Source organism: Pseudarthrobacter sp. CCNWLW217, from assembly GCF_037203985.1.
Lineage (GTDB): Bacteria > Actinomycetota > Actinomycetes > Actinomycetales > Micrococcaceae > Arthrobacter.
The window spans coordinates 1-111,627 of record NZ_JBBCBT010000009.1 but is presented as its reverse complement, the minus strand read 5'-3'; the positions used below and the strand labels follow the sequence as shown (position 1 = coordinate 111,627).

Annotated in this window: 108 protein-coding genes, 1 pseudogene and 1 riboswitch; of the genes and pseudogenes, 51 read left to right on the top strand and 58 right to left on the bottom strand. The window is 65.8% G+C overall.

The window, feature by feature from the left end:
* Window positions 1-115: 115 nt before the first annotated feature.
* Window positions 116-2,326: an MMPL family transporter gene (locus V9L18_RS12115; protein ID WP_337347422.1), complete on the top strand. Its 2,211-nt coding sequence runs from the start codon at window positions 116-118 to the stop codon at window positions 2,324-2,326.
* Window positions 2,327-2,365: 39 nt separating this feature from the next.
* On the opposite strand, the gene V9L18_RS12110 is transcribed toward V9L18_RS12115, so the two are convergent.
* Window positions 2,366-3,295: an NAD-dependent epimerase/dehydratase family protein gene (locus V9L18_RS12110; RefSeq protein ID WP_337347421.1), complete on the bottom strand. Its 930-nt coding sequence runs from the start codon at window positions 3,293-3,295 to the stop codon at window positions 2,366-2,368.
* A gap of 129 nt (window positions 3,296-3,424) precedes the next feature.
* On the opposite strand from V9L18_RS12110, the gene V9L18_RS12105 reads away from it, so the two are divergent.
* The 7 genes from V9L18_RS12105 to V9L18_RS12075 all read left to right on the top strand — a co-directional run bounded on the left by V9L18_RS12105 (window position 3,425) and on the right by V9L18_RS12075 (window position 9,473).
* Window positions 3,425-4,156, top strand: a complete 732-nt coding sequence (locus V9L18_RS12105; protein WP_337347420.1) for a TetR/AcrR family transcriptional regulator — start codon at window positions 3,425-3,427, stop codon at window positions 4,154-4,156.
* A 122-nt stretch (window positions 4,157-4,278) separates the two neighbouring features.
* On the top strand, window positions 4,279-4,509 hold the full coding sequence (locus V9L18_RS12100; protein ID WP_337347419.1) for a hypothetical protein: 231 nt from the start codon (window positions 4,279-4,281) through the stop codon (window positions 4,507-4,509).
* 221 nt (window positions 4,510-4,730) lie between these two features.
* On the top strand, window positions 4,731-6,608 hold the full coding sequence (dnaK, locus tag V9L18_RS12095; protein ID WP_337347418.1) for a molecular chaperone DnaK: 1,878 nt from the start codon (window positions 4,731-4,733) through the stop codon (window positions 6,606-6,608).
* Between the two features lie 2 nt (window positions 6,609-6,610).
* Window positions 6,611-7,318, top strand: coding sequence for a nucleotide exchange factor GrpE (locus V9L18_RS12090; RefSeq protein ID WP_337347417.1), 708 nt, complete (start codon window positions 6,611-6,613; stop codon window positions 7,316-7,318).
* 97 nt (window positions 7,319-7,415) lie between these two features.
* Entirely contained in the window at window positions 7,416-8,387 is a 972-nt protein-coding gene (locus V9L18_RS12085) for a DnaJ C-terminal domain-containing protein (protein ID WP_337347416.1), read from the top strand.
* 15 nt (window positions 8,388-8,402) lie between these two features.
* A complete protein-coding gene (locus tag V9L18_RS12080; RefSeq protein ID WP_337347415.1) occupies window positions 8,403-8,828 on the top strand; it encodes a heat shock protein transcriptional repressor HspR in 426 nt (141 codons plus the stop codon).
* Between the two features lie 273 nt (window positions 8,829-9,101).
* Window positions 9,102-9,473, top strand: coding sequence for a hypothetical protein (locus tag V9L18_RS12075; RefSeq protein WP_337347502.1), 372 nt, complete (start codon window positions 9,102-9,104; stop codon window positions 9,471-9,473).
* Between the two features lie 54 nt (window positions 9,474-9,527).
* Here V9L18_RS12075 and V9L18_RS12070 read toward each other — a convergent pair whose 3' ends face one another.
* From V9L18_RS12070 to V9L18_RS12045, 6 genes are read right to left on the bottom strand one after another with little or no spacing between them, the layout of a single operon-like run.
* Window positions 9,528-10,343, bottom strand: coding sequence for an HpcH/HpaI aldolase family protein (locus V9L18_RS12070; protein WP_337347414.1), 816 nt, complete (start codon window positions 10,341-10,343; stop codon window positions 9,528-9,530).
* Window positions 10,328-11,113 carry a 2-oxo-hept-4-ene-1,7-dioate hydratase gene (hpaH, locus tag V9L18_RS12065; RefSeq protein ID WP_337347413.1) on the bottom strand — a complete coding sequence of 262 codons (786 nt, stop codon included), beginning with the start codon at window positions 11,111-11,113 and terminating at the stop codon, window positions 10,328-10,330. The genes V9L18_RS12070 and hpaH overlap by 16 nt, the downstream gene beginning before the upstream one ends.
* A 3-nt stretch (window positions 11,114-11,116) precedes the next feature.
* Window positions 11,117-12,193, bottom strand: a complete 1,077-nt coding sequence (gene hpaD, locus V9L18_RS12060) for a 3,4-dihydroxyphenylacetate 2,3-dioxygenase (protein ID WP_337347412.1) — start codon at window positions 12,191-12,193, stop codon at window positions 11,117-11,119.
* A 29-nt stretch (window positions 12,194-12,222) separates the two neighbouring features.
* Entirely contained in the window at window positions 12,223-13,737 is a 1,515-nt protein-coding gene (gene hpaE, locus V9L18_RS12055) for a 5-carboxymethyl-2-hydroxymuconate semialdehyde dehydrogenase (RefSeq protein ID WP_337347411.1), read from the bottom strand.
* Window positions 13,738-13,780: 43 nt separating this feature from the next.
* On the bottom strand, window positions 13,781-14,473 hold the full coding sequence (locus tag V9L18_RS12050; protein ID WP_337347410.1) for a GntR family transcriptional regulator: 693 nt from the start codon (window positions 14,471-14,473) through the stop codon (window positions 13,781-13,783).
* Window positions 14,470-15,969 (bottom strand): fumarylacetoacetate hydrolase family protein, encoded by a 1,500-nt coding sequence (locus V9L18_RS12045; protein WP_337347409.1) that lies wholly within the window; start codon window positions 15,967-15,969, stop codon window positions 14,470-14,472. Before V9L18_RS12045 ends, V9L18_RS12050 begins: the two co-directional genes overlap by 4 nt.
* A 224-nt stretch (window positions 15,970-16,193) precedes the next feature.
* Here V9L18_RS12045 and V9L18_RS12040 point away from each other — a divergent pair, with 224 nt between their 5' ends.
* On the top strand, window positions 16,194-18,125 hold the full coding sequence (locus tag V9L18_RS12040; RefSeq protein WP_337347408.1) for an FAD-binding monooxygenase: 1,932 nt from the start codon (window positions 16,194-16,196) through the stop codon (window positions 18,123-18,125).
* On the opposite strand, the gene V9L18_RS12035 is transcribed toward V9L18_RS12040, so the two are convergent.
* From V9L18_RS12035 to V9L18_RS12015, 5 genes are all read right to left on the bottom strand, one after another.
* Entirely contained in the window at window positions 18,107-18,964 is an 858-nt protein-coding gene (locus V9L18_RS12035; protein ID WP_337347407.1) for a prephenate dehydratase, read from the bottom strand. The genes V9L18_RS12040 and V9L18_RS12035 overlap by 19 nt on opposite strands.
* Before the next feature lie 105 nt (window positions 18,965-19,069).
* The gene (locus V9L18_RS12030; protein WP_337347406.1) at window positions 19,070-20,983 is read right to left on the bottom strand and encodes an alpha-amylase family glycosyl hydrolase; all 1,914 of its coding nucleotides are present in this window, start codon (window positions 20,981-20,983) and stop codon (window positions 19,070-19,072) included.
* A 54-nt stretch (window positions 20,984-21,037) separates the two neighbouring features.
* Entirely contained in the window at window positions 21,038-21,757 is a 720-nt protein-coding gene (locus V9L18_RS12025) for a GntR family transcriptional regulator (protein WP_337347405.1), read from the bottom strand.
* Between the two features lie 5 nt (window positions 21,758-21,762).
* Window positions 21,763-22,287 (bottom strand): PTS sugar transporter subunit IIA, encoded by a 525-nt coding sequence (locus tag V9L18_RS12020; RefSeq protein WP_337347404.1) that lies wholly within the window; start codon window positions 22,285-22,287, stop codon window positions 21,763-21,765.
* On the bottom strand, window positions 22,284-22,514 hold the full coding sequence (locus V9L18_RS12015) for a PTS glucose/sucrose transporter subunit IIB (RefSeq protein ID WP_337347403.1): 231 nt from the start codon (window positions 22,512-22,514) through the stop codon (window positions 22,284-22,286). Before V9L18_RS12015 ends, V9L18_RS12020 begins: the two co-directional genes overlap by 4 nt.
* A gap of 186 nt (window positions 22,515-22,700) precedes the next feature.
* Here V9L18_RS12015 and V9L18_RS12010 point away from each other — a divergent pair, with 186 nt between their 5' ends.
* From V9L18_RS12010 to nagB, 3 genes are read left to right on the top strand one after another with little or no spacing between them, the layout of a single operon-like run.
* Window positions 22,701-23,954 (top strand): PTS transporter subunit EIIC, encoded by a 1,254-nt coding sequence (locus tag V9L18_RS12010; RefSeq protein WP_337347402.1) that lies wholly within the window; start codon window positions 22,701-22,703, stop codon window positions 23,952-23,954.
* Window positions 23,944-25,299 (top strand): N-acetylglucosamine-6-phosphate deacetylase, encoded by a 1,356-nt coding sequence (locus V9L18_RS12005; RefSeq protein WP_337347401.1) that lies wholly within the window; start codon window positions 23,944-23,946, stop codon window positions 25,297-25,299. Before V9L18_RS12010 ends, V9L18_RS12005 begins: the two co-directional genes overlap by 11 nt.
* Entirely contained in the window at window positions 25,280-26,092 is an 813-nt protein-coding gene (nagB, locus tag V9L18_RS12000) for a glucosamine-6-phosphate deaminase (protein WP_337347400.1), read from the top strand. The genes V9L18_RS12005 and nagB overlap by 20 nt, the downstream gene beginning before the upstream one ends.
* A gap of 37 nt (window positions 26,093-26,129) precedes the next feature.
* Here the strand turns inward: nagB and V9L18_RS11995 are convergent, their stop codons facing one another.
* Entirely contained in the window at window positions 26,130-27,539 is a 1,410-nt protein-coding gene (locus V9L18_RS11995) for an aldehyde dehydrogenase family protein (RefSeq protein ID WP_337347399.1), read from the bottom strand.
* A 144-nt stretch (window positions 27,540-27,683) separates the two neighbouring features.
* Window positions 27,684-28,271, bottom strand: coding sequence for a TetR/AcrR family transcriptional regulator (locus tag V9L18_RS11990; protein WP_337347398.1), 588 nt, complete (start codon window positions 28,269-28,271; stop codon window positions 27,684-27,686).
* A gap of 181 nt (window positions 28,272-28,452) precedes the next feature.
* Here V9L18_RS11990 and V9L18_RS11985 point away from each other — a divergent pair, with 181 nt between their 5' ends.
* The 3 genes from V9L18_RS11985 to V9L18_RS11975 all read left to right on the top strand — a co-directional run bounded on the left by V9L18_RS11985 (window position 28,453) and on the right by V9L18_RS11975 (window position 31,748).
* Complete coding sequence (locus tag V9L18_RS11985) at window positions 28,453-28,797, top strand: cupin domain-containing protein (RefSeq protein WP_337347397.1); 345 nt, start codon at window positions 28,453-28,455, stop codon at window positions 28,795-28,797.
* A 9-nt stretch (window positions 28,798-28,806) separates the two neighbouring features.
* Window positions 28,807-30,123 carry a flavin monoamine oxidase family protein gene (locus V9L18_RS11980; RefSeq protein ID WP_337347396.1) on the top strand — a complete coding sequence of 439 codons (1,317 nt, stop codon included), beginning with the start codon at window positions 28,807-28,809 and terminating at the stop codon, window positions 30,121-30,123.
* Between the two features lie 146 nt (window positions 30,124-30,269).
* Window positions 30,270-31,748, top strand: a complete 1,479-nt coding sequence (locus V9L18_RS11975; RefSeq protein ID WP_337347395.1) for an APC family permease — start codon at window positions 30,270-30,272, stop codon at window positions 31,746-31,748.
* Between the two features lie 120 nt (window positions 31,749-31,868).
* On the opposite strand, the gene V9L18_RS11970 is transcribed toward V9L18_RS11975, so the two are convergent.
* The 3 genes from V9L18_RS11970 to V9L18_RS11960 form a co-directional block, all read right to left on the bottom strand.
* The gene (locus V9L18_RS11970) at window positions 31,869-32,825 is read right to left on the bottom strand and encodes a helix-turn-helix domain-containing protein (RefSeq protein WP_337347394.1); all 957 of its coding nucleotides are present in this window, start codon (window positions 32,823-32,825) and stop codon (window positions 31,869-31,871) included.
* Between the two features lie 153 nt (window positions 32,826-32,978).
* Window positions 32,979-34,076, bottom strand: coding sequence for a D-TA family PLP-dependent enzyme (locus V9L18_RS11965; protein WP_337347393.1), 1,098 nt, complete (start codon window positions 34,074-34,076; stop codon window positions 32,979-32,981).
* 78 nt (window positions 34,077-34,154) lie between these two features.
* Window positions 34,155-34,745, bottom strand: coding sequence for a TetR/AcrR family transcriptional regulator (locus V9L18_RS11960; RefSeq protein WP_337347392.1), 591 nt, complete (start codon window positions 34,743-34,745; stop codon window positions 34,155-34,157).
* Window positions 34,746-34,866: 121 nt separating this feature from the next.
* Between V9L18_RS11960 and V9L18_RS11955 the strand changes: the two genes are divergently transcribed.
* The 8 genes from V9L18_RS11955 (at window position 34,867) to V9L18_RS11920 (ending at window position 44,551) form a co-directional block, all read left to right on the top strand.
* Window positions 34,867-36,903 (top strand): primary-amine oxidase, encoded by a 2,037-nt coding sequence (locus tag V9L18_RS11955; protein ID WP_337347391.1) that lies wholly within the window; start codon window positions 34,867-34,869, stop codon window positions 36,901-36,903.
* 9 nt (window positions 36,904-36,912) lie between these two features.
* Complete coding sequence (locus tag V9L18_RS11950; RefSeq protein ID WP_337347390.1) at window positions 36,913-37,377, top strand: hypothetical protein; 465 nt, start codon at window positions 36,913-36,915, stop codon at window positions 37,375-37,377.
* A 200-nt stretch (window positions 37,378-37,577) separates the two neighbouring features.
* Window positions 37,578-38,954, top strand: coding sequence for a type III glutamate--ammonia ligase (glnT, locus tag V9L18_RS11945; protein ID WP_337347389.1), 1,377 nt, complete (start codon window positions 37,578-37,580; stop codon window positions 38,952-38,954).
* Window positions 38,955-38,996: 42 nt separating this feature from the next.
* A complete protein-coding gene (locus V9L18_RS11940; RefSeq protein WP_337347388.1) occupies window positions 38,997-39,905 on the top strand; it encodes a glutamine amidotransferase in 909 nt (302 codons plus the stop codon).
* Window positions 39,893-40,633, top strand: coding sequence for a protein glxC (locus V9L18_RS11935; RefSeq protein WP_337347387.1), 741 nt, complete (start codon window positions 39,893-39,895; stop codon window positions 40,631-40,633). The genes V9L18_RS11940 and V9L18_RS11935 overlap by 13 nt, the downstream gene beginning before the upstream one ends.
* Before the next feature lie 9 nt (window positions 40,634-40,642).
* Entirely contained in the window at window positions 40,643-42,004 is a 1,362-nt protein-coding gene (locus V9L18_RS11930; RefSeq protein WP_337347386.1) for an FMN-binding glutamate synthase family protein, read from the top strand.
* 9 nt (window positions 42,005-42,013) lie between these two features.
* Complete coding sequence (locus V9L18_RS11925) at window positions 42,014-43,183, top strand: FAD-dependent oxidoreductase (protein ID WP_337347385.1); 1,170 nt, start codon at window positions 42,014-42,016, stop codon at window positions 43,181-43,183.
* Window positions 43,184-43,255: 72 nt separating this feature from the next.
* Window positions 43,256-44,551 carry an allantoate amidohydrolase gene (locus V9L18_RS11920; protein ID WP_337347501.1) on the top strand — a complete coding sequence of 432 codons (1,296 nt, stop codon included), beginning with the start codon at window positions 43,256-43,258 and terminating at the stop codon, window positions 44,549-44,551.
* A gap of 18 nt (window positions 44,552-44,569) precedes the next feature.
* Here V9L18_RS11920 and V9L18_RS11915 read toward each other — a convergent pair whose 3' ends face one another.
* Window positions 44,570-45,130 (bottom strand): dihydrofolate reductase family protein, encoded by a 561-nt coding sequence (locus tag V9L18_RS11915; protein WP_337347384.1) that lies wholly within the window; start codon window positions 45,128-45,130, stop codon window positions 44,570-44,572.
* An 87-nt stretch (window positions 45,131-45,217) separates the two neighbouring features.
* On the opposite strand from V9L18_RS11915, the gene V9L18_RS11910 reads away from it, so the two are divergent.
* Both V9L18_RS11910 and V9L18_RS11905 read left to right on the top strand, forming a co-directional pair.
* A complete protein-coding gene (locus V9L18_RS11910) occupies window positions 45,218-45,892 on the top strand; it encodes a helix-turn-helix domain-containing protein (protein ID WP_337347383.1) in 675 nt (224 codons plus the stop codon).
* Between the two features lie 324 nt (window positions 45,893-46,216).
* Window positions 46,217-47,506, top strand: a complete 1,290-nt coding sequence (locus V9L18_RS11905) for an ammonium transporter (protein ID WP_337347382.1) — start codon at window positions 46,217-46,219, stop codon at window positions 47,504-47,506.
* Between the two features lie 228 nt (window positions 47,507-47,734).
* On the opposite strand, the gene V9L18_RS11900 is transcribed toward V9L18_RS11905, so the two are convergent.
* The 3 genes and pseudogenes from V9L18_RS11900 to V9L18_RS11890 form a co-directional block, all read right to left on the bottom strand.
* On the bottom strand, window positions 47,735-48,727 hold the full coding sequence (locus tag V9L18_RS11900) for a glycoside hydrolase (RefSeq protein WP_337347381.1): 993 nt from the start codon (window positions 48,725-48,727) through the stop codon (window positions 47,735-47,737).
* A gap of 222 nt (window positions 48,728-48,949) precedes the next feature.
* A pseudogene (locus tag V9L18_RS11895) lies at window positions 48,950-50,780 on the bottom strand (DUF222 domain-containing protein).
* Window positions 50,781-50,914: 134 nt separating this feature from the next.
* Window positions 50,915-54,421 (bottom strand): DEAD/DEAH box helicase, encoded by a 3,507-nt coding sequence (locus tag V9L18_RS11890; protein ID WP_337347380.1) that lies wholly within the window; start codon window positions 54,419-54,421, stop codon window positions 50,915-50,917.
* A 190-nt stretch (window positions 54,422-54,611) separates the two neighbouring features.
* Between V9L18_RS11890 and V9L18_RS11885 the strand changes: the two genes are divergently transcribed.
* Window positions 54,612-55,466, top strand: a complete 855-nt coding sequence (locus V9L18_RS11885) for a DMP19 family protein (protein ID WP_337347379.1) — start codon at window positions 54,612-54,614, stop codon at window positions 55,464-55,466.
* Here V9L18_RS11885 and V9L18_RS11880 read toward each other — a convergent pair.
* Window positions 55,463-56,257, bottom strand: coding sequence for a DUF5655 domain-containing protein (locus V9L18_RS11880; RefSeq protein WP_337347378.1), 795 nt, complete (start codon window positions 56,255-56,257; stop codon window positions 55,463-55,465). The genes V9L18_RS11885 and V9L18_RS11880 overlap by 4 nt on opposite strands.
* 144 nt (window positions 56,258-56,401) lie before the next feature.
* On the opposite strand from V9L18_RS11880, the gene V9L18_RS11875 reads away from it, so the two are divergent.
* The 3 genes from V9L18_RS11875 (at window position 56,402) to V9L18_RS11865 (ending at window position 58,544) form a co-directional block, all read left to right on the top strand.
* Window positions 56,402-57,058: a protein tyrosine phosphatase gene (locus V9L18_RS11875; RefSeq protein WP_337347377.1), complete on the top strand. Its 657-nt coding sequence runs from the start codon at window positions 56,402-56,404 to the stop codon at window positions 57,056-57,058.
* A gap of 156 nt (window positions 57,059-57,214) precedes the next feature.
* A complete protein-coding gene (locus V9L18_RS11870) occupies window positions 57,215-57,793 on the top strand; it encodes an RNA polymerase sigma factor (RefSeq protein WP_337347376.1) in 579 nt (192 codons plus the stop codon).
* Window positions 57,786-58,544: a hypothetical protein gene (locus V9L18_RS11865; protein WP_337347375.1), complete on the top strand. Its 759-nt coding sequence runs from the start codon at window positions 57,786-57,788 to the stop codon at window positions 58,542-58,544. The genes V9L18_RS11870 and V9L18_RS11865 overlap by 8 nt, the downstream gene beginning before the upstream one ends.
* A 33-nt stretch (window positions 58,545-58,577) precedes the next feature.
* On the opposite strand, the gene V9L18_RS11860 is transcribed toward V9L18_RS11865, so the two are convergent.
* Window positions 58,578-59,114, bottom strand: a complete 537-nt coding sequence (locus tag V9L18_RS11860; protein WP_337347374.1) for a COG4315 family predicted lipoprotein — start codon at window positions 59,112-59,114, stop codon at window positions 58,578-58,580.
* Between the two features lie 267 nt (window positions 59,115-59,381).
* Between V9L18_RS11860 and V9L18_RS11855 the strand changes: the two genes are divergently transcribed.
* Together V9L18_RS11855 and V9L18_RS11850 are read left to right on the top strand one after the other, a co-directional pair.
* Window positions 59,382-59,882, top strand: a complete 501-nt coding sequence (locus V9L18_RS11855) for a sigma-70 family RNA polymerase sigma factor (protein ID WP_337347373.1) — start codon at window positions 59,382-59,384, stop codon at window positions 59,880-59,882.
* Entirely contained in the window at window positions 59,879-60,544 is a 666-nt protein-coding gene (locus tag V9L18_RS11850) for an anti-sigma factor family protein (protein WP_337347372.1), read from the top strand. Before V9L18_RS11855 ends, V9L18_RS11850 begins: the two co-directional genes overlap by 4 nt.
* A 31-nt stretch (window positions 60,545-60,575) precedes the next feature.
* Here V9L18_RS11850 and V9L18_RS11845 read toward each other — a convergent pair whose 3' ends face one another.
* Both V9L18_RS11845 and V9L18_RS11840 read right to left on the bottom strand, forming a co-directional pair.
* Window positions 60,576-61,061, bottom strand: coding sequence for an SRPBCC family protein (locus V9L18_RS11845; protein ID WP_337347371.1), 486 nt, complete (start codon window positions 61,059-61,061; stop codon window positions 60,576-60,578).
* A gap of 31 nt (window positions 61,062-61,092) precedes the next feature.
* On the bottom strand, window positions 61,093-61,941 hold the full coding sequence (locus tag V9L18_RS11840; protein ID WP_337347370.1) for a DUF1206 domain-containing protein: 849 nt from the start codon (window positions 61,939-61,941) through the stop codon (window positions 61,093-61,095).
* A gap of 212 nt (window positions 61,942-62,153) precedes the next feature.
* On the opposite strand from V9L18_RS11840, the gene V9L18_RS11835 reads away from it, so the two are divergent.
* Entirely contained in the window at window positions 62,154-63,731 is a 1,578-nt protein-coding gene (locus tag V9L18_RS11835; RefSeq protein WP_337347369.1) for a hypothetical protein, read from the top strand.
* Between the two features lies 1 nt (window position 63,732).
* Window positions 63,733-64,173 carry a hypothetical protein gene (locus tag V9L18_RS11830; protein ID WP_337347368.1) on the top strand — a complete coding sequence of 147 codons (441 nt, stop codon included), beginning with the start codon at window positions 63,733-63,735 and terminating at the stop codon, window positions 64,171-64,173.
* 125 nt (window positions 64,174-64,298) lie between these two features.
* Here the strand turns inward: V9L18_RS11830 and trmB are convergent, their stop codons facing one another.
* Window positions 64,299-65,222, bottom strand: coding sequence for a tRNA (guanosine(46)-N7)-methyltransferase TrmB (gene trmB, locus V9L18_RS11825; RefSeq protein WP_337347367.1), 924 nt, complete (start codon window positions 65,220-65,222; stop codon window positions 64,299-64,301).
* Between the two features lie 68 nt (window positions 65,223-65,290).
* Complete coding sequence (locus V9L18_RS11820; RefSeq protein ID WP_337347366.1) at window positions 65,291-65,713, bottom strand: hypothetical protein; 423 nt, start codon at window positions 65,711-65,713, stop codon at window positions 65,291-65,293.
* A gap of 127 nt (window positions 65,714-65,840) precedes the next feature.
* On the opposite strand from V9L18_RS11820, the gene V9L18_RS11815 reads away from it, so the two are divergent.
* A complete protein-coding gene (locus tag V9L18_RS11815) occupies window positions 65,841-67,148 on the top strand; it encodes a CynX/NimT family MFS transporter (protein WP_337347365.1) in 1,308 nt (435 codons plus the stop codon).
* Window positions 67,149-67,212: 64 nt separating this feature from the next.
* Here the strand turns inward: V9L18_RS11815 and soxR are convergent, their stop codons facing one another.
* The gene (gene soxR, locus V9L18_RS11810; protein ID WP_337347364.1) at window positions 67,213-67,671 is read right to left on the bottom strand and encodes a redox-sensitive transcriptional activator SoxR; all 459 of its coding nucleotides are present in this window, start codon (window positions 67,669-67,671) and stop codon (window positions 67,213-67,215) included.
* A 109-nt stretch (window positions 67,672-67,780) separates the two neighbouring features.
* On the opposite strand from soxR, the gene V9L18_RS11805 reads away from it, so the two are divergent.
* Window positions 67,781-69,193, top strand: coding sequence for an MFS transporter (locus V9L18_RS11805; protein ID WP_337347363.1), 1,413 nt, complete (start codon window positions 67,781-67,783; stop codon window positions 69,191-69,193).
* Window positions 69,194-69,214: 21 nt separating this feature from the next.
* On the opposite strand, the gene V9L18_RS11800 is transcribed toward V9L18_RS11805, so the two are convergent.
* Window positions 69,215-69,817, bottom strand: coding sequence for a dihydrofolate reductase family protein (locus tag V9L18_RS11800; RefSeq protein WP_337347362.1), 603 nt, complete (start codon window positions 69,815-69,817; stop codon window positions 69,215-69,217).
* 40 nt (window positions 69,818-69,857) lie between these two features.
* Window positions 69,858-70,583: a class I SAM-dependent methyltransferase gene (locus V9L18_RS11795; RefSeq protein WP_337347361.1), complete on the bottom strand. Its 726-nt coding sequence runs from the start codon at window positions 70,581-70,583 to the stop codon at window positions 69,858-69,860.
* A gap of 340 nt (window positions 70,584-70,923) precedes the next feature.
* Here V9L18_RS11795 and V9L18_RS11790 point away from each other — a divergent pair, with 340 nt between their 5' ends.
* Window positions 70,924-72,825 (top strand): DEAD/DEAH box helicase, encoded by a 1,902-nt coding sequence (locus V9L18_RS11790; protein WP_337347360.1) that lies wholly within the window; start codon window positions 70,924-70,926, stop codon window positions 72,823-72,825.
* Window positions 72,826-72,965: 140 nt separating this feature from the next.
* Here V9L18_RS11790 and V9L18_RS11785 read toward each other — a convergent pair whose 3' ends face one another.
* From V9L18_RS11785 to V9L18_RS11775, 3 genes are all read right to left on the bottom strand, one after another.
* On the bottom strand, window positions 72,966-73,616 hold the full coding sequence (locus tag V9L18_RS11785; protein ID WP_337347359.1) for an MBL fold metallo-hydrolase: 651 nt from the start codon (window positions 73,614-73,616) through the stop codon (window positions 72,966-72,968).
* A 25-nt stretch (window positions 73,617-73,641) separates the two neighbouring features.
* The gene (locus tag V9L18_RS11780) at window positions 73,642-74,637 is read right to left on the bottom strand and encodes an aldo/keto reductase (RefSeq protein ID WP_337347358.1); all 996 of its coding nucleotides are present in this window, start codon (window positions 74,635-74,637) and stop codon (window positions 73,642-73,644) included.
* A gap of 71 nt (window positions 74,638-74,708) precedes the next feature.
* On the bottom strand, window positions 74,709-75,335 hold the full coding sequence (locus V9L18_RS11775) for a nucleoside/nucleotide kinase family protein (protein ID WP_337347357.1): 627 nt from the start codon (window positions 75,333-75,335) through the stop codon (window positions 74,709-74,711).
* Window positions 75,336-75,466: 131 nt separating this feature from the next.
* Between V9L18_RS11775 and V9L18_RS11770 the strand changes: the two genes are divergently transcribed.
* Both V9L18_RS11770 and V9L18_RS11765 read left to right on the top strand, forming a co-directional pair.
* Window positions 75,467-76,402 carry an ABC transporter ATP-binding protein gene (locus V9L18_RS11770; protein ID WP_337347356.1) on the top strand — a complete coding sequence of 312 codons (936 nt, stop codon included), beginning with the start codon at window positions 75,467-75,469 and terminating at the stop codon, window positions 76,400-76,402.
* The gene (locus tag V9L18_RS11765; RefSeq protein WP_337347355.1) at window positions 76,399-77,169 is read left to right on the top strand and encodes a hypothetical protein; all 771 of its coding nucleotides are present in this window, start codon (window positions 76,399-76,401) and stop codon (window positions 77,167-77,169) included. The genes V9L18_RS11770 and V9L18_RS11765 overlap by 4 nt, the downstream gene beginning before the upstream one ends.
* Here the strand turns inward: V9L18_RS11765 and V9L18_RS11760 are convergent.
* The 3 genes from V9L18_RS11760 to V9L18_RS11750 form a co-directional block, all read right to left on the bottom strand.
* Window positions 77,147-77,515, bottom strand: a complete 369-nt coding sequence (locus V9L18_RS11760; RefSeq protein WP_337347354.1) for a DMT family transporter — start codon at window positions 77,513-77,515, stop codon at window positions 77,147-77,149. The two genes, V9L18_RS11765 and V9L18_RS11760, sit on opposite strands and share 23 nt — an antisense overlap.
* The gene (locus V9L18_RS11755) at window positions 77,515-77,838 is read right to left on the bottom strand and encodes a DMT family transporter (protein WP_337347353.1); all 324 of its coding nucleotides are present in this window, start codon (window positions 77,836-77,838) and stop codon (window positions 77,515-77,517) included. Before V9L18_RS11755 ends, V9L18_RS11760 begins: the two co-directional genes overlap by 1 nt.
* 9 nt (window positions 77,839-77,847) lie before the next feature.
* A riboswitch (guanidine-III (ykkC-III) riboswitch) is annotated at window positions 77,848-77,913 on the bottom strand.
* 67 nt (window positions 77,914-77,980) lie between these two features.
* Window positions 77,981-78,511, bottom strand: coding sequence for a ferritin (locus V9L18_RS11750; protein WP_337347352.1), 531 nt, complete (start codon window positions 78,509-78,511; stop codon window positions 77,981-77,983).
* A gap of 266 nt (window positions 78,512-78,777) precedes the next feature.
* Here V9L18_RS11750 and V9L18_RS11745 point away from each other — a divergent pair, with 266 nt between their 5' ends.
* A complete protein-coding gene (locus V9L18_RS11745) occupies window positions 78,778-79,374 on the top strand; it encodes a hypothetical protein (protein WP_337347351.1) in 597 nt (198 codons plus the stop codon).
* 36 nt (window positions 79,375-79,410) lie between these two features.
* Here the strand turns inward: V9L18_RS11745 and V9L18_RS11740 are convergent, their stop codons facing one another.
* A complete protein-coding gene (locus tag V9L18_RS11740; RefSeq protein ID WP_337347350.1) occupies window positions 79,411-80,037 on the bottom strand; it encodes a HutD/Ves family protein in 627 nt (208 codons plus the stop codon).
* A gap of 52 nt (window positions 80,038-80,089) precedes the next feature.
* Between V9L18_RS11740 and V9L18_RS11735 the strand changes: the two genes are divergently transcribed.
* The 3 genes from V9L18_RS11735 to V9L18_RS11725 all read left to right on the top strand — a co-directional run bounded on the left by V9L18_RS11735 (window position 80,090) and on the right by V9L18_RS11725 (window position 82,114).
* A complete protein-coding gene (locus V9L18_RS11735; RefSeq protein WP_337347349.1) occupies window positions 80,090-80,929 on the top strand; it encodes an aminoglycoside phosphotransferase family protein in 840 nt (279 codons plus the stop codon).
* Between the two features lie 86 nt (window positions 80,930-81,015).
* The gene (locus tag V9L18_RS11730) at window positions 81,016-81,615 is read left to right on the top strand and encodes a phosphoribosylanthranilate isomerase (protein WP_337347348.1); all 600 of its coding nucleotides are present in this window, start codon (window positions 81,016-81,018) and stop codon (window positions 81,613-81,615) included.
* Between the two features lie 97 nt (window positions 81,616-81,712).
* Window positions 81,713-82,114: a YccF domain-containing protein gene (locus tag V9L18_RS11725; RefSeq protein ID WP_337347347.1), complete on the top strand. Its 402-nt coding sequence runs from the start codon at window positions 81,713-81,715 to the stop codon at window positions 82,112-82,114.
* Window positions 82,115-82,157: 43 nt separating this feature from the next.
* On the opposite strand, the gene V9L18_RS11720 is transcribed toward V9L18_RS11725, so the two are convergent.
* From V9L18_RS11720 to V9L18_RS11695, 6 genes are all read right to left on the bottom strand, one after another.
* Window positions 82,158-82,610 (bottom strand): VOC family protein, encoded by a 453-nt coding sequence (locus V9L18_RS11720; protein ID WP_337347346.1) that lies wholly within the window; start codon window positions 82,608-82,610, stop codon window positions 82,158-82,160.
* Window positions 82,611-82,691: 81 nt separating this feature from the next.
* Window positions 82,692-83,561: a DUF4031 domain-containing protein gene (locus V9L18_RS11715; protein WP_337347345.1), complete on the bottom strand. Its 870-nt coding sequence runs from the start codon at window positions 83,559-83,561 to the stop codon at window positions 82,692-82,694.
* A 186-nt stretch (window positions 83,562-83,747) separates the two neighbouring features.
* Complete coding sequence (locus V9L18_RS11710) at window positions 83,748-84,617, bottom strand: hypothetical protein (protein WP_337347344.1); 870 nt, start codon at window positions 84,615-84,617, stop codon at window positions 83,748-83,750.
* A gap of 58 nt (window positions 84,618-84,675) precedes the next feature.
* Entirely contained in the window at window positions 84,676-85,386 is a 711-nt protein-coding gene (locus V9L18_RS11705) for a response regulator transcription factor (protein WP_337347343.1), read from the bottom strand.
* The gene (locus V9L18_RS11700) at window positions 85,383-86,570 is read right to left on the bottom strand and encodes a sensor histidine kinase (protein ID WP_337347342.1); all 1,188 of its coding nucleotides are present in this window, start codon (window positions 86,568-86,570) and stop codon (window positions 85,383-85,385) included. Before V9L18_RS11700 ends, V9L18_RS11705 begins: the two co-directional genes overlap by 4 nt.
* Before the next feature lie 247 nt (window positions 86,571-86,817).
* Window positions 86,818-88,152 (bottom strand): FAD-binding oxidoreductase, encoded by a 1,335-nt coding sequence (locus V9L18_RS11695; protein ID WP_337347341.1) that lies wholly within the window; start codon window positions 88,150-88,152, stop codon window positions 86,818-86,820.
* A gap of 179 nt (window positions 88,153-88,331) precedes the next feature.
* Here V9L18_RS11695 and V9L18_RS11690 point away from each other — a divergent pair, with 179 nt between their 5' ends.
* The 5 genes from V9L18_RS11690 (at window position 88,332) to V9L18_RS11670 (ending at window position 92,263) form a co-directional block, all read left to right on the top strand.
* Entirely contained in the window at window positions 88,332-88,742 is a 411-nt protein-coding gene (locus tag V9L18_RS11690; protein ID WP_337347340.1) for a TOBE domain-containing protein, read from the top strand.
* Window positions 88,739-89,566 carry a molybdate ABC transporter substrate-binding protein gene (gene modA, locus V9L18_RS11685; protein ID WP_337347339.1) on the top strand — a complete coding sequence of 276 codons (828 nt, stop codon included), beginning with the start codon at window positions 88,739-88,741 and terminating at the stop codon, window positions 89,564-89,566. The genes V9L18_RS11690 and modA overlap by 4 nt, the downstream gene beginning before the upstream one ends.
* A 2-nt stretch (window positions 89,567-89,568) precedes the next feature.
* The gene (locus V9L18_RS11680; RefSeq protein WP_337347338.1) at window positions 89,569-90,429 is read left to right on the top strand and encodes an ABC transporter permease; all 861 of its coding nucleotides are present in this window, start codon (window positions 89,569-89,571) and stop codon (window positions 90,427-90,429) included.
* On the top strand, window positions 90,426-91,490 hold the full coding sequence (locus tag V9L18_RS11675) for a sulfate/molybdate ABC transporter ATP-binding protein (RefSeq protein ID WP_337347337.1): 1,065 nt from the start codon (window positions 90,426-90,428) through the stop codon (window positions 91,488-91,490). Before V9L18_RS11680 ends, V9L18_RS11675 begins: the two co-directional genes overlap by 4 nt.
* 197 nt (window positions 91,491-91,687) lie before the next feature.
* On the top strand, window positions 91,688-92,263 hold the full coding sequence (locus tag V9L18_RS11670; protein ID WP_337347336.1) for a hypothetical protein: 576 nt from the start codon (window positions 91,688-91,690) through the stop codon (window positions 92,261-92,263).
* Between the two features lie 193 nt (window positions 92,264-92,456).
* Here V9L18_RS11670 and V9L18_RS11665 read toward each other — a convergent pair whose 3' ends face one another.
* A complete protein-coding gene (locus tag V9L18_RS11665) occupies window positions 92,457-92,798 on the bottom strand; it encodes a YciI family protein (RefSeq protein WP_337347335.1) in 342 nt (113 codons plus the stop codon).
* 234 nt (window positions 92,799-93,032) lie between these two features.
* Here V9L18_RS11665 and clpB point away from each other — a divergent pair, with 234 nt between their 5' ends.
* Entirely contained in the window at window positions 93,033-95,690 is a 2,658-nt protein-coding gene (gene clpB / locus V9L18_RS11660; RefSeq protein ID WP_337347334.1) for an ATP-dependent chaperone ClpB, read from the top strand.
* A 109-nt stretch (window positions 95,691-95,799) separates the two neighbouring features.
* On the opposite strand, the gene V9L18_RS11655 is transcribed toward clpB, so the two are convergent.
* Window positions 95,800-96,519, bottom strand: a complete 720-nt coding sequence (locus V9L18_RS11655; protein ID WP_337347333.1) for a hypothetical protein — start codon at window positions 96,517-96,519, stop codon at window positions 95,800-95,802.
* Window positions 96,520-96,793: 274 nt separating this feature from the next.
* Between V9L18_RS11655 and V9L18_RS11650 the strand changes: the two genes are divergently transcribed.
* On the top strand, window positions 96,794-97,027 hold the full coding sequence (locus tag V9L18_RS11650; protein ID WP_310165386.1) for a DUF3073 domain-containing protein: 234 nt from the start codon (window positions 96,794-96,796) through the stop codon (window positions 97,025-97,027).
* A 292-nt stretch (window positions 97,028-97,319) separates the two neighbouring features.
* Entirely contained in the window at window positions 97,320-98,099 is a 780-nt protein-coding gene (locus V9L18_RS11645; protein WP_337347332.1) for a VOC family protein, read from the top strand.
* A gap of 68 nt (window positions 98,100-98,167) precedes the next feature.
* On the opposite strand, the gene purM is transcribed toward V9L18_RS11645, so the two are convergent.
* From purM to V9L18_RS11600, 9 genes are all read right to left on the bottom strand, one after another.
* On the bottom strand, window positions 98,168-99,328 hold the full coding sequence (purM, locus tag V9L18_RS11640; protein ID WP_337347331.1) for a phosphoribosylformylglycinamidine cyclo-ligase: 1,161 nt from the start codon (window positions 99,326-99,328) through the stop codon (window positions 98,168-98,170).
* Window positions 99,325-101,007 carry an amidophosphoribosyltransferase gene (purF, locus tag V9L18_RS11635; RefSeq protein ID WP_337347330.1) on the bottom strand — a complete coding sequence of 561 codons (1,683 nt, stop codon included), beginning with the start codon at window positions 101,005-101,007 and terminating at the stop codon, window positions 99,325-99,327. Before purF ends, purM begins: the two co-directional genes overlap by 4 nt.
* Window positions 101,008-101,101: 94 nt before the next feature.
* Window positions 101,102-101,416, bottom strand: coding sequence for a hypothetical protein (locus tag V9L18_RS11630; RefSeq protein ID WP_337347329.1), 315 nt, complete (start codon window positions 101,414-101,416; stop codon window positions 101,102-101,104).
* A 159-nt stretch (window positions 101,417-101,575) separates the two neighbouring features.
* On the bottom strand, window positions 101,576-101,914 hold the full coding sequence (gene uraH, locus V9L18_RS11625; RefSeq protein WP_337347328.1) for a hydroxyisourate hydrolase: 339 nt from the start codon (window positions 101,912-101,914) through the stop codon (window positions 101,576-101,578).
* The gene (gene uraD, locus V9L18_RS11620; RefSeq protein WP_337347327.1) at window positions 101,911-102,408 is read right to left on the bottom strand and encodes a 2-oxo-4-hydroxy-4-carboxy-5-ureidoimidazoline decarboxylase; all 498 of its coding nucleotides are present in this window, start codon (window positions 102,406-102,408) and stop codon (window positions 101,911-101,913) included. The genes uraH and uraD overlap by 4 nt, the downstream gene beginning before the upstream one ends.
* Window positions 102,409-102,639: 231 nt before the next feature.
* Complete coding sequence (locus tag V9L18_RS11615; protein ID WP_337347326.1) at window positions 102,640-103,065, bottom strand: ATP-binding protein; 426 nt, start codon at window positions 103,063-103,065, stop codon at window positions 102,640-102,642.
* The gene (locus V9L18_RS11610; protein ID WP_111909217.1) at window positions 103,058-103,390 is read right to left on the bottom strand and encodes an STAS domain-containing protein; all 333 of its coding nucleotides are present in this window, start codon (window positions 103,388-103,390) and stop codon (window positions 103,058-103,060) included. Before V9L18_RS11610 ends, V9L18_RS11615 begins: the two co-directional genes overlap by 8 nt.
* The gene (locus V9L18_RS11605; protein WP_337347325.1) at window positions 103,380-105,350 is read right to left on the bottom strand and encodes a glycosyltransferase family 2 protein; all 1,971 of its coding nucleotides are present in this window, start codon (window positions 105,348-105,350) and stop codon (window positions 103,380-103,382) included. The genes V9L18_RS11610 and V9L18_RS11605 overlap by 11 nt, the downstream gene beginning before the upstream one ends.
* Window positions 105,347-106,459 carry a PP2C family protein-serine/threonine phosphatase gene (locus V9L18_RS11600; RefSeq protein WP_337347324.1) on the bottom strand — a complete coding sequence of 371 codons (1,113 nt, stop codon included), beginning with the start codon at window positions 106,457-106,459 and terminating at the stop codon, window positions 105,347-105,349. The genes V9L18_RS11605 and V9L18_RS11600 overlap by 4 nt, the downstream gene beginning before the upstream one ends.
* Window positions 106,460-106,707: 248 nt before the next feature.
* On the opposite strand from V9L18_RS11600, the gene V9L18_RS11595 reads away from it, so the two are divergent.
* Window positions 106,708-107,034: a hypothetical protein gene (locus V9L18_RS11595; RefSeq protein ID WP_337347323.1), complete on the top strand. Its 327-nt coding sequence runs from the start codon at window positions 106,708-106,710 to the stop codon at window positions 107,032-107,034.
* 255 nt (window positions 107,035-107,289) lie between these two features.
* Here V9L18_RS11595 and V9L18_RS11590 read toward each other — a convergent pair whose 3' ends face one another.
* From V9L18_RS11590 to V9L18_RS11575, 4 genes are all read right to left on the bottom strand, one after another.
* Window positions 107,290-107,862 carry a GNAT family N-acetyltransferase gene (locus V9L18_RS11590; RefSeq protein ID WP_337347322.1) on the bottom strand — a complete coding sequence of 191 codons (573 nt, stop codon included), beginning with the start codon at window positions 107,860-107,862 and terminating at the stop codon, window positions 107,290-107,292.
* 74 nt (window positions 107,863-107,936) lie between these two features.
* The gene (locus V9L18_RS11585; RefSeq protein WP_337347321.1) at window positions 107,937-110,141 is read right to left on the bottom strand and encodes an amylo-alpha-1,6-glucosidase; all 2,205 of its coding nucleotides are present in this window, start codon (window positions 110,139-110,141) and stop codon (window positions 107,937-107,939) included.
* 121 nt (window positions 110,142-110,262) lie between these two features.
* The gene (locus tag V9L18_RS11580; protein WP_337347320.1) at window positions 110,263-110,478 is read right to left on the bottom strand and encodes a hypothetical protein; all 216 of its coding nucleotides are present in this window, start codon (window positions 110,476-110,478) and stop codon (window positions 110,263-110,265) included.
* Between the two features lie 241 nt (window positions 110,479-110,719).
* Window positions 110,720-111,412 carry a GntR family transcriptional regulator gene (locus V9L18_RS11575; protein ID WP_337347319.1) on the bottom strand — a complete coding sequence of 231 codons (693 nt, stop codon included), beginning with the start codon at window positions 111,410-111,412 and terminating at the stop codon, window positions 110,720-110,722.
* Between the last annotated feature and the right edge of the window lie 215 nt (window positions 111,413-111,627).

Genomic DNA, 111,627 nt, shown 5'->3' with positions numbered 1-111,627 from the left:
TATTTCCCAGGGCTATATCTCCAGGCCTATATCTCCGGTGTTATATCTCTCCATGGTGGAGATACTCTATGATGGAATCAATTGTACTCTTCCGTCCCCCAGCCCAGAAGGAATCATGAAATCCAGTCCCCAACACAGTGCGCGGGTCCCGTTCTGGCTGCGCTGGCTCATCCCGGTGCTGCTGGTGCTCACGTGGCTGGCCATCGCCGGGGTGGGCGGCCCCACGTTCGGCCGGCTCGACGAAGTCTCCTCGAATGACCAGGCCTCCTTCCTTCCCGCCGGCGCCGAGGCCACCGCCGCGCAGGACTGGCGAGCGAAGTTCCGCGACTCGGACGAGATCCCGGCGGTCATCGTCATTGAGAACGGCGCCGCCATCAGCCCCGCAGAACTTGGCCAGCTGGCGTCCCTGAAGACCGGGCTGGAGGAGTTGGAGCTGGGGAGTGCGGTGATCGGGCCCATCCCGTCGGAGGATGGCGAGGCCGTGCAGTTCATCGCCCCGATCGGGTCCTCCGACGAGGTCAAGGAATCGGTTCTGGAGCTGCGGGACTTCCTCGCGGACGCCGCGCCTGTGGGCATGCAGACTTTCGTCACGGGGCCCGCTGGGTTGACCGCCGACCTGGTCAGTGCTTTCGCGGGCATTGACGGAATCCTCCTGCTGGTGGCACTGGGGGCTGTCTTTGTCATCCTGCTGATCGTCTACCGTTCGCTCCTCCTCCCTGTCGCGGTGCTGCTGACCTCCGTCTTCGCCCTGTGCGCCGCCATCCTGCTGGTGTTTGGCATGGCAAAGCTCGGCTGGATCCAGCTCAACGGCCAAAGCCAGGGCATCCTGTCCATCCTGGTGATCGGCGCCGCCACCGATTACGCCCTGCTCTACGTGGCACGTTTCCGGGAAGCGCTGACCCACACCACCAACAGGACTGCCGCCGTCCTGACCGCTTGGAAAGCGTCCTTCGAACCGATCCTGGCCTCCGGCGCCACAGTGATCATCGCACTGCTCTGCCTGCTCTTCTCGGACCTGAATTCCAACAAGGCACTTGGCCCCGTGGCCGCGGCTGGCATTCTCTGCTCACTCTTCGCCGCCCTGACCCTGCTGCCTGCAATCATGGCCCTCCTGGGCAGGGCCGCATTCTGGCCGTTCCGTCCCAAGCTGGTCCCGGCCGGCGAGCGCGAGCCTGACCTGGTCACCGGCTTGGAGGGGCAGAAGGGTATTTGGCGGGCCACCGGTTCGCTGGTGGCGCGGCGCCCACGGACGGTCTGGATCGCGTCAGTCATGCTGCTGCTTGTGGCTTCGGCCGGAGTGCTGCAGCTGAAGGCCAACGGCGTGCCCCAAACGGACGTCATCCTGTCAGCCTCCAACGCAGTGGACGGCCAGGACGCGCTGGCGCGCCATTTTGACGCCGGCAGCGGCAGCCCCGCCGTCGTGGTGGCGGACGAAGGCAGAGCTGACGAGGTGCTGGAGAAGGTGAAGGCAGCCGACGGAGTGGGGGATGCCTACCTCCTGGCTGAAGGAAGCGTGCCGATCATTTCCGGCCAGCCAGGTGTCCCGGGCACTCCCAGCGGGCCGGACGTCCGCGAAGGGAAAGTGCTGATCAACGCCACGCTCAACTTCGCCGCCGATTCCATCGAGGCCGAGGAGGCCGTCAAGGTATTGCGCGAGGACGTGAAAACGGTCGACGACGGCGCCCTGGTTGGCGGCGTGACGGCAACGGCCCTGGACACCAACACCACCGCCCAGCGCGACCTCGTGATCATCATCCCCATCGTGCTGGTGGTCATCCTGTTCATCCTGATGCTGCTGCTTCGCTCGGTACTGGCGCCGGTCCTGCTGGTGCTCTCCGTCGTCCTTTCGTACGGGGCCGCGATGGGCGTGTCGGCCCTGGTGTTCAATAACCTGCTGGGCTTCCCGGGCGCCGACGCCACCGTGCCGCTGTTCGGCTTTGTGTTCCTGGTGGCTCTGGGCGTGGACTACAACATCTTCCTGATGAGCCGCGTGCGGGAGGAGTCCCTCAAGCACGGGACCAGGCCGGGCATCCTGCGCGGGCTTGGCGTGACCGGAGGAGTGATCACCTCGGCTGGTGTGGTGCTCGCTGCAACGTTTGCTGCCCTGGGGGTCATCCCCATCATGTTCCTCGTGCAACTGGCGTTCATTGTGGCCTTCGGCGTCCTCCTGGACACGGTCCTGGTGCGCTCGCTGTTGGTTCCGGCGCTGGCGTACGACATCGGTCCACGCATCTGGTGGCCGTCCAGGCTGGGGAAGCCGGAACTGGACGCGGCCGGCCTGCGTGGCAGTGACGCCCTTGAGCCCGAGGGCGCCGGTCGCCGCTAGGACTGCAGGGGCGTGTTGCGGCTGGCCCGGTTTGGGACTTCACTTCTGCGCGCGCCACCAGGCCACCGTGGCCGCGGCTGCCTCCGGAAGTGGCGTGGGGCGAAGGCCCAGGGCCGTTTGGCTCGGCGTCGAATCCATCACGAAGGGCTTCTCGAACTGGTAGAGCATCTCGGCGAGTTCGCGGACATCCTTCGAGAAGACACCGAGAGCACGGAGCGCCCAGCCCGGCACCGCCACCATCTTCGGTGATTCCACTCCGCCGGCCTCGGTGAAGGCCGTCGCCAGTTGCCGCTGAGTGACTGCCGGCAAGGTGGGGGCGTGCCATACCTGGTTCCACAGCAAAGGCGTCTGCGCGGCATGGATCATCGCCGCGGCCAGGTCCGGGACGTAGGTGAACGAATGGGGCTGGCTGGTGCTCCCGATCACCCAAATCCTCTTGCCCGCCAGAACAGCGGGGACCATTCGCTCACCGGCGTGGGAGGTCCTGACGCGCGGTCCGAAAAAGTCGCCGGCCACTACGCTGACGGTGTTCGTTGGTGAGGCATCCCGCGCCTTCAACAGTTGCGTCCGCACGCCTCGCTTGCCGCCTTGGGCGGTCCGCGGACCTGCCTCGGTCATCGGGCGCTCGGGTTCGGAGTACGAGTACAGGCTTTCGGGAAAGACGACGACGGCGCCCGCCTCGCCTGCCGCCGCAAGCACCGTTTGCTCGGCCCGGGGCAGTTCGGCTTGCCACGCGTCAACGGTGTAAGAAGAGCCGTGAACACAATGAAAGACGGCGACGGCACCCGCAAAGGCGCCCTGCACCTGTGCGGCATCCTGGACATCTGCCTTGACGCGCTCCACGAGGGGATGCTCAGGTCCGGTGCCCGAGCGGGTAAGGATCCTGACCTTCTTCCCCTGCTCGGCGAGCTGTTCAGCCACCGTCCAGCCTACCGGGCCGGCCCCGGTGACAACGTAGACATTGCTCATGACTTCTCCTTCAAGGTATGGGCTTTGAGAGCACTGCTCTCGCATAAGCCTGCATCCACTCGGTACGCCTTGTCAAGAGCGGTGCTCTCATTTGTTGACAGTGCTCTGCCTTGTGCGATGCTTGGATCCATGAGTGACGCTGCAGCAGAGATGCAAACCATGCCCAGGACGCCGCGGGAACGCGCGCGGGCCCAGACTGTTGCGGACATTGTCCGGCTGGGCAGGGAGCATCTGGCCAGCCATGGCGCGGCAGCACTGTCCCTGCGCGCCGTCGCCAGGGACCTGGGCGTGGTCTCCTCTGCCGTCTACCGCTACGTGGCCAACCGCGACGAACTCCTCACCCTCCTGCTGGTGGATGCCTACGATGAACTTGGCGACGCCGTCGATATGGCGGTGGAAGCGGTGCCCCCGCGGGACCATGCCGGGCGCTTCAAGGCCCTGGGCCGGGCCGTCCGGGACTGGGCGTTGCGTGAGCCGGCCCGCTACGGGCTGCTGTTCGGCAGTCCGGTGCCCGGTTACCAGGCACCGGCCGGGCGAACCACCACGTCAGGAACCCGCGTGGTTTACAGCCTGATCGGCATTCTCGAGGCCGCCTACCGCGCGGGTGGGCTGATGACGGCGGCGCCCACCGCCGTCGTGCCTTCCGCTTTGTCTCCTGACCTGGAAACCATCCGAAACGAACTGGGGCTTGCCGTCCCGGAGGGGCTGCTGGCGAACGGTGCCCTCGTGTGGACGTCACTCTTTGGAACGGTGAGCTTCGAGGTTTTTGGCCAGTACGGAGCGGACACCTTCAGTGCGCGTGATGAACTCTTTGAGCATCATCTGGCCGTGCTGGCGAAGCTGGTGGGGCTCGAAGCCTGACGTGGCTGCGCCTCCGGCGGGCGCCGGTGCCGCCAAAAAACCACCCCTGTTTTGCCGGCGGGCCGCTGGGTAGACTCCAAAATGCGCCCCCCTGGACGCGGAACTCAAAGGAGAGGTGCGCCATGACTGAGAACCAGGAAATCCCCGGTGAGGAGTCCCGGAAAGGTAGTTCAGCGCCGGGGATGGAGGGCGAGGGCGGGCAGTACGCGGAGGGGGACTATGGGGACGTTGGCAGCGTGGAAGCCCCTGCCGACGACCCGGCGGATGCCATTCGCGAGGAGCTTATCGATGGCCAGGTCAACACCACGGACGAGGAGCGGGGTCCCCTGCACGGCGATCCGAACTCTCGGTAGGCCTCCTCAAGGTTCTCCTACAGCGAAACGGTGAGCCGCCGCCGTCGGGCTTAATGCTTGCAAAGACGCGGAAAACGCGGCTCTGTGCCTGCAACCGCATCCAAAGTTGAGCGTACTTCGCTCAAGTTGGATTGACATCGGTAACGCCCTGAGTAAAGTTGAGTGTAGAACGCTCAATCCTGGGGCGCCAGCAAGTTTCCAAGGAAAGAAGGAAGCAACACATGTCACGTGCAGTAGGTATCGACCTCGGAACCACCAACTCCGTCGTCTCCGTTCTCGAAGGTGGCGAGCCCACCGTTATTGCCAACGCCGAGGGTGGCCGCACCACGCCGTCGGTCGTTGCATTCTCCAAGTCCGGCGAAGTCCTGGTCGGCGAAATCGCCAAGCGCCAGGCGGTCAACAACATCGACCGCACCATCACCTCCGTCAAGCGCCACATGGGCACCGACTGGAGCGTCGCCATTGACGACAAGAAGTACACCCCGCAGGAAATCTCCGCGCGTATCCTCATGAAGCTGAAGAACGACGCCGAGGCCTACCTGGGTGAAAAGGTCACCGACGCAGTGGTCACCGTTCCCGCGTACTTCAACGACGCCGAACGCCAGGCCACCAAGGAAGCCGGCGAGATTGCCGGCCTGAACGTCCTGCGCATCGTCAACGAGCCCACCGCTGCAGCACTCGCCTACGGCCTGGACAAGGGCAAGGAAGACGAACTCATCCTGGTCTTCGACCTCGGTGGCGGTACGTTCGACGTCTCCCTGCTCGAAGTTGGCAAGGACGAAGACAACTTCTCCACCATCCAGGTCCGCTCCACCGCCGGCGACAACCGCCTCGGCGGCGACGACTGGGACCAGCGCGTCGTGGACTACCTGCTGAACCAGCTCAAGGTCAAGGGCATCGACCTCTCCAAGGACAAGATCGCCCTCCAGCGCCTTCGTGAGGCATCCGAGCAGGCCAAGAAGGAACTCTCCTCCTCCACCAGCACCAACGTCTCGCTCCAGTACCTGTCCGTCACCCCCGACGGCCCGGTCCACCTGGACGAGCAGCTGACCCGCGCCAAGTTCCAGGACCTCACCAAGGACCTGCTGGAACGCACCAAGAAGCCGTTCCACGATGTCATCAAGGAAGCCGGCATCAAGCTCTCCGACATCAACCACATCGTGCTCGTTGGTGGCTCCACCCGTATGCCCGCCGTCTACGACCTCGTCAAGGAACTCGCCGGCGGCAAGGAACCCAACAAGGGCGTCAACCCGGATGAGGTTGTGGCCGTTGGCGCAGCACTCCAGGCCGGCGTGCTGAAGGGCGAGCGCAAGGACGTCCTGCTGATCGACGTCACCCCGCTGTCCCTCGGCATCGAAACCAAGGGTGGCGTCATGACGCACCTGATCGAGCGCAACACCGCCATCCCCACCAAGCGGTCCGAGACCTTCACCACCGCTGACGACAACCAGCCGTCCGTGGCGATCCAGGTCTTCCAGGGCGAGCGCGAGTTCACCCGCGACAACAAGCCGCTGGGCACGTTCGAGCTGACCGGCATCGCGCCGGCTCCGCGCGGTGTCCCGCAGGTTGAGGTCACCTTCGACATCGACGCCAACGGCATCGTCCACGTCTCCGCGAAGGACAAGGGCACCGGCAAGGAACAGTCCATGACCATCACGGGCGGTTCCAGCCTCTCCAAGGAAGACATCGACCGCATGGTCAAGGACGCCGAGGAGCACGCAGCCGAGGACAAGGCCCGCCGCGAGGCGACCGACACCCGCAACACGGCTGAGCAGCTGGCCTACTCCGTGGACAAGCTGATCGCCGACAACGCCGACAAGCTGCCTGAAGAGGTCAAGACCGAGGTCCAGGCCGACGTCGACGCCCTCAAGAAGGCCCTCGAAGGCACGGATGACGCCGCCGTGAAGACCGCGTTCGAGAAGCTGCAGGCTTCCCAGACGAAGCTCGGCGAGGCCATCTACGCCCAGGCCGGTTCCCCCGACGGCGCCACCGGTGCCGCAGGTGCCGAAGGCGCAACGGGCGCCCCTGCCGGTGACAAGGCTGCGGATGAAGACATCGTCGACGCCGAGATTGTCGACGAAGACGAAGCGAAGAAGTAGCCATGCCGCACCACGGTAACGAGGAAGAGCACAACTCTTCATCAGGCCACGACCGCAGCGCGGGGCAGAACGGCAACGGCCACCAGGAGCCGGTCATCCGGGACAACCGCAAGGTTGACCCGGTGACCGGGCAGGCCCGGCACCCGGAAGGGGAAGCAGCCGCCAAGGCTGGTTCCCCGGCCGCCGAGCCGGCGGACACCGACGGCGACGCCCTGGCCCAGGCCGAGGAAATCCTCAACGGCGTTGAGGTGCCTGCCGAGGAATCCGTGGCCCAGGGCGTTCCTGGGGGCTCTTCAGCTGAAGCGGCTGAGCTGAAGAACGACCTCCTCCGCCTCCAGGCTGAGTACGTTAACTACCGCAAGCGCGTCGAACGCGACCGCGCCGTGGCAGGGGAGATGGCCGTCATCGGCGTCCTGAACTCCCTGCTTCCGGTGCTGGACGACGTCGATGCTGCCCGCCAGCATGGTGACCTGGCCGACGGCCCGTTCGCCGCGATCGCCACCAAGCTGGAGAACGCGCTGAAGACGTACGGCCTGGTCCGCATCGATGAGACCGGCGTGGAGTTCGATCCCACGATCCACGAGGCCCTCATCCAGCAGCCGGGCGATGACATCGAGGTTGACACCGTCAGCCAGGTGCTCCGCTCCGGCTACAAGTCAGGCGAACGCGTCCTCCGCGCAGCGCAGGTAATTGTGGCAGTCCCTGCGTAGCATTAGCCCCATATCGAGATGACAGTTCGCGGCAGTGATTCGACAGAACATTGGCGCGAACTGTCATCTCGGCACAGATTTTTGAAAGGAAACGCCATTGGCTAGCCAGGATTGGGTGGACAAGGACTTTTACGCGATCCTTGGTATCGCCAAGGACGCTTCCGACGCCGACATCAAGAAGGCCTACCGGAAACTTGCCCGCCAGCACCACCCGGACACCAACTCGGGGGACTCTGCGTCGGAGAAGAAGTTCAAGGACATCTCCGAGGCCTATTCGGTGCTCTCGGATCCGGACGAGCGCCAACAGTACGACGCCATCCGTGCGATGGGCGGCGGGGCCAGGTTCGCCCCGGGCGGCGCCGGCGCGGCCAATGGTGGCTTCGAGGACATGTTCGGTGGCCTGTTCACCGGCAACGCGGGACGCCACGCCGGGGGGTTCAGTACCTCCGGCGGTATTCCGCCCGAGTTCGCCGACCTGTTCGGCGGCGGCTTCGGTGGCCAGCCCGGCTTCCAGCGCCCGCCAGCCAAGGGCGCCGACCGCACCGCCACCACCAGCATCTCCTTTGCCGGGTCCATCCGCGGCACGACCATCGGCCTGCGGGAACCCAGCGGCGAAGTCATTGACGTCCGCGTTCCCGCCGGTATCAAGGACGGCCAGAAAGTCCGCGTCCGCGGGAAGGGCCAGCCCGGCCCGGCCGGCAACGGCGACCTCATGGTGACCGTCTCGGTCAGGCCCCACGATTTCTACACGCGCGACGGCGACAACCTCCGCATCCACGTACCGGTCACCTTCCCTGAAGCTGCCCTGGGCGCCGACATTGAGGTTCCCACCATCGACGGCGAAAAGGTGAAGGTCCGCGTTCCGGCCGGTACCCCGTCCGGCCGCACCCTCCGGGTCAAGGGCCGGGGCGTGAAGACGTCCAAGGCTACTGGCGACCTCCTGGTGACCATCGACGTCGCGGTTCCCAAGAACCTGAACAAAGAGGCGGAGGCCGCGGTGAAGGCGTTCGCCGAAGCCACGGCTGACGCCGATGTCCGGCAGGGCCTGGCCGCCAAGGCCCGGCTCTAGCGGCGGAGCGAAGCCGTGGACATCAATGCTGACCAGCCGATCTTCGTGATCTCGGTGGCGGCCGAACTTGCGGACATGCACCCGCAGACGCTGCGGCAGTACGACCGGCTCGGGATCGTTTCACCCAGCAGGGCTCCAGGTAAGTCGCGCCGCTATTCGCAGCGGGACGTCAACATGCTCCGCGAGGTCCAGCGGCTCTCGCACGAAGGGGTCTCGCTCGAAGGCATCAAGCGGATCCTTGAACTTGAGAACCAGGTGGCCGCACTGCAGCGCAGGGTGACCGAACTGACCGAGGAACTGGGCCGCCGTCGTGATCCCCTGGACTCAAGGATCTTCGCGGCCGGCGCGGCCGGCGACGTAGTGAGCCTCGCCCGTGGCCAGCGGCCCCGTGCAAGGTCGCAGGCCGTGGTGGTTTGGCGGCCGCGCGCCTTGGGCAACTAATTCCTCCTGGCGAACGCTGAAACAGCCCAGCTTTGAAGCCCTGGCGCACAGCAACCCCCTGTGGTTTGCGGGCAAGCCGACCAAAACTGGGCTGTTTCAGCAGCGACGCGCCTCCGGGCGAGTAATTCCGGGCGAGGGTCAGCGATCAATTCGAGTACCCACTACTCGTGACGGGGTGCGTGCCACTGGCTTGAATGGAACCTGCAGCTGGGTCTCACAGCGCGGTTTCAAGCCTTCTGGGGGTGCATTCGAGTGTTCGGTTCCTCATTCATCATGTTCGCCGGGTCAGTGCCGGGGCAGATCCTGCTGGCCATCGGGCAGGTGGTAGTGGTGGTTTGCGTCTGCTTCGACATGGTGCGGGAGATGTCCGTACCGAGGTCGCACCGACGCTATGTTGCCTCCACAGTCTTCAGGACGCTGGCCATTCCGTCGATTGTTTCCACGGGGTCGGGCGTCCTGATCGGTGCTGTGACCTGGTCCTGGATGGACGTGGTGATGTCCATGTTCGTGATGGTGATGATCATTTTCCGGCTCCACCACGATACCGACGAGGATAACTGGTGGAAGGGCAAGGGCAAGAAGCTCGCCCGCTGGGCCCGCCGCCAGTTCAGCTCCCGCCCGGCGGCGGCCCCCGCGATGGGCTAGGGGATCGTGAACGTCAAACGCGCCGCCGTCGGACGCCTCCACCCAGCAGGGTGACTAATAGCTGATGGGGGAGCCGCCGTCGGCTGGCTTGATGAACTCGGCGGCTAGTGCTTCGGAGCCGCGGGCCAGGATGGCGACGTCGGCGCCCACCAGGACAAAGGAGGCCCCGGCCGCCAGGTAGCTGCGCGCGATGGAGGGGTTGAAGGCGTTGACGCCGGCCGGTTTCCCGGCAGCCTGGGCGGCGGCAAGACAGTGTTCGACGGCGGCACGGACGTCCGGGTGTTCCTGTTGTCCCAGCACGCCCATGGAGGCGGCGAGGTCGGACGGCCCGAGGAAGATGGCATCCACGCCCTCCACGGCCAGGATCTTCTCCACGGCGGCGACGGCAGCGGTGGATTCGATCTGGACGGTGACGCTGATGGTTTCGGACGCTCTGGTGAGGTAGTCCGGGACCCGGTTCCAGCGGGCGGCGCGGGCGAGGGCTGAACCTACGCCGCGGACTCCGTGGGGCGGGTAGCGGGTGGCGGCCACCGCTGCCTCGGCCTCGGCGACGGAGTTGACCATGGGGATGAGCAGGTTCTGCACGCCCAGGTCCAGGTACTGCTTGATCAGGACGGTGTCATTGACGGGCGGCCGGACCATCACCTGGACCGGGTAGCCGTGGATGGCCTGGAGCTGGGCGAGGATGGATTCGAGGCCGTTGGGGCTGTGTTCGGCGTCGACCAGGAGCCAGTCCAGGCCGGACCCGGCGCAGAGTTCGGCGATGAGCGGACTGCCGGAGCACACCCACATGCCGGCCAGCGGGCGGCCCGCTTCACCTTTTTGATTCCGCAAAGCATCGCGGAAGGTGTCTTCTACTCGAAGCGGCATGTGATGCTCCCCAGGGGTCCGTAGTCGGCGTGGACGGTATCGCCTTTGTACACCCACAGTGGGCGGGTAAAGGAGCCGGCGAGGATGATGTCGCCGGCCTTCATGCCGTCTCCGTGGGCTGCGATCTTGTTGGCCAGCCAGTGCACCCCGTTGGCGGGGTGGTCCAGGACGCCGGCGGCGACGCCGGTCTCTTCCACGGTCTGGTTCTTGTACAGGATGGCCGAGACCCAGCGGAGGTCAACGGCGTCGGGTTTGACCGGGTTGCCGCCGATCACCATGGCCCCCATCGCGGCGTTGTCCGCTATGGTGTCCACGATGGTCCGGCCCTCCATTTCGATCCGGGAGTCCAGGATCTCGAGGGCCGGAACCACGTAGTCGGTGGCGTTGAGGACGTCGAAGATGGTGCAGCCGGGGCCCTTAAGCGCATCCTTCAGGACAAAGGCGAGCTCCACCTCCACGCGCGGGTGCGTGTACTTATCCCACTGCACAGAGCAGCCGGTTTCGAGCACCATGTCGTCAAAGATCGCGCCGTAGTCCGGTTCGGTGATGCCGGTGGCGGCCTGCATGGCCTTGGACGTGAGGCCGATCTTCCGGCCCACGAGCGTCCGTCCGGCCTCCTCGTTCCGCCGCCGCCAGAGCTGCTGCACGGCATAGGAGTCCTCCACCGTCATCTCCGGGTAGCGGGCGGTCAGCCGGGGCACCGGAGTCCGGGAACGCCCGGCTTCGACCAGTTCGTCGGCGATGGCTTCGATCGTCTTCGCGTCCAGCATGTCCTAGACCTGCGCCCCGAGCTTGAAGCCCTCCGCGGCCGCGCCTTCCTTGCGGGTGTAGGAGAAGCCGTCGGCGCCGACGGTGACGGCCATTTCGGACTTTTCCTCGCGGACCACGACGGGCTGGGGGTTGCCGTCGAGGTCCAGGACGAGGGACGCTTCGGTGTACCAGGACGGGACCACGGGGTTGCCCCACCAGTCGCGGCGCTGGTTGTCGTGGACGTCCCAGGTGATGACGGGGTTGTCGGGGTCGCCGGTGTAGTAGTCCTGGGTGTAGATCTCGATGCGGTGGCCGTCCGGGTCCAGGATGTAGAGGTAGAAGGCGTTGGACACGCCGTGCCGGCCGGGGCCGCGTTCGATCCGGTCGCTGATGCGAAGGGCGCCCATTTTGTCGCAGATCTGGATGATGTTGTGCTTTTCGTGCGTGGCGAACGCAACGTGGTGCATGCGCGGGCCGTTGCCTCCGGTGAGGGCGGTGTCGTGGACCGTCTGCTTGCGGTGCATCCACGCGGCGTACGTGACGCCGTCGGAATCCTGGATGTCCTCCGAGACCCGGAAGCCGAGGTCTTCAAGGTATTTGCGGCCGCGGGGGACGTCCGGGGTGACCTGGTTGAAGTGGTCCAGGCGGACCAGTTCCCCGGCGGAGTAGAGGTCGTAGCGCTGGGTGAGGCGCTCGACGTGCTCCACGTCGTAGAAGAACTCGTAGGGGAAGCCCAGCGGGTCCTCGACGCGGACGGAGTCGCCGATGCCCTTGGTGAAGCCGTCCTTGCGGCGCTCCACCCGGCAGCCCAACTCGCGGTAGTAGGCCTCTGCGGCGTCCACCTCGGCGGGGGACTTCACCCGGTAGGCAAAGGCGGCGACGGCGGCGATGGGTCCCTTGCGGAGCACCAGGTTGTGGTGGATGAACTCCTCGAGGGAGCGCAGGTAGATCGCGTTCTCGTCTTCCTCGGTCACGTGCAGGCCCAGGAGGTCCACGTAGAACTCGCGGGATTTGGCGAGGTCGGTTACCACGATTTCCATGTAGGCGCAGCGGACAATATCCGGAGCCGGGACCGTGGGGGTGGGAACGAAGTTCGTCACGATGGTCTCTCTTCTTTGAAAGGGGTGGCTCAGGCGCCGAATTTGGGCGTGTGGACGGAGCCGAGCGTGATGTGCACGGCCTGCTGGTCGGTGTAGAAGTCGATGGAGCGGTAGCCGCCCTCGTGGCCGAGGCCCGAGGCCTTGACGCCGCCGAACGGGGTGCGGAGGTCGCGAACGTTGTGGCTGTTCAGCCACACCATCCCGGCTTCCACGTTCTGGGAGAAGTTGTGGGCGCGGGTCAGGTTTTGGGTCCAGATGTAGGCCGCCAGGCCGTATTTGGTGTTGTTCGCCAGAGCCAGCGCTTCGTCGTCGTTCTCGAACGGGGTAATGGCCACGACGGGGCCGAAGATCTCCTCCTGGAAGATCCGGGCGTCAGGGGCGACGTCGGCGAACACCGTCGGGGCGATGTAGTTGCCCTCGGGCAGGTGGTCCGGGCGTCCGCCGCCGGCGAGGAGCCGGCCTTCGGACTTGCCGATCTCCACGTAGGAGGCCACCTTCTCGTAGTGCTCCGGGTGGACCAGGGCACCCACCTGGGTCTTGGGATCGTGGGGATCGCCCACCACGATGTTCTTGGCCCGGGCCGCGTACTTCTCGCAGAATTCGTCGTAGATAGCGCGTTCGACGAGGATCCGGGAGCCCGCGGTGCAGCGTTCACCATTAAGGGAGAACACCCCGAACAAGGCGGAATCGATCGCGGCGTCCAGGTCGGCGTCGGCGAACACCACGCACGGTGACTTGCCGCCGAGCTCCATGGACAGGCCCTTAAGGTTCGCAGCGGCGTTGCGGAAGATCGTCTGCCCGGTAGTGGTCTCGCCCGTGAAGGAGATCAGCGGCACGTCAGGGTGCTTGACCAGCGCGTCGCCGGCTTCCTCGCCGAGGCCGTTGACCAGGTTGAACACGCCGTCCGGCAGGCCGGCATCCTTGAAGATCGTGGCCCACAGCGAAGCCGAAAGGGGGGTGAACTCGGCGGGTTTGAGGACCACGGTGTTGCCGGTGGCCAGGGCCGGGGCGAGCTTCCAGGACTCCAGCATGAACGGGGTGTTCCACGGCGTGATGAGGCCAGCGACGCCGATCGGCTTGCGGTTCACGTAGTTGATCTGGGAGCCGGGGACCTTCATGGCGTCGTCGAACTGGGCCACGATCAGGTCCGCGAAGAACCGGAAGTTCTCGGCTGCACGGAGGGCCTGGCCTTTGGCCTGGGTGATGGGAAGGCCGGTATCGAAGGTTTCCAGTTCAGCAAGGCGCTCTTCCTGGGCTTCGACGGCGTCCGCGATCCTGTTCAGGATCCGGGCGCGTTCGCGGGGCTTCATCTTCGGCCACGGTCCGGAAGTGAACGCTTCGCGGGCGGCGGCGACAGCGAGGTCGATGTCTTCTTTCTGGCCCGCCGCGGCAGTGGCGTAGTTGGTGTTGGACACCGGATCCAGGACATCGAAGGTCTTCCCGCCCACGGAGTCAACGAACTGGCCGTTGATGTAGTGCTGGATGTGGCGAGGGAGGTCTTGCGGGATGTAGTGGGTCTTGGTTTCCGGGGCAGTGAACGTCATTGTTGTTTCCTTACTGCTGTGCGGTCTGTTGGCCGGGGAGGGGTCAGAGGTTTTTGGCCTGGGCCAAGTAGGCGTCCAGGGTGGCGGAGCGGTGGAGCCGGGCCGCTTTTTCGATGGTGTCGGCGTCGGCGCCGGTCTCGATGAGCCGGAGCAGCGCCTCGTGTTCGTCCACGGAGTTATGTGCCCGGCCGGGCACAAAACGGAATACGGAGGACCGAAGCGAGGCGAGCCGGTTCCAGCCTCGGTGGACCAGGTCCAGGATGTGGGGGTTGGGGCAGTGTTCGAACAGGACGCTGTGGAAGTCCTGGTTGAGCCGTGTAAAACGGATCGGGTCAAAGTGCTGGAGGCATTCGCGCATTTCCTCGTTCACCGCACGGGCCCGGGCGATGTCCGCCGCTCCGATGAGCGGGGCGGACAGCGCTGTGGCGGCGCCCTCCACGATGCTCAGGGTCTGCATGGTGTAGAGGTACTCGGTGGGGTCGATCCCGGAAACCGTGGCGCCGATGTTCCGTTCGAACTTCACCAGGCCTTCGGCTTCGAGCCGGCGGATGGCTTCGCGGACCGGGACCACGCTGACGCCGAGGTCCTCGGCGATCTTGGCAAGGACCAGCCTGTACCCGGGGGTGTACGTGCCCTCCACAATCCGGGCCTTGACGGCCTGGTAGGCCTGCTCGGACTTGCTGCCGACAGTCCCGTTCCCGGACGAAGTGCCCGCTGCGGTGGCCATTTCAGTCATCGGCTTTTATCCGTTTCCCATTGCTCGTACTTGGCCCGCCATTCAGTGTTCAGCGGGTAGAGGCCGTCCACGCTGTGGCCCTGCTGGACCATTTCGGCGATGAACGTCTCTTCGCGTTCCTGGACGATGGAGTCGTCCGCCAGTTCCTCGGCGAGGGCCGGCGGGATCACCAGGATGCCGTCCGAATCGGCCACGATGATGTCGCCGGGCTGGACGGTGGTGCCGCCACAGGCGATGGTGATGTCGGTGTCCCACGGGATGTGCCGCCGGCCCAGCACGGCGGGGTGGGGGTTGGAGTAGTAGGTGGGCATGTCCATGGCCGCGACAGCGGAGAAGTCGCGGACGCCGCCATCGGTGATGATGGCCGCGGCTCCGCGGACCTGGGCTCGGAGGGCCAGGATGTCGCCGATGGTGCCGGTGCCTTTCTCCCCGCGGGCCTCCATGACCAGGATCTCGCCCGGGTTGACGGAGTCGATGGCCTTTTTCTGGGCGTTGAAGCCGCCGCCGTGGGTCTTGAACAGGTCCTCACGGTTGGGCACGTAGCGCAGGGTCCGGGCCAGGCCTACGATCCGCTTCTCCGGCCGGGTGGAGGTCAGGCCGTCGATGCTGACGTTGTTGAGGCCCCGCTTGCGCAACTGCGAAGACAGGGTGGCGGTGCAGACGCTTTCCAGTTTGGCCTTCAGCTCCGGGGAGAGGACAGGTCCGACGGCGGCAGTTCCGTCTGCCGGAAGGCCCGCCGCTTCCCGCGAACCGTACGCTTCCTCCCGCTGTACGTCATCGGTCTTGGGCCGGGCACCAAAGTCCGCAAACGCCGTCGTTCCTTCCGCCACCCGAGTGACCAGCCGGCCGCTGGTGACGGCGCCGGCGCTGACTTCAACAGTGCTGACTTCAACCTCGACGACGTCGCCCGGCTGGGCGACGGAAGCCCCGGCCGGGGTGCCGGTGAGGATGATGTCGCCCTCTTCAAGGGTGAGCAGCTGGGACAGGTCGGCCACGAGCCGTGCGAAGGGGAAGAGGAGGTCTTCGGTGGTGTCGTCCTGGACGAGTTCGCCGTTGTGCCAGGTGCGGATGCGGAGGCTGGCGGGGTTCACCGAGTCTGCCGCGATCAGTCCCGGGCCCACGGGAGTGAAGCCGTCGCCGCCCTTGGACCGCAGGTTGGAGCCCTTGTCCGCGTAGCGGAGGTCGTAGACGCCGAGGTCGTTGCTGGCCGTCACCCATTCGACGTGGCTCCAGGCGTCCTCCAGCCCGACCCGGCGGGCGGGCTTTCCGATGACCAGGGCGACCTCGCCCTCGTAGCCAAGGAGTTCGCAACCGGCGGGGCGCTCCACGATGGAAGGGGTTTGTTCTGAGCCGGTGGCCAGGGACGACGGCGGCTTCAGGAAGTAGGAGGGTTGTTCCGGCGTGCGGCCGCGCTGGGCTGCCCGGCTGGGGTAGTTGATATGCACCGCGATGACCTTGCGGGCCGCGGCCAGGAGGTGGTCGGTGACCTGGTCCAAGAGCTACTCCTCATCGAGTACGAAATCGTATACGAATCACTATGGACCCGGACCGCCGCATCCGTCAACACCTTCCCTTCGCCCGGAATTGGCACTTGTCGGGCGCCTCAAACGTGGCGTAGAGTTCAGGATCACAGGATCACTTTTCTATTATCGAACGTAAAATTCTATTATCGAACATCTGATCGGCGACACACAGCCACACAACGAAGTGAGGACATCCCGTGCAGTTCCACCACCACGGCTACGTATCCGGTGACCCGCGGGTCCAGCCGGCCGCCGGCGTCGGCATTGACCGTCCCGCCGAACTTCCCGACGAAATCGACGTGCTCATCGTCGGCTCCGGGCCTGCCGGCATGCTGGCCGCCGCGCAACTTTCCCAGTTCTCCGGCGTCACCACGCGCATCGTGGAGCGTCGGGCCGGCAGGCTCGCCATCGGCCAGGCCGACGGCATCCAGGCCCGCAGCGTGGAGACCTTCCAGGCCTTCGGTTTTGCCGAGCGCATCACCGCCGAGGCCTACCGCATCACGGAGATGGCGTTCTGGAAGCCGGACCCCGCAGATCATTCGCGCATTGTCCGCGCCGCCCGGGCGGTCGACGACGAAACGGGCATCAGCGAGTTCCCGCACCTGATCGTGAACCAGGCCCGCGTGCTGGACTATTTCGCCGAGTTCATGGCCAACTCCCCCACCCGCATGACCCCCGACTACGGCTACGAGTTCCGCAACCTCACGGTCACGGGGGAGGGCGACTACCCCGTCACCGTGACGCTCCTGCACACCTCCGGGCCGAACGAGGGCAAGGAGCGCACTGTCCGCGCCAAGTACGTGGTCGGTGCCGACGGAGCGCGGAGCAAAGTGCGGGAATCGATCGGGTGCCACCTCGCCGGTGACCAGGCCAACCACGCCTGGGGCGTCATGGACGTCCTCGCCGTCACCGACTTCCCGGACATCCGCACCAAGTGCGCCATCCAGTCCGGCTCAGGCGGCAGCATCCTGCTGATCCCGCGCGAAGGCGGCCACCTCTTCCGCATGTACGTGGACCTTGGCGAGGTTGATCCGAACAACCATGGCGCAGTCCGGAGCACCACCATTGAACAGATCATTGCCAAGGCGAATGCGATCCTGCATCCGTACACGCTGGACGTCCGAAACGTGGCTTGGCACAGCGTCTACGAGGTGGGCCACCGCCTGACGGACAGGTTCGACGACGTCCTCCCGGACGAGCGCGGCAGCCGCACCCCGCGCGTGTTCATCACCGGCGACGCCTGCCACACGCACAGCGCCAAGGCCGGCCAGGGCATGAACGTCTCCATGCAGGACGGCTTCAACCTTGGCTGGAAACTGGGGCACGTCCTTGAGGGTCGCAGCCCGGAAAGCCTGCTGGACACCTACTCCGCGGAGCGCCAGGTGGTGGCAAAGAACCTCATCGACTTCGACAAGGAGTGGTCCACGCTGATGGCGAAGAAGCCTGAAGAGTTCGAGGACCCCACGGAGTTGGAGAACTTCTACGTCAGCACAGCCGAGTTCCCTGCGGGCTTCATGACGCAGTACGCCCCCTCCATGCTGGTCGCAGAGCCGAAGCACCAGGACCTCGCCACCGGCTTTACCATCGGCAAACGCTTCAAGTCCGCGCCGGTGGTGCGGGTCTGCGACACCAATCCGATGCACCTGGGCCACCATGCCACGGCGGACGGGCGGTGGCGAATCTATGTCTTCGCCGACTCGGCAGCTCCGGAATCGGGACAGCCCGGAACAGAACAGCACGGCGCTCCGTCGCCCACCGCGGACTTTGCCGAGTGGATCGCGAACGCACCCGACTCACCGCTGGCCGCCACGCCGTCGGGCGCTGACCGCGACGCGTGGTTCGACGTAAAGGTGATTTACCAGCAGCCGCACACGGAGATCGATATCAACGCTGTTCCGGCGGTGTTCAAGCCGACAGTGGGTCCTTTCCGGCTCACCTACCTCGAGAAGGTCTTCGGCACCGACCCCAACGCCGACATTTTCGAGCTCCGCGGCCTGGACCGCGGCGGCGTTGTGGTGGTAGTGCGGCCGGACCAGTACGTAGCCAACGTGCTTCCCCTGACGGCAACGGCGGAACTCGCCGACTTCTTCGCGCCGCTGCTGAAGCGGCGTCAGGCGGCCGCGGCCTGAACCGCCCGGTACTCGGCGGCCGCGTAGACGCCAAGGATCCGCACTTCCGTGGTGAAGAAGTCCAGTTCCTCCAGGGCCAGGCTGAGCGGCAGGTCTTCGGGGTGGCCTTCCACATCGGCCATGAACATCGTGGCGGAGAATTCGTTGCCCACCATGTAGCTCTCGAGCCGGGTCATGTTCACGGCGTTGGTGGCGAAGCCGCCCAATGCCTTGTAGAGGGCTGAGGGGACGTTCCGCACGCGGAAAACAAAGCTGGTTATTGCCGGTCCGGGCAACTCATCCCGGGCCGGCAATTCCTTTTCGCGGGCCAGGATCACAAACCGGGTGGTGTTGGATGGGTCGTCCTCCACCCGGGAGGCGAGCACTTCCAGACCGTACAGCTCCGCTGCGAGCGGCGGTGCGAGGGACAGCTTAGTGGGGTCGTTCCATTCCCGGACTTCCCGGGCGGAGCCGGCGGTGTCGCCGGCAATGACCGGGCGAAGGCCGGCGTCGCGGATCAAACGGCGGCACTGGCCCAGGGCGTGGATGTGGCTGTGGACCTCGGTGGCGGCCTCAATGGTGCTGCCGGGTATCCCCATCAGGTCGAAGTGGATGGGCAGGAAGTACTCGCCCACGATCTGCAGCCCGGAATGCGGGAGCAGCGTGTGGATGTCGGCCACCCGGCCGGCGATCGAGTTCTCGATGGGGATCATGGCCAGGTCTGCGGCGCCACTGGACACTTCTTCGAAGACATCCTCGAAGCTGGCGCAGGGGACGCTTTCCAGCTCGGGGAACATTTGTTTGCACGCGATATTGGAGTTGGCGCCGGGCTCACCCTGGTACGCAATCTTCTGGGCCATGATCCGTATGGTGTCATGCACCGCGCCCACCCGCCCAACTGGGTAGCAGCAGATGTCGTTTTGAGCGCTGAAAACGACATCTGCTGCTACCTAGTTGGGGAAGGGCTACGCGGCCGGGGAGACGCGCAGCCAGAGGTACTGGTGCGGGGCCAGCGTGACGCCATCGGCCAGGCTGAGCGCAGCACCCGTAAGAAGTTCGACGGCGGCACCGGAGAACCCGGAGAACGTCACCGCCGGCAGCTGCTGCGGTCCATCGCCGAAGTTCGCGAGGACAAGAATGGTGCCGGCGTCGCCAGGGCGTTGGTAGCCCAGGACTCCCGGGGCGTTGGTGTGGAAATCGATGAGCCGCGTGCCAGCCAGCTCAGGCGTCCCTGCGCGTACCTCGATCATTCGCCGCAGCCCGGCGAAGATGGCGCCTTCCGGGGTGGCGGGGTCGTGGCGCCGGGCGTACCGCTCCGCCGGATAGTGCGGCCGATGCACCCAACGGCTGTCAGCCTCGTGGCCGTCTTCCATGGCGTACTGGTAGTCATTGAGCTGCCCCACCTCGTCGCCGAGGTAAAGGAGCGGGATGCCCCCGGTACTGAACGCGACCGAGTGGGCCAACAGGATCCTTCCCACTGCGTGGTCCGGATCGTCCTCCAAGCCGCAGAGGGAAGCCGTGGTCCCTGAGATGCGGCAGTCACCGGTACGGGGGTTGTCCTGGAACGGCACGCCCTGGGCGAAGCTGCCGGGGTGCCGGTTGACGTAAAAGGCGTTGAGGAACCGGCGGTGGTCAAAGCCGTTGATCCCCAGCTCTGCGGCGTCCTCGTCGGCGAACGTCCAGCCGATGTCGTCATGGCTGCGGACATAATTCACCCAGGACGTGCCGTCAGGAATGTTGTGGCGCCGCTCGAGCGCCTGCTGCAACAGCGAAACGTTGCGGGTCGCCAGCGACTCCCAGATCAGTGCCATCTGCAGCGGGTTGTAGGAAAGCTGGCACTCGGCCGGATCGATGTAGAGCGCAACCTCGTCCGGGTGCACAATCGCCTCGGACTTGAACAGCAACGACGGCGCCGCGAGCCGGCACACGGCGTTGAAGGCACGCAGCAGCAGGTGTGCTTCGGGCAGGTTCTCACACGGGGTCCCGAGCTGCTTCCAGATGAAGGCAACGGCGTCCATGCGGAGGATATCCACGCCCTGATTGGCCAGGAACAGCATTTCCCCGGCCATGGCGCGGAACACGGCCGGGTTGGCGTAGTTCAAGTCCCATTGGTAGGTGTGGAAGGTGGCCCAGACCCACCGTCCGTCAGGCAGCGGGACAAAGGAGCCGGGGTGGTCGTCCGGAAAGATTTCCCGGACGGTCTGCTCAAACGCATCCGGCATGGTGCGGTCCGGATAGATCCAGAAGTAGTCGCTGTATTCGGGGTCCCCTTCGGCGGCGCGGCGGGCCCAGTGGTGCTCGTTGGACGTGTGGTTGAAGATGAAGTCCACTACCAGGGAGATGCCATTCTCGCGGAGCTCCGACGCCAGTGCCCGCAACTGCTCCATGGTGCCCAGCTTGGGGTTGACCTCCCGGTAGCTGGAAACGGCATACCCGCCGTCGGAGAACGGCTCCGGTGCCAGGAACAGCGGCATCAGGTGCAGGTAGGTCAGGCCCAGCTCCTTGAAGTACGGGATCCGGTCGCGGATGCCGTCGAGGCTGTCGGCGTACCTGTCCACATAGCAGACCCCGCCGAGCATCCGGTTGGACTGGAACCAGCCGCTGTTTCCTTCGCGCTCGGCGTCCAGCGCTTTGAGGTCCGCAGAACGTTCCTGCCACGAGCGGGCACACTGCAGGACGAGGGCGCCTAACTGGTCTTGCCAGTCAGGCCGTGTCCCATACAGCGAACGGAACAGCCCGCACAGATCAGGGAAGTGAACGTCCAGCCGCCGAGCAAACTCCTGCCAGTGAGGATCGGCGCGCTGAATGCCGTCATCGGCCCCCAAAACGCTGAGGACGTGCTGCTTGGCGGCTTCTTCCAGATCGACGGTTTCATGCATGAAAGCCAACCTACCAGCGGCGGCTGCAGCCACCCCAACCGGGCGGATCCGCTGTCAGCCCAGCGCCAGGCGCATGGATACCTGGTAACGGTCCGAGCGGTATGTCGAGATGGAGTACTCAATGGGCGTGCCGGGCTCGTCGGTTCCCGTGAAGGACCGCCGCTTGAACAGCAGGACGGGTGACCCCGGCCCGATATCCAGCAGGGCAGCCGTTTCCTCCGACGCCGCGGCGGCCTCCACCGTCTGCTCTGCCTGTTGGACTGGATGTCCTGCGGCGGCCAAAGCCCGGTAGAGGGAGCCGGTCAGGTCCGAGGAGAGCAGGTCCGGCACCAGCCGCGGGGGCAGCCAGGATTCGTCCACGCTGACCGGTGCTCCGTTGGCCATGCGAAGCCGCCGGACCCGGTAGGCAGGCTCTTCCGGAGCCAGCCCCAGATGCTCGGCGGCCGCCGCGGGCGGCATCGCAGTGGACACGTTGATGACCCGGGTGCTGGGCTCAAAGCCGGCGGCCCGCATGTCTTCGTTGAACGAGGCCAGATGCAGGGTGGACCGCACCAGCCCGTGGGAGACGAAGGTGCCTTTCCCTTTGATCCGGACCAGAGCGCCGTCCTGGACCAGGTCCGAGATGGCCCGCCGGACCGTGATCCTCGAGACCCCGAACTGCTCCTCCAGTTGGCGCTCACCCAGCAGGGCATCGCCGGGCCGCAGAGTGCTGGACACCAGGTCCTGGAGTTGCCTTCTGACCCAGACGTGTTTCAGTTCCCCTGCTGTGTCCATGACTCCTATTTTCCGGGAAGGTCGAACAGGCGCGCGCCCGCTTCCACCCGGCCACCGGTGGCCGGGGGTTCGATGGCATCCGCGGCACTGTCCAGGATCACCACGGGACTGCACATGCTGAGATCCTTGGACCGGACCAGGGCCACGTCCACGGTGATCATGGGATCGCCGGCGCGGACCTGGTCGCCCTTCTGGGCGATCACCGTAAAGCCTTCGCCCTTCAGTCCCACGGTGTCGATGCCGACGTGGACCAAAACGGCAGGGCCGGAGGCGTGCTGGACGATGTAGGCGTGCGGCATGACCTTGACCACCTTGCCGTCCAGCGGTGCGACGGCGGTGACCACGCCGGCGTCGTCGTCGGGGATCACGGCGGCGCCGCCGCCCACCAGGCCCTTGGCGAACACCGGATCCGGCACTTCACTGAGCGGGATGAGCCGGCCGGGCAGGGGGGATGCGACGCTGATGGCGGGTGCTTCCGTCGCTGCTTCCGGGGTGTTCACGTCAGGGCTGCCCACTTCTGCCGTGCTCACATCAGGTCCTGGATGTCTTCGGCCAGGCTCTCGGCTTCGGGGCCCACAACTACCTGGACCACCGTGCCGGACATCATGACGCCGTGGGCGCCGGCGGCCTTGAGGGCAGCCTCGTCCACGCGGCCTGCGTCCACCACTTCGGTGCGCAGGCGGGTGATGCACCCTTCGATCTCTTCGACGTTCTCTGCGCCGCCAAGGGCGGCGAGGATGATTTCAGCTTTGGACATGTCCACTCCCGGTGTTGGTAAGCGGTGAAAGGCGGCGGTTCCAGAAGCCAATTTGAAGCTTGAGGTTGACAACTGAGGCCGACGCCCTTCACAGTGATGGTTGTCACTGGTTATAACCAGTTAGCAAGACTCTACTGAAACAAGCATCCCCGCACAAGCACCACCCTCTTCGAGACGAGGAACATCATGACCACGGAAAATCCCACAGCGGGCGCGCCGGCGCCGGGCAAGACCAAGGGCAGTGGCAAGGCCCTGCAGAACATGCAGCGCTTCGGCCGCAGCCTGATGCTGCCCATCGCTGCCCTCCCCGCGGCCGCACTCCTGCTGCGCCTCGGCCAGGACGACCTTCTGGGCAGGTTCGAATCCCTGACCACGGTCGCGCAGGTCATCGGCGCCGCCGGCGGTGCCCTGTTCGAGAACCTGCCGCTGCTCTTCGCCGTCGGCATCTCCTTTGGTTTCGCCAAGAAAGGTGACGGATCCACGGCCCTCGCCGCCGTCGTCGGATACCTGGTCCTGACCAACGTCTTCAAGGTGATGGCACCGCTCGTGCTGGGCGCCGCGCCCGAGGGCGGCAAGGATCCGGTCATCAACTACGGCGTGCTGGCCGGCATCGTGATGGGCCTGACGACGGCGTTGCTTTGGCAGCGCTTCCACCGCACCACCCTGCCGGACTGGCTGGGCTTCTTCGCCGGCCGCCGGCTGGTGCCCATCCTGACGTCCTTCGCCGCGATCGTCATCGGCGTGGTGATGGCCCTGATCTACCCGTACTTCAACACCGGCCTCACCGCCGTGGGCAACACCGTGGCTGACAACACCGTGGTGGGCAGCGGCGTCTACGGCACCCTGAACCGGCTGCTGATCCCGCTGGGCCTGCACCACATCCTGAACTCCATCGTGTGGTTCATCATCGGCGACTACAACGGCGCCCACGGTGACCTGAACCGGTTCTTCGCCGGCGACCCGACTGCCGGCGTCTTTATGACCGGCTTCTTCCCCATCATGATGTTTGCCCTGCCCGCCGCCGCCCTGGCCATCTGGCAGGAAGCCAAGCCGTCACAGCGGAAGATCGTGGGCGGCGTGATGCTCTCCACCGGCCTCACCGCGTTCCTCACCGGCATCACCGAACCGCTCGAGTTCTCGTTTATGTTCGTGGCCTGGCCGCTGTACATCGTCCACGCCTTCCTGACCGGAACGTCCATGATGCTGGTCAACTTCCTGGGAATCCACCACGGATTCGGGTTCTCCGCCGGGGCCATCGACTACGTCCTCAACTTTGGCATCGCGCAAAATCCGCTGTGGCTGATCCCCATTGGGTTGGTCTACGCCGCCATCTACTACGTGGTGTTCCGCTTTGTGATCCGCCGCTGGAACCTGCGCACCATGGGCCGCGAAGACGAAACCGACGAGAACGGCTCCATGGCCAAAGCCGATGCAAGCTGATTTTTCGTCGGCCATAAGCTCGGACGGCTCCGGCGGCTCCGGCGGCGGGGTGGGGCTGCGGGGCCGCCTCGTCACCGGCCTCCCCGGGGATCCCGTGATTGACGACGGCACTGTGGTGATGGCCGGCGGGACCATCCAGTGGTGCGGCCCGACGTCGGACCTGCCGGAAACTTTCGACGCCGACATCCGGCAGGTGCCGCTGATCCTGCCCGGGCTCGTGGATGTGCACTGCCACGGTGCCGTGGGGCACACGTTCTCCGCGGACGTTGAGGGGGCCCGGATGGCCGCGGCCCATCACGCTGCGGAAGGCTCGACGTCGGTCCTTGCCTCGCTCGTGTCGGCGCCGTCCAGCGTGCTGCTGGAGCAGATTGCAGTGCTGCGGGACCTCGTGCAGGACGGCACCCTGGCCGGCCTGCACCTGGAGGGGCCGTTCATCACCAAGAGCATGTGCGGGGCACAGGACCCCGCGGCGATTATCGACGGCGACCCGGCTCTCCTGAAGCAATGGCTGGAGGCGGGGCGTGGGACGGTACGGTCTCTGACCCTCGCCCCGGAGACCCCTCATTTTCATGAGTTGGTGCGGCTCTGCCGTGACTACGGCGTGGTTCCCTCGCTGGGCCACACCAATGCCACCGCGGCGCAGACCCGGGAAGTCCTATCGGGTGTTGCCGGCGGTGGGCTCGGTAGAGGGCCTCGTCCTGCGGCTGATGCTGGCGCTGGCGCCGGCCAGGCAGGCCCGTGGTCAGCCACGCACCTGTTCAACCGGATGCCGCCGCTGGGCCACCGGGCGGCCGGGCCGGTCGCGGTGATGCTGCAGGCTGCCGAACAGTCGCCCGGGCAGATGGTGCTGGAGCTTATTGCCGACGGCGTGCACCTGGACCCGGAAATCGTGCGGATGGTCTTCGGCCTGGTGGGGCCCCGCTCGATTGCCCTCATCACGGACGCGATGGCCGCGGCGGGTATGTCCGACGGGCACTACACTCTCGGCAGCCTGGACGTGCTTGTCCAGGACCGGGTGGCACGGCTGTTGCCGGCGCAAGGGGCAGTTGCTGCCGACGAGGAGGAGCCCGGAGCGATCGCGGGAGCCACGAGCTTCCTGCTGGAAAACGTCCGCCGTTGCGTTGAATGGGGGATCCCGCTCGCAGATGCGGTGGCCGCCGCGACGTCCACTCCGGCCCGGCTGATGGGCCTCGACAGCCCAGGCGCCCGTCAGGTGGGAGCCATCGCCGCGGGATACCGGGCCGACGTCCTGGCAGCCACCGAAGAACTTGAACTCGTGCAGGCCTATCGGGCAGGCACACCACAAACGCAGGAAAGGAATGACCGTGCAGATAGTTCTGTGTGAGTCCACGGACCACGTAGGAGCCCGGGCGGCAGACATCATCGAGGCGAGGGTCCGGCAGGGTCCGGCCGTCCTGGGACTGGCCACCGGGGGCTCGCCGAGTTCCACGTACCAGGAGCTGATCCGGCGGCACCGCGAGGAACGGCTCAGCTTCAGCCAGGTCACCGGCTTCACGCTGGATGAATATGCCGGGCTGCCGAAGGACCACGAACAGTCGTACTGCACCACCATCCGCCGGGAGTTCGTTGACCACGTGGACTTGCCCCTTGAACGGTTGTTCACCCCGCAGGGGGACGCCGCGGACCTGGTGGCCGAGGCCGAGCGCTACGACGCGGCGATCGCCACCGCCGGCGGAGTAGACATCCAGATCCTGGGCATCGGGGCCAACGGCCACATTGGGTTCAACGAGCCGACGTCGTCCCTTGCCTCACGGACCCGGGTGAAGACCCTGGCGGGGGCCACCCGGGCCGACAACGCGCGGTTCTTCCCCGACGGCGACGTGCCGCGGCTGTGCCTCACCCAGGGTTTGGGAACCATACGTGAGGCGAAACTGGCGGTTCTGGTGGCGATGGGAGAGAACAAGGCCGCCGCCGTCCAGGCAATGGTGGAGGGCCCGGTCAGCGCCAACTGCCCGGCGTCGGTGCTGCAGCTTCACCGCAGGGCGGTGATCCTCCTGGACCCCGCGGCCGCGTCCCGGCTCTCCATGCTCGAGTACTACCGCGAAGCCCAGGAGTTCAACGACCAGCTCGGCCAGACCCCCACCAGGCCGTGGATGCAGGAACCGGCGCTGCATTAGGGCTGCCGCATTAAGGAACTGAGCTGGATTTTTCGGGTCAGCCGTTGATGGCCTGGGGGATACCGAGGGCTTTGAGGCCTTCGACGCCGAATTCCAGGCCGTAGCCGGACTGCTTGGCTCCGCCGAAGGGGACGCGGGGGTCCACGGCGCCGTGTTTGTTGATCCAGACGGTGCCGGCTTCGAGGCGGGCAGCGACCTTGCGCGCTTCGGCGAGGTTGGGGGACCAGACGGAGGCGCCGAGCCCGACGTCGAGCCCGTTGGCCATGGCCACCACCTCGTCCACGGTGCTGTAGCGGATGATCGGAAGGGCGGGGCCGAACTGCTCCTCGGCCACCAGGGGGTTGTTGTTGTCGATGTCGGCCACGAGGGTAGTGGGGTAGAAGTGGCCGGGCTGGTCCTTCTCGGGGTTTCCGCCGAGCAGGATCCGGGCGCCGGAGTCGCGGGCGGCTTCCACGAGGGCGGCCACGACGTCGTACTGGGCCCGGTTTTGCAGCGGGCCCAGGACGTTGTTTTCGTCCAGTCCGACTCCCATGGGCATGGCGGCAGCGACCTTGGTGAGTTCGTCGCAGACGGCGTCGTAGATGTCGTCGTGGACGTAGAGGCGCTTGAGCGCGGCGCAGGTCTGGCCGGTGTTGATGAAGGCGCCCCAGAACAGGCCTTCGGCGATGGTGGCGGGGTCGGCGTCGGGCAGGACGATGCCGGCGTCGTTGCCGCCGAGTTCGAGGGTGAGCCGCTTGATGGTGTCGGCTGAGGATTTGATGATCTGCCGGCCGGCGGAGGTGGAGCCGGTGAACATGATCTTCCCGACGGCGGGGTGTTCGGCCAGGCGGGCGCCTACCTCGCGGTCGCCGGAGACGGCGTTGAGCAGGCCTTCGGGAAGTTCTTCGTTGATGACCTTGATCAGTGCCAGGACGGACAGCGGGGTCATCTCGGAGGGTTTGACCACCACGGAGTTGCCCATCCTCAGGGCGGGGGCGATCTGCCAGACGGTGATCATCATGGGCCAGTTCCACGGGCCGATGGCGCCGACGACGCCGATGGGCCGGTAATGCAGTTCGGCATGCGTTTCGCCGTCGTCCACCACAGTTTCGGGTTTCAGGGGGATGGTGGCGGCGGCTCGGAGCCAGGCGGCGCAGGCGCCCACTTCGAACCGTGCGTTGGGACCATTGAGGGGTTTGCCCTGCTCGCGGGAGAGCAGCCGGGCGAGTTCCTCGGCGGAGCGTTCGACGGCGTCGGCGGCTTTGAGGAGCGCGGCGGACCGGGCGTCGTGGCCCAGCGCAGCCCAAGCCGGCTGGGCTGCCCTGGCGGCGGCAACGGCATTCTCAAGGTCTGCAATGGTGTGGACCGGGGCGTGGCCGACGACGGTGCCGGTGGCAGGGTCAATGATGGTCCGGGTATCGCCGGACTCCGGGGTGATCGAGGCCAGCAGGGCGTCGTAAGTTTCCATGGGTTACTCCACTTCGAGTAGGCAATGCGCACTGGCCTGCGTGGCCTGGGGCTATGCCTCGAGTCTGCCCTGCCGCCCTCGGGCCGTCTTGTGTATCCGCGAACGGCGGTTGACGCGAGGCGAACAGATGCCCCGGGGGTCCTGTCAGTGTTGCGGACCGGTCCGCAGGAGCAGCACTTCGTGGACTTCATCGAGGGACGCCGCGATGAGGGCCCGGTCCACACCTGCCAGATATTGGAGTACGAGGCCGTCAAGGGCTGCAAACAGCGTGCGTGCCACCACCTGCACGTTTTCGGTCACCCCGGAGGCCCTGAGTCCGTCGGCCAGGGCGCTGACGTAGTTCTGGTACAGGCCCGTGACCGCTTGAGCCAGCTCGGGCCGCCGCCGGGACTCGAGGATCATCTCGTATTGGAAGACCTGCAGCTCAGGCTCGGCCAGCAGCAGCTCCAGGAGCGAATCCGTGAAGGAATGGCCCGCGGCTGCGGCTTCCCGCAGCTGGGAGGCGTTGATGGACTGGTCGGCCGCCCAGTCCAGGGCCGCAGCGATCAGGGCATCGCGGGAGCCGAAGTGGTGGGCCACCAGTGTGTTGTTCACGCCAGCGGCTTCCGCCACCGATCGGTACGTGAGCCCACGTAGCCCCTTGGTTGCCACCACGCCGATCGCGGCCCGGAGGAGGGCTTCCTTGCCGGTCCCGTACTTGGAGGGGGCGGCGGGAGCGGCTGGCGTTTTCATATGCCGAGTCTAGCCAGTGCTGCCAGCTTCCCGGCAGCGCCTCTTGACTTAAACTAAGCAACTGCTTAGATTCATCTTAGTGGTGATGCGGGTCACTTCGTTGACGTTCCGCACCACTGCCTCACCCCGAAACCCTCACCCGCCCGGCTCAGCTGCCGGTGCCCCTCACCCAGGAGCCATCGTGTCAGAAACCCCTGCTTTCACTACTTCCTCAGCCCTTGACGCGAACAAGAATGAACCCTTCGAACTCGGTCAGGTCCAATGGGTCCGCCGGTTTGGCGAGGGCGACCGCCCCGCCGTCGCCTGCGGATATTGGCACGTCACCCCGCTGGAGGCGCCGGAGCCTTTTGACCTCCTGATCGACGCCGACGAGACGATTTCAATCGTGGAAGGGCACCTCCGGATCGAGGTGGAGGGCGGCGACACGTATGACCTCACCGCCGGAGGCGCAGCCTCCTTCAATAAGGGCGCCCGGACAAGGTGGGAAGTGATGGCGCCCACCGTCGAATTCTTTGTCTACTCCTAAGGGCCGGCAATGGACAACGAACTGCACGACGTTGTGGTGGTCGGGGCCGGCTTCGCGGGACTCACAGCAGCACGTGAGCTCAGGAGGCAGGGCCTGTCCGTCCGTATCGTGGAGGCCCGCGACCGCATTGGGGGACGGACCTGGCTGGACCGCCGGCTGGGGCGCGACCTGGAAATCGGCGGCACCTGGGTGCACTGGACCCAGCCCTACGTCTGGGCCGAACTGAAGCGCTACGGCCTGGACACGACGCCCAGCCCCGAGCCGGAGCGCGCGATCTGGTGGGCAGACGGCCGCCGCCACGAGGGCAGCCCGGACGAGTTGCTCGGGCTCATCGGCGGAATGAACGGGGAGTTTGTCCAGGACTCCCGGAAGTATTTCCCGGAGCCTTTCCGCCCACTGTCCCGCGACGACTTCAAAGCCATCGACCACGTGTCCGTCCAGGACCGCATTCGGGAGCAGTTCCCCGCCGGTACGCAGCGCGACCTCCTGGAATCCTTTTGGGCCCTGAACTTCAACGGTCCGCTGGAAAACGCGGCGCTGACCCAGGCCCTCCGCTGGGTTGCCCTGACCAATGGCGACTGGGCCGTGAACTTCGAGGCCTGCGCCACCTACAAAGTCGTGGGCGGCACCGCAGCGCTGGCCGCGGCGATCCTCGCGGACTCAGGTGCCGGCGTCGAACATGGTTTCACGGTGGACCGCATCCACGACGTCGGCACCTCCGTGAGCGTCTACAGCACCGACGGGCGGAGCGTCAGTGCGCGGACGGCAATAGTCACCGTGCCCCTGCACGCGATGCACGCGGTGAGCTTCGAGCCGCCCCTGTCCGCAGCCAAGAACGAAGGACTCAGCCTCGGCCAGGTGTCCAAGGGGGCCAAGGTCTGGATCAGGCTGAAGGGAAACCACCCGCCGTTTGTTGCCCTTGGCGGCGCCGACTGGCCCCTGAATTTCTTCCAGGCTGAATACGGTATCGACGGCGACACCATCGTGGTGGGATTCGGTCCGGACGCCGCAAACATCGACTCGGAAGACCCGGCTGCCGTCCAGGAACAGCTTCGGCGACTTGTCCCGGATGCTGAAGTGGTAGGCGTGGCCGGCCACAACTGGGTGGACGATCCGCTGTCCGGTGAAACCTGGCCCATGCACGCCACCGGATTTCTGTCCCGGCATCTGCACGCCATGCAGGAGGCCCACGGCGCTGTCCTCTTCGCCGGATCAGACATCGCCAACGGGTGGGGCGGATTCATCGACGGCGCTATCGAGAGCGGCATGGAGGCAGCCCTCACCGCCGCCGCAATCCTGCGGGAACGTGAAACCCGGCCCGTGTAGCCCTGGGCGTCACTGCACTCACGCACAACAACTGATCGCTACAGGACAAGGCGCAGGCCGGGTCCGCTGCGATGCTGGATTCATCGGCGCCTGCCCCCTCGCGCAGCGTCCCTTCCCCAGAGCTCATGACCGTTAAGAAGGATCCAATGAGTATTTCGAATTCCGAGTCCCGGACCACTGAAGCCGCTCCGCGCACGGAGCACTCGACCGCCCTCCGCGCCGGCAGCATCGGCGTCATGGGCATCCTGTTCTTTGTCCTCTCCGCCCAGGCGCCCCTTACCGGGATCGTCGGCGCTTCGCCGCTCGCGGCCGCACTCGGCAATGGCGCCGGTGCCCCGGGTGCCTACCTGATTGTCGGCATTGTGATTGTGGTTTTCGCGGTCGGTTTCGTGGCGATGAGCCGCAAAATCCAGGCGAACGGCGCCTTCTACGCCTACGTCACCGCAGCCTTCGGGCGCAAGGTCGGTGCCGGTGCTGCATGGCTGGCGCTGCTGGCGTACAGCACGGTGCAGGCCGCCATGTACGGACTCTACGGCGCCGCCTTCTCCGGCCTGCTGGCGTCTGTGGGTGTCGGTATTCCCTGGTGGCTGCTGGCCCTCGTGACGATGGCCGGTGTCCAGGTGCTTGGTTCCCTGAACATCGAACTTGGCGCCCGGGTCCTGGCCCTCCTGGTGGGGTTGGAAGTGGCAGTCCTGCTGATGTTCGGCTTCACCGTCCTGTTCCGCGGCGGCGGTCCCGAAGGCCTCAGCCTGGCAGCCTCCTTCTCGCCCGAGGCCATCGCCTCCGGCGCTCCAGGGGTGGCCATTATGTTCGCAGTGGCATCAATGTTCGGCTTCGAGTCCACGGCCATCTATTCCGCCGAGGCTAAGGACGCCCACAAGACGGTGGCCCGGGCAACGTACCTGTCCGTCGGCGTTATTGCCGTCTTCTTCTCCTTCATCTCCTGGATGCTGGTCAGCTACTACGGTCCGTCTCAGGTTATCGACGCCGCCGGCGCTGCCCTGGAATCCGGCGACTCCACCGCTTTTGTGCTCACGCCCATGGTGGAGTTGTTCGGCCCCTGGGCAGGAATCACCACGGGCATCCTGCTGGTCACGTCCCTGCTGGCCGGGATCATCGCTTTCCACAATGGCATCAACCGCTACCTCCATTCGCTGGCGCTCCGCGGTTCCCTGCCCGCGATCGTTGCCCGGACCAACCGGCACCGCGCACCCGCCGCGGCCGCGTGGATCCAGACCACCACCGCCGTCGTACTCGTGGCGCCCTTCGCGCTGCTGGCGCTGGACCCGGTCCTGACCCTGTTCTCGTGGTTCAGCGGGCTGGCCGTCGCGGCACTCCTGGTGCTCTACATGCTCTGCTCCATCGCCGTCGTCGGCTTCTTCCGCCGCGAACGGGTCAACGGGCAGCTTTGGCAGACACTCCTGGCGCCGCTGCTGGCGTCCGTGTTGCTGGCGTGGGTCCTGTACCTCGTGCTCAGCAACTTCACGTCGCTGATCGGCGGGAGCGCAGAAACCGCTGTTGCCCTGCTGGTGGCGGTTCCGGTGGTGTTCGCGGCCGGTGTGCTGGTGGAAGCCCGCGTTGAGCGCCGCCGCGGGACCGCCGCCCTGGGGCACAGGGTCGTTTGAGGCGCCGCCTCACATCAGCAGCAGCCTCCGGCGAGGACTGGGGAGCGCAAAGGCCCGGCGCGGAATCAATCCGCGCCGGGCCTCCGCGTGCTGTTCAGGCACTCTGTCCAGGTACTCTGTTCAGGCGCCGCGGCGCCAGTCGCTGGGGGAAACGCCGAAGGCGTCGCGGAAAATGCGGCTGAAATGCGCTGCGTCGAGGAACCCCCAGCGGGCAGCAACAGTGCCCACGGACTTCCCGGCATGCAGCGGATCCCGCAGTTCGCGGCGCGTGCCGTCCAGCCTTTGGCTCCTGATCCAGCTGGCCACAGTGGTCCCCGACTCATGGAAGACGTTGTGCAGGTGCCGCGTGGAGATGAAATGTGCCGCGGCAATGCTCGCCGGGGACAGCTGGGGATCCGACAGGTTGGCCTCGATGTATTCGCGTACCGACACGGCCAGGAGCGCCTGCGGCTTCATCCGGTCCGGCGCGATATCCATTTCGGCGTGCAGCATGGTGGACACAAGGTCCAGGGCGTTCGTGGCCAGCCGCGAGCCGCTGGGGCCGCTTAGGACCTCAAGGTTCTCGGACAGCTGCCGGATGAACTGCCCCACGATCCCGCTCAGTCCGGTGCTGCCGGCCATCCGGACTGCCGCGAGCTGGCCCACGTAATCCGTGGGCAGCGAGAGGGCGTCGCACGGGAACATCACTACCATCATCCGCGCCTCGTCCTCGAAGGCGAGGGTGTATGGGCGGTTGGTGTCGTAGATGGCCAGGTCGCCTGGGCGGAGCAGGGCTTCGCGGTTGTCCTGGATCAGCAGTCCCGTGCCCTCCAACTGGAGGTTGAGCTTGAAGTAGCGTTCGCCGGCCTGCGCAATCAGGGCAGGCGTGCGGTGGACCTCGTGGGAGGTTGCCGAGACTTCGACGACGGACATCCGGTCCAGCACACGGGCGCGCATCTGCCCACGGAACCCCTCAACGTCTGCTGTCCGGGCCGCGAGCGGCACGAAGGACTCTGCCACGAGGTGTTTCCAGTGGTCGAACGTCTCCGCAACGCTGGACGTGAGGTTCTGGCTGGCGGGCTGGACTGCTGCTGGCATGGATGTTCCTGACGACGGATGGCCGCAAACGTGGGTTCCCCGATGGCTGTGTCCTGGAACACAGTCCCATCAGATTAACGCCGGAGGTGGTCTTTTTTCAACAGTGGGCGAAAAAAGATTTCCTTTTATGGGGCGCCGGCGTCCAGTGACTGTCTAGTTGTTCTTGCCTCTTGCAGCGACGGTCCAGCGGTCAATCAGGACGCCGTTGCTGGTCACCGCGACGTCGTCCACCAGGTTGATCGCCAGGCAGACGTGGTTGGGGACAATGCGCAGCCGCTCACCGAGGGGCGGGCGGGTCCCGCTTTCGGGCCACTCAACCGTGGCATGGTGCTCCGAAAGGGCGGTGATCCGGGCATCCGGATGGTCGATCAGGCGGCCGAAGCCGGTGGCCCAGGCTGGCCGGTCGCTCCCCAGGATCTTGGTGCCGGCGTCGATGATGAAACGCGCGGCGGCATCCGGGGCGGTCACATGGTGGCTCACCACGGTGGCTGCGACCGTCAGCGCAATATCCTCAACGGCGCAGCGTCCGAGTTCCAGCTGCTGCGCGTCGCCGAAGACGTAGACGCCGGGGCGCACTTCGGTTGCCGCGGATCCCCCGGTCAGGAGCGCCGTAGGGGTGGAACCTCCACTGCGGCGAGTCGCTTCGAAGCCCGCCGCCGCCAGGGATGCCGCGGCCAAGCGCAGCGCCTCTTGTTCCTGCACGGCTGCCTCCGCCGGCATCCCGGGGGCGTAGCTGTGGCCCGGGAACGTGAAAACCCCCGCAACCTGCAGCCCGGCCCGCGATGCGGCTTCTGCAACCGGGGCAGCGGCCTCCGGACTGACGCCGCTGCGATGGTGGCCGCTGTCGATTTCCACCAACACGCTGACGCTCCCGGCCGCTTCGCCGAGGCCGGCTCCCAGCATGGTTGCCCCCGCCGCGGAGTCCACTCCCACGGCGATGGTTGCCGTTGACGCCAGGCGCCGGAGCCGGTCGGCCTTTTGTGGCGAGATCCAGAGGGGGTAGGCGATGAAAATGTCGCCGACCCCTGCCGCGGCGAACACTTCCGCTTCGCCGATGGTTGCCACCGTCAGGCCTGCTGCTCCGGCGTCCAACTGGCGGGCGGCGATCTCGATGATCTTATGCGTCTTGGCGTGAGGGCGGAGGGCGAGGCCCTTCCCGCGGACAGCCGCCGCCATCCGGGCGATGTTCCTCTCGAGGATGTCGATGTCGATCATGATGTCTGGTGTGTCGATCTCAGGGGGAATCGTCATGGCAGAGCTCTCCTGGCTGGGGTCCGGGTTGTGCCGGGCGGGCTGGTTTTGGGATGGGCGGATTTTGGCTGGGCTCAGCTATCCGGCCAGCAGGGCCAGATAGCCCTCAAGCTGGTCGGCGAGCCCCGGATCGGCGCCGGGGTTGGTGGCCAGAGCTGCCCCGATCTGTGCGCCCAGCAGCATGTTCAGGAGCTGGCTCGCCAGCGTGGCGTCGTCGACGGCGGAGCGGACGTCCCCCGCATCACGCGCCTCCGCGAGGTACTGCCGGATGGCTGCAAGCCACTCCTCCATGGACTGCCGGTGGATCTCGGCTTTCTGCGGATCGTTGATCGCCTTCTGCCAGAACGGGATGACGATCCGGGCTTCATTGACCCGCTCGTCGTCCAGCGGGAGTACCTCCAGGCAGAATGCCCGCAGTGCCGGGAGCCCGGTTCTGCCTTCGGTCACTTCGGCGATGCGCTGGTTGGTCCTGTTGAAGACGTGCCCGAACGCGAACTCCAGGAGGGTGTCCTTCGTAGGGAAATAGGGTTTGAGTGCCCCGTTCGCGAAGCCTGCCTCCAGGGCGATCTCCCGCATGGTGGCGCCTTCAATGCCCAGCCGGGCGATGATCCGCCACGTGGCATCCACCAGTTCCAGCCGGCGCTCGTCATGGTCAACAATCTTTGGCACGGCTGCCGCTCCCCGGAAATATTTCGCTCAGACTCTTGTGAGCCATCTTACGGACGCTTATTCTCTACAACTATAGAAAATAAAAATTCCGACCAGCCACGGTCCCGGACAAAGGTCACCCATGACACTTGCAACAGCTGACACAGCTACCCCGTACCGCCTGGCATCGGACGGCGAAATCACCGATGTCCAAGCCATCCTGCGGGCTGCCGGCCACCTGGGTCCGGAGAAGCGTATCGCCTACCTGGGCCTGCTGGATCCCGCCCGGGGGACTACCGCCGTCGCCAACCGCAACGCCGGGACGCACGACGGCGGTGCTGCCGCCGCCAGTACCGCCGCCGTCGGGAGCCCCACCGAGGACCGCAGGTTCCGGATCTTCATCCACGACATCACCGGCGGTGCGCCGACGGATGCGGTGGTCTCCGTGACCCGGCAGGAAGTGGTGTCCGCCGTCGAACTGGACACTGCCGTCACCGGCGAGCTTCCCGTCCTTGAAGAGGAATTCGAAGTGGTGGAGGCGCTACTGGCAACAGACGACCGCTGGTTGAAGGCTCTCTCAGAGCGGGGGCTCGACGTCAGCAAAGTCCGGGTTGCCCCGCTGTCGGCCGGTGTCTTCGAGTACCCGGAGGAGAAGGGCCGCCGCATCCTTCGTGGCCTGGCGTTTGTCCAGGACTTCCCGGAGGACAGTGCCTGGGCGCACCCCGTGGATGGGCTCGTGGCGTATGTTGACGTGGTCAACAAGGAGGTCACCCGGGTGCTGGATCTCGGAGCCATGCCGGTCCCCACCGAGCACGGCAACTACACGGATCCCGAACTGACCGGCCCGCTCCGCACTACCCAAAAACCCATCAGCATCACCCAGCCCGAGGGTCCCAGTTTCACAGTCACCGGCGGCAACCATGTGGAATGGGAAAAGTGGAGCCTCGACGTCGGCTTCGACGTCCGCGAAGGCGTAGTGCTGCACAATATCGCGTTCCAGGACGGCGACCGGCTGAGGCCCATCATCAACCGGGCCTCTATTGCCGAGATGGTGGTTCCGTATGGCGATCCGTCGCCGATCCGATCCTGGCAGAACTACTTCGACACCGGCGAATACCTAGTCGGCCAGTACGCCAACTCCCTGGAGCTCGGCTGCGACTGCCTCGGCGACATCACCTACCTCAGCCCCGTCATTTCCGACTCCTTCGGCAACCCGCGTGAGATCCGCAACGGCATCTGCATGCACGAGGAGGACTGGGGCATCCTGGCCAAGCACAGCGATCTCTGGACCGGGATCAACTACACCCGGCGCAACCGCCGCCTCGTGATCTCGTTCTTCACCACCATCGGCAACTACGATTACGGCTTCTACTGGTACCTGTACCTGGACGGCACCATCGAATTCGAAGCCAAGGCCACCGGCGTCGTCTTCACCAGCGCGTTCCCCGAGGGCGGCTCGGACAACATTTCCCAACTGGCCCCGGGCCTGGGTGCGCCCTTCCATCAGCATCTTTTCAGTGCGCGGCTGGACATGGCCATTGACGGCTTCACCAACCGCGTGGAAGAAGAAGAAGTAGTCCGCCAGCCCCTGGGGGAGGGGAACGAGCGGGGCAACGCCTTCTCCCGCAAGCGGACGCTGCTCACCCGCGAATCGGAAGCGGTCCGTGAGGCCGATGCCCGGGCTGGCCGGACCTGGATCATCTCCAACCCCGAATCCCGCAACCGGCTCGGCGAACCCGTGGGCTATAAGCTCCACTCCCAAAACCAGCCCACGCTGCTGGCAGATCCGGATTCGTCCATTTCACGGCGCGCCGCCTTTGCCACCAAGGACCTCTGGGTCACCCGCTACGCCGACGACGAGCGCTACCCCACGGGCGACTTCGTCAACCAACACCCCGGCGGTGCCGGGCTTCCGGCGTACGTCGCCCAGGACCGCGAGATCGACGGCCAGGACATTGTCGTCTGGCACACCTTCGGGCTCACGCATTTCCCGCGCGTGGAGGATTGGCCGATCATGCCGGTGGACACGGTCGGCTTCAAGCTGCGGCCCGAAGGCTTCTTCGACCGCAGCCCCGTCTTGGACGTTCCCGCCAGCGCCGCCGGATCAGGCACGGCGGCCAGTTGCCACAGTGACGCTGGTGCCGGTTCCGGCACCAGCTCTGCCAGCTGCCACGGCTAGGTAAACCCGATGACCTTTACAGGACGGGCCCGCAGTCGCGGGCCCGTCCTGCATTCACGGTTCTGCGCCGCGGTGGTGGCAGGCTCCAGCGCCGCGCACGTTTGGCTTGCCGTCCAAAACCAGCACGGACCATGGTTGAGCATGCTCATGCTGGCGCTAGCAACTGTCTGCCTGCCGTGCGCCCTGCATATCTGGCGGCACGGTCGGGTGGCTGCGCTGCGCAGGGTCATGGTGTGTGCCGGATCCATGGGTGCTGTCCATGGACTGCTGCTGGTGGGCAGCGGAACCGCAGGTCACGCGCATGCTGGAGTGCCGCCGTCGAACATTACGGCGTCCAGCATTACGGGCGTCAGCAGCGCCGGCGGACTCTTGCTGGTCATAGCCCTGGAACTTACGACGGCCTTGCTTGCCGCAACCCTGGTCGCCCGCCTCAGGTCCACCCACCCCCCAAGCCCACCCCACCCAACTAAGTAGCAGCAGATGTCGTTTTGAGCGCTCATAACGACATCTGCTGCTACTTAGTTGGGAGGGTGTGGCCGGAGACGGGTCTGAGTAAGCGGTCCTCGACGAAACGTGCTTTTAACATTCCCGTCCGACGCCTGTAATGCCGGTTTGGCTACTGTGATTCAACAAGGTTTACTAGTAGCTAACACCAACCGGACAGGAATGTTTCGATGACAAGTGTCGCAACCCCTGCTGTATCCGCTTCGCCCCTTACTGACAGAATTTCCCTGGCGGACATCGCCCGCGCGCACGATGTCCGTTTCATCCTTGCCACCTTCGTGGATATGACCGGCAAGCCCTGCGCGAAGCTGGTTCCCGTGGAAGCGGCCGACGAACTGGAAGCCGGGGCCATGGGCTTCGCCGGCTACGCGGCAGGGCTCATCGGCCAGAAACCGCAGGACGCGGACCTCATCGCCGTCCCGGACCTTGACTCCTTCACCCCGGTCCCCTTCATCAAGGAGGGCCTGGCCATCGTCCACTGCGATCCGCACGTCAACGGCCAGCCTTGGCCGTACGCGCCGCGGGTCATCCTGAAGAACACCCTCGCCCGCCTGGCCGAGCAGGGCATGCAGGCAAAAATTGGCGCCGAAGTTGAGTACTTCCTGGTCCACAAGAACGACGACGGGACGCTGAGTACCGCGGACGCGCGCGACGATTCCCCCCGCCCCTGCTACGACGCCCGCGGCGTCACACGGATGTATGACCACCTCACCTCCATCTCCGAGGCGATGAACTCGCTGGGCTGGGGCAACTACGCCAACGACCACGAGGACGCAGCGGGCCAGTTCGAGCAGAACTTCAACTACGCGGATGCGCTCACCACCGCGGACCGGGTAGTCAGCCTCCGCTACATCCTCAATATCCTGGCGGAGCAGCGTGGAATGACCGCCACGTTCATGCCCAAGCCCTTCACGGACCGGACTGGAACGGGCCTGCACTTCCACCTGTCCCTGTGGTCCGGCGTCGAGGCGCTGTTCCCCGGCAATGACGGTCAAACGGACGACGGCGGCCGCGGCCTTGGGCTGTCAGCGCTCGCTTACTCATTCATCGCCGGCATCCTGGAACATGCGCCTGCACTGCAGGCCTTCCTGGCGCCGACGGTGAATTCGTACAAGCGCTCGGGTGCCACCACCAGTTCATCCGGTGCCACCTGGTCGCCGCGGAAGGCCTCGTTCGGCGGTAACGACCGCACCCACATGATCCGCGTCCCGGACAACAAGCGGATCGAACTGCGCTCGGGCGACGGCTCGGCCAACCCCTACCTCGCCATCGCCACTGCGATCTCGGCAGGCCTGGACGGAGTGGAAAAGGCTGCCGATCCGGGCATGCCGTCCGGTCCCGGAGAGTCCAAGCCCGATGCCCACTTGCTGCCGGCCACGCTGCTCCACGCCGTGGAAGCCCTGCGCCGCGACCCGGTGATCCTCGCCAGCCTCAGCGGCGACGCCGAGATCGGAAAGTACTACGCGGATGCCAAGGAGGAGGAATTCCTCACCTGGCACAACCAGGTCAGCGACTGGGAAATCCGCACGTATTTGACTTCCATCTGACCGCGTTCGATCTGAGAAACCCTAGTAAGTAAAGGACACACCATGTGTGGAATTGCCGCGCTGCAGCTGCGCAACCCCTTGCTGCACCCCCGGATGGGCAGCCTCCTGTCCTCCATGATGTGCCAGATCGTGGACCGCGGCCCGGACTCCGCCGGCCTGGCCGTTTACAACACCCCCGGCCTGGTCTCGGAAGGGACCTCAACCCTGAGCCTCCTCGGCAAGGACCAGGGCTTGCCCGTCGCGGAGATCCAGCTTGCCTTGGACGGAATGCTCCCGTCCGACGCGGCCGCCTCTGTCCGCGTCGTGGGCGACACCACCCTCGTGAGCGCCGCCGTCGGGACCGACCTGCTGGTGAAGGCAGTCAGCGAAACCCTCCCGGAGGCAACCATCATCGGCCGTGGCGAGCACGTTGCCGTGATGAAGAGCGTTGGCCACCCCATGGATATCGCCGCCGAGCACGGACTGGAAGCGATGGCCGGAAGCCAAGGACTGTCCCACACCCGAATGGCCACCGAGTCCGCGGTGACGGCCGGGGGATCACACCCCTTCTCCGTGGCTGACGATCTCTGCCTGGTGCACAACGGCTCCTTCTCCAACCACGCCACCATCCGCCGGGGCCTCTTGCGCGAAGGTGTGGTGTTCGACTCCGACAACGACACCGAGGTGGGCGCCCGCTATGTCGCCTCCCGCCTGCAGCAGGGCGACACCCTCGAAGAAGCGCTGGTGAACCTGGGCAAGGTCTTCGACGGTTTCTACACCCTGGTGGTCACCACCGCTGACAGCATGGCCATAGTCCGGGACCCCATCGCCTGCAAGCCCGCCATCATCGCCGAAACGGACGACTACGTAGCTATGGCCTCCGAATACCGTGCCCTGGCAAGCCTGCCCGGCATCGAGAGCGCCCGCATCTTTGAACCGGAACCCGGAAAGGTCTACACATGGACACTCTGACAGCCCCCGAAGCCAGCATCGAAGCAACCGTCAGCACGAACGGAGTCCTGGACTCTTTCAGTGTCGATCTCACCGGCAGCCCGGTACGGGAACTCAACCAGGCCCTGCACAACGCTGTTGAAGGGCAGTCCTGGACCGTCACCAGCCCCGGTGGCAAGCACAGCCTCGCCGTCGGCATCGATGCGGACGTGACGGTGACCATCGAAGGCCACGCCGGCTACTACGCCGCCGGGATGCACCAAAAAGGGGAGGTGACCATCAACGGCAACGCCGGCGTGGGACTCGCCGAGAACATCATGTCCGGCAGGGTCCATGTGAAGGGCGACGCGTCCCAGTCAGCGGCAGCCACCGGCCATGGCGGTTTGGTGGTCATCGACGGGAACGCGGGCGCACGCTGCGGAATCTCGATGAAGGGCGTGGACATCGTGGTGGGCGGCAACATCGGCCACATGTCCGCGTTTATGGCCCAGGCAGGGCGCCTCGTGGTGTGCGGCGACGCCGGCGATGCCCTGGGCGACTCCATCTATGAGGCCCGGATCTACGTCAAGGGCACGGTGGCATCGCTCGGCGCGGACTGCATCGAGAAGCCACTGCGAGAGGAGCACCTGGCCGAACTCGGCGAACTGCTGGCCGCAGCCGGTCGCACCGACAACCCGGCCGACTTCAAGCGCTACGGCTCAGCCCGGAACCTCTACCACTTCCACGTCGACAACTCGACGTCGTACTAGGAGCCCACCATGACCATCACCTCAGTACCGGTCCCCACCCAGAACGTTCCCACCCAGAACCTCGCTGAACTCGGCCTCCGCGAATCAGCCACTTTCGACCGGGCAACCATCGCGGACATCCAGCGGGCCGCGGCCACCGGCGTCTACGACATCCGCGGCTGGGGCGCCAAGCGCAAGGTCCCGCACTTCGATGACCTGCTCTTTCTCGGCGCCTCCATGTCCCGCTACCCGCTGGAGGGCTACCGCGAAAAGTGCGATACCGACGTCGTCCTCGGCGACCGGCACGCATCCCGGCCGCTGCACCTGCAGACCCCGGTGACCATCGCCGGGATGAGCTTCGGCGCCCTGTCCGCCAACGCCAAAGAGGCACTGGGCCGCGGCGCTTCGGAGGTGGGCACTTCCACCACCACGGGCGACGGCGGCATGACCCCTGAGGAGCGCGGCCAGTCCAGGCACCTCGTGTACCAATACCTCCCGTCCCGCTACGGCATGAATCCCGATGACCTCCGCAAGGCTGATGCGATCGAAATCGTGCTGGGCCAGGGCGCCAAGCCTGGCGGCGGCGGCATGCTCCTGGGCCAGAAAATCACCGAACGCGTGGCCGGCATGCGCACCCTTCCGGTGGGCATCGACCAGCGCTCGGCCAGCCGGCACCCGGATTGGACCGGCCCGGACGACCTCGAGATCAAGATCGGCGAGTTGCGTGAAATCACAGACTGGAAGACGCCCATCTACGTCAAAATCGGCGCGTCCCGGCCCTACTACGACACCGCGCTCGCGGTAAAGTCCGGCGCCGACGTTGTGGTGGTGGACGGCATGCAGGGCGGTACCGCCGCAACGCAGCAGGTGTTCATCGAAAACGTCGGCATCCCCACCCTCGCCGCCATCCCGCAGGCCGTCCAGGCACTCCAGGAACTCGGCGTCCACCGTAAAGTCCAGTTGATCGTGTCCGGCGGCATCCGGACCGGGGCCGACGTCGCAAAAGCCATGGCACTGGGTGCGGACGCCGTGGCGATCGGCACCGCGGCGCTGATCGCCTTGGGTGACAACGATCCGCGCTATGCCGCCGAGTATGCCGCCATCGGTTCCGCCGCCGGCTTCTACGACGACTTCCAGGACGGCCGAGATCCCGCCGGCATCACCACCCAGGACCCGGAACTCGCCTCCCGGCTGGACCCGGTGGCTGCGGGCAAGCGGCTGGCCAACTATCTGCGCGTCCTCACCATGGAGGCCCAGACCATCGCCCGGGCCTGCGGAAAGTCGCACCTGCACAACCTCGAACCCGAGGACCTCGTGGCGCTGACCATCGAGGCCTCGGCTATGGCCCGCGTCCCGCTGGCCGGCACCAGCTGGATCCCCGGCGCGGGTTAGGGATGCTCCATGCCTGATTCTTCTGACTATGTAGTGGTGGGCGCCGGCCTGGCCGGCGCCGCCACCGCCTGGCAGCTCGCGGCCCGCGGGCACCAGGTCACCATCCTGGAACGCAACGTCCCGGCAAGCCACGACGCCAGTTCGCACGGGTCCGCCCGGATCTTCCGTTACGCCTACCCGGACCCCTTCTATACCCGGGCGGTGCAGGAAGCCAAGGCGCTGTGGGACGGCCTTGCCGTGGACAGCGGCTCGCAACTGATCACTCCCTCCGGGGCTGCCGACTTCGGTTCCGAACGCAATCCGCGGCTGCTCGCCGGTGTGTTGGCGCAGGCAGGAATTGAGCACGAGCTGCTGAGTGCGGAGGAAGCCATGGGCCGCTGGCCGCAGATCGCCTTCGACACCGAGGTGCTCTGGCACCCGGCTGCGGGAGTGATCGACGCCGAGACCGCCGTCAACGCCATGGTGGAGTTGGCGGTCAGGCACGGCGCCCGGCTGCTGACGGGATGGCCGCTGCAAGGGCTGGACAGGGCCGCTGCCGGCTACCGGCTACGTTCGGCAACAGGAAAAACGTTCGACGCCGGAAACGTGGTGATCAGCGCGGGCGGCTGGCTGCCCGGGCTGCTGGGGGAGTTGTCGCTTCCCTCAGGCTTCCTGGCCGGACTTCCCCAGATCACCGTGCGGCAGGAGCAGGCATTCCACTTCCGCTACAGGGATCACGACGGCGGACCCGGCTCTGTTGCCGACGTCGGCACTTCCTGGCCCACGTTCATCCACAAGAGGGCGGACATCCAGGTTTATGGCCTTCCCGGCGGCCGGGACGCAGGCTTTGCCGGCCAGAAGGTCGCCGAATACAACGGGGGACGGCTCCTCCCCAGCGCAGCCGAACAGACCGGTGAAGTGGACCCCGCCAACCGCGGTCGCGTGGTCGACTACGTCCGCCGCTTCCTGCCCGGCCTGGTTCCGGAGCCGTACGCCGAAACCACCTGCCTGTTCACGAATACGCCCAACGAGGACTTCATCGTCGACCGCGTCAACAACGTCACCATCCTCTCGCCGTGCTCCGGGCACGGGGCAAAGTTTGCGCCATTAGTCGGCCAATGGGCGGCTGACCTTGCCACCGGTGACGCGAACGTGCCGCTGCGCTTCCGGACGGCGACGGCGGCGGTCAGCTCCCGCTGATCCCACCCCAGCACTCAACTCGAGAAACGGACCCCCGTGACTGCCCCCATCTCTTCTTTCACCCCCTCAGCGATGGCACTGCCATCCCGGACCCTGCCGCGGCCAGCCGCTGCAACTTCTGTCCAGGCAGAGCCGTCCGCGGCAACGGTGAGCGGCCTGCTCAGGGATATCGCCGACGTCGGCCGCGACAGGGCCCGCGGAGGCTACTCCCGGCCGGTGTTCTCCAACGCCGAGACTGAGCTGCGGAGCTGGTTCATTGCCGAGGCCGGGCGCCGCGGGCTGGACGTCCACACGGACCACAACGGCATCATCTGGGCGTGGTGGGACACCGCCGCCGGCACTCGGCGAAACGCCGTAGTCACCGGAAGCCACCTCGACTCTGTCCCGGGCGGCGGTGAGTACGACGGACCGCTGGGGGTCGCCTCGGCGCTGGTCGCCGTCGACCTTCTCAAGGCGCGCGGACTGCGGCCCCGACGCCCGCTTGCCATTGCCGTGTTCCCCGAAGAGGAAGGATCACGCTTTGGCGTGGCCTGCCTGGGGTCGCGGTTGCTGACCGGCGAACTGGATCCGGACAAGGCCCGCCGCCTGAAAGACCCGGACGGGAACACGTATGCCGACGTCGCCGCCGCCAACGGGCAGGACCCGCGGCTCATCGGTGCCGACTACAAGACCCTTCAGCAGCTGGGCGTGTTTGTGGAGCTGCACGTTGAACAGGGGCGGGGCCTGATCGACCTGAACCAGCCTGTGGCGATCGGTTCATCCATCCTTGGCCACGGGCGGTGGAAGCTGACGGTCACCGGTGAGGGCAACCACGCGGGCACCACCCTCATGAAAGACCGTAAGGACCCCATGATTGCCGCCGCGAAAGTCATCGTGGGCATCCGCGACACCGCCCGGAAGTACCGTGACGCGCGGGCCACCGTGGGGCGGATCCAGCCCGTCCCGGGCGGAACCAACGTCATCGCCTCGCGTGTGGACCTGTGGATCGACGTCAGGCATCCGGACGACTCCATCACCGCGGCCCTCGTGGAAGCCATCGGACTCAACGCCCAGGTGATGGCCGCCGAGGAAGGCTGCACCGCCAGCCTCACCGTGGAGTCACTGAGCCCCACGGCGCATTTCGATACATCGCTGCGGGACCGGCTGAAGGAGCTTCTGCCGGCCGCGCCCGTCCTGGACACTGGAGCAGGGCACGACGCCGGCGTCCTTAGCTCGCAGATTCCCACCGCCATGCTGTTCATCCGCAACCCCACCGGGGTATCGCACTCCCCTGATGAGTTGGTGCAGGACTGGGACGCCGAGGCCGGTGCCGTGGCGCTCGCGGACTCGCTGGCCGGGTTGCTGGGGGAAGCACGCGCCGTCGGATAGTGGTTGTCCTGCCCGCCCTTAGTGCCTGACGCGGTACGTCATCAGCACGCAGCCGCCGTCGATGGTGCGCGATTCTGACAGCTCAAGGGCAATGCGGCGTGCCTGGGGCTTGAAGAAGGGGACACCGGAGCCCAGCAGCACCGGATGGACATTGAGGCTGACCTCGTCGATTGCGCCAGCTTCGAAGAGCGAGCCGGCGAGGTCACCGCCGCCCATCAGGCAGATGCCCTTGCCGGGCTGCTCTTTGAGCCGGTTGACGAAGCCGCCGGCGTCGGAAGAGACGAGCTCCAGCCCTTGCGGCGCGTCCGTCAACGTGCGGGAGAAAAGGTACGTGGTCATGGGTGGGGTGCCGCTCAGGTCCGGGGTGGCCTCGTTGCCCTTGGTGTCCTCGGCGCTAAAATCCTGGCCGGCCGAGAACTCCCAGGTCTTTCGGCCCATCAGGACGGTATCCACGGTGGACCAGTACTGGCCCATTACCTCTTCGACGTCTGAGCTGAAGTGCAGCCAGTCGATAGCACCGTCGCTGCCGGCGATGAAGCCATCGAGGCTGCACGCCGCACCGTAGGTCACGGTCCGCATTGGTCTTCCCTTCACTTCCATGCCCCCTAAAAACAGTAGGCCCGGGGCAGGACTTTGGCTACGGCGCCGCCACCTATGATGGCTCCTATGACCAATCACGCCCCGGAGGGAACAGACGCCGCACAGACCGCCGGCGGTGCCGCTGCCGGCAGTACGGCCGCCGTCGTAGACCCGGGCGCTCCAGCTGATCCTGGAGCCGTTTCAGGCAAGCTCGAACAGGTCATCGCCACGCAAGTACGGCACTACCGCACCGCCAACGGCCTGTCCGCGGCCGAGCTCGCTGCCCGGACCGGTCTGTCCAAGGCGATGATCTCCAGGATTGAAACGGCAACGACGTCGTGTTCGCTGACTACGCTCCAGCGGCTGGCGGACGGCCTCAAAATTCCCGTTACGGCTCTGTTCCGCGGGGCGGACACCGACCGCGACGCCACCTTCACCAAGAACGGCCAGGGCAGCCTGACTGTTCGCAGCGGCACGCAGCATGGCCATGAGTATCGGGTCCTGGGCGCTCTCAAGGGGCGGACGGACGCGCTCGAACCGACGCTGGTCACCCTCACCGATGCATCCGACGTGTTTCCGCTGTTCCAGCACCCCGGCACGGAATTCATCTACATGTTGGCCGGAAAGATGGTTTACGGGCACGGCGCCTACGAGTACACAATGGAAGCCGGCGACTCACTCCTGCTGGATGGCGAGGGCCCTCATGGGCCGTTGGAACTGCTTGAGCTGCCCATCAAGTTCCTGGCCGTTTCTGCCAAGTGATCCGCCGTGTTTCGGCCCGTGATCCCGCACGTATTCCGGCCCATGTTGCCGTCCGATTTCCGGCAGCGAAGTACGGCAGCATTCCTGAATCCACAGCGCGTTCGATCCAAAGTGCGTTCATGAGACGTGTGAAACTCACGTGCCCGTGACTGAAACGTTGATTTAACCGGCCGGAAACCCACGGCGAAAGTCCCGCCATACAGTTGGAACCAGACGGCAATAGCTGCCCTCCGATGAACGTGGTACTGACTCCGCGTCCCTCCTTTCGGAGCGGCTCTCACGGGCAATTTCCGTTCTCTCTTCGCATCACGAAAGGGGTTTCCCATGGATTCGGGAAATGTCGCATGGATTCTGGCCAGCTCTGCGCTGGTCTGTATGATGATCCCCGCCCTGGCCCTGTTTTACGGGGGCATGGTGGGGTCTCGTCGCATTCTCAACATGATGATGATGTGCTTTGGCGGCGCGAGCCTGGTGGCAGTGCTCTGGGCGCTCTTCGGGTATTCGATGGCCTTCGGAAATTCGGTAGGCGGCCTGGGGCTCATCGGGGACGTCACGGAATTCCCGGGCATGGGACAGCTGCTCGCCGCCGACGAGGCAGCCTCTATTCCGGTGATCCTCTTTGCCGCGTTCCAGCTGTTCTTCGCGTGTGTCACTACGGCCCTGGTTGCGGGAGCGGCAGCCGGACGTATGAAGTTCGGCGCCTGGATGCTGTTTGCCGGAATCTGGGCAACCATCGTCTACTTCCCCATCGCGCACTGGGTGTTTGCCTTCTCCTCGGCTGACGGCAGCGTCACGGGCGGCTGGATCGCGAGCGGGATCAAGGCGATTGACTTCGCCGGTGGCACCGCGGTGCACATGAACGCCGGCGCGGCAGCCCTGGCTCTGGCGTTGGTCCTGGGCAAGAGCTCCGGCTGGCCCAAGATGGAACACACCAAGCCGCACAGCAGGCCGCTGGTGCTCGTTGGCGCCGGTCTGCTTTGGGTTGGCTGGTTTGGCTTCAATGCGGGCTCCGCACTCTCCGCCGGACAGTCCGCTTCAGTGGTCTTCCTCAACACAGCAGTCGCAGCTTCTGCCGGGCTCCTCGCCTGGGCCCTTGTTGAGCGGCTCCGCCACGGCGCGGCCACCAGCATGGGCGCAGCGTCCGGCCTGATCTCGGCCCTCGTTGCCATCACGCCGGCCTGTGGTGCTGTCAGCCCGCTTGGCGCACTTGCCATCGGCGCCATCGCGGGCGCTGTCTGCTCCTTGGCCATCGAGCTGAAGTTCCGCCTCGGCTTTGACGACTCGCTCGACGTCGTGGGCGTTCACCTCGTGGGCGGCATCATCGGCACCCTGCTGATCGGCCTGTTCGCCACCGATGCAGCCCCGAACGGGGTGAGCGGACTCTTCTACGGCGGCGGCGTTGAACTGCTGGGCGTCCAGGCGCTGGCCACGGTTACGGTCCTTGTGTACTCGTTCGGCATTACGTGGATCCTGGCTAAGATTCTCGACCGGATCATCGGCCTGCGGATCAAGCCCGAGGACGAAATGCGCGGCATTGACCTCGCTGCCCACTCGGAACTCGCGTACCTCACGGACGAAGACCCCGTGGAACTCGGCTCGCCGCAGCGGGCCTGATAGCCAACGGGCCTGATAGCCAGAGGGCCTGATAAGCAGGGGACGCGTCCCTAGCACGCGTTATCCCTTAACAGCTGTCCGGGTGGTGCCATCGGCACCGCCCGGAACGCGAGTCCGGCGATGGGCCGAACAGTGGACCGGTGTCAGCAGCTGCTGGCTTATAGTTCCGCAGTTCGGCCCTTAGTCGTTTATTGCCTTAGTTGTTTATTGCCTTAGTTGTTTACTGCCTCAGACGTTGATGCAGACCAGGTTGCCGTCGTGGACCTTCAAAACGGCAGCGCGGACGTGGCTGAGGTGGGTCTTGGGGTCCGCCGTCATGCCGTCGATGTCCTCGCCGTTCCAGTGGGGATGCGTGAAGTACACGATCAGCGCGCGCTCCTTGCCTTCAGCTGACGGTTCCAGCGGCACAACGTCGGCGTGCCTGCCCGCTACTGGACCGCCGTCGGCCGTTTCTGGATCGGTCAGGATAAGGCCCTCAAGGTATTCCTGCCGGGTCCAGGAGCCGGCGGCGTCCTCCGAGCGGTAGATCGCCTGCCCGCGCCATTCGTCGACGATCATCCAAAACTGGTCCTCAAGCTTGAAAACTTTGGGTCCTTCGTGGGGTCTCCCGGGAATGGTCAGCCCCTCAAGAACCCACGACGACGGATCGGCCGGCGTGCTGCTAACGGCGCTGTAGGTGTTGGACCCGCGGGCTTCGTCCTTGTACCAGAGCCGGTATCGGCCGTCGCCGCACAGGGCGACCGCCGCGTCGATGACGCGCGGGGAGTCCAAGCCGATAGCACCTAGGTACTCCCAGGTGACCAGGTCGTTGCTGGCGAGCTGAACGATGGCGGCGCTGCCGGTCCAGTCGGTCCGTCGGCCGCCCAAGACTGTCAGGTACATGATCCATTGGTCGCCGATCCGTACGACGTCGGGCGCCCACAGGGTTGCCGGCCGTTCCGTTCCCGGCGGGACGAGTCCATCCACGGTGCCCTGATAGGCCCACGTGAGTCCATCGTCGGACGAGCGGGCCATCCCGATTTCGGTGCCGTGCACCCATTCGACGCCAGTCAGCCCTGTTTGCGTGGCCCGGCGCTGGGTGTAGAAGAGCACCCAATCGCCGGTCAAGTGGTCCGGAACCAGAACGGGATCGGTGGGGCCGTCCCAGACAGGATCACGGTAAGGGGTCTTGAAGGCGTCAGGGTTGAGGGCGACGACGTCAGGGGCTTCAGGGTGGCTCATTGAGCCACAGGTTGTTGATTCGGGGCGCACGGCAGTCTCCAGGTGGACGGGCGGGTCGGATTTCCGTACAGCATATGCGGGAAAGTGCTTTCCCGCAGCTAGGGGTTCTGGTTTGTCCTCGTAACGGGATGCACCGTCCGGGCCGCATTCCTCCGGGTCCGAACGCATTCCTCCGGGTCCGAATCCGGGCCCGGTTAGATCGGCGGGGTTAGTTCGGCCCGGCTAGTTGGGCCTGGTTAGTTCGGCGGGCACCACTGCCGAGCCCCACACGGGCATGGGATCTTTGAGCCTGGCTCTGTCAGGTAACGTCCCGTCAGGTAACAGCCCTTCAGGTAACGTCCCGTCAGGGAACAGCCCTTCAGGCAGCGGACATTCGGGGACGGCGCCGAGGTGCGGGACATCTGAGGCAGGGTTGTCTGAGGGCGGGAGTTCGTCAGGCCGCAGGATTTCGCCAGGCCCGATTTCTCCAGACAGGATTTCTCCAGACAGGGCAGGGCTGAGTGCTTGATTAGGAAGCTGATTCAGCATCTGGGGTGGCCATTGGGGTGGTTCCCAGTCTTGGTGTTCGCTTTGGTAGTGGCGGCCGGTGGGTGAGGTCCAGCCGGGTGGTTTGTCGATGCTGGCTTCGGTGGGTGTCCAGGCGGTGGTGTGTTTTAGCCTGTGGTGTTTGGGGCAGGGCTGGCCGAGGTTGCTGATGCCGGTGGTGCCGCCGTCGGCCCAGGCCAGGAGGTGGTCTGCTTCGTTGTCCAGGGACTGGTTGTTGCAGCCGGGGAACGGGCATTTGCCGTCGCGCATCCTCAGCCATTGGCGCATCGCGGCGGGGATCCGGTAGCTTTGGCGGCCGATCTCCAGCGGCGCCCCGTTCCGAGGGTCGGTCAGGACGCGGTGGAATGAGCCGGCGCCGTCGGCGACCAGACTCCGGGCCATCGATGCCGGGATTGGCCCGTACCCGTCGAGGGTGGCTGGTTCGTCGGTGAGTCCCATCAGCGCGAACACCGGCACGGTCACGAGGACCTGCGCCGCCGGCGACGGGACCCGGCCCGTCATCAAGTCGTTGCCCGGCAGGACGTCGCTGCCCGCCACGGCTTCGTTGCCCGCCGCGGTCCCGTTGGTTTCGACACGGCCCGCCAGGACGTCGTTGCCGGCCCCGACATCATTGGTGCCGGCGCTGGTGCCGGCTGCTGTGTCTGTGCTGCCCTCGGCCGGGCTGGCCGTGGTGCCGGTGTAGCCTGCGCTGAGGAGCATTTGGGCGGCGATGTCGGCGCGGAGCTGGGTCATGGTGCGGGTCTCGGCCTGGCCCTGGAGTGCCCGGGCGGTGGCGGTGATGCCGTTCCAGATCCCGGCTGCCCGGTCCGCGGGCAGGTAAGCCGAAAGCCAGGCCATGCCGTCCCGGTCCGGGACGTACTCCAGCCGCCGGTCCAACACGCTCCTGGCGTTCGCGCCAGGTCCGGGCCTTGTGCCGGAACCGGGACGGGACCAGCTCACCGGCCGGGCACTCCCGGGCCCGGTCCGGCACGTCCGGGCCCAGGAAACGGGCCTCCAACGCCGCCGCCCCGGCCTCATCCAGGCCGGTCGTCTCATCGACCATGACCCGCGCGTGCTGCCACGACAGATCCCCGGACTGCAGCGCGGCCAGCGTCAGCGGCAAGGCAGTGGTCAGCTCATGGGCCTGCGCCAACAGCGCAGAGGCCGAGCGTTCACTCACCGTCAGCGCACACGCGACCTCGGACACCACACCCATCTCCTGGGCCGTGTGTTCCCCAGGGCTCCTGACCGGGCCGTCCAGGGCCGCAGCCTTTCCCGCGTACGCGGCGGCCAGGCGCACCCTGAACGCCGCCACCATCGCGTCCACCCGGACCGAACCGGCGAGCCCGTCCAGGCAAGCATCGGCCTGCCCCCGCAAAGGATCACCACCCCCGGAACCCGTCCCGGAACCCGTCTGGGAACCCGTCCAGGAACCGCGGCCATCCAGCCCCCGGCGCATACAGGCAGCAAACTCCGCAGCAGCAGCCTCGAAGGCGTCCACCGCCTCCTCAACACCCGGGATCCCCATACCCCCATCATCCAGCGACCCGCCAACAAAAACAGCCCAGCACATCGCCTATGTGGATAACCTCCCGGCCCCTTCCTAAAGGAGACGGGGAGGTTGTCGGACGGGCTCGAACAGGCCCAGTCCCCGAAACTGGATCAGTCCTTGAACAGCCCGGCGAGGTCCTCGGCTGTAATCGAACCGCCGGACAGCGCGTCGCCCTCCATGACATCCGCGAACAGTTGCGACTTCCGGGCCTTCAAAGCCATGACCTTTTCCTCGATCGTGTCCTTGGCAACGAGCCGGTACACCATCACGTTCCGGGCCTGGCCGATCCTGTGCGTGCGGTCCACGGCCTGCGCCTCGGACGCCGGGTTCCACCACGGATCCAGCAGGAAAACGTAGTCGGCCTCGGTCAGGTTGAGCCCAAATCCGCCGGCCTTCAGCGAAATCAGGAACACCGGCGCGCTGCCGTTCTTGAATTCATTCACGACGTCGCCACGGTTGCGGGTGCCGCCGTCGAGATAGCAGAACTCGATCTTCTCCTCCACAAGCCGTTCCCGGACCTTGCCGAGGAAACCAGTGAACTGGCTGAAGATCAGCGCACGGTGGCCCTCGGCGACCAGATCCTCCAGCTGCTCGAACAGCACGTCCAGCTTCGACGATCGAACCCCCGAAAGCGACGGATCCACCAGTGACGCGTCCAGGCTGAGTTGCCGCAGCAAGGTCAGCGACTGGAAGATCGTAAAGCGGTTCTTGTTCACGTCCTCGATCAGCCCCAGGATCTTCTGCCGCTCACGCTGCAGATGCGTTTGGTAGACCTTCTGGTGCCGCGGGTTAAGCACCACCTCCAGGATCTGCTCCTGCTTGGGCGGCAGGTCCTGGATGACCTGGTCCTTGGTGCGCCGCATCATCAGTGGACGGACCCGGCGGCGGAGCTTGTCCAACTGCGCCTTGTCGCCGTTCTTTTCCACCGGCTTCTGGTAGTACTCGGCGAACCGTTTGGGGCTTGAGAACAGACCAGGCGCCACAATGGACGTCAGAGCCCAGAACTCCATGAGGTTGTTCTCAAGCGGAGTACCGGTGATGGCCAGCTTGAATACCGCGGGCAGCTTCCGGGCGCACTGGTAAGCCTTTGACTGGTGGTTCTTCACGAACTGGGCTTCATCGAGCACCAGCCCAGCCCACGTCTTGGAGGCGTAAGAGTCGTAGTCGATCCGGAACAGGGCGTACGAAGTGATAACGATATCCGCGCCGCCCAGTTCAACGGCCGCGTCCTGGCCATTCTTAGCAAAAGTCTCGCTCACGGTCCGAACCGTCAGGCCTGGCGCAAAACGTGCGGCTTCCGCCGCCCAGTTACCCACGACGCTGGTGGGGGCAACCACCAAAAAGGGAGTGCCGCCGTCGGGCGCGGGAGTTCCGGAGGCCGCGGGAGTTCCGTCGGACGCGATGGTTCCGGCGCCAGCGGAAGCGCCGCCAGAGGGCACCCCGTCTCCAGACAGAGCGCCGTGCTCCTTCGCCGCGCACATCAGCGCAAGGGCCTGCACGGTCTTGCCCAGGCCCATGTCGTCCGCGAGGACACCGCCCAGGCTGTGCTTGTACAGGAAGCTAAGCCAGTTGAAACCCTCAAGCTGGTACGGCCGCAGTTCGGCATTGAGCGATGAAGGCAGCGGCAGGCCTTCGATCCCGCCCTCAAGCAGACCGCCAACCGCCGAGCGCCAGGCCGCGGCTTGCTGGTCCACTATGCCCAGGTGCGCGAGCTCGTCCCACAGCCCGGCCTGGAAACGGCTGATCTGCAGCGGAGCATCCTTGTTGTCCTGCAGCGAGCGGGCTTCCTCGATCAGGGCACGCAGCTGGTGCAGTTCCGGAAGGTCCAGCGAGAAGTACGCGCCGCTGGGCAGGAGCATCTTGGTCTGGCCCGCTGCCAGCGCGGAAAACACCGCCGCAAACGACACCGGCTGGCCCTCCAGCGAGATCTGGATGCCAAGGTCGAACCAGTCGCGCTGCTCCGTGGCCTTGGTGGAGATGGAAACCACTGGTGCTTCCTCGGCCTCGCGGTAGTCGGCGATGTCCCCGGCGGTGTCCACGGCCACGTCAGGGGCCTGCCGCAGCACGGGCAGGACGTCCTCGGTGAAGGCCAGCGTGTCCAGGCCGCTCAGCTCAACGGATGCGGCGAGGCGAGGGGTTCCCCAGCCGGCGGTGGCCGACTCGCCCAGCGCGGGGACCACGTTCCACGGCTGGCCGATTCCCTCCAGGATGCGGGCCTCGGCGGTGTCGTCGCGGTAGCCGTGGTCGCCGGGGTGCCGCCACAGAGGCTGGGCGGTGACCAGGTTTCCTGTCTTGTAATGCCACTCCCAGTGCAGCCGGACCCGGTGGTCGGCGCCGTAATTGGCCAGCAGCGAGAGGGTGGGGATGGCCAGGGCAGGAAGCTCCACCGATTCGTCTTTCGCGGTGACCCGGGCGGCCTGCTTGAGCTTCGGGTAGAAACCGGTGAGGAAGCGGGTCTCGTCCTTGGCCGGGATATGCAGGGTACTGCCGGCAGTGACGAACGTCAGCAGTTCCTCGCTGAGCCCGCTTTCCAGCGGAGCCAGGGTGATCACGCTGTCCGCGGGCGCTCCGGGCAGCGTTTCGCCGCCCGTGGTCAGGAAGATGCCGTGCGCAGGGCGGCCGATGGTTCCCACCGACGCCGGATCAACCTCTTCCCCCTCAACGGTGATGGTGGGCGCAAGTTCCAGCCCGCCGTCGTCGTCAGTTCCCGCCTTGGGCCCGGAAACAGCATCCCCACTCACCGGGGAGCCGTAACGGCTCAGGTTAAGCCCGACGGCGGCGGGAGACTCCGCGAGCCGCACCGGCTCGGTGCCGCGGCTGTGGACCAGGGCGAGGCCGATCTTCTTGGCGTCGGCGAGCAGGCCCCACATGTTTTTGCCCGCGAAGGTATTCAGGCCCAGCCACAGGGCAGAGGAGTTGTGCAGCCGGTTGGCGGCGGCGGTGTGCGCGGCGAGGAACGTCTGCATCCACTCGATGTGCGCCTCGTTGCATTCGCGCCGGAAGTTCAGGTAGCTGAGGGTGTTCCAGGAGACGTCGCCGCGGATCCATTTGCCCTTGGTTCCCATAATCACGGGCCGGGCCTTGAGTTGGCGCACGCTGCGCAGCGGGTCGCGGCGGCCTGTGTAGGAGAAGTGCGGAGCAGGCTCCTCGATCTCGAACTGGAGGGCCAACGGGATGCCGTTGCTTGATTGGGTGATGCCTGGCTGGGAAATGAGCGGGCTCAGGGCCTGCTCCCAGTCGGCCAGGTCGAGGCTGGCGGGTTGGCGGGAGAGGCGGGAAACTTCCGCCGGGGCCAGGAGCTGGACGCGTATGGCAGGGTTGTCCTCGGCGGCGAAGAGCAGCGCGGCCACGTGTTTGCAGTCCTTGCGGACGGGGCAACTACAGACGCCAACGGTGCAGCTCCAGCCGCCTGTTTTCCGGACTAGCTTGGCCGTGGTGGAGTAAGGGACGTCGGCGCCACCCCGGACTTTGCCCAGCATCAGTCCGGTGGCGGCGTCGAAGGAAATCCCGGAAACACGGCTGCCCATGGCATACGCCAGCCCGGCCGCGAGGGAGCGGTCGTTAATGGCGGGTGTCTGTATTGCCAGTGCCGCACTCTCGTCCGGTTGGGATGGCATGGTGCGCGCTACTTTCAGCTGGCCACGGTGGACCCGTGTCCGATCGATGGTTATCTGATCCATCTTAGTTCGCCGGAACGGGCGCCCAAACTTCGCCTGACGTTCACCTTGGCCTCAACCGGGCGCGCACCCCGCCCACGTAGCGTGAAAAGTGTTCCGAGCACCACCCGCTTACGCAGTGAGGATTACCATGACCGCGAGCCAGCAACCCGTTGTTCTGACCACCGGCAGCATCGAAGCAGCTGATGAGGAGGTGGTGGACGCGAACGTTTTGGTGGTTGACGCCATGCACCGCGAACTCCTCCAGACTGACGAAATTTCTCCCGTGGCCATCCGCAGCTATTACGTGGATTTCTACCTCACCCAGTCCCTTGAGGGTGGCTTCGCGCAGTACGTATTCACTTCCCTGAACCGCGACGAAACGGACACCCTGGTCCGCGAAGGCATGGCCAGCATGGGTGCCACTGCCCACCTGGACCTGTTCAACCGGACCGTTGAGGCGTTCGATGCCCTGTCCGAGGAGGACGTTGAGCGGTACCTCGATGGCGCCCTGGATGACGACGAGGAGCCGACCGAAGGCGTGCTTGCCCTGGAGGAGCTCGACGGCGAGTTCGAGGAGCTCCTGGAAACCGAGAACATCACCGCACTGAACGCTGCCTGGCTCCGCGGCCAGGAGTCATTGCTGGTGCTGGACGAAGACGGGCTCACTGCCTACATCGCGGAGCGCGTTGCGTCCATCCCGAACCTTGCTGAACGCCAGGCCAAGGCCGACGCCGAGGCCTTGGAGGATGCGCCGGACTTCGAAATCATCATCCGCGAGCTGTGCAACATTGTCGGCTACGCGCTGCAGAAGATCACCATGGGGGACCCCAATTACCTGCACCAGGGCGAGAAGACGCTGGCCTGGCACTTCAGCACGGACCACGGCGACTTCATCATGGTCGAAGACGACGACGAGGCCTTCATGATCGATCCCGTGACCCAGGAAATCGTCGCCGCCGTCGAGTTTGAAGAGGCCGACGACGACGAGATGGTCGACGCCTAGGACTCTCGCCGCCGGCGCGGGGCTGGTTGGGTTCGCCCAGTTCGAGGGAACGGACCGAGTTCGCGGGAACGATCCCGCGAACTCGCGCCGTTCCCGCGAGTTCGACGGCGGGTGCGGCGCCAGAGCGAGCCGGGAACCCGCCGTCGGGCTTGCCTAGCGGTTCTGCTCCAGGCCCCGGCCAGTATCTGCAGGAGTTCCTCATCCACCTGGTCCGCGGACGTGAGGCGGACGCGGCGGTCGAACGCGTCGTCGGCGCGGACCTTGACGGTTTCCAAGCGGCCCCCAGCGGCGGCGTCCAGGCCTGAGGCGTCCAGGGCCGCTGCCTCCAGCCGCTGTGTGTCCAGCCGCAGAGTCACATCCACGGCCGTGTTCGTGGTCCGGGTGACCTGGGCGAACTTCCTGCGCGGGCTGCGGAGCGAGACGTAGCCCTTGCGCATCTGGATCTCTACGCCCTCGGTGGCGGAAGCCCAGGCAAGGATGGCGTCAGTGATGGGCCGCAGCTGCGGGTGGTTGGCGTACTGGCCGTCGATCAGTTCGTCGGCGTCGCGGAGCATAAAATCCGGGTATCCAAACAGCTCCCAGGACACGGCGTATTGCGCATAGCCGGTGACGCCGTGCTCATCGCGCATCCAGGCGCGGAGCTGGGCGTCGTTCTGTATTCCGGCGCTGCGTGCCTGCCCAGCCCAGTAGCCAACGTCCTGGCCAGTCTTCCGAAGCAACAGAGCCTGATTGCTGTCCACCATGGTCTGCCAGGTTTTGGCGGTTTTCCGGGGTTCCTGGGCGTTGGGCATGCTTCGATCGTAGTGCTGGTCAGCGGGGCGCGAGGAAAAATTTTGGGGCGGCCGTAACTTTTTCGTTCTGGCTAGCGATGTAGGGGGTGATGGGTTCCCCACGGAACCGGATCTGAATTGTTCTCTAGGTTTTGGAGTATCTCTATGTCGTTGTTCACTGTTCTCGCCACCAGCAAAGTCGCCGCCGGAGTCCTGGCAGCAGGCACCCTGGCCGTCGGCGGAACCGGCGTTGCTGCTGCAACCGGCGCCCTCCCGGCGGAAGCCCAGCAGACGGCCCACGAGCTGCTCGGCGCCCCGGCCCCGCAACTGGCCGCCAACGCTGCAGAGTCAGCTGCCGCTGGCGCAGACCTCGACGCTTCCGGCGAAGCAGCAGTGACCGGCGAAGCAGCCGTGTCCGACGACGAGATCGCCGCTGAAGCCAAGGTCTCCGCCGCGGCAGGCACCGCTGTGGACGCAGCCGGCGCCGCAGCGTTCGGCCTCTGCACCGCCTTCACCAACGGTGGGCTCAACGAAGCCTCCGAAGGCTTCTCCTCGCTGGTGATCGCCGCCGAGGGCGAAGCCAATGTTGACGCCTTCTGCGCCGACGTCATCGCGCAGGGTGCTGCTTCCGCTGACGCCGCCGCGGCAGCAGAGGGTTCCGCCGCCGTCAAGGCTGAGCGTCCCGAGCTTCCCGCCGTGCCTGCAGTTCCTGCGGTTCCGGCTGTTCCCGGTGTCGACGGCGAGCCCGCAGTTCCGGCCGTTCCGGCCGTGCCCGCCGTGCCCGGCGACGTTGCGGACGCACCCGCCGTTTCGGCCCGCTAGGACCTGGTCGGCTAGTCTGGACTGCGGGAATCGCGCCCCTTGGGCCGGATTTCCCGCAGTCCATGACGCCGTTCAAACGGCAGTCCGAGAGGCAGTCCACAGAGGCAGCGGAACCGTCCGCTCCGGAAACCGGGATGTAGTGGTCCACCGCCCGGGATGGAGGAGCCACTGGTGCTAGACACTTTGGCCGAAGAAAATATCGAGATATTCGCAGACACAGCCGGCGTTGATCCGGCCGTGATCTTCGGCGCTGTCTACCGCACTTTTTCCGGCGCTGTGCTCGGCTACCTCAAGGCCCGGGGCGTGGATGATCCCGAAGCTGTCACCCAGGACGTCTTCCTGGCGTTCTACCCCAAGATCGGTGAGTTGACCGGCGGGCTGCAGGGCGCCAAATCGCTGGTTTTCTCGATTGCGCACGCCCGGATGGTTGACTACTACCGTCGCGTTGAGCGCAGGCCCGACTTCACCCCGTACGACCCCCTGCAGGACGGCCGCAGCACTGCGTCGGCGGAAGACCACGTGCTGGGCCACGGCGATGGCGCAGCCCACTTGCTTGAAGGACTGGCCGAGGACCACCGCGAAGTCCTGGCATTGCGGGTGGTGGCCGACCTCTCCATCGAACAGGTGGCCGGCATCATGGGCAAGTCCCCAGGTGCCATCAAGCAGCTCCAGCGCAGGGCCCTGCAAAACCTCAAGGACCAGACTCTTAAAAGAAACCAGGCAGATCATGAGTGACACCGCAGGCTCCCGCAACGACGGAACGGTCGACCGGCTGCTCCGCGAAGCAGGGTTCGACGACGACACTGATCTCCGCCCTGCACTGCTTCACCTCCGCGGCCTCGCCGCCGCACAGCCCCAGGCGTCCGCCGCGGTAGCAGCACTGATGGCGCCGCCGGCTGAAAAGGTTGAGCGGGCTGAACAGGCTGCCACCACACTCCTGGCGGCAGTCCCCGACGCGGCGGCACGTCCGGAGCCGCAAGCAGCATCTCCAGCAGCTGTCACCGACGAGCTGGCCGCCCGCCGTCGTGCCAAGCGCAGGATCACCCTCACGACGCTGTCTTTGGCGGCCTCCTTGGCGGCAGGCGGAGCGGTTGCCGTTGCCGCCGACCAGGGCATTCGTGATTCCTTTGGCCAACTTCACCACGCCGTGACATCATTCATGGCTACCGCCGGTGGCGGTCCCGCACCCGTTCCGGTTGGGACGCCGGTTCCTGCTCCCGCACAGCAGGGCCCTCCCGCATCGGCGCCTGCCGCGCCGGAAACCAGCGCTGCGCCCGCAACTCCTGGCCCGGAATCAGGGGACGGCAAGGGTCCGAAGCACACACCTGTTCCGACGAATCCGGCGTCAGTTCCGCTGCCGAACCTTCCCGTGCCGGAGAATGTCACGCCGGGTGTTCCTGGTGGACCGCTGAAAGGCGAGGATCAGCCGGCAACCCTGCCGGTGCCGGCCACGCCTCCGGTCCCAGTACCCACCGTTCATCCGTAGCAGCCGGAATTAGGGGTCGAAGCGGCGAAAGCGTCAGTAGCCTGTAGACGCCGTCTTGATCATTTCGCCTGCCGGATTCGCCAGGTACCAGACGTCGCTCACGCCTTGCCCCAGGATGTCGCCCGGATTCTTATCCTGCTCGTAGTAATACAGCGGCAGTCCGTTCAGGGTCACCTGCTTCGCACCGTCCGGCGTCGCGATAGTGCCCAGGGTTCCGCTGACGCCCTCCGCCGACGGCGTTGCCGCGGTGCTGAGGACCGGCGGCCACATCGTGAGGCAGGCTCCCGTGCACGCGCTGGTGCCGGAATCCTTGACGTCCTTGGTGAAGAAGTAAACGCTCATGCCTTTGGCGTCCACAACGATGGTGCCGGCGCTGGAGGTTGCTGTCCTGAGGTCGACGGCGGCAGCCGCGGTTGGGCTGCCGGTCGCCGCGGGTGAGGCGGGAGCGGGGCTGGTCGCCGAGGGAGTAGCCGCGGCTGTGGTGCTGGTAGTTCCCGGGCTGCCCCCGCAGCCTGCCAGGGCGGCGACAAGGGCCAATGCGGCAAGACCGGTGCCCAGATGCTGTTTCATGGGAATGCTCCTCGGCTGGGGCCCGGCGTCGGATCACCGGACGCTAACCCGTAAGACGCGCCAAGGTGAAGAATGGTTCAAAAGGCAGATACTCTCCTCGGTTCCGCCGGCAGGGTGTCCGCCAGCGATGAACCGTTTGTGGACTGCGGACGTCGTATCAGCCGAATGTGCAAGCGTGAATCTGCACATGGAGAAACCGTTCCGCGTTTCAGGGCCGGGATCATGGACACTGACTGGCGACGAGTACCAGGGACAGGAGGCGCCGGCATGCCCCTCGATGAGGACGTAGTGGCCGCGATCTACCGCGACCACGGCTCGGCCTTGCGCCGCTTTGTCCTCAGTGCTTCCCGCGATCCGCAGCTGGCCGAGGATGTGGTCCAGGAGACGGTGCTCCGTGTCTGGCAGCAGGCCCCGGAGATTACCGGCAGCCTTCGCAGCTACCTGTTCCGGACAGCCCGCAACATCATGATCGACAACTACCGTAAGGCCCAGCGACGGCCGGCCGAGGCGCTGGAACGTGAACTCACCGATCCCGCCGAAGCAGCGGAGCGGGTGGATGAATTGCTCAACCGCGTCCTGATGGAGGAGGCCCTCCTGCGCCTCAGCGCCGAACACCGCGACGTCCTGGTGGCGCTGCATTACCGCCGGTTCACCGTCAACGAGGCATCGGTGCAGCTGAACATTCCCAGCGGAACCGTGAAATCCCGGGCTTTCTATGCGGTCCGCGCCCTCCGGACAATCCTTGATGAAATGGGGGTGGAACGGTGAATGCCGCCGATCCGCACCAGCTGCTGGGCGCCTACCTCCTCGGCGGCCTCGACCCGGCCGATTCGCAGCGCTTCGAAGCCCACCTCGAGAACTGCGCCGACTGCCGGGCGGAACTTGCCGAGCTGGAAAGCCTGCCCGCCTTGCTGGATGCAGTCCCCGTCCCGGACGCAGTGGCGCTCACCGCAGCCCAACGCACTGCCGCGCCAAAGGAACCTGCTGCGTCCCCGCCCCGGGCCATTCTGGACGAACTCGCCTCCCGCCGTCGGACATCACGACGGCGGTGGTCGGCGCTGGTGGGCGCCGTGGCCGCCGCCTGCCTTGCCCTCGGCCTCGCCGCCGGGCCTGTTCTCAACCGTCCGCCGCAGCCGGACGCCAGTTACTCGGTCCAGTCCGGGGACGGCCTGCGTTTGAGCGTGGACCTGGCACGGAAAACGTGGGGAACCGAGCTGGCCGTGAGCGGCAGCAGCATGCCGCTGGACGGGACGCTGTCGCTGTGGATCCGGGACCGCGACGGCGGGGAGGACCGGGCGTGCGCGTGGACCGCCACGCCAAGCGGCAGGATTCGGGTCACCGGTGCCACGCCCGTTCAGCTCGGGAGCATCGCCAGTGTGGAACTGAGGGATGCAACCCAGCAACCGGTCGCCGTGATCACGGTGCCCTAACGGCCGTCAGTTAACCGGGCAAAGGCGGCGGCTACAGTTTCCCTGCAGAGGCGCGGAATTCGGCCACGAGCTCCGGGTCCTCGCACGCCCGGGCAAAAGCTTCGATCCGTTTGTTGATCTCCTTGCCAAGGAGCCAGGCGCCGATCCTTTCGGCCACCGGGCGCAGCCACGCCGGGCGGCAGGAGAAGGTGTACTTCCAGACGGCCCGGGTGCCGCCGTCGTCGGGAGTAAAACGCCAGCCGCCGCCGAAGTTTTCAAAAAACCACGGCCCGGAGACCATGGTCATCCCCACATTCCTGGGCGGGGAAAAGGAAACGTACTCGCTGACCATGACCAGGCCCATGCGGGAAACCGTCCGGGTGCGGACTCCTTTTCCGGCCGCGGCCGCGCCGTCGAGCCACCCCTGGGCGGAAATGAAGGGATCCCACTTAAGCCGGAAGTCGCCGGTGGTCTGGGAGAAAGCGAAGGCTGTCTCCGGATCGAGGCGGATGAGGCGTTCGGCGCGTACCTGGGGCATGCTCCCACCCTAGCCCGGCCGGGTAATGGCGTTACTGTGTCATCTTGGCCAGTTTGGCCCGCACCACCATGTAGACGCCGTAGCAGATCAGCCCGGCGCCCACCGCGGCCAGCAAGTATACGCCGAAGGGCTGGTCCCGCAGCGCCTTGAGCCCGCCGTCCAGGCCGGTGGATTCCTCCGGGTGCGCCCGCAGGGTGGCGATGGCTATCAGCAGTCCGGTCAGGACCAGGACAATTCCTTTGGCAACATAGCCTGTCACGCCCAACACGGTGACTGCGGTGCGGGCCCGGGGGTCGGCTGGCATCATGAGGTGCTTTTCGAACGACTTCTTAACGCCGCGGATCCCGTAGATCACGCCGGTGAATGCGATTCCCACGCCCAGCAGGACCAGGACCGCCACACCGCCGGGCGCCTTCATCAGGCCGACGGTCAGGTCAGTCGCAGACTGCTGGTTATCCCCGCCGGATCCGGTTCCCAGGGCAAAGGAAGCAAGCGTCAGGGCAAGTCCCGCAAACACCAAGGCCTGCGCTGCTGCCTTGAGTTTTTTTCCAGCCTTTTCCTTGGTGGGCAGGTGACCGTAGTCAAAGATCGCGTCGCTGGCTTGCCAGATGGCCAATGCCGCACAGGCCGCGAAGCTCCCCCACAACAGGAAAGGCCCCGCCGGCTGGCTGGCGAGCTCCGCTACGGCGCCGCTGAAATCGGCGCTTCCGCTGCCACCCGTGGCCAGCCGGATGGCGATGAGGCCCACAAGGAAGTGCAGGACTCCGCTGGCTGCAAAACCGGCCCTCGCCAGCAGCTCGAACGTGCGTGAATTGGTGACATCCTCCGCGGCATCTGCGGCTTGCCTTAGTTCTTTTTTGATGGCCGTTCCTTTGTGCAAGCGCCCAGGGAGCGCGAATGTGTGTGCCCCCACCACAAGGCCAATCGTGCCATGTCAACCCGCTTCCGAACAGCCCGTTGGTTGCCCTGGAAGAGACCCTGCTGAAGCCGACCCGGCGATGGGTAGTGATCCCCATCGCCGCGTGAGGGATGCTGTGGAACGATATGGTCAACCGCAGGCCCTGGGCCGCACACTTCTGTTGGGGAGACACGATGACCATATACGGCGCTGACGTCAGCCAGTTGCGCGAGTTGGCCAAAGCGGTGGAAAGGGCAGCCTCGCTCCTCAGCAGCAGGGCAACATCGCTGCAGGGCCAGATCCAGGCGGCACCGTGGAAAGGCGCCGATGGCGAACATTTCCGCCAGGACTGGACGAGCAACCACCGCCCCAGCCTGGAACGCGTGGTGTCGAGCCTCCGGGAGAACTCCAAAATCCTTCTGAAGCATGCCGAAGAGCAGGAGAATGCCTCTGGCGGCAAGGGCGCTGGCTCCGGCAGCATCTGGGACAGGCTCCAATCCCTGGCCAGCCAGGCCAAAGAATGGCTCAGGGTGCAGGCCGAGAAGGCAGCCGAAGCGGCGGCCCACCGGCAGGAACTCGAGCAGGGCCTGGACAAAATGCTGGACGCAAGCCCCGAAGAGCAGGCGCAGTGGTGGAACAGCCTGTCCGCTGCGGACCGCCAGTACCTGATCGAAGGCGAAGGGGAGGACGGTCCCTTCGCCGAGGACCTGATGAGAATGGACGGCGGCATTCCGGAGTCCGCCCAGGAGCAGGCGAAGCAGCACCTACAGGACATTGCCAAGGCCGATATCCCCGTTTACACAGAATCCGGCAAGGCATCCATCGAAGCCAGGGTTGCCTGGGTCCACGGTGGCGCCGAGGTGGGCACCCAGGTAGTCGAGAACGCTGACGGTTCGGCCACCATGAAGGTGTACGGAAACATGGGCCTGGGCGTCAATGACACCTCAGGGACCGCCGGCGTCACGCTCAGCGGGGAGGTCTCCCGCGAGTACACGTTCGGTAGCGTCGAGGAAGCCATGGCTGCCCGGGAACAGATGTACAAGGACCTCCCGCCGGACAGCGTCGGAGAAATCAAGGACGTTGCCGGCAACCCGCCGGGCTACATCCTGGACACCATCAACGACGCCGCCGAGGACAACGGCTCAACAGGCCAGACGGACAAGGCCAAGGGGACGCTGTCGCTGGAAGCCGAGGGTGAATCGGGCCCAGCGTCCGGTTCAGCGAAGCTGGATCTTGCCTACGAGCGGAACCTGACGGACGGTACTGCCACCGCCAGCGGTGAGGTGTCGGCGCAGGGCAAGCTGGACCTTGAGGGGCGGGTCTTTGAAGCATCCGGCAAGGGTGGCCTGGAGGTGAACATGGATAAGGGCAACAACATTGAGTCGGTCTCTGTCTCCATGGAAGGCACCGTAGCTGAAGGCGTAACGGCCGGAACCGATGTGAAGGCTGCCAAGGTGGAGTCCACCGTGACTGCCGGCACCCAAGGTACGGTGAAGATCAACGTTGACTACTCACCCGAGAACAAAGCTGTGATCGATAGCTACCTGCGGAATGTGGCGATAGGTAACGACGCCGGGGCCGCATCCGACGCCGCCAAACTCTACGAGGCCGGCTCCGCCACCGTACAGGTCAACACTGTCGTGACAGCGACCAACGAGGCCGGCTTCGACGTCAAGCTGGGCGAGGTGCAGGTCAAGACCGAGAACCAGGCCACCACCAACGTGTCCACGTACTATAAGGTCCCGAACGACACGAAGCTCGAAAGGCTCTGACGTGCACATCGAATCCCCGCTCGGCTTCATCGCCGACTTCCCCGAGCACACGCAGGTACTGGAAGACTCATCGGCCGGACCCAACACCGCGCAGTACGGCTTGCTGGGTGAGGTCCTCGTGACAGTCATCAAGGATGACACGTCCGTCCAAGGCGCTGCCCAGGCCAACGGCTGGGCGCACCTGATGTCCGAGTTCTATCTGGAAGAGCGCAAAGGGACCCTGCTCACTGAGGGTGAACTGAACATTCCAGGCAGGTCCTCGTACGGCGTCCTGGTGGGCTACACGGACCAAGAGGGCTCGGCCAAAGTGGCCGCGTCCGTGGGTACCTGGCAAAACGACCGGTTCATTGGGACCTTGGTCATCTGGCCCTACATCAACCCCGAAACCGAACCGCGGGTGGACCTCCTGAAGGAGATCGTCTCCTCTATCCGGCCTGCCTGAGGCGCCCCCTCGGGCAGCGGCAGGCGTCCCTCGGGCAGCGGCAGGCGACCTCCGGCCGACGCTCGGCCCAGGGGGCAAGCCGCTCGCGCCATGCGCTGCGAGCCGCTCGCGCCATGCGCTGCCGGTTACAGCCGGCGGTAGCAGAGGTCGAAGATCAGCCGTCCGGCCTCGTGCGCTTTGGCCTCGAAGCTGGTGCGGATCCTGCCCTCGAAGCGCGGGGCCCAGCCGCCGGTTTCATCGATGCCCTCATTGGGGCCGGTGTGTTCAGTGCTCACCGGGGCGCGGCCCTCGCGGACCGGGGCGCCGCCCACCAAGGACTCAACGCCGGACTGCCACACCTGCGTCAGGGGGCTCTCCGGGCCACGGCGCTGGCCGGTGTGCAGGTTCTCGAAATCGGCCGAACCGGCGAGGACGTCGCGGACGTGGACGGCGTAGTTGGACCAGTCCGTGGCGATCCTCCAGAGACCGCCCGGTTTGAGCGCCCGCGCGGCCAGGTCTGCGAATTCCGGTTGGATGAGGCGGCGCTTGTGGTGCCGGGATTTGTGCCACGGGTCCGGGAAGAAGACCCACAGCTCGGTGACGGAGCCGGCGGGCAGCATGGTGGCCAGCACCTCCGGGGCGTTCGCCTCCACCACGCGCACGTTCTTGAGCCCGCGGCTGTTGATCTTGATGATGGTGTTGGCCAGGCCGGGTGTGTAGACCTCGACGGCCAGGAAGTCGGTGTCCGGGTTCTGCTCGGCGGCGTGGCAGATGGCGTCGCCCAGGCCGGAGCCGATCTCCACGATCAGCGGGGCGGTGCGTCCGAACTCGGCTTCGGCGTCGAAGGTGTAGTCAGGGTGCACCGAGGTGTTGGCGACGTGCCGGGGGACGTCCACTGCCCATCTCTCGGCGTGCTCTTCCCAGGCAGTCTGGCGGCGGCCCTGCAGCCGGGTTCCGCGGCGCACAAAGCTGACCGGCCTGCCGCCGTAGGTGCCGAATGACGCCTGGGTGCCAGGTGTTACCGGCCGCGGGACATGCGGCGGCTGGGGGGTTTCTGGGGTTTCGCTCATCCCTTCCAGAATAGAGGAGATCGGCGTACCGGCGGTCCGGGGGGACCTGCCGAGGGCGCGGGGTACGTTCAGTCAAAGAACCAATGCCGCAGGTGCGGCATGGTGAAAATCAGGCCGAACGTAAAGACCACCGCATTGATGCACAGTGCGGCCACGGCGGACGCCCGGCTGGGTGACGTGGCCGGTGTACGCGTGAGACTAACGATGGCCAACCCTACCGACACGAGGCCGGAAATGGTCGGCACGCTCAGAACGATCAGTGGTGTAAACCGATACACGTACATGGGCGCAGCGAGGTAGTAGGCCCCAACGTTGAACAGCACACCCATCGGGACGGTACCGACGAGGCTAAGTGGCGCTGCGACAGCGAACATCAAGCTGGCGAAGCCGTGGTTGGCCCCTCGGGCAGCAACGGTGCCGGTTGACGGGGAAGGCTGCGGCAGTGGCGGGGACGGTCCCTCCGGCGGAGGGACGTGCGGCGGAGCGTTCATGGGTTTCCAATCGCTGCAGGGACTCGTAACGCCTCGAGCCTAGAAAGACCGCGCAGGCCCAACCAGTGCCGCAACTGCCTATGTGGATAACCCCGCCCGAAGCCTCACCCGGGCCAGGCCTGACAGAATGGGTCGCGTGACTCCCGCCAAGCCTAAGGAAGGGCCGGACCTCCTGGTCGACGCCGAGATTGACGACGTTCCCGCGCCGTCCCCTACGGAGCTTCCCGGCGGTCCCAACAGCCGCAAAACGCTCGTGTACCTGGGTCTCTGCCTTGTACTGATCGGCCTGAACCTGCGCACCGTGTTCTCGAGCTTCGCGGCCGTGCTCCCGGAGATCAGGTCCGACGCCGGCCTCCCGGGCTGGGCCATCGTGGTGCTGACCACCGTGCCCGTTACGCTCCTGGGCGTTTTTGCGCCCCTCGCGCCGGTCCTGGCACGCCGCTTTGGCGCCGAACGGGTCCTACTGGGCGCGATGGCCGTGCTCACGGCTGGACTCCTGCTGCGGCCACTGGATGCGGGGGGCCTCATCCCGGGGATGGGCCACCTGCCCGCTTTGCTCGCCGGGACGGCGGCCTGCGGCGCGGCCATAGCACTCTGCAATGTCCTCCTGCCGGGGCTCGTAAAACGCGACTTCCCGCACCGCCTTGGTCTTATGGGAGGGCTGTACACCACCGCCATCTGCGCTTCAGCCGCTCTGGGAGCCGGCTTCACCTATCCGGTTTTCACGGCGACGGGGGAGTGGACCTCGGCGCTGTGGTTCTGGGCAGTACCTGCCGCCGTCGTACTTTTGCTGTTCCTGCCGGTGGCGTTGCGGCAGCGCCGGGTGCGGCATCAGGCACTGGCGGGCGGCGTGAACGTCTGGCGCTCGGCCGTGGCCTGGCAGGTGACGGTCTTTATGGTGCTGCAGGCCATGATGTCCTTCAGTGTCTTCGCGTGGCTGGCACCTATCCTGCGCGAGCGCGGCGTGGACGGCGGGACGGCCGGGCTGATGGTGTCGGTGTCGATCGGACTGCAGATGCTGGGTTCGCTGTTTGCGCCGGCGCTGGCGGCGAGGTTCCGCGACCAGCGGGCCATCAACACAGTGGTGGCGCTGATGACCGGCAGCGGGTTCGCGCTGAGTATCTTCGGTCCGCTGGAGCTCATCTGGGCCTGGACGGGGTTGCTGGGGCTGGGGCAGGGGAGCCTCACGGCAGTGGCGCTGACCATGATCATGCTGCGGACCCGGGACGGGCACACCGCCGCGCACCTGTCGGGGATGATGCAGGGCGTTGGTTATGGCCTGGGGTCCACCGGGACCCTCATGGTGGGTCAGTTGCATCAGGCCACGGGATCCTTCACGGCTGCCGGGATCCTTTTCCTGGTGGTTGGGTTGCTTGCTGCGGTGTTCGGCTACCGCGCGGGCCGGAACCGGTTCGTCGGCAGCCCAACTGGGTAGCAGCAGATGTCGTTATGAGGGCTCAAAACGACACGTGCTGCTACCTACTTGGGGTGGCTGGTGCTCAGGTGCCGTCCCAGCGGCGGGGGCCCGTGCCGCCGTCGCCCAGGCTGTCCTCCGGGTTCTGCAGCCGGCACGCCTTGAGGCTGAGGCAGCCGCAGCCGATGCAGCCGTCGAGGTCGCTGCGGAGGTGCTCCAGTGCCTCGATCCGCGCGTCCAGTTCGGCGCGCCAGAGCCGGGACAGCCGGGACCAGTCCCGTTTGGTGGGTGTCCGCCCCTCCGGCAGTGAGTCCAAGGCCGCGCGGATTTCCTTCAACGGGATGCCCACCCGTTGGGACACGCGGATGAACGCCACTCGCCGTAGAGCATCCCGGCGGTAGCGCCGTTGGTTGCCGGATGTGCGCTCGGAGGAGATAAGGCCGTTGCGTTCGTAGAAATGAAGGGCCGACGGCGCCACTCCGCTCCGGTCCGATAACTCGCCGATGCTGAGGGCATGGTGCTTCCCGGTGGCCACCTGTGGCATGCTTTCCCCCTATTGGATCAACGGCGTTCCGCGCCGGTGGTCCAATCCGCTCCGCAACCCGGCCGCCCGCCTTGACCTCAACCTTAGTTGAGGTCCTAGGTTTGCGTCCATGACTTCTGATCAGGCCGTAACCGTGCGCGATTCCACCCTCCCCGCCACCGACCCCGCTGCAGGGATCCTGCAGCGGCCATACCTGTGGGTGACCATCGGCGCGTGCGCCCTGGTTTTCCTGGCCGCCTTCGAATCCCTGGCGGTGACCACCATCATGCCTGTGGTCAGCCGCGACCTGGACGGAGCCAGCCTGTATGCCCTGGCTTTCGCAGGACCACTGGCCACCGGCGTGATCGGCATGGTGGCGGCCGGAAACTGGTCCGACCGGCGGGGCCCCACTGCACCGCTGTACGCCTCCGTGGCGCTCTTTGTCGCTGGCCTGCTGATCGCTGGTACTGCGGCGTCGATGCCTGTGCTTGTGGCCGGCCGGCTGGTCCAGGGGCTCGGCGGCGGAGCGATGACCGTTGCCCTGTACGTCGTGGTGGCCCGGGTCTACCCCGCGCTCCTGCACCCGAAAATTTTTGCCGCTTTTGCTGCCGCCTGGGTGATCCCGTCCCTGGTGGGCCCGTTCGCGGCCGGCATCGTGGCGCAGGTCCTGAGCTGGCACTGGGTGTTCTTAGGCGTGGTGGGGCTGGTGGTTCCTGCCCTGGTAATGATCGTTCCGGTGCTCCGTGGCGTGGACCGGCAACCCCAGGAATCGGCAACCCCGCCCTGGACTGTGGGCCGCCTCGCGTGGGCAGGGCTCGCCGCACTGGCTGTCCTGGCGCTTAACCTGTCCGCCGAGGTCCGGGTGGCCGGGATCCCCGCAGCGCCGGGCGTTTTGGCCGCTGCCGCCATCGTGGTCGCCCTGGTGGCTGTCCGCCCCCTCGTGCCGCGCGGAACCCTGACCGCCCGGCGCGGCCTACCCAGCGTGATCCTCACCCGCGGCCTCGTGTCCTCGGCGTTCTTCGGCGCCGAGGTGTACCTGCCCTACCTGTTGATCGAGCAGTACGAATTCTCGCCCACCTTCGCCGGCCTCACCCTGACCGGAGGCGCACTGGCGTGGGCTGCTGCCTCCGCGATCCAGGGCCGCCTTGGCAACAGGCTGGACCACCGCGCGGCGGTGCGCCTCGGCTCGGTGCTCGTGCTGGCCGCCATTACCCTGGCACTGGTAACCACCGCACTGAACTGGCCAGCCGCCGTCGCGATTGCCGGCTGGATCTTCGCTGGCGGCGGCATGGGGCTGCTGTATCCCCGGCTGAGCGTTATGACGCTGGCCCTGTCCACCAAGGACAACGAGGGCTTCAACAGCTCTGCAATGTCCATCTCCGACTCGCTGGGCGGCGCCCTCGCGCTCGCCTCCACGGCCATCGTCTTCGCGGCATTTACGACGACGGCGGAATCGTTCGCCGGCGTCTTCGCCCTCGCCGCTGTACTCGCCGCAGCCGGGGTCGCCGTGGCGCCGAGGGTCTCGGCGCGGACGGCCCGGTAGGCCTGCCCGATACGCGGCAGCTCAGTAGTCCGGGCGGGGGAGGACGTTGAAGTAAAGATGCGTGACGCCGTCGCCCTCAATCACGCGCGTCCGTTCCAGTTTCACCGGGGCGGCGTTGAGGTGGTCGAAAAAGCGGATTCCGGTTCCCAGCAGCCAGGGTGCCAGGTTGACGCGGATCTCCGCGAGGAGGCCAGCGTCGATCGCCTGCCGGATGATGTCCGGGCCGGCGAGGCCCACGTCCTTGTCCCCAGCCAGTTTCTGGGCTTCGGCAGCGGCCTCCTGGAAGCCGCTGGTGACGAAGGTGTACGGCACGCCCTCGCGGGGCCAGCCCTCCGGGACGGAATGGCTGAGCACCACAATGGGACAGTCGATGGGATGGTGCCCGTCCCAGCCGTGGGTGATGTCGAAGATGCGGCGCCCCACCAGCAGCGCGCCCGCAGTGGACATGGTCCGGCGGAGATGCCCGGCGCTGGCTTCCGAAACGTGCCAGGTCATGTCCGGCCTGGCGGTGGGAACCTCCACGGGGCCGTTCTCGTACCAGTCGAACAGTCCGCCGATGGTGTCATCGGGGAGGGCGATGAACCCGTCCAGCGACATGGTCATTTCGGCGATGAGCCTTGCCATGGTTCATTCCTTCCACTGGGGATGGTCCGGAAAGCGGTGATCAGGACAGCCGGGTAGCCCGGAGCACGGTATCGCCGATGACGGCTTCCCGGCCGTCAGGTCCGGCGACCACCCGCTCCCTTGTGGTGCTGACCTCCACCTGCCATTCCGGCGAGTCCAGGCCAAGTTCCTGGACCAGTTCGGCGGGCGTGTAGAACATCTCATGCGAGTTGTGGTTTCCCCACGGCGGCAGCCGGTCCGGATGGTGGCCAACGATCAGTAGTGTCCCGCCGGGCTTGACGGCGCCAGCGGCGGCCCGCAACGGACCCTGCCACGTCAGCTGGGGTGAGTGCAGGAACTGGGAGGACACAAGATCGTACGTTCCTGCAGGCTGCCAGTCCTCGAGGTCGCACTGTTCCCAGTGGATGCGGCTGGGAATCTCGCCTGGCCCCTTGGCGTGCACGCTTTCGCGTTCCAGCGCGGCTTTTTCGTGGGTGGCGGCCCGTTCGAGAGCGACGGCGGAAACGTCGACGGCGGTGACAGTCCATCCTTGCTGGGCGAGCCAGATGGCGTCGGCCCCTTCGCCGCAGCCCAGGTCCAGCGCCTTGCCTGGCCGGAGGCCGCCTCCTTCGCGGACGAGTTGTGGATTGGGTTTGCCGCTCCAGAGCTTTGGCTTGCTGCGGTACCTTTCGTCCCAGGCTTCAGCGGCACTTTGGTGCGGTTCGTCGCTGAGCCGGGTGCCGCCGTCGTCCGTTACGTGGTGGTGGTCTTCGCCCTGTTGCGTCATGCCTCAAGCCTGCTCCTGGAGGGCCCCCGCTGGCAACGCCCCGCAGCACCGCCGGGGGCATAAGGCGGGGCTACACGCGGCGGGATGCTAGACTGGTGAAACTTGATGTGCAGTGATGCCCGCTTGCTCCCTAAATCGGAGTCCCGAATTTTGGGAAGCGGGTTTTTTCATGTGAGAGGCACATCCTGCGTCGATGAACGCGTTCCATTTGGTCCCAGCCGCCGCCCTGAACCGGGCAGCAGCACGGTTGATCACCTGACTTTTCTTCGGCGAACCCCTGAGCCAACCGGCGTCGGGGGCCGATATCCGCACGGATACCGCCTGAAAGACCTTTGACTACATGACTACTTTCGCTGCCCTCGGCACGCCCAAAGCACTTGCCGACACCCTCACCGCCCAGGGAATTGTTGAACCGTTCCCCATCCAGGTCAAGACCCTCCCGGACACGCTGGCCGGACGCGACGTCCTGGGCCGCGGGCGCACCGGCTCCGGCAAGACCATCGCTTTCGCCATCCCGCTTGTAGCACGACTCGCTGAGCGGGAAGCCAAGCACTTCCGCAAGCCCGGCCGCCCCATGGGCCTGGTCCTCGCACCGACCCGCGAGCTCGCCACCCAGATCAACGCCACCATCGAGCCGATGGCCAAGGCCATGGGCCTGAACACCACCGTGATCTACGGCGGCATCTCCCAGGCCCGGCAGGAAAAGGCCCTCCGCGCCGGCGTCGACATCGTCATCGCCTGCCCGGGCCGCCTCGAGGACCTGATCCGCCAGCGCATCCTGACCCTCGAAGCCGTTGAAGTCACCGTGCTGGACGAGGCCGACCACATGGCCGACCTCGGCTTCCTGCCCGTCGTGAAGAAGCTCATGGACATGACCCCCAGCCAGGGCCAGCGCCTGCTCTTCTCCGCCACGCTGGACAACGGCGTGGACAAGATCGTCCAGCGCTACCTGTCCAACCCGCTGACCCACTCCGTGGATGATCCCCAGGCCGCGGTGACCACCATGGAGCACCACGTGCTGGTGGTCAACGACCAGACCGTCAAGAAGCAGCTGATCGTCGAGCTCGCTTCAGGCGCCGGCCGCCGCGTGCTCTTCATGCGCACCAAGCACCACGCGCGCAAGCTGGCTAAGACGCTGACCGACGCCGGAATCCCCGCCGTCGACCTGCACGGCAACCTTTCGCAGAACGCCCGTGACCGCAACCTGGCGGAGTTCTCCTCCGGTGAGGTCCGCGTGCTGGTGGCCACCGACGTCGCCGCCCGCGGCGTCCACGTGGACGACGTCGAACTGGTGATCCACGTGGATCCGCCCACCGAGCACAAGGCATACTTGCACCGCTCAGGCCGTACGGCCCGTGCGGGTTCGGACGGCACTGTTGTCACGCTGACCCTCCCGGAGCAGCAGAGCGACGTCAAGAAGCTCATGAAGGCAGCCGGCGTCGAGGTCAACTTCGAGCGCGTCACCGCCAACTCCCCGCTGGTCGCCGAACTCGTGGGCGAAATGGCCGACAAGATTGACCCGCGCACCCGGGCAGCACTGCTCGCCAGCAAGGCAAAGCAGCAGGGCGGCGGCACCTCCACCGGTGCCAACGCCGAGCGCAAGCGCGCCCGTCGCACTACCCAGGCGGCCCCCACCGCGGGTGGCCGTGGCGGACGTGGCGGACGTGGACGGGTCTCGGCTGAAGCTCCGCGCACCGACCTGCCCCGTGCAGAGCGCCGCGCAGTGGCCTACGAAGGCCAGGCCGCTGCCCGTAACGCCGCAGACCGCGTCATCGAGCAGAACGAAGACCGCGCCATCGCAGCGGCGGCCGCACGCCGCAACGCCCGTGGCCGCGGTACCGCAGCTTCCACTCACCGCAACGACGTCCCCGCAGCAGGTGGCCGTGCATCGGCTGGCCGCGGTTCCGACGGACGCGCGGACTCACGTGTCACCCGCAGCGATGCCCCCCGCGGCGGTACCGGACGCCCGGCTACCTCCGGCGGACAGCGCGGCGGACGCCCGGCAACGGGCCAGCGCGCGGCAGCCGGAGCAGGTGCCCGTACTGGTGGCGGACAGCGTTCCGCAGGTGCCGGTGCAGCCGGCGGCGGCAACAAAGCTGTCTGGTCCTCCAACACTGGCGGAACGTCGGGCGGCTCCTACGCAGGCAACGGCGGCGGCGGTCGCTCGAGCGATGGCCGTCCGGCCCGCAGCGGCCCGCGCCGCGCGTCAGCACCGGCGTCGAACGAACGCCGCAGCCGCTAATCCCCAACCGTTCCCTAACCTCGCAAGCTCGGTCAGGGAACCCGGCGGTTGTGGGCCCAGGTTAACCAACATCGAGTGCTCCGTAAACGCCGTTTAGAGGGTTTATAACGGCGTTGGTGGAGCACTCGATGGGTTAAGCGCTACCAACCGCGGGCGCGCCACTCCTCCAGGTGTGGGCGTTCCGCGCCGAGGGTGGTGGGCTTCCCGTGGCCCGGATGTACCACGGTGTCGTCCGGATAGACGTCAAACAACCGCTCGCTCACATCGTTGATCAGCTGGCTGAACCGGTCGGGATCCTTCTGGGTGTTGCCCACGCCTCCGGGGAAGAGTGAATCCCCGGAGAAGATGTGCGCCGGGCCATCCGGATCCTGGTAGACGAACGCCACGGATCCGGGGGTGTGCCCGCGCAGGTGCACTGCCGTCACGTCGAAGCCGTCGAAGTTGCCGATGTCGCCGTGGTCCAGCAGGACGTCCACCTTCACCGGGAGCTCCGTGGCGTCGTCAGTTCCGGCCGCGGTCCTGGCTCCGGTCGCTTCCACCAAAGCGGGCAGTGCGCGGACATGGTCCCAGTGCTGGTGCGTGGTTGCTATGAGTTCCAGTTTGGGCGCTGCAGCGGTGTCCGCGGCGGCGTCCTGCAGCAGCCCCTGAATGGCGGGAAGATCGTCCGCCGCATCAATCAGCAGCTGCGCGCCGGACTCCTTCGCGGTCAGCAAATACACGTTATTGTCCATCTCGCTGACCGAAATCCGGCGGATGGTGATGTTCCGTAGGTCGTGAATGAGCGTTTCCATGGGCTTCAGCTTATTCAAGGCCTGGTTATTCACGGCCCTGGGACACCCAGTTGGGGTCCGCCGAGCGGGAGCCGACGACGGCGTCCGCGGCCAGGTCCAGCGCGTCCAGTTGCGCCTGGGTCAGGTCGAGGGACAGGGCGCCGAGGTTTTCGTCGATCCGGTGCGTTTTGCGCGTGCCGGGGATGGGGACCACGGCCAGTCCCAGGCGGTTGCCCTGTGCCAGTAGCCAGGCAAGCGCCACCTGGGCGGGAGTCGCAGCAAGCTCCGCCGCGACCGACCGAACTGCCTCCACGACTGCCTGGTTGGCGTCTGCGGCGTCCTCGGCGAAGCGCGGGATCCGGCGTCGGAAGTCATTGGCACCGAGGCTGGAAGCGTCCACGGTGCCGGTGAGGAATCCCCGGCCCAGTGGCGAATACGGCACAAAGCCCACACCGAGGCTGGCGGCGGCCGGGACAACGTTGCGTTCCACGTCCCGGCTCCAGATGGACCATTCGCTCTGGACAGCGGCGATGGGGTGCACTGAGTTAGCTTCGGCCAGCTCCTGCGCAGTTACCTCGGACAGGCCAAGATGTTTGATCTTGCCCTGCTGCACCAGCCCCGCCATGGCCTCCACGGTTTCCACAATCGGAACGCGGAGGTCACGGCGGTGCATGTAGTAGAGGTCGATGACGTCCGTGCCCAGGCGTGTAAGGCTCGCGTCCACAGCCTGCCGAACATAAGCGGCGTCGCCCCGGATGTCCGTGTAGCCCTTCGCCGGATTGCCCACCAGTGAGAACTTAGTGGCGAGCTGCACCTCATCCCGGCGGTCCTTGAGCAACTGCGCAATGAGTTCTTCGTTGCTGCCCCCGCCGTAGATGTCCGCGGTGTCAATGAAGCTGACGCCGGCATCCACGGCATGATGCAGGGTCTCGAGGGCTTGGCCCGGGTCAACCTCGCCGTAAACCGGTGTGAGGGCCATTCCGCCGAAACCCAGGGGACTGACCTTGAGGCCGTCGCCGAGGTGGACCGATGGTGCAGTCATGAGCGCGCTCCGTTCATTGTGGATGTGTGTCCCAGCCAAGAACCCTGGCCTCGGCCGGACTATTCCGGGTCCTAGCCCCAGGGGATGATCCGGTCCGCGCGCTGACGGGTGGCTTCGATCAGCACGGCGTTGGCTTCATCCGGGCCCGTCGCCCATGCTTCAGCCGCCGCCCGCACCATGCCGAACTCCACGTGCCGGTCCACCAGCCGGCCAAGCCGCAGCTCCGGCGCCGTTTCCATGAACCAGACCTCGTCAAGCTGCGCGCGGACTTCCTTCCACTGCGGCGTTTCGGCCAGGAGATAGTTTCCTTCAGTGATGACCAGCGGCACGGAAGCCGGGACGGCGATGGAGGCGGCCACCGGCTCGTCGAGCGTTCGGCGGAACTCCGGGGCGTACACCACATCCTCATCCCGACGCACCAAGCGCTGCAACAGCGACAGGTACCCGCCGACGTCGAACGTGTCCATGGCGCCCTTGCGCTGCCGCAGCGGTGTGCCGTCGATGATCGCGTTGCCCAGGTGGAAGCCGTCCATCGGCACCACGACGGCCAGATCCGCGCCGAAGTGCCGCTGGAGCCAGGCTGCAAAAGTGGACTTTCCCGAGCCGGGGGCACCGGTGATGCCCAGCAACGTCCGTTGGCCGCCGTCGAGCCTGTGCCGGAGCGCGGCCACGGCTTGCGTTACTTCGGGGGAATCCATGGGAAAAGCCTAAACCGCCCGCTGGTTCTCGCTGGCGTCAAGTCACAAGCCAGCCCTTTAGTCGATCGTTTTTAGTGATACTTTCGAGACGGCCATAGGGGATGCGCCATTGTTTACGGAGGGATTGTCCAGTGGGGTCGACATCTGGCGCCGGTTCAGGGATTTCCTTCGAGGGAGTCACCAAGGCATATGCGGGTCGGAACGTGGTGGATTCCGTCAGCTTTGCCTGTCCAGCCGGATCCATTACCGGATTCCTCGGCCCAAACGGTGCGGGCAAGTCAACGACGCTGCGGATTGCGGCAGGCCTGACCCGTGCAGACGCCGGAGAAGTCCTGTTCAATGGACACCGGCGCGAAGACCTGGAAAGTCCGGGACGTACCATCGGCTTCGTGTTGGACCCCACCGCGTTGCACCCGGGCCGATCGCTGCAGGAGACCCTCAAGCTGAACGCGATCCTGCTGGATCTGCCGCCCTCCGCCGTCGCGGAGGCGCTCAGCCTTGCCGGCCTCGAAACAGTGCGGAAAAAGCGTGTGGGATCACTATCCCTGGGGATGCGTCAGCGATTGGTCCTGGCCATGGCTCTCCTCGCCGGGCCGCAGTTTCTGGTCATGGACGAGCCCACCAACGGGCTCGATGCTGACGGCGCACTCTGGGTCCGGAAGTACCTCAAGCACTTCAGCGCCCAGGGCGGCACTGTGCTGCTTTCGAGCCACCTCCTCCGGGACATGCAGGCCGTGTCCGATCACATCGTGATGATCGACCGGGGGAGGATCGTCGCTTCCGGCACCGCCGCGGAGTTCAGCGTCAGTTCCCGAACCAAGGCCATCGCCGTCGAACCGGACCGTCTTGCGGACGTCTGTGAACGACGCGCCTGGGCCTTCCACCTGACGGGGAGGGAATTTCTCATCGACGTATCGCCCGAGGAGATCAGCCGGGCCTGCCTGGAGCACGGCGTGGTGCTGACGCATCTTTCCAACATTACGGAGTCGGCGCTCGAGGAGAAGTTCCTTGCGCTGACCTCCGGCGAATTCAGCAGCCGTAACAACACCATGGAGCAGATCCGATGAGCCAGTCCACTCTCTGGCCAGCGCCTCTTTTCCGAGGCACACGGCAGGTCGGATTTGCCCGCCTGGTTGCCGTCGAAATCCGCAAACTGGTGGACACCCGCAGTTCGCTGGCGATCTTCGCAGTGCTGGCATTCATTGCCCTGGCCCTGGTGGTGGGATTGGCGGTGATCGGTACAAGGCAAGGCACCCCCGTCACGTTCACCAGCCTTGCCGGGAGCATCGGTCTGTTCACCACGCTGGCGATGCCGCTCATCGGAATCATGGGAATGACTTCCGACGCAGCCCACCGCACCACCGTCGTCTACTACCCCCTGTTGCGGGGACGGGCCAGGCAATTCTGGGCCAAGGTCCTGGCTGCTGCCCTCCTCGCTGTCGCTCTGCAGTTCTTCGTGTTTCTGCTGTCCGCCGTGGTGACAGCAGCCCTGGGCGGTGGCGGAGCGGGAGCATTCGACGGTGCGGGGCAGGAACTGTGGGACGGGCTGGCAGCGTGCCTCCTGAGCACCATGTTCGGTGTTGGCCTGGCCGCAGCGATTCGCCGGACCGCTTTGGCCATCGTCGCCGTCATCCTGGTCAGCCTGGTGGGCAACGGCCTCATCCTCGCCCTCCTCCCGGATGCCAGCGGCTACCTCAGCACGATCACGGCCGTCGGTGCACTGGTGGGCGGGCCGGAAGCACCGACGGCCCTGGAAGTGATTTCGTCGCTGACTCTTTGGTACGTGCTGCCTCTGGGCATCGGCTGGTGGATTACGGAGAAGAGCGAGGCGTAGCGTCTGCGTTTTTGCCGGCGGGCAGCGACTTCAGCCCGGCCGCGCAACCCACGATGCCCGCGATGAACAGCACCTTCAGCACACTGAAGGGTTCGACGCCGGTGGCCATCGCCCAGCCGACCGTCAAGGCTGCACCGATCCCCACCCACACGGCGTAGGCCGTGCCCAGCGGAATGCTGCGAATGGCGAGCCCGAGGCCAACCATGCTGAGCGTCGCCGTCACAGCGAAGACAACGGTGGGGAAGGGCCGGGTGAAGCCGTCGGACAGGCCCAGTGCAGTGGCCCAGACGGCTTCGAGGACAGCGGAGGCAAGGAGCATCACCCAGGCCGCGGAGCGCTTAGTCATTACGCCACCACCTTCAGGCCAACCACGCACGCGGCGATGCCTGTGAGCAGCAGCAGTCGTGCCGCCGTCGGACGTTCCGCCCTGGTGGTGATGGCGTAGGCGGAGGTCAGCACCACACCCACCCCCACCCACACGGCGTAGGCGGTTCCGGTAGGGATGGCCTGCATGGCAATGGCAAGGCCGGCCATGCTGGCGAGGACTGCTGCCAGGAACAGGATGGCGGGGGCGATGCGGCGCCGGCCCGATGCCTGGAAGGTCCGGTGCAGGGCGGCCGCCCAGACGGCTTCCAGCGCCCCGGAAAGAATGAGGATTAACCACGACATGACAGATCCTTTGGCCAGTCTTGTCGCGTGCCGGGTACTGAACCGTCGTCCGGAGGGTCCGTTGCGGAGCCTTAATCCCAGCGTAGCAACGCCCGACGGCGGGTGGCCACGTTGGTGGCCAACCTCACCGCCGGGATCGGGCTTAGAGGGCTCCGCCGGCCGCTTCCGGGGCAGAGGCGTCGCGGCCGCCGTCGCCGATCGTTTCGCGGGCGATGAAGTTCTCGATGTCGAAGAGGTTGTCTGCGCGCTCGGCGATGTTCAGGAGCGTGGTCATGGCGGCAACTTCCTCCACCTGCTCCTTGAGGAACCAAAGCATGAACTGCTCGCCCAGTGCGTCATCCTCGGAACGTGCGGCGCGGAAGAGTGCCTCGATGTTTCCGGTCACTTCCTTTTCCTGCTGCAGCGCCAGCGCCAAAGGTTCCGTCACGGAGGAGAAGTCGTTGCGTACGGTGGGGACGCCCGGGATGGTGAAGGGGATGTCGCGGTCCAGCATGTACTGCACCATCATCATGGCGTGGTTCCGTTCCTCAACAGACTGCCGGTAAAAGTACCGGGCCAGCTGTGGGAGGTCCTGGTTGGCGAACCAGGTGGCCACGGCAATGTACTGCTGCGAGGCGGCAAACTCGTTGCCGATCTGGGTGGACAGAAGCGCATTAAAGGGTGTGGAAGTCATAGCCCGAGTCTAGGAGCGGCACCCCAGCGTGACCAGTGTGGAAAGGCTCAGCTAACGGGCCCTAGTGCCAGGCAAACGCGGAGAGTAGCGTTCCTTACAAGAGAAATGTTCGTCTGACTGGGCTCCGGACACCTGTGTGGTGAGGAGGAGCGCCTCGTGGACATATCACCTTCCCCCAAAGCCACTGGCGGCCGCACGCCTGGATCCCGAACGGAAGCAATGAACACACGGCTCACCGCTGTGGGCCACCAGTAGAGGAGGAAACCATGATTCACAAGGCACTCGCCGCCGCGGCAGCATTGATCTCGGCAGCCGGAATGGCGGTGGTATCGGCCGCGCCCGCGCTGGCGCGACCCCTAACGCACGAACATATTTCGGATTCCGGAAGCGCCATTGCGCAGGAGGAGAATCCCAACTTCTGCGCCGGGGTGGTGGACTTCCCCGTACGGCACGACTGGGAGGTTGAGGCGATGTTCCTCTTTACCCAACGCGGCGACGGCCTGGCCTACGCGGTAAATCCCATCCGGCGGACCGACGTGTGGACGAACACTTTGAATGACCAGAGCTTCACTATCACGCGGGTCGAGCAGGAGAAGGATCACAGCATCATAGACAACGGCGACGGCACGTTGACGATCGTTTTCTCTGCATCCGGGGTCGAGAAGGCCTACGGCCCGGACGGGACGCGTCTTTTCATGGACACGGGAACGTTCAGGGCCGAAGTGCTCATTGACCACGGTGGGACACCGGCCGACCCGTTCGATGATGAGTTCCTTGAGTTCGTGGGCGTGATCAGCGATCCCGGGCGTGCTGATACGGAAGGACGGGATTTCTGCGAAGACCTCGTCACCTTCATCGGTTGAGCGGGCCCGGGCGGGTACAGGTGGGGCTGCTGCGGGTCAGCCTTCCACACGGTCGATCGAGACGACGGCCAGGAATCCGCGGCCCAGGATCTCCGGGGAACGGATATCGGAACCGACGACGGCGTCGTATCGGTTGAGTGCCTCGGGTTCCGGGGCAGGGGCTGCTTCGGCAGGGCCTTCCGCTCCGCCGTCGGCCTCGCCCGCAGCGCCCGGGCTGACGGTGGCCGAGCCGTGCAGCAGCACCGCCAATTGGCCCTCGAACACCGGGTGGGCGCGCTTCTTCGAAAGTTCGATGATGGACGTAAAGCCCTTAAAGGAATCGGTCCGGGTGATGACGTTGAGGTTCCGGACGTCGCCCGTGGGCAGGGCGCCGTGGGCAGCGGCTTCGCCGGAGAACCTGAAGGGCCTGTACTTTTCCAGCGGATACTCGGCCCCGTCCACGGTCAGCAGGAGAAGCTCGCCCTCGACCACCGTGAGTACCCGCTCCATACCGGGGAACGGGGAGAAGTCGCCGGCTTTAGTGAGTTCGGCGATGCTGACGCGCCAGTCCCACGCCCCGTCCTGGGCGGAGGCGGCCTGCGGGTGGCTGGCAAGCTCCCGCGTCACCCCGCCGCCGTTGCGCCATGGTTCGTTCCTGAGCTCTGCAAAGCGGATGATCTCCATCCGACCAGCCTAGTTTGTCGGCCGGCCCTGCCACGCGTGGCATGCTGGGGAGATGCGCCAAGGGATCACCGACGAGCAGGGTCGGCTGCTGACGTCCTGGCTAGGAAGTTACACCGTGGTCCGGGACTACTCCTGGCCCCTGCAGGACACGAACGTCCTGCACGTTGTCACGCCGCAGGGTGCAGCCCTTATCGTCAAGGCGAGCACCACGAGCCACCACATCCACCGGGAAATCGCGGCCCACGCAGCCGGTTTCGAAGGGCTCGACGGACGGGTTCCCGCCTTACGGCATGCGTCCGCAAGGGCCGGGATCCTGGTGACCGAATTCCTGCCGGGGACGCTGGTCGAGGGGACACCGGCCGAGGACGAACCGGAAACCTACCGCCAGGCGGGGGCGCTCCTGAGGTGCCTCCAGCGGCCCGCCGGCGCCTCGCCCCACTACGCCAAAGCTCTGGCCAAGAAGACCCGCGCATGGATAGACCGTGCCCAGGGGCTCCTGCCGGAAACCCAGCTCACCATCCTGGCGCACGAGTTGGATGGCCTGGATCCGGGCACGGTGGAACTCGTGGCCACGCATGGCGATTACCAGCCACGGAACTGGCTCCAGGACAACGGGCTGATCAAGGTCATCGACTTTGGCCGCGCGGAACGGCGCCCCTGGGTGCACGACCTCGTGCGGCTCAGCCACCAGCAGTTCGTTCGCAGGCCGGAGCTGGCCGACGCCTTCTATACGGGCCTGGGCAGGACCGTCGGGCCGGCCGAGGCGGACTTATGGCGCCTGGAGAACTTGAACCAGGCCATCGGCACGGTGGTGTGGGCCAACCAGATGGGTGACGCCGCTTTCGAACAGGCCGGGCGGGTCATGGTGGAGCGGCTGCTGTCCCGCGGCTGAAGACCAGCGTCACATCGGCGCAGGGAGCACTTCCCTGCTAATCTCCTCCCGGGGGACGTCACGAAGACAGCCTGAAGGAGCCGGGAATGTTCGTCAAAGTGTGTGGTCTCAGTACGCCCGAATCCGTCCGTGAGGCGGTCGGCGCGGGGGCGGACGCCGTCGGCTTTGTCCTGACGGCCAGCCCGCGGGTGGTCTCGCCGTCGCAGGTTTCCACTCTTTTGGCCGAGGTGCCGGAAGGGGTAATTGCCGTTGGCGTTTTCCGGCATGAACCTTTGGCCGATGCCCTTGCCATCGCCCGTTCAGCCGGACTCCAGTGGGTCCAACTCCACAGTGACCTCACTCCGGAAGACGTGAGGACAGTGCACGACGCCGGCATGAAGCTGATCAGGGCGGTCACAATGGCAGCCACTGCGGAAGCGTTCGCGGACTGGGGCGAGGAACTCCTGCTGATTGATGCCGCCGTGCCCGGGTCCGGAGAGTCCTGGGACTACGCCTCGATGGTGGACGTAACGGCGCTCCAGGACCGCAAATGGCTGCTGGCCGGCGGACTGGACCCGGATACTGTGGCGCACGCCACCGAGGCCTCGGGCGCGTGGGGCGTGGACGTCTCCTCCGGCGTGGAGGCCTCGCGCGGGGTAAAGGACCTGGATAAGATCCGCGCCTTCGTGAAGGCCGCCAAGGGCTGACCGCACACCCATCGGCCGGGCAGGGACGTTCCGATTCAGGGGCGAATCAGGGCAGACCCCGAGGTTATTGTCGGACCCGTCGGGGCACAATGGACAGATGAAGACACTGCTCAACATCATCTGGCTGGTTTTCGGCGGGTTGTGGCTTGCCCTGGGCTATGTCCTGGCCGGCATCATCTGCTGCCTCCTGATCGTCACCATTCCGTGGGGAATCGCGTCCTTCCGGATAGCCGCCTACACCCTGTGGCCGTTTGGGCGCATGGTGGTGGACAAGCCAGGTGGCTCGGGCGTGTTTTCGTTGCTCGGGAACGTGATCTGGCTGCTGGTCGCGGGCATCTGGATCGCGATCGGCCACGTGACCACAGCCATCGCCATGGCCATCACCATCATCGGTATTCCCCTGGCCATCGCCAACCTGAAGCTGATTCCGGTGAGCCTGATGCCGCTCGGCAAGCAGATCGTGCCCTCCGACAGGCCGTTCATCACCGCCTACCGCTAAACACGGAAGCAGCCAGGGAAACCCCGTCCCGCGAGGCTCCAGACTAATTCGCGGGCCGCTCCACGGTGACGCCGTCCACGGCCTGCCCTTCAATACCCGGGACCAGGCCCTGGGCTTCCAATTCGTCGGACTTGAGTGCCCGGAGCACGCAGAATTCGTTACCGTCCGGGTCCGCCATCACCACCCACGTCACCTCCGGCCCCTGCCCGACATCGACCCGGACGGCGCCCAGGGCCTCCAGCCGCTTCACCTCTTCGGCCTGGTCCTCGGGGCGCAGGTCCAGGTGCAGCCTGTTCTTGAGCTCTTTCCGCTCCGGCACCTTCAGGAACAGCAGGTCAGGGCAGACGCCGTCGGCCGGGCTGCCTGCTGGCGGTTCCAGCACGATTTCGTCTTCGGCCTCGTAAGTCCTGCGCCAGTCCAGGGCTTTTTCCCAGAAGTCGGCGGGTACTTTGGGATCGGTGGAGTCGATGCTGACGGCTTGGATGCGCAGGTTCATCCGAGCAGTCTTCCACCGGCTGCCGAAGCCGTAAAGGCTCTGGACCCTGCTGCGACGCGCCGCCCGGGCCGGTGATTGTGCTCAGGCCAGTTCGCCGCGGAGGTTCCGGTGCGCGGCGTCGAGCCACAGCTCGCGTGCCCGTTGGCTGTGGAAGAGCGGGTCCAGTTCCAGCAGTCGGCGGACGACGGCGGCGCGTCCAGCGGCGAAGTCGGCGTCGCCGATGTGCGCATAGTCTTCCCGCACGGCGGCCACATACCTTGCGTAGGGCTCCGGTTCGCCACCGAGAACTGACAGGTCCGCATCGCAAAGGAGGGCGCCGTCGTCGTCCCCTGCTTCCGGGCGATGATCGGAGGTGAGCCGGACCAGCCGTGCCACTTCCTCGATGTCCGCGGGCGGGAGTCCGGCTTGGGTCAGTCGTTCCTCGGCGAGCCGGGCCGAATCCTCTTCGTCCTGGCCGGCGGCTCCGCGGTACACGGCGTCGTGGAACCACGCGGCCAGCTGTACATTGCGCGGCGGAACGTCTGGTTCGGAGAGCAGGTCCAGGGCCTCCAGCACCGCCAGGAGGTGGGTGCGGCCGTGGTACTTGCGATGCTCCTCGCCCCACCGGTCAAGGAGGTCCAGGAAGAGGGCATCGTGGCCTGGCATGATGTTCTCCCAGCGGTTTAGGAGAGGAATCTTCAGGGATTTGTTGCGCTGGCGGGCCGGGATGCGGAGCCCACTGGCGATGAGCTTGCGCACCAGGATGCGCGCTTCCACCGGAAGGGCTCCTGCGGCCACCAGATCATCGAACCGGCGCTCCGGTACGTCGTAGTGGTCACAGTCGAAGGCCCGCTCCGGGATTCCGGCCGCGGCAGCGAAAGTGTGGAGTTCCTCAAGCGAGGTATCCGAGATGAGGTGCGAGAAGTGCGTATCGTGCGCAGGCCAGAGGGGCGGATCGAGATAGATGGCCATGGTGGAAGTCTAGCCCCGGTGCTTCCGTGCGCTCCTTCCCAGTTACCGGAGGGCGGTGCGCCATTACTGGGTCGACACGCCGGCCACAACGGTGTGTCGGAACAAGCAACCGGGCGGGAACGCACACACGCAGAGCGGGACGGCGGCCGGTCCCCCCCAATTGAGCCGGCCGCCGGGTTCAGAGGGCTAGCGGCCAGACAGCACGGCTGCGCGGTCTGCTGCCTGTCGCCGAATTTCGGTGACCTTGGCGATCTCCGGCTCCAGCTGTTGCATGCGGGTGGTGAGGTACTTGTCCAGCAGGGCTTCCAGCTGTCCGTGGAAGCTGACCTGTTCGCGGCAGGTTGCGTCAGTCACCGCAATTTTGAACTCGTTCTGGCCCCCGGCTGCCTGACCCGCGGACACGGCCTGGGCGGGGCTTTCGAAGTTAGCGTAGGGCGACTCAACCATGCAGGACTTCCACGAATCGATGGCCTTCTGGAAACCGGAATCGGACATAGCCGCACCCGCGGCGGAATTGAGCGAATTCATGGCGACGCCGGTGGCCAGGACGTAGTTCTCCATGCTGCCGTAGATCTTTCGGGCAGCCTCCCCGCCGCAGCCGCCGCCGTAGGTGCCCATTCCGTTCACCGTCACTAGGGCTTCTTCCGTCTGGGGCCCTGAGAAGGCGATCACAAAGGCCGGATCTGCGAAGAGCTCGGCTTCGGCCGTACCCTCCGCCGGTTCGCCGGGCCCGGCGGGCTGCAGCGAGGCGTAGCCGCTTGCCTTGGCGGTGGCTACATCCAGTCTTTTGAAACCAATGTTGCTGTGAAAGTCCACCGTGTACGTGTTTACGGCGGGCACGAAGTCGTACCCTGCGGCTGCCATGCACTCCCTGACCACGGCCGCCCTGCCCGATTCAGCCGCGGAGTCCGGCGTGGCGTAGGCCTCGGCGCGGGCTGCGATCCCGCTGATGGGCGTTCCCGACGCCGGGATGCTGCCGCCGGGCACGGCAGACGCCGCGAGTGCTGCGGCCGCGCCGGCCGTAAGCATGGCCAATCCAATCATTTTCCTGTTCATGTTTCCCCCAATAAATAGTGATGGTGCGGTGCTGAAAATTGAGTGTGGTTGTCCGGGATCAGTGGCCGCCGAGCAGCCCGTTTTCGTAGGCATAGGCCACGAGCTGAATACGGTTGCGGAGCCTAAGCTTCGCCAGGATGCTTCCCACGTGGGACTTCACCGTGGCTTCGCTCAGCACCAGGCCCGCCGCAATTTCGGCGTTGCCCTGGCCGGTGGCGGCGAGGAGGAACACGTCCTTCTCCCGCCCGGATAGAGCGTCCAGGGCGGAGGTGTTTCCGGCGGACGGCGTGGTGTAGTCGCGGAGCAACTGATTGGTGGCGTGCGGGGCCATGACGGCGTGTCCGGAGTGCACCGTCCTGATCGCCGCGAGCAGGAACTCTGGCGTGGCGTCCTTGGTCAGGAAGCCGGCGGCGCCGGCCTGGATGGCTCGGACCACGGCTTCGTCGTGCTGGATCGTGGTGAGCACAATGACCTTCGGCGGAGTGCCCGGTCCGGAAGAAATGGTGCGGGTGGCCGTGATTCCGTCCATCACCGGCATCCGGATGTCCATGAGCATGACATCGGGTTCGACGGCGGCTGCCAGTTCCACCGCCGCGGCACCGTCCTGCGCCTCGCCCACGAAGTCCAGATCCGGCTGGCTGCGCAGGATCATCCTGAGGCCGGCGCTGAACAGCGGCTGGTCATCCACCAGGGCTACCCGGATCGTCCCGGCGGCTGCGGTGGCGGTGCCCTTTGCTGGGCCCGTTGTGCAGGCTGCTGGTGTGTTCATGGCAGGAGTGCCTCCATTTCAAAGTGCTGTCCGGTGGTGCGCGTCGTGAACGAGCCGCCAACCGCCGTCGTGCGTTCCTTCATGCCGGGGATTCCCCGTCCTGTGCCGGGGCTGGAAGCGGTGCCCGCCGTTGCCAGCTCGGAGCTGACGCGCACCATCAGTCCGTCCGGCCCGGGCCGGACCGAAACCGTGGCGCCTTTGGTCCTGTCGCCGTGCCGGAAAGCGTTGGTCAGGCTTTCCTGGACTAGCCGGTAGGCCGTGAGCCCTTGAAGCGGCGTCACATCCGTCCCGGAACCCGGGGCGTCCACGGTGACTTGCATGCCGCTGGCCGCGAACTGTGTGGCCAGCGATTCGAGCTGATCCAGGGTAGGCGCCGGCGACGTGTCCGCGGGAGCGACGTTCTCCAGCATGCGCCGGGTTTCCACCAGGGCGCTCCGGGCTGCGGAGGCGATGATCAGCGCCGATTCTTCAACCGCCTCCGGCTCGCTGCGATGGATGTAGCGGATGCCCTCGGCCTGCGCCGTGATGACGGTGAGCGAATGGGCCAGGACATCGTGGAGTTCGCGGGCGATCCGGTTACGTTCCTGCTCCACGGCGAGTTCCGTGGCGGCCTGCCGCAGTCCGGCTTCGGCACGGAGTTGCGCCCTTCGGCTGCTGCCGGCGTTGTTGACCGCCAGGCCAGCGGCCCATGCGGCAAGGTTGAACGCGGCGAAGGCTCCGAAGACAAGGAAGACATAGGTGCCGGTCCGGAGGGCACCCCGGCCGTAGAGCTGGGCGCCGAAGACGAAGTTGACCCATGTGCCATCCGCGAACCAATTGACCGTGATCAGTCCGGCCGACGCCACGGCAAACACGGGCAACAGCGAGCGGTGCCGGCCGCGGAAGCCAAGCGTGGCGAAAAGGATGACCAGCGGCACCGCCAGATAGCTCAGGACTCCGGACACCATGACTACCGGCAGCACTTTGATTGCCTGCAGCAGCAGCGTGCCAGCGGCAAAGGCCAGGGCACCTGCCGGGAAAATCCGGGCCGCGGCCACAGCGGACAGCAGGGCAAAAAGCAGGGCACTGTCCCGGTTGAAGCCGCGCTGCTCCAGTACCAGGAGAGCCAGCAGCACGGCCAGCGCCGTGGCCGGGGCGGCGGCCTCGCGGGCTGGCCTGCGTAAACGCATCAGGAGGGGGAACATGCAACCACCCTAAGCGGGCCGCTTGCCCGGAATGGCGAGGCTACGGACAGTTCAGCACCAAGGATGAACAAGTTCAGCCGGAGTGATGAAAATGCGCGCGCGGGCACCCGGGGGGCCTGCCGACGTCGTGACTTTCCCAACTAGGTAGCAGCAGATGTCGTTTTGACGCCTCATAACGACATCTGCTGCTACCTAGTTGGGGGGCGGGCGGGGGCGGGCGGGCTGGGAGGCTCGGCAAGGAGCCCAGTCAGGAGCCCGCCGGCAGGATGTTCTGGTTCCCACGGAAGATGTTCTGCGGGTCGAACTCCCGCTTGACCCTGGCCAGCCGGGCGTAGTTACCGTTGCCGAACGCAGCCCGGATGCGGTCCTGCCCTTCATTGCCGATGAAGTTCAGCCACACCCCGCCGGTGGCGTAAGGGGCGATCTTGCCCCGGAACTCCCTAACCCAGGCCTTGGCACGTTGGCCTCCCTCGGGCGTGGGGGAGATGCCGTACGGATGGCTCACCCAGGCAGCGTTCCGGTTGATCAGCGGGGTGGCCGCCGCAGCGTTCCCGCCCACAGCGCCGCCCCAGCGCGCGATGAGCTGCTGGGACGTGGCATCCGGTAGGGTCCGGGCCGATTCCACAAAGAGGTCCAGCGCTTCGTCGGGCAGTTCGTCGTGGTAGTCGGCGCTCCAGTAGTTGTAGTGGTCCGGCGGATCATCGAGGGAAGATTGGAAGTCGGCGTAATGGGTGTCGCCCACGAGGTCGACGGCGGGACCGAGTTCGCGGAATGGCCTGGCATGCTCGGAGCCTTCCTCGGGGTCGCCGGCATAGACGTAAGCGATCAGGGTGGCCATCTTTCCCACCATCTCGTCGGGCACAAATGGTTCGGCCGGTGCCGTCACGTATAAGAGCGCCAGGCCCACGCCGTCTGGGGCTGCAAGGGCGAGGTCCCTGAACGCCCGGGTGATGTCCGTTGCGGCCTCGGCCGGCCACAGCCACATCCCGGCGTGCACCACCGGACCGAGCCGGTGGGCCTGGAACGTGAAGGATGTTGCCACCCCGAAGTTCCCGCCGCCACCATGGAGTGCCCAAAAGAGTTCGGGATTCTCCCTGGCGCTCGCGGTGACGCGCTCGCCGTCGGCCGTCACCAGGTTTACGGAGACGAGGCTGTCACACGCGAAACCGTAGGACCGTTCCAGCCACCCGGATCCGCCGCCCAAAGTAAAGCCGGCGACGCCGGTTGTGGAGGCGCGCCCGCCTGTTACCGCCAGTGCGTGCTCCTGGGTGGCGTGGTCGAACTCGCCCCAGGTCAGGCCGGCCCCCGCGGTGACAATGCCGGACTCGGGGTCGACGTCGATCGACTTCATGGGCCGGACATCGATCACCAGGCCGCCGTCGTTCATGGACATTCCTGCCACTGAGTGGCCCCCGGCGCGGACGGCGATGGCGAGCGAATTGTCCCTTCCGTACCGGAGGGCTTCGGCCACGTCCGCGTCAGTGGAGCACTGGGCTATCAGCGCCGGACGCCGGTCAATCATGGCGTTGAAGACCTTGCGGGCCGGATCGTAATCGGGGCTGTCAGGCTTGATCCACTTCATCACAACGCTCCTCAGCGAGTGCGGCTCTTCCCCTCCCCATAGCGTAGGACTCTGGCGGCGGGTGTTCCAGAGAGGGGCCATTAGCACGCGCGGCCGGCCGAAACCGGGGGCTTTTGCCATATTTGAGTAAGCGGCATCGAAGGCCACAAAATCCCGCAGATGCGGAATAGAATAGCCAAATGCCCACGATTCGCGTTTCTGAAGCTGCCCGTTTCCTCGGCGTCAGCGATGACACCGTCCGCCGCTGGACGGAGAACGGCACCCTGTCGCCGGTGAAGGACGACGCCGGCCGGTTGGCTGTGGACGGCCTGCAGCTTGCGCAGCATGCCCGGAAGCTCGCGCAGCTCCCCGAGGACCCCCACCGGACCGGAAGCTCGGCCCGCAACAGGTTCGTCGGCCTGGTCACCGGCATCGCCATGGACAAGGTCATGGCGCAGGTGGAGCTGCAGTGTGGCCCGTTCAGGGTGGTGTCACTGATGAGCAGCGAAGCCGTCCGCGACCTGGGGCTGGAACTTGGGTCCGTGGCCACCGCCGTGGTCAAGGCAACCACCGTCATCATCGAAACCCCGCACGGAAAGAGCCTCGTATGAGCGACTTCCGCGGTAGGCAGCGCCTCGTGGCGGTTATGGTTGCCGCCGGCCTGGCCGGAGCCCTCAGCGCGTGCGGTCCGGCTGCCCCAGCCGGCAACGCCCCAGCTGGCACCGCCGCGGCCGGCAACGCGGCAGGCACAGGGCAACTGTCCGGGACTGTGACCGTTTTCGCAGCCGCATCGCTGAAGGGCACATTCACCCAGCTGGCACACGAGTTCGAGGCGAAGAACCCCGGCACCAAGGTCACACTGAGCTTCGCCGGGTCCTCTGACCTGGCCACGCAGATCACCCAGGGCGCCCCGGCCGATGTGTTTGCCTCCGCCGACACCAAAAACATGGCCAAATTGGCCGATGCCGGACTACTCGACGGGACCGCGACGAACTTCGCCACCAACGTACTGGAGATTGCTGTCCCTCCGTCCAATCCGGCGTCGATCGCTTCCTTCGACGACCTGGCCAAGCCCGGAGTCAAGGTGGTTGTCTGCGCCAGCCAGGTCCCTTGCGGGGCGGCTGCGGACGCGGTGGAACGGGCCGCCGGCGTCGCGCTGTCCCCGGTCAGCGAGGAATCCTCCGTGACGGATGTCCTCGGCAAGGTCACATCCGGAGAAGCCGACGCCGGCCTCGTCTACGTCACCGACGTCAAGAGCGCCGGCGGGAAGGCAAAGGGGATCCCGTTCGACGAAGCCAGGGAAGCCGTGAATACCTACCCCATCGCCACAGTTCGCTCGAGCCGGAACAGGGACCTGGCCGGCGCCTTCATCGCCCTTGTGGCCGGCGCCGAGGGCAGGAACACGCTCGGCGCGGCAGGCTTCGGCACACCGTAGCCATGGGACAGGCCAGGAGCAGCGGGTACGGCGGCGTCCCGCGCTGGATCTACGTTATTGCCGCGGCCGGCGGACTCTTCGTCCTGCTGCCGCTCGCCGCAATGGTGGCCAAGGTCAACTGGCCGCAGTTCATCCCCCTGGTCACCTCGGAATCGTCGTTGACCGCCCTCGGCCTGAGCCTGCGAACGTCCGCAGCCAGTACGGCCCTGTGCCTCGTGCTGGGTGTGCCGCTGGCGCTGGTTTTGGCCCGCGGGCGCTTCCCGGGGCAGGGCCTGCTCCGCTCCTTCGTCCTGCTCCCGCTGGTCCTCCCGCCAGTGGTGGGCGGCATCGCCCTCCTGTACACCTTCGGACGGCAGGGCCTGCTGGGCAGGACACTGGAAGTCGCCGGAGTCCAGATCGCATTCTCGACAACGGCGGTGGTCCTCGCCCAGACCTTTGTGGCCCTTCCGTTCCTCGTGGTCAGCCTCGAGGGTGCCCTGCGCACAGCCGGGAACCGCTACGAAGCAGTGGCCGCAACGCTGGGTGCCCGGCCCACCACCGTGCTGCGCCGCGTCACCATTCCGCTCGTGTTGCCGGGCCTCGCCTCCGGGGCGGTCCTGTCCTTTGCCCGCAGCCTCGGCGAGTTCGGCGCTACCCTCACGTTCGCCGGAAGCCTGCAGGGGGTGACCCGGACCCTGCCGCTGGAAATCTACCTGCAGCGCGAGACGGACGCCGATGCCGCCGTCGCCCTTTCCTTGGTGCTGGTGGCGGTTGCGGCGGCCGTGGTGGCACTTGCCTACCGCAGGCCGCGTTCCGGCGACAGTACCTCGGCAGGCAGGGAAAGCCCGACGGCGGCCCACGCCAGCGGCGGTGGTGTTACGTGACGTTTTCGGTCCAGGCAGCCGTGGCCGCCCGCGGCTTCGACGTGTCCCTCAGCTTGCTGCCGGGCGAAACCGTGGCCATCATGGGCCCGAACGGTGCGGGCAAATCCACCCTCCTGAACATCGTCGCCGGCCTGCTGCATCCGGACTCCGGCGAAGGCGAACTGGATGGAAAAACCCTGTTCAGCCTGGAAAGCGGGCGCGGCCAATGGACCGCCCCGCATCGCCGGGGCACCGCCCTGCTGGCCCAGGAACCGCTGCTTTTCCCGCACCTGAGCGTCCTGGAGAATGTGGCTTTCGGGCCGCGCAGCGCCGGTGTTCCTAGGCGCGACGCCAGGAAGTCCGCCCTGCGGTGGCTGGCCGAAGTCGAGGCTATCGAACTGCAGTCGCGCCGCCCAGCGCAGCTGTCCGGCGGCCAGGCCCAACGCGTTGCCGTGGCCCGGGCGCTCGCCACGGATCCCGGGCTCCTGCTCCTGGACGAACCCATGGCCGCGCTGGACATCCATGCCGCCCCCCTGCTTCGGCGCTTACTGAAGCGCGTATTGGCGGGGCGCCGCGCCATCATCATCACCCACGACGTCCTGGACGCCCTGATGCTGGCGGACCGGGTCATGATCCTCGAGAACGGCCGGATTGCTGAGCAAGGTCCCACCCGCGAGATCCTGCAGTCGCCCAGGAGCCGTTTCGCTGCCGGACTGGCCGGCCTGAACCTCGTATCCGGCACCCTGGCCGGTCATGGGCTACTGGCTGGCGACCTGGACATCTATGGCCAGCACGACGAACTGCCCGGGCAACTGCCTGCAGGCCAACCCGGGGTGGCGGTCTTTCCGCCGTCGGCCGTTTCCGTTTTCCTCACTGCGGCGCACGGGAGCCCGCGCAACTCCTTTGCCGTCACGGTGACCGACCTTGAGCCGTATGGCGATCGGATCAGGGTTCGGGCCGGTGACGGCGGGCGGTTAAGCGCCGACGTCACACCGGAAGCCGCGGCGGACCTGGGCCTCGTCCCCGGCCTGCACGTGTATTTCGTGGTCAAAGCCGCAGCGGTCACCATTTACCCGGCCTGAGATCATCCCCTGGGCTGAACCCGGGGACTACGGACTTGGCTATGCTGGTCAGCGCCGGTTCAGCCTTGTCGGCCGCAAATGGGGGAGTGCAGTTGAAGATACGAAGCAGAAAAATTACGACGGCGACCGCCGGGCTTTTGCTCGCGGCGGGACTGGCAGGGTGCAGCCTCTTTCCCTCACCCCCGCCGCCCGTTCCGGTGCCGGCCACCCCAATCTCGCTGCTTCCGGCTAACTGCCCGTTCCTGGGGCGGGAGGACATCCTGCCGGTCCGGATTCCCCAGGGCACGCCCAAGGAAGCCATCGGAGGCGTGCTGAATTCCTATGGGGCGTGGCTGAACGCGGGGTCAGAAGTATTGTCCACCTGGCAGGCGGGTGGCACGGTCCCGCGCGAATGCGTGGACAGCCTCGCGGCAGCAAACGCCGAGGCGTACGCCACCACCCTATTCACCAGTCACACCGACGTGGCGTGGCAGCAGTATTTCAGCACCGTCGGACGGATGAACGCCCAGACACTGCAGGGAGCATTGGCACTGGAACCCGGCGCAGCACGGCGCGGCACCTTCGAATTGTTGAAGGAGATCGATTCAAGCTCTACGGACAACGGCACCTTCCTGAAGTTCGACGCCGTCCTCAAGCCAGTTGCCGGCGGCCCTTCCGGCGGTAACTGGGAGGAATGGGACAAGCCCACCCGGTGGTATGTGGAACTCGTCCCGGCGGGGGAGTTCCTGGTCATCAATTACGTGGAGCAGACCCCCGCCGCCGGCTACCAATAACTCCCCTGCAAGCCATTGACTGGTTTTGTCATTTTGCGTGACACAGTTCACTGCGGCGAGTAATATCTCTTGTGGATCCGCCGCACACCATGGCCGGTCCATCCACTGAGCTGAGCCGATCGGCGCATGCAGACCCTCGGGCGGGTGGCTCCTTGGGGGAGTCACCCGCCCGGGATGTTTAAGCCCGGGTCCGCTACATGCCGGGCAGGTCAAGGAATTCGTAGACCTGGATGCTGGCCCCAGGCATCATGAGGTGTGGATGGCCGTCCAGGAGGGCCTGTGCGCCGTCCAGGTCTTCGGCCTGGATGATGCCATATCCGCCAATATGGCCTGTGCCATTGGGTGCCGAAGTTCCGGTGGCGGTGATCTCCCGGCCTTCCCCCAGAGGACTTCCCATGTCCACGATGCCGCTGCCGGCGCGGTCCGCCCATTCCGTCCAGGCCTTCATGCCTTCTTGGGCCGCTTCCGGTGTGCTCTGCGCCATCTGGGCCTGGGCCGACTGGGGTGCGAGGTAAAGAACAGCAAATTTCTTCATGGTCAAACCTCCGCTCCGGTGCGCCGGAGGACCCTGGCCCCCGGTCACAACCTCGATCCTAGGGTTGGTCCCCATTGCGGGGATACAGTGCAGGGGTAACCGTTTGTGGAACCTTGGGCGTCGGTTGCTCCCGTGGTTCGCTGTGGGCAAAAAACCGCGTCAGAGCGGCATCCCTCAAAGTTGAGCGTAGTAGACTCAACTTAGCTAAATGCAAGATCCCGGAAGGAGCTCTCTTTGGACGTCAAATTCACCACCAAGAGCCAGGAGGCTCTTTCGACGGCAGCCATGAACGCCTCAACTGCAGGAAATCCGCAGGTGGAACCCGCCCACCTGCTCAAGGCGCTGATGGATCAGCGGGAGGGCGTCGCCGTCGCCCTTCTGCGTGCCACCGGCGCTGACCCGGACGCCGTCAGCGTCCAGGCGAGCAGTGCCATCAAAGCGCTGCCGGCAACGTCCGGCGGGTCCACCCAGCAGGCGCAGCTGTCCCGCCCCGCCCTGCAGGCCATCCAGAACGCCAAGAACGAGGCCGATAGGCTCGGGGACACGTTCGTCTCCACCGAAGTCCTGTTGCTCGGGCTCTCAGCCGGAAGTGACGCCGTCGGGCGGTTAATGCGCGACGCCGGGGCCTCCCATGAGGCGCTGCTCGCCGCCCTGCCGGGTGTCCGCGGAGACCGAAAAGTGACCAGCCCGGACCCGGAGAACACCTTCCAGTCCTTGGAGAAGTACGGCACGGACCTTACGGCGATGGCGCGGTCCGGCAAGCTGGACCCGGTGATCGGCCGCGACACCGAGATCCGGCGCATCATCCAGGTCCTGAGCCGCCGTACCAAGAACAACCCCGTCATCATCGGCGAGCCCGGCGTGGGCAAGACCGCCGTCGTTGAAGGCCTGGCGCAGCGGATCGTGGCCGGTGACGTCCCCGAAAGCCTGCGCGGGAAGACCCTGATCGCCCTGGACCTCGCCTCCATGGTTGCGGGGGCCAAGTACCGCGGCGAATTCGAGGAGCGGCTCAAGGCTGTCCTTGAGGAGATCAAAAACTCCGAGGGGCAAATTGTCACGTTCATCGACGAGATCCACACAGTGGTGGGCGCCGGAGCCACGGGCGAGTCCTCGATGGATGCGGGCAACATGCTCAAGCCAATGCTGGCCCGGGGCGAACTGCGGCTGATCGGCGCCACCACGTTGGACGAGTACCGCGAGAACATCGAGAAGGACCCCGCGCTGGAGCGCCGGTTCCAGCAGGTGTACGTGGGCGAACCCAGCGTAGAGGACACCATTGGCATCCTCCGCGGCCTAAAGGAACGCTACGAGGCGCACCACAAGGTCACCATCGCAGACTCCGCCTTGGTCGCCGCCGCCACGTTGTCCAACCGCTACATCTCGGGCCGCCAACTGCCGGACAAGGCCATCGACCTGGTGGATGAAGCCGCCTCGCGGTTGCGAATGGAGATCGACTCCGCGCCGGAGGAGATTGACCAGCTGAGGCGTGCCGTGGACCGGCTCACCATGGAGGAACTGGCCCTCGAGAACGAGAAGGACGCCGCCTCGGTGGAGCGCCTGGCGGCCCTCCGCGCGGACAAAGCGGACAAGACTGAAGCGCTGGATGCCCTCAACGCCCGGTGGGAGGCCGAGAAGGCAGGCCTCAACCGGGTGGGGGACCTGAAGGCGAAGCTGGACGAGCTCCGCTCCACCGCGGACAAGGCACAGCGCGAAGGTGACCTGGAGACGGCATCGCGCGTGCTCTACGGCGAGATTCCGGCGCTGGAGCGCGAACTGAACGCCGCCGCAGCGGCTGAGGCCGAGGTCACGGACAAGCCGGCCCAAATGGTGGCCGAGCAGGTCACGGCGGACGACATCGCCGAAGTGATTTCCGCCTGGACCGGCATTCCCGCCGGCCGCATGCTACAGGGCGAGAGCCAGAAGCTGCTGCACATGGAGGAGGAACTCGGACGGCGGCTGATCGGCCAGTCCAAGGCTGTGGCCGCTGTTTCGGACGCCGTGCGACGTGCCCGGGCAGGGATCAGCGACCCCAACCGGCCCACTGGCTCGTTCCTTTTCCTGGGCCCCACCGGCGTGGGAAAGACCGAGCTCGCCAAGGCATTGGCTGACTTCCTGTTCGACGACGAACGGGCCATGGTGCGGATCGACATGTCCGAATACGGCGAGAAGCACTCGGTGGCCCGGCTGGTGGGCGCGCCTCCGGGCTACGTCGGTTACGAGGAAGGCGGCCAGCTCACCGAAGCCGTCCGCCGCCGGCCGTACTCCGTAATCCTGCTGGACGAGGTGGAGAAGGCCCACCCGGAAGTGTTCGACATCCTGCTGCAGGTACTCGACGACGGCCGCCTCACCGACGGTCAGGGCCGCACCGTGGACTTCCGCAACGCCATCCTGGTGCTGACCTCGAACCTGGGCAGCCAGTTCCTGGTGGACCAGACCCTGGACGCCCAGGCTAAGCGGACTGCCGTGATGGCCACGGTGCACGCCTCCTTCAAGCCGGAGTTCCTGAACCGGCTGGACGAAGTGGTGCTCTTCGACGCCCTGTCCGTGGAGGAGCTGGCCCGGATCGTGGAACTGCAGGTTGCCGAACTGGGCGGGCGGCTGCATGAGCGCCGGCTCACCCTTGAGGTGAGCGAGGGCGCCCGAGCATGGCTGGCCATGTCCGGCTTTGATCCCGCCTATGGCGCCAGGCCGCTGCGTCGGCTGGTGCAGCGGGAGATCGGCGACCGCCTGGCTAAGGCCATCCTGTCCGGCGACATCGCCGATGGCGACACCGTGCTGGTGGACACTGCGGCCGACGTCGATGAACTCACCATTGAGGGGCTGGAGGCTCTGTCCGGGTCCGACGGCGGCGCTCCCGCCGGCACAGGCCTGGTGGTCCGGCGGAAGGTGTAGGCCCGGCCGCGCTCCCCTTACCCAACTAAGTAGCAGCAGATGTCGTTTTGAGCCCTCATAACGACATCTGCTGCTACTTAGTTGGGATTTAACAGGGGAGCGCCCGCAGTCAGGGGAGCACGCTGGCAGTGATGACGTTCCCGCCGGGCGATGTGACGTAGCAGTCCACCCGGCGGTCGCCGCCGGATTCCCAGCTGGTGGTGCTGGGATAGGCCCGCTGGAAATTCAGCGTGAAGTCATTGGCTGCTGGAGCAAGCTTGGCGGCCTGGCATGCCTCCAGCGCCTTGGCCTTGAGGGTTTCGGCGCCCGGATAGGAGTCACCGGACGGATAGCGGTAGATGGCCACGAGCTGTGCCGAGTGGCCGGTGTCGCAAGCCACCACGCTCGACTTCAGTGCCTCGGGATCGAAATCCTTGAAGCAGTCACCGAGCTGGAAGTCCGCCGGTGGCACGCCGTCCCGAGGCAGCGGGAGTGGGCTCGCTGGCGCTGTAGGCGAAATTTCCATGACTCCTGCAGCGTTTGAGCCCGAATCTCCGCTGTTCCGTGCGTTCTCGCTGAGCCACAGCGCCAACCAGATCAGGGATCCCACCACACCGACGAGGACCAGGACAAAAACGGTCTTCAGGACGATCGGCCCGATCCGCCGCGGCTGGCGGGAAGGGGGCGCCGGCGGCATGTCCGGGAGTGGAATGTTGGGCGGCACCGGGGGAGGCACTTGTGGCAGGCCGGCAGTGGGCGGCACTACGGGTTTGGGCGGGCGCGCCGTTCGGCTGGCAGCGAAATCCGCGCCTTCGCCCGCAGGTCCTGTGGCGCCGTCCTTTTGGTTCACTGAAGTGCACCCTCCTGCGTTGCCTTGGTTGATAACCCCGGTCTGTGGCCGGTGTTCAGCAGTTGATGAAGCGACTCTATCGAACAAAAAACCCGGGAACCCTGTTGTTCGGCGCGATCGGCGTCCCCGACATGCCGTCCGGGGGCGGCTGCTGGCAAGCATGGGCTGCCGAAAGCATGTAATCTAGGTGTACGACAAATTGACCAAACATTCCGGGGCCTCACCGATAGCCAAGGTGACCACCTCCGGTCCAAGTACAAAAGGGGGTCACGCCATGGGGCGCGGCCGTCAAAAGGCAAAAGCTACCAAGCAGGCTCGGGATATTAAGTACTACTCCCCGAACACTGACTATTCGGCACTTCAGCGTGAGCTGACGGGTCCGGGCAGTCGTGCCACGAGCCATTTCGCGAATGAACCGGTTGAACCGGATTATTCGGCTTATGTGGATAAGTACGCGGACGATTTGGAAGAAGACGACGACGACGTAGACAGCCGTCGGATCGGCTAGTTGTCACAGGCCGGCGTAGCCGCAAGGCGCCCGGATCCCGCGACGCCGCAGTACGATCGGATGCCGCATCCTATCCGTCAGTACAGCGCTTCTTGAGCAGCACCCAGGATCCGGACGGACCCCGTGGTGTCTCGTGATTTACAGAGTTAACCTCAGCCATTCTGTGCTGACCTCATTTATTGGGCCCGTTGCCTGAACCGGATGCCGGTGCAGGCAACGGGCTTTTTGGTGTTGACTGGTGGTGTCGACCCAGGGGGACCTACCCCACCGCTGTCACCGCGAAAGGACCTCCATGTCCGAAAACTCCAGTTCACCTACGTACCGGCATGGTGAGCCCTGCTGGGCGGATATCCAGACCCGCGATGTTGCCGCGGCCAAAGACTTCTATGCCGCGGTTTTCGGCTGGCGTTTCGAGGATCTGCCCACGCCCGATGGCCGGAGCTATGCCAAAGCCTTCCTGGGCGAGGATCTTGTGGCCACGATCGCCCCGCAGAACCCGCATCAGGAGTCCCTGGGCACCAGCGCGCAGTGGAACATCTACCTGGCGGCAGACGACGCCAAGGCAATAGCGGAAGAAGCGACACACCTGGGTGGCGCAGTCCAGTTTGGTCCTGAGCAGGTGGCTGACACCGGGGTGATGGTCTTCGTTGATCCGCCTGGTGGCGGCACCACGGGCGTCTGGCAGCCAGGGACGCATACTGGCGCCGAACGCTACAACGAACCCGGTGCGCTCTCGTGGGCGGAACTGCTCACGCCCGAGCCGCAGGCCGCCGTCGGATTTTTCCAGCAGCTCTTCGGCCACGAGGTCACCGAGTATCCCCAGGACGACGGCGGCACGTACACCACGCTCATGGTGGGCGGTGCGGAGGTGGCCGGGATAGCCGCGGCTGAGGATGAGGCCGGCTGGCAGATCTACTTCGGTGCCACCGACGTCGCCGAAACGGTACGAAAGGCAGTGGCGGCCGGGGCCGACGTACTGATCGAACCCGACGTCTCAGACCCCGACGCCCCCGGGGCCACGGCCACCCTCAAGGATCCGCAGGGCGGCGTTTTTAGCCTGCTGGAGGTTTAACGCACCGAGTGCTCCACACCGGCCCGAGCCTGGAGGCTAGGGACCGGTGGGAGCACTCGATGAGGGGCTTAGGCGTAGGCGTTGACCAGGCGGACAGCGCCGCCGTCCACGCCCTTGGCGCCCTGGACGTAGTCCGGGCCGGACTTGAGGATGGAGTCCGAGTCGGCCGTGACGGTGCCCATGATCCAGGACGGCAGGCCGCGGTCGTTAAGGCGGGCCACGGCGGCGTCGGCAGCCTCGGCGGACACGATGGCCACCATGCCCACACCGAGGTTCAGGGTGCGCTCCAGGTCAGCCAGCGGAACGTTGCCCAGCTCGGAAACCAGCTTGAAGATGGCGGGCAGTTCCCAGGTGGCGCGGTCCACGGTGGCTACGAGCCCCTGCGGAAGCACGCGGGCCAGGTTGGCGGCGAGGCCTCCGCCGGTGACGTGGCTGAAACCGTGTACGGCATGTGCGCTGTTCACGGGGAACGCGCGGGCGAGGTCCAGGCAGTCGGCGGCGTAGACGCGGGTGGGCTCCAGCAGTTCCTCACCCAGGGTGCGGCCAAGTTCTGAGACTTGGCGGTCCAGTGCCCAACCGGCGTGGTTGATGACGCGGCGGACCAGCGAGTAGCCGTTGGAGTGCAGGCCGGAGGAGGCCATGCCGATCACCACGTCGCCGGCGCGGACGCGGTCCGGGCCCAGCAGTTCAGAGGCTTCGACAACACCGGTGGCTGCACCGGCGACATCGTATTCGTGTTCGCCCAGCAGGCCGGGGTGCTCGGCGGTCTCGCCGCCCACCAGGGCGGTGCCGGCCACGGAGCAAGCTGCGGCGATGCCGCGGACGATGTCGGCGATGCGTTCGGGAACAACCTTGCCGCAGGCGATGTAGTCGGTCATGTAGAGCGGCTCTGCACCGACCACCACGATGTCGTCCACCACCATGCCCACCAAGTCAAAGCCGATGGTGTCGTGGATGTCCATGGCCTGCGCGATGGCAACCTTGGTACCTACGCCGTCGGTGGACGTGGCCAGCAGTGGGCGCTTGTAGGTCAGCAGCCTGGAGACGTCGTACAGCCCGGCGAAGCCGCCGACACCGCCGATCACGGAGGAGTTGTGGGTGGCCTTCACGGCACCCTTCATCAGCTCGACGGCGCGGTCGCCGGCTTCGACGTCAACACCGGCGGAGGCATAGGTGATGCCCGCGGCGCTGTCTGAAGCGTTGGCGGCGGCGGGGGTTGCGGAAGTCATACGGACTCTTTCTTGTCAGCGCCGATGGTGGTGGCGTGTACGTCTGGCACAAGGTCGGCTTCGGTCAGCAGGTTTTCGAACTCGGCGTCCGGCCCAGGGTCGCAGCCCGTGGCGCCGGCTTTCCCGGCCGGATCCTCGGCGTCGTCGACGGAGGAAACAGTCAGGGCGGCAGTGGCGCCCGGGAGGGCAGAGGGCGACGGCGTGAGGCCGCCGAGGTCGGTACGCTCCAGCAGGTTCTTGCCCAGCTTGTCCGAGCCCGGGAGCTCGATGGGGTACTTGCCCGTGAAGCAGGCCGTGCACAGGCGTCCGCGTGGCTGGCGGGTGGCGTTGATCATGCCGTCTTCGGAGATATACGCGAGGGAGTCGGCCCCGATAGCCTGGGTGATTTCCTCGATCGTGGCGCCGTTGGCGATCAGCTCCGCCCGTGAGGCGAAGTCGATGCCGTAGAAGCAGGGCCATTTCACGGGCGGGGAGGAGATCTTGATGTGGACGCTCGCGGCGCCCGCTTCCCGGAGCATCCGCACGATGGCCCGCTGGGTGTTGCCGCGCACGATGGAGTCGTCCACCACCACAACGCGCTTGCCGCGGATGACGGATTCCAGGGCGTTGAGCTTGAGCCGGATTCCGAGCTGGCGCAGTGTCTGCGAGGGCTGGATGAACGTGCGTCCCACGTAGGAGTTCTTGACGAAGCCGTGCGCGAACGGGATGCCGGATTCTTCGGCATAGCCCACGGCCGCGGGTGTTCCCGATTCCGGCACGGGGATGACGATGTCCGCTTCCTGGGTGTTCTCGCGAGCCAGCTGACGGCCCATTTCAACGCGGGACTCGTAGACGGAGCGGCCGGCGATTGCGGCGTCCGGACGGGCGAGGTAGACGTATTCGAAAACGCAGCCGGCCGGCGTGGCCTCGGCGAAGCGCTGTGAGCGGACGCCGTCCTCATCGATGGCGATGAACTCGCCGGGCTCGATCTCGCGGATGAAGCTTGCACCCACGGTGGCGAGGGCGGACTGCTCGGAGGCGACAACCCAGCCGCGTTCCAGGCGGCCCAGGACCAGGGGACGGATGCCGTAGGTGTCGCGTGCGGCGTAAAGGGTGCCTTCGTCCATGAACACGAAGCAGAAGCCGCCCTTGATCTTGGGCAGGAGCTCGATGGCGGTCTGTTCGAGGGTCTTGCCCTCTTCGCCTTCCAGCAGCGCCGTAACCAGCGCGGTATCGGAGGTGTTGCCCTGCTTCATTTCGCCGCTGAGCTGGCCGCCGTTGCGTTCCAGGATCATGGTGTTGAGTTCGGCGGTGTTGGTCAGGTTGCCGTTGTGCGCCAGCGCCACGGTGCCGGTGCTGGTAGCCCCGAGGGTGGGCTGGGCGTTGGCCCAGTGGCTGGCTCCGGTGGTGGAGTAGCGACAGTGTCCCACTGCCAGGTGCCCGGTCAGGGTGTTCAGCGTGGTTTCGTCGAAGACCTGGGAAACGAGCCCCATGTCCTTATAGACGTTGATCCGCTTGCCGTCGCTGGTAGCAATACCAGCCGACTCCTGACCGCGGTGCTGCAGTGCATACAGCCCGTAATAGGTGAGTTTTGCTACTTCTTCACCTGGTGCCCAGACCCCGAAGACGCCACAAGCGTCCTGAGGGCCTTTTTCGCCAGGGAGAAGATCATGAGAAAGTTTTCCATCGCCGCGTGCCACTGGTCGATTATCTCACGACATGGGGTAAGACTTTTCCGCGGCGGCGTTTGTGACTGGCGGCGCGGTTGTGCTTGTGCTTGTGCTGCACTGGCGACTACGGCGCTGCGCCGTCGTCGGGTTCCGAGTCGGGGACGGCTTCTACGATGGCGCGCTGCTGGCGTTTGACGCTCCGCCGGTCCAGCAGAAGGGCCGTGACAGCGCCTAGGATCGCCCCGCCGGCGCCGAACATGACCAGGAAGAACCCAAAAACAGACCCACGGTCAAAGCTCTCGTCGCCGGGGAGCCCGTAGGCGATCACGGCAGCCACCACGACGCCGACGAGGCCACCGAGGATGAGGAAGGGCACATATTTAGGTGCCCGGCGGACGGTGATTTCGCGCCGTTCAGCGGGGGTTTCTTCAAAAGCCATGCCATCAAGCCTACTGCGGGCCGGAAGGGGGGAGTTCACGACCGGAATGCGTGACTTTTGGCCCGCACCGGCGCGCCGGCCTCCGCCGTTCCAGCGCGCCGGGTTCCCAGCCCTGCCAAAAGTGACGCAATTGCGTCGGAGGCTCCCGGCCAGCGGAGGTCAGCTGCCGCGGTAGGTGGAATACGCGAACGGGCTCAGCAGCAGCGGCACGTGGTAGTGCTCCGCGCCGGTCACCTCGAAGACGAGGTCCACTTCGGGGAAGAACGTGGCCGTGCCGAGGGCGGCATAGTACTCACCGGTGCCGAAGTTGAGCCGGTAGCGCCCGGGTGCCAGTTGCTCAGGACCGAGGTCTTTGGCGCGGCCGTCCGCATCCGTTGCGGAGGCGGCGAGCTGGTGCCAAGTGCCGCCGTCGTGCTGTGAAAGGACGACGGCGACCCCCGCCGCCGGACGTCCGGCACCGGTGTCCAGGACATGGGTGGTGACATGGGAAACGCTCATTCGCTGATCACTCCTTCAAGGCGCAGCAGCGCGATTTCGCGCAGTTGCTGGGCGACTATGGCATCTTCCTCGGCCGGCGAATTGCTGAGCCGGGTGTTAAGTGCGGCCAGGATTTCGGGGGCAGTCCGTCCGGCGGCGCGGATCAGGAAGACCCTGCCGAACTTTTCCTCATAGGCGCGGTTTCCGGCAGCCAGCGCCGCGGCGGTCCCGTTGTCCGAAGGGTCCACGCCGGACTGCTCCGAGCGGGACATGGATGCCTCGGCTGTGCTGGCCGTTGGCCGTTCGCCGATGCGGGGGTGGTGTGCCATTGCGGCTTCAACCTCGGCAGCGGTGAAGGGTGCAGCGGCGTGGGCGGCAAAGTCCAGGAGTGTTGCCCTGGAGCTGAAAGGGCGTGCCGCGGTGATGGCCTCAATCCAGCGCTGGACGTCGATGCAGGGTTTCAGGGCGTCGGCGGCCACAGCCGTGTCCGCGCTGTTGAATTCGGCAAGCTTCATGCTGGCTGGTTCCTCATTGCAAATGCTGGCATCCATGGTGACGGCTATGCGGAGGACCGGCTTTCCGGCGGCTTTCAAAACGAAGCTTCCGCATCATGGAACTGTTATTTCAGCATACGTAATATTGAAGTCGACGGTGTGCGTGGTGTCAAGAGAGGCTTGGCCTGCAGGAATACGGGCTCACGCCGCCGGAGCCCTTGGAGAGCTAAATGAATCCGAACCGGGACGTCTTCAGTCCTGGGATGTCCTGGTGAGAACCCACGTATTGGTGCCGTCCTGCCGTTCGAACGTCACAGTGGTGACCAGCGCCTGGATGAGGGCCAGCCCGCGCCCGGATTCGGAGTCGTCGTCGGGCGTTCCCGGCTCCATCGGGCCGAAAGGCGGCTTCGCATAAAAGGCACTGACCCTGGCGCGGAGGAGCGCGGGCTGGACACTGATGTCCACACCCAGTTCCACGGGCTTTTCCGCGTTGGCCGGCTCAGCGTGCTGGACGATATTGGACGCCGATTCGATGACGGCAGTGGTAAACGTCATCTGGTCCACGGCCTGGACCAAAGGGGCGTCCTCCCAGAGGCCGTCCAGCTCGTTGTGGACGGACTCGATGGCCTCGGCATCAGCCAACCCACGGAAGCTCCGGTGGGCCAAGACCTCAGTCATTGCTGAACGCCTCTTCGGCGGAAGCGTAGGAGGTCAGGACGCGGTCCATGCTGGTCAGTTCCAGCACCATCTTCACCTGCGGCTGCACGGCTGCGATCCGAAGGTCGCCGCCCGCCTGCCGGGCCGCCTTGAGGCAGCCGATCAGGGCGCCGAGGCCGGAGGAGTCCATAAATGCCGTATTCTCCAGGTTCACCACGATCCGGGAGGAACCGCCGGCGATCACATCGGTGACGAATTCCCGGAGCTTGGGGGCGGACACCATATTCAGCCGTCCGTCTGCCTTGACCTCCGCGTACGAATCCTTGACCTCGTAACTAAACTCCATTGGGTTTCCTCTCTCCAGCCTCTAGGTCAACAGCGGGTTGGTACCCCTGATACAAAACGGCGCGAACCAGGACGCTCATGACCGCCAGGTCAAAAATAACCCAGGCCACGTTCACCAACGTGCCAAGCGGCTCGGCCAATCCGCTGGCGAGCCGGATAATTCCCACGATGGCGGCAACCGCCAGGAGCGCGGACACAATGATTTGCGGTCGGATCAGGCTCCAGCCGGGCCCTCCGGCCTGCCGCGCCTTGGGGGTGACGGCGAATCCCAGGGGGCGGCCGAACCAGACGTTCCGGGCCGCCGTCGAACACGCCTTGATCCAGGTGGGGAACAGCGCGAGGCTGTACTGCTGTCCACGCCAGGTGGGGATTCCGCGGCCGGCCACAGCGAACAGCAACTGGTTGGCGATCATGAAGGGAATGAACCGGACGAAAAAGTCCCAGCTCAGGCTGGTGACCGGCAGGATGCCCAGCAGCAGGTAGATGATGGGGGCGGCGAAGTAGATGACCGCAGCATATCCGCTGAGGTAGGTCCACATGGTGGCAAAATACATCAGCCGCTGGCCGATCTTCAGACCCTTCTGGACCAGGGGGTTTTCACGGAGCAGGACCTGGATGGTCCCCTGTGCCCACCTGAGGCGCTGGGTGAGCATGGTCTTCAGGTCCTCGGGCGCCAGGCCGTAGGCCAGGATTTCGTGGTGGTAGACGCTCTCCCAGCCCATGGCGTGCATGCGCATGGCTGTGGCCATATCCTCGGTCACGGAGATGGTGGCCAGGGGCATGACCGGTTGCGCTTCGTCGTTCCGTTCCACGTTCAGGGCGTCCAGGACGGCCTGAACGGATTCCAGTGCGCCCAAGGGAGACCAGTCCCGGGCCGACATGCGCTGGACGGCGTCATCGGCCACTACCGGAACCCCGGCGTCGCCCACGTGTGCCAGCTCCATGGCGGCAATCTCTTCGAGGTCAGCCTGGAGGGCGGAGACGTCCGCCTGGACCAGTGTCTGCACGGCCGCGTCGACGCGGCGGCGCACGCGGTACGTGATCTCACTCAGCGGGTCACCCGCTTCCAGCTGCTCCTGCGCTTGCCGGGTGGCGGCCGCGACCTCGTCCAGCACGTCGGCCACCAGGGGAGTGCCGACGTCGGCCGATTTCCGGGCCTTGCTGATGGCGGAGCGCGATGCCGCGAGCGCGCGCCGGATACTCTTCTCGGTTTCCTTGACGTAGCCCACCAGGCCCAGCTGCATCAGCGCCTCGCGGCGCAGGATGGCGTTGGAGCCGCAGAAGAAGGCCGCGTTCCAACCGTCCTTTCCCTGCTGGATGGGGCCGTAGAACAGCGGGGCCTGGCTGCCCAGGGGATCATCCGCGGGAACATTGCTGAAGTACTGCGGGGTCTGGACGAGGGCCACCCGGCGGTTATTGAAGTAGCCGAGGGTTTTCTCCAGGATGTCCGGCTCGGGGATCTGGTCGGCGTCCAGGATGAGCAGGAATTCGCCGTGCGTGACCATCAGGGCGTTGTTCAGGTTGCCAGCCTTGGCGTGGCGCGGAACATTGGCTGTCCAGTCCTCGCTGCGCGTCACGTAGCCCAGGCCATGCTCTTCGGCGAGGGCCTTGAGCCCGGGCCGGGCTCCGTCGTCAAGGATCCATGTGCTGTGCGGGTGCCGGATCCGCTGGGCCGCCAGGGCGGTAGTCATGACCATGTCCAGGTCTTCGTTGTACGTGGTGATGAAGACGTCAACTGTGGCATCGCTGGGCGGCACCGGGGCCCCTTTGCGGATCTTCAGTTTCCACACGGTCATGCCGAACAGCATCACGTCGATCAGGCTGAACGTCTCCGCCGCCACCAGCGGGACTGCGATCCACCAGGCGTCCCAGTTCAGCGACGCTACCCAGCGCCAGGCCACATAGTTCAGGCCGAAGATGACGGTCAGGACCACCATCAGGCGCGTCCAGAATCGGCTCACGCCGCGGAGTCTTCCAGCAGGCGCCTCACCACCACCACCGTGACGTCGTCCTCGGCGGACTCCGCGGGGACGAGGGCGAGGATGGCGTCGCTGGCGGACTGGGCGGAGTCCTGCCCATGCGCCGCGGCCAGCACCGCCCCGGTGAAGGCCTCCACGGAGTCAAAAACGTCCAGGACCCCGTCGCTCACCACCACCAGTGAGTCTCCGGGAGCCAGGTCCAGGGAGAACTGCGGCCAGGCGCTGCCGGCCCATGCACCCACGGGCGGACCTCCGGAGGGAAGCCGGTGGACACCACCGCCTGCCGTGACGTGCAGCGCGAGCCCATGACCGGCGTCGACATAGCTGACATTGCCCGACGCCGTGTCAAGGCGTGCGTGGAACAGGGTGACGAACGAGTTGGACGAATCAAGGTCCGTGGCGATGGCCTGGCTGGCCGATGCGAAGGCTCCGTCCAGGTCCTGTCGGTGGCCCATGGACCGCATCACCGCGCGGACCGTGGCGGCGATGAGCGCTGCGCCCATGCCCTTGCCCATGGCATCGGCGAAGGTCAGGTGGAGCCCGTCCGGGGTCCGGTACCAGTCGTAGAAGTCGCCCCCCACGCTGCGGGACGGGCGGAAGACGCCAGCGAGGTCGTAGCCCTGCACCACGACGTCCTCCTTGGGCAGGAGGCTCTGCTGGACCTCCGTGGCGCGCTCAAGCTCGCTGCGGGCGGCTGTGTCCGCGCTGGGGGACAGGCGGCGCCGGAACAGCGCGTTGATCCGGGACTGGAGTTCGCGGGGACTGAAGGGCTTGCTGATGTAGTCATCGGCGCCGTTGTCCAGCCCCGTGAGTTTGTCCAGTTCGTCGGCCCGGGCGGTGAGCATCACGATGAAGGCGTCAGAGAATTCGCGCAGGAGCTTGCAGACCTCAAGGCCGTCCAGATCTGGGAGGTTCAAGTCCAGGGTGACCAGGTCCGGTTTGACGTTCCTGACCAGTTCCACGCCCGGCAGGCCGGACTCGGCTTCAGAGACCTCGAAGCCCTGCTTAGTCAGGATCCGAACGAGCAGCCCACGGATGTCCGGATCGTCCTCTATTACAACGGCGCGGCGAATATCGGGCGTGGAAGGCATAGCTCTACTTCTACCGTATTAAGGCGAGTCAGGCATTGTCACGTGCCTCACTCCCAAGTTAATCCGTGCAAGTTTCCGTCAGACCCGTCGCACGACGTCCTGCTCGGCTGATCTTGAGCAAATCTTGGCATTGGCTTAGGCAGACGTTGAGGAATGCCCGGGACACTCAAAACAGGCAGTAGCTTCCGCCGGACGCTTCCCGGATCCGGCCCGGAAGTTGGACGGCTTGCGGAAAGCGGGGAAGCCACATGGGAAATATCAGCATCGGGGACGAACCAGTGGACCGTCCGTCACGGACCCGGGGACTCCTGAGCGCGGGGATGGACAAGAGCCGGGCATTGTTGCGCCTGTACTTCCACTCGCTCAAGGTCCGGGCCGCGGCCAACGCGCTGGCAGAGGCTCTAGCGGACTCCAAGGAGTCCTCCAGCTGGCCCGGAGATCGCCTGCCGGTGGGCGCCGAACTCTCCGAGAGGGTCGAAAAGCTCACCCACCGCCTCAGCCTGGAAACCAAGGCACACGGCCGTCTGGCAGCGCTTTTCCACGCCGCCGGCAGCGGCGCATTGCGGCCCGCATAGCTGAACCCGGGGCAACGCCCTTCCCGGCCCAACGGCAGCCGTTCCCTCCTGGCTCTTTCCGTGCCACACTTGAGGTCAATCGAGTGGCTGGGGCTAACCAGGGTCAGGAGATTGCCGTGAGCTGGATGACAGGCTGGGCGTACCTCATCGGATTCCTCATCACCACGGACGCGCTTCTCCTGGCGCTGTGGCTCATGGATAGGGACTGGCCCAAGCACTGGCGTAAGAAGCACTGACCAGTACAGTTGAGTCCGGTCAGCGCAGGTCCAGGCGCATCACCACGCGCGGGAATCCGTTGAGCACTGACTCCGTATCGGCCACCTTGGTAAACCCAGCCCGTTCAAACAGCTTGCGGGTGCCCACATAGGCCATGGTCAGGTCCACTTTGCTGCCGCGGTTGTCCACTGGATACCCCTCGATGGCGGGTGCCCCGTAGCTGCGGGCAAAGTCAACGGCCCCCTTCAGGAGGTGGTGTGAGATGCCCCCACCCCGGTGCCCGGGCCGGACCCGTATGCACCACACGGACCACACTTCAAGGTCGTCTACGTGCGGGATCCGGCGGTTTCGGGCGAAGCTGGTATCCGAGCGTGGGTGGACAGCCGCCCAGCCTACGACGTCGTCGCCGTCGTAGGCCAACACTCCGGGCGGCGGATCCTGCCGCACCAGTTTCTTCACGAGGTCGCCGCGCTCGGTGCCGTGAAGCTCAAGGTTCTGCTTCGACGGAATGCGGTAGCTCAGGCACCAGCACACGTTGGCGTCCGGCCGCTTGGGGCCAACCACCGCTTTGACGTCCTCGAACTTCGTTGCCGGGCGCACCTCGATCGCCATGGCGCCATTTTCCTCGATCCCGCGGGCAATTGGAATGTTTCCCCCTGGCAGCACCCGCGCATCTGGGAGGACTGTTACGGCGCTGTTGGCGGACGCCGGCCGTCTTGGTTGCCTGGGCCTCCTTTCAGCCGCAGCCCGGCCTCCTCCACGAGTTCAGTCAACCAAGGGCGATGACCCTGGTGGAAAACCATTCCTTCAGGAAGTCCTTGGACGGATGGTTCGGAATTGATGATGTCGATGGTGATGCGGCCGCCGCCTATGGGGGCGTTGGTGATGTGCAAGTCGCCGTAGGAATCCGGGAGTGCAGGGTCCAGCCAGAATCCGCCACGCGAAACATGGGTGTCGTACCGCATCAGGCTCGTCACGAGCTGGATGGGTGTTGTCGCTGCCCACGCTTGAGGCGAGCACGCCGTGGGATAAGGTACGGGTTCAGCGAACTGCTCGCGGCTGAAGCCGCAGAACAGTTCCGGCAACCGCCCGCCTGAATATTCGGCCGCCTCCAGCAGGGCAGTGGAAATCCGCTGGGCCTCTGCCACGAAGCCGTACCGCATGAGTCCGGCCACAATGACCGCGTTGTCATGAGGCCAGACTGAGCCATTGTGGTAGCTCGCAGGATTGTAGGCACCCATATCGCTGGCCAGAGTGCGCACGCCCCAGCCGCTGAACATTTCCGGGGACAGCAACCGTTCGGCCACAAGCGGCGCTTTGTCCTCGTCTATGAGGCCGACCCAGAGGCAATGCCCCATATTGGACGCACACGCATCGACAGGTCTCTTCTTGCCGTCCAGGGCGATAGCGTAGTAGCCGCGTTCTGGCAGCCAGAACTGTTCGTTGAACCGCTTCTTCAGCCGGGCGGCGTCATCGGCCAGACGGGTTGCCAAAGCCTCGTCGCCGGCGTCGAATGCTATCCAGGAACGCGCCATATAGGCGTCGTAGACATAAGCCTGCACCTCGCACAGCGCAATGGGTGGCTCCGCCATTCGGCCGTCTGCGAAGTTGATTCCGTCCCAGGAGTCCTTCCAGCCCTGGTTGAGGAGGCCTTGGGGATTGAGCCGCTCATATTCAACGAATCCGTCGCCATCCTTGTCGCCATAGTTGCGGATCCAGTCCAGTGCCCGGTCCGCATGGGGCAGCAGCGCGGCGATGGTGTCCCGGGCGAAACCCCAGCGGCTCACGGTTCCAAGTATCGTCACAAACAGCGGGGTGGCATCGACGCTGCCGTAGTAGATGTGCTTTCCGCCGAGTGAAAGGCCGCTGGAGACATCGAGCCTGACCTCGTGCAGGATCTTTCCCGGTTCCTCCTCGCTGATCGGATCCACCACTTTTCCCTGGCGGTCGGCCAGGGTTTGCAAGGTGCCCAGGGCAAGTGAGGGGTCCACTGGCATGGACATCTCCGATGCCCACAGGGAATCCCGGCCAAACAGCGTCATGAACCAGGGAGCGCCGGCGGCCACCACCACCCGCTCAGGATGGTTCGGATCCTCGATCCGGAGCGCGCCCAAATCGTCATAGCTCCGGCGCAGGGTCCGTTCTATGGACTGGTTGCCCATGTGCAGTTTTGGAATTTTCGCCACCCATTCCTGCCTGCGGCGGTCGCGCGGGGATAACCCGTCACCGTCAGGGTGAATGAACGACGGCGGCGCTGGGTTGGCTGGGTCAGCGCCGGTAGGAACGGCGGTAAGGACAGTGCTCCACTGGCCGTGCGGCTCGATGGTCAGGCTGTATGTCAACGCGTCCATAGTTACATCAGCACCGGGGGCCTGGACGCGGAGGCCCTTTCGGATGCCCTGCCAGCTAGCACTGATGCTCAGCGAGTCACCGTCAACTTCCCGGATCTCCTCCCAACGCCGCTGGATGCGGGCTTCCTTGACCTCGAAAAGATCCGCAAAGTCCGCTTCGGCGCGTACGGCCAGAACACATTGGACAGGTTCGATTCCATGATTGCGGACAGTGATGTGTTCCTGGATGCCGGCACCCACCTCCCGGAGGCGCTCCACGATCACCGGACTGTCCGCATACCCGTCCCGGCGGGTTGCCCGGCCCGCGAACAGGGCCCTGTACGGCTCCTTCGTCTCGGCAGCCAGGGGTTCGAGCGACAGGCCATCGAGAGTGATGCTCCAGCGGGACACAATGCGCGTGTCCTGGAAGAAGACGCCGTGTGGAAATTCGGGGTGGATGTCCCCGTTGGGCGAGGAGATGCAGAAGGATGTGCCTTCCACCAAGGTGATCGTCCCTGCCCCCACGGGTCCCGCTGCAGTGTCAGCGTTCCAACCAGCCATGCCGGCCCCTTTGTTGTATCACCGCCGGCTTGCGGGACGATCAAGCCAACCGCTGCCGGGCGCCGCTTTGTCGTAACGACGCTACTCCAGCCTGCGCGAGGATTCCAGAGCAGGGGAGTACTTAGGCAGCACCCGCTGACGGGACCATCAGGTCGTAGTCATCCTCGATATGGAACATCCGACGGTGACCGATTTTGTCTATGACCCAGATGGTCCTGCCATCCTCGGTTCGATCGTCTACGAAACCCCGGTGACACTCGACGCCGTTCCGGTTGAGATTAACGACGTCTCCGCGCTGGAGGGCTGTCCACGTAGCTGCACGACGGCTTTGTCGCATAACTTTCTGCCTTTCGAATTCATGTGGTGCGAGGTTGCTGGTGGGTGTAGTCGGGGTAGGCCTGCTGCCGGCCCTGGCAGCACTTCCGAGGGTAATCGCCCTCCAGTCTATCGTCGATTGTTGACAATTGCTAGGCGTTGGGTGATTCAGGATGTTCATTCCCCCGCCGAATCCGACCAAAAAGGAAGGCCAGATCCAATGGATCTGGCCTTCCTTTTTGCGAGTTGTCCCGCATCGGTTCTTATGCGGTGATCTCCGTCTTGTCCCGATTGGCGGTGAGATCCTCGACAGCCTTTTGCATGTGGCGTTCGATGGCTTTGTGGAGTTCTTCCCGGTCGCCGGCCTCCAGAAGGTCCAAGAGGTTCTGGTGCTCCTGCACCAAGGCGTCAATTCGGGGGTACGCAACGGCCAGATTGAGGATACACATCCTCGATTCCGCAGCCAGGGTGTTGTAGATCCGGATCAAACGCGTGTTGCCCGCCCCGGCCACGAAAGTAGTGTGGAACTGCATATCCAGCCTGGCAATTGCTTGCCAGTCCGACACGGCAACCTGCTTCGCCATGTCTCTAATGATGGCCTTCAATGCCTGGCAGGTGTCCTTAACCTGTTCCTGCCCTGCATCCAGCAGTGCGTCTGCCGCAGTTGATTCCACAGCCTTGCGGACCGTGTAGATCTCCCTGACGTCGTCGTCTGAAAGTTCCAGGACGAACACCCCGCGGTTGCGATGGCTGACCAGGATGCCCTCTTGGGACAACCGCTGCAACGCCTCACGGACAGGGCCCCTTGACGTGCGTAGCTGCCCTGCCAAGACCGATTCATTGATCTGCTCGCCAGGGCGGAAGATCCCCTGGACAATCTGTTCCCGCAGCTGATCCGCGATCAGCTGCGCCGTGGGTCTTCCCTCCAGTACAAACAATCCTTCCGGTGCCGCCATTGCTCTTCCCTCACTTCACTCTTTGCCGATTGCTTTTCTTAGACAGTATTGGATTTCGTTACCCTTGACGCCCACATCGGGGACGAGGCCATGTGGGAGTCACCTTTCCTGGGATGGCCGCGTTGAACGCTCTTGTACCGTTGGGGGCGCGCGAAGTTGAGGCTGTCGAAGGTGCGCTTGCCGAGGGCTTCGTTGGCGGCGATTTCGCCGTAGCC

Coding starts and splice junctions, on each gene's coding strand:
- V9L18_RS12115 (WP_337347422.1), top strand. CDS start 116: ATGAAATCCAGTCCCCAACACAGTGCGCGGGTCCCGTTCTGGCTGCGC.
- V9L18_RS12110 (WP_337347421.1), bottom strand. CDS start 3,295: ATGAGCAATGTCTACGTTGTCACCGGGGCCGGCCCGGTAGGCTGGACG.
- V9L18_RS12105 (WP_337347420.1), top strand. CDS start 3,425: ATGAGTGACGCTGCAGCAGAGATGCAAACCATGCCCAGGACGCCGCGG.
- V9L18_RS12100 (WP_337347419.1), top strand. CDS start 4,279: ATGACTGAGAACCAGGAAATCCCCGGTGAGGAGTCCCGGAAAGGTAGT.
- dnaK (WP_337347418.1), top strand. CDS start 4,731: ATGTCACGTGCAGTAGGTATCGACCTCGGAACCACCAACTCCGTCGTC.
- V9L18_RS12090 (WP_337347417.1), top strand. CDS start 6,611: ATGCCGCACCACGGTAACGAGGAAGAGCACAACTCTTCATCAGGCCAC.
- V9L18_RS12075 (WP_337347502.1), top strand. CDS start 9,102: ATGTTCGCCGGGTCAGTGCCGGGGCAGATCCTGCTGGCCATCGGGCAG.
- V9L18_RS12070 (WP_337347414.1), bottom strand. CDS start 10,343: ATGCCGCTTCGAGTAGAAGACACCTTCCGCGATGCTTTGCGGAATCAA.
- hpaH (WP_337347413.1), bottom strand. CDS start 11,113: ATGCTGGACGCGAAGACGATCGAAGCCATCGCCGACGAACTGGTCGAA.
- hpaE (WP_337347411.1), bottom strand. CDS start 13,737: ATGACGTTCACTGCCCCGGAAACCAAGACCCACTACATCCCGCAAGAC.
- V9L18_RS12050 (WP_337347410.1), bottom strand. CDS start 14,473: ATGACTGAAATGGCCACCGCAGCGGGCACTTCGTCCGGGAACGGGACT.
- V9L18_RS12035 (WP_337347407.1), bottom strand. CDS start 18,964: ATGGCCCAGAAGATTGCGTACCAGGGTGAGCCCGGCGCCAACTCCAAT.
- V9L18_RS12030 (WP_337347406.1), bottom strand. CDS start 20,983: ATGCATGAAACCGTCGATCTGGAAGAAGCCGCCAAGCAGCACGTCCTC.
- V9L18_RS12025 (WP_337347405.1), bottom strand. CDS start 21,757: ATGGACACAGCAGGGGAACTGAAACACGTCTGGGTCAGAAGGCAACTC.
- V9L18_RS12015 (WP_337347403.1), bottom strand. CDS start 22,514: ATGTCCAAAGCTGAAATCATCCTCGCCGCCCTTGGCGGCGCAGAGAAC.
- V9L18_RS12010 (WP_337347402.1), top strand. CDS start 22,701: ATGACCACGGAAAATCCCACAGCGGGCGCGCCGGCGCCGGGCAAGACC.
- V9L18_RS12005 (WP_337347401.1), top strand. CDS start 23,944: ATGCAAGCTGATTTTTCGTCGGCCATAAGCTCGGACGGCTCCGGCGGC.
- V9L18_RS11995 (WP_337347399.1), bottom strand. CDS start 27,539: ATGGAAACTTACGACGCCCTGCTGGCCTCGATCACCCCGGAGTCCGGC.
- V9L18_RS11990 (WP_337347398.1), bottom strand. CDS start 28,271: ATGAAAACGCCAGCCGCTCCCGCCGCCCCCTCCAAGTACGGGACCGGC.
- V9L18_RS11980 (WP_337347396.1), top strand. CDS start 28,807: ATGGACAACGAACTGCACGACGTTGTGGTGGTCGGGGCCGGCTTCGCG.
- V9L18_RS11975 (WP_337347395.1), top strand. CDS start 30,270: ATGAGTATTTCGAATTCCGAGTCCCGGACCACTGAAGCCGCTCCGCGC.
- V9L18_RS11970 (WP_337347394.1), bottom strand. CDS start 32,825: ATGCCAGCAGCAGTCCAGCCCGCCAGCCAGAACCTCACGTCCAGCGTT.
- V9L18_RS11965 (WP_337347393.1), bottom strand. CDS start 34,076: ATGACGATTCCCCCTGAGATCGACACACCAGACATCATGATCGACATC.
- V9L18_RS11955 (WP_337347391.1), top strand. CDS start 34,867: ATGACACTTGCAACAGCTGACACAGCTACCCCGTACCGCCTGGCATCG.
- V9L18_RS11950 (WP_337347390.1), top strand. CDS start 36,913: ATGACCTTTACAGGACGGGCCCGCAGTCGCGGGCCCGTCCTGCATTCA.
- glnT (WP_337347389.1), top strand. CDS start 37,578: ATGACAAGTGTCGCAACCCCTGCTGTATCCGCTTCGCCCCTTACTGAC.
- V9L18_RS11940 (WP_337347388.1), top strand. CDS start 38,997: ATGTGTGGAATTGCCGCGCTGCAGCTGCGCAACCCCTTGCTGCACCCC.
- V9L18_RS11935 (WP_337347387.1), top strand. CDS start 39,893: ATGGACACTCTGACAGCCCCCGAAGCCAGCATCGAAGCAACCGTCAGC.
- V9L18_RS11930 (WP_337347386.1), top strand. CDS start 40,643: ATGACCATCACCTCAGTACCGGTCCCCACCCAGAACGTTCCCACCCAG.
- V9L18_RS11925 (WP_337347385.1), top strand. CDS start 42,014: ATGCCTGATTCTTCTGACTATGTAGTGGTGGGCGCCGGCCTGGCCGGC.
- V9L18_RS11920 (WP_337347501.1), top strand. CDS start 43,256: ATGGCACTGCCATCCCGGACCCTGCCGCGGCCAGCCGCTGCAACTTCT.
- V9L18_RS11915 (WP_337347384.1), bottom strand. CDS start 45,130: ATGCGGACCGTGACCTACGGTGCGGCGTGCAGCCTCGATGGCTTCATC.
- V9L18_RS11910 (WP_337347383.1), top strand. CDS start 45,218: ATGACCAATCACGCCCCGGAGGGAACAGACGCCGCACAGACCGCCGGC.
- V9L18_RS11905 (WP_337347382.1), top strand. CDS start 46,217: ATGGATTCGGGAAATGTCGCATGGATTCTGGCCAGCTCTGCGCTGGTC.
- V9L18_RS11900 (WP_337347381.1), bottom strand. CDS start 48,727: ATGAGCCACCCTGAAGCCCCTGACGTCGTCGCCCTCAACCCTGACGCC.
- V9L18_RS11890 (WP_337347380.1), bottom strand. CDS start 54,421: ATGCCATCCCAACCGGACGAGAGTGCGGCACTGGCAATACAGACACCC.
- V9L18_RS11885 (WP_337347379.1), top strand. CDS start 54,612: ATGACCGCGAGCCAGCAACCCGTTGTTCTGACCACCGGCAGCATCGAA.
- V9L18_RS11880 (WP_337347378.1), bottom strand. CDS start 56,257: ATGCCCAACGCCCAGGAACCCCGGAAAACCGCCAAAACCTGGCAGACC.
- V9L18_RS11875 (WP_337347377.1), top strand. CDS start 56,402: ATGTCGTTGTTCACTGTTCTCGCCACCAGCAAAGTCGCCGCCGGAGTC.
- V9L18_RS11870 (WP_337347376.1), top strand. CDS start 57,215: ATGGAGGAGCCACTGGTGCTAGACACTTTGGCCGAAGAAAATATCGAG.
- V9L18_RS11865 (WP_337347375.1), top strand. CDS start 57,786: ATGAGTGACACCGCAGGCTCCCGCAACGACGGAACGGTCGACCGGCTG.
- V9L18_RS11860 (WP_337347374.1), bottom strand. CDS start 59,114: ATGAAACAGCATCTGGGCACCGGTCTTGCCGCATTGGCCCTTGTCGCC.
- V9L18_RS11855 (WP_337347373.1), top strand. CDS start 59,382: ATGCCCCTCGATGAGGACGTAGTGGCCGCGATCTACCGCGACCACGGC.
- V9L18_RS11845 (WP_337347371.1), bottom strand. CDS start 61,061: ATGCCCCAGGTACGCGCCGAACGCCTCATCCGCCTCGATCCGGAGACA.
- V9L18_RS11835 (WP_337347369.1), top strand. CDS start 62,154: ATGACCATATACGGCGCTGACGTCAGCCAGTTGCGCGAGTTGGCCAAA.
- trmB (WP_337347367.1), bottom strand. CDS start 65,222: ATGAGCGAAACCCCAGAAACCCCCCAGCCGCCGCATGTCCCGCGGCCG.
- V9L18_RS11820 (WP_337347366.1), bottom strand. CDS start 65,713: ATGAACGCTCCGCCGCACGTCCCTCCGCCGGAGGGACCGTCCCCGCCA.
- V9L18_RS11815 (WP_337347365.1), top strand. CDS start 65,841: ATGGGTCGCGTGACTCCCGCCAAGCCTAAGGAAGGGCCGGACCTCCTG.
- soxR (WP_337347364.1), bottom strand. CDS start 67,671: ATGCCACAGGTGGCCACCGGGAAGCACCATGCCCTCAGCATCGGCGAG.
- V9L18_RS11805 (WP_337347363.1), top strand. CDS start 67,781: ATGACTTCTGATCAGGCCGTAACCGTGCGCGATTCCACCCTCCCCGCC.
- V9L18_RS11800 (WP_337347362.1), bottom strand. CDS start 69,817: ATGGCAAGGCTCATCGCCGAAATGACCATGTCGCTGGACGGGTTCATC.
- V9L18_RS11795 (WP_337347361.1), bottom strand. CDS start 70,583: ATGACGCAACAGGGCGAAGACCACCACCACGTAACGGACGACGGCGGC.
- V9L18_RS11790 (WP_337347360.1), top strand. CDS start 70,924: ATGACTACTTTCGCTGCCCTCGGCACGCCCAAAGCACTTGCCGACACC.
- V9L18_RS11785 (WP_337347359.1), bottom strand. CDS start 73,616: ATGGAAACGCTCATTCACGACCTACGGAACATCACCATCCGCCGGATT.
- V9L18_RS11780 (WP_337347358.1), bottom strand. CDS start 74,637: ATGACTGCACCATCGGTCCACCTCGGCGACGGCCTCAAGGTCAGTCCC.
- V9L18_RS11775 (WP_337347357.1), bottom strand. CDS start 75,335: ATGGATTCCCCCGAAGTAACGCAAGCCGTGGCCGCGCTCCGGCACAGG.
- V9L18_RS11765 (WP_337347355.1), top strand. CDS start 76,399: ATGAGCCAGTCCACTCTCTGGCCAGCGCCTCTTTTCCGAGGCACACGG.
- V9L18_RS11760 (WP_337347354.1), bottom strand. CDS start 77,515: ATGACTAAGCGCTCCGCGGCCTGGGTGATGCTCCTTGCCTCCGCTGTC.
- V9L18_RS11755 (WP_337347353.1), bottom strand. CDS start 77,838: ATGTCGTGGTTAATCCTCATTCTTTCCGGGGCGCTGGAAGCCGTCTGG.
- V9L18_RS11750 (WP_337347352.1), bottom strand. CDS start 78,511: ATGACTTCCACACCCTTTAATGCGCTTCTGTCCACCCAGATCGGCAAC.
- V9L18_RS11745 (WP_337347351.1), top strand. CDS start 78,778: ATGATTCACAAGGCACTCGCCGCCGCGGCAGCATTGATCTCGGCAGCC.
- V9L18_RS11740 (WP_337347350.1), bottom strand. CDS start 80,037: ATGGAGATCATCCGCTTTGCAGAGCTCAGGAACGAACCATGGCGCAAC.
- V9L18_RS11735 (WP_337347349.1), top strand. CDS start 80,090: ATGCGCCAAGGGATCACCGACGAGCAGGGTCGGCTGCTGACGTCCTGG.
- V9L18_RS11730 (WP_337347348.1), top strand. CDS start 81,016: ATGTTCGTCAAAGTGTGTGGTCTCAGTACGCCCGAATCCGTCCGTGAG.
- V9L18_RS11725 (WP_337347347.1), top strand. CDS start 81,713: ATGAAGACACTGCTCAACATCATCTGGCTGGTTTTCGGCGGGTTGTGG.
- V9L18_RS11720 (WP_337347346.1), bottom strand. CDS start 82,610: ATGAACCTGCGCATCCAAGCCGTCAGCATCGACTCCACCGATCCCAAA.
- V9L18_RS11715 (WP_337347345.1), bottom strand. CDS start 83,561: ATGGCCATCTATCTCGATCCGCCCCTCTGGCCTGCGCACGATACGCAC.
- V9L18_RS11710 (WP_337347344.1), bottom strand. CDS start 84,617: ATGAACAGGAAAATGATTGGATTGGCCATGCTTACGGCCGGCGCGGCC.
- V9L18_RS11705 (WP_337347343.1), bottom strand. CDS start 85,386: ATGAACACACCAGCAGCCTGCACAACGGGCCCAGCAAAGGGCACCGCC.
- V9L18_RS11700 (WP_337347342.1), bottom strand. CDS start 86,570: ATGTTCCCCCTCCTGATGCGTTTACGCAGGCCAGCCCGCGAGGCCGCC.
- V9L18_RS11695 (WP_337347341.1), bottom strand. CDS start 88,152: ATGAAGTGGATCAAGCCTGACAGCCCCGATTACGATCCGGCCCGCAAG.
- V9L18_RS11690 (WP_337347340.1), top strand. CDS start 88,332: ATGCCCACGATTCGCGTTTCTGAAGCTGCCCGTTTCCTCGGCGTCAGC.
- modA (WP_337347339.1), top strand. CDS start 88,739: ATGAGCGACTTCCGCGGTAGGCAGCGCCTCGTGGCGGTTATGGTTGCC.
- V9L18_RS11680 (WP_337347338.1), top strand. CDS start 89,569: ATGGGACAGGCCAGGAGCAGCGGGTACGGCGGCGTCCCGCGCTGGATC.
- V9L18_RS11665 (WP_337347335.1), bottom strand. CDS start 92,798: ATGAAGAAATTTGCTGTTCTTTACCTCGCACCCCAGTCGGCCCAGGCC.
- V9L18_RS11650 (WP_310165386.1), top strand. CDS start 96,794: ATGGGGCGCGGCCGTCAAAAGGCAAAAGCTACCAAGCAGGCTCGGGAT.
- V9L18_RS11645 (WP_337347332.1), top strand. CDS start 97,320: ATGTCCGAAAACTCCAGTTCACCTACGTACCGGCATGGTGAGCCCTGC.
- purM (WP_337347331.1), bottom strand. CDS start 99,328: ATGACTTCCGCAACCCCCGCCGCCGCCAACGCTTCAGACAGCGCCGCG.
- V9L18_RS11630 (WP_337347329.1), bottom strand. CDS start 101,416: ATGGCTTTTGAAGAAACCCCCGCTGAACGGCGCGAAATCACCGTCCGC.
- uraH (WP_337347328.1), bottom strand. CDS start 101,914: ATGAGCGTTTCCCATGTCACCACCCATGTCCTGGACACCGGTGCCGGA.
- uraD (WP_337347327.1), bottom strand. CDS start 102,408: ATGAAGCTTGCCGAATTCAACAGCGCGGACACGGCTGTGGCCGCCGAC.
- V9L18_RS11615 (WP_337347326.1), bottom strand. CDS start 103,065: ATGACTGAGGTCTTGGCCCACCGGAGCTTCCGTGGGTTGGCTGATGCC.
- V9L18_RS11610 (WP_111909217.1), bottom strand. CDS start 103,390: ATGGAGTTTAGTTACGAGGTCAAGGATTCGTACGCGGAGGTCAAGGCA.
- V9L18_RS11600 (WP_337347324.1), bottom strand. CDS start 106,459: ATGCCTTCCACGCCCGATATTCGCCGCGCCGTTGTAATAGAGGACGAT.
- V9L18_RS11595 (WP_337347323.1), top strand. CDS start 106,708: ATGGGAAATATCAGCATCGGGGACGAACCAGTGGACCGTCCGTCACGG.
- V9L18_RS11590 (WP_337347322.1), bottom strand. CDS start 107,862: ATGGCGATCGAGGTGCGCCCGGCAACGAAGTTCGAGGACGTCAAAGCG.
- V9L18_RS11585 (WP_337347321.1), bottom strand. CDS start 110,141: ATGGCTGGTTGGAACGCTGACACTGCAGCGGGACCCGTGGGGGCAGGG.
- V9L18_RS11580 (WP_337347320.1), bottom strand. CDS start 110,478: ATGCGACAAAGCCGTCGTGCAGCTACGTGGACAGCCCTCCAGCGCGGA.
- V9L18_RS11575 (WP_337347319.1), bottom strand. CDS start 111,412: ATGGCGGCACCGGAAGGATTGTTTGTACTGGAGGGAAGACCCACGGCG.